The organism is Lelliottia nimipressuralis (assembly GCF_004115925.1).
GTDB classification, from domain to species: Bacteria; Pseudomonadota; Gammaproteobacteria; order Enterobacterales; family Enterobacteriaceae; genus Enterobacter; species Enterobacter nimipressuralis.
Window position 1 is genome coordinate 115,344 of record NZ_SDDX01000021.1, and the last position, 115,343, is coordinate 230,686.

At 54.8% G+C, this 115,343-nt stretch carries 97 protein-coding genes, 1 tRNA gene, 1 pseudogene and 1 riboswitch (2 of these 100 cut by a window edge); of the genes and pseudogenes, 44 read left to right on the forward strand and 55 right to left on the reverse strand.

Annotation, left to right across the window (positions count from 1 at the left end):
* On the reverse strand, positions 1–711 hold the 5' portion of the coding sequence (thiD, locus tag ETG88_RS17775; protein WP_129036000.1) for a bifunctional hydroxymethylpyrimidine kinase/phosphomethylpyrimidine kinase. The gene continues 90 nt to the left of window position 1, outside the view; the window shows 711 of its 801 coding nt (coding positions 1–711); its start codon is at positions 709–711; its stop codon lies beyond the left edge, outside the window.
* Positions 708–1,478 (reverse strand): hydroxyethylthiazole kinase, encoded by a 771-nt coding sequence (gene thiM, locus ETG88_RS17780; RefSeq protein WP_129036001.1) that lies wholly within the window; start codon positions 1,476–1,478, stop codon positions 708–710. The genes thiD and thiM overlap by 4 nt, the downstream gene beginning before the upstream one ends.
* A 36-nt stretch (positions 1,479–1,514) precedes the next feature.
* A riboswitch (TPP riboswitch) is annotated at positions 1,515–1,611 on the reverse strand.
* 470 nt (positions 1,612–2,081) lie between these two features.
* Between thiM and ETG88_RS17785 the strand changes: the two genes are divergently transcribed.
* The 6 genes from ETG88_RS17785 to ETG88_RS17810 all read left to right on the forward strand — a co-directional run bounded on the left by ETG88_RS17785 (position 2,082) and on the right by ETG88_RS17810 (position 7,879).
* Positions 2,082–3,026 carry a YadA-like family protein gene (locus tag ETG88_RS17785; RefSeq protein ID WP_129036002.1) on the forward strand — a complete coding sequence of 315 codons (945 nt, stop codon included), beginning with the start codon at positions 2,082–2,084 and terminating at the stop codon, positions 3,024–3,026.
* A gap of 201 nt (positions 3,027–3,227) precedes the next feature.
* Entirely contained in the window at positions 3,228–3,689 is a 462-nt protein-coding gene (locus tag ETG88_RS17790; protein ID WP_100779562.1) for a hypothetical protein, read from the forward strand.
* A gap of 263 nt (positions 3,690–3,952) precedes the next feature.
* Complete coding sequence (locus ETG88_RS17795) at positions 3,953–5,329, forward strand: diaminobutyrate--2-oxoglutarate transaminase (protein ID WP_123427324.1); 1,377 nt, start codon at positions 3,953–3,955, stop codon at positions 5,327–5,329.
* A gap of 16 nt (positions 5,330–5,345) precedes the next feature.
* Positions 5,346–6,812, forward strand: a complete 1,467-nt coding sequence (locus ETG88_RS17800; protein ID WP_129036003.1) for a pyridoxal phosphate-dependent decarboxylase family protein — start codon at positions 5,346–5,348, stop codon at positions 6,810–6,812.
* A gap of 304 nt (positions 6,813–7,116) precedes the next feature.
* A complete protein-coding gene (locus ETG88_RS17805) occupies positions 7,117–7,449 on the forward strand; it encodes an RcnB family protein (RefSeq protein WP_100779559.1) in 333 nt (110 codons plus the stop codon).
* Positions 7,394–7,879, forward strand: a complete 486-nt coding sequence (locus tag ETG88_RS17810; RefSeq protein ID WP_129036004.1) for a GNAT family N-acetyltransferase — start codon at positions 7,394–7,396, stop codon at positions 7,877–7,879. Before ETG88_RS17805 ends, ETG88_RS17810 begins: the two co-directional genes overlap by 56 nt.
* 90 nt (positions 7,880–7,969) lie before the next feature.
* Here ETG88_RS17810 and apbC read toward each other — a convergent pair whose 3' ends face one another.
* The gene (gene apbC, locus ETG88_RS17815) at positions 7,970–9,079 is read right to left on the reverse strand and encodes an iron-sulfur cluster carrier protein ApbC (RefSeq protein ID WP_100779557.1); all 1,110 of its coding nucleotides are present in this window, start codon (positions 9,077–9,079) and stop codon (positions 7,970–7,972) included.
* Positions 9,080–9,215: 136 nt separating this feature from the next.
* On the opposite strand from apbC, the gene metG reads away from it, so the two are divergent.
* Positions 9,216–11,249, forward strand: a complete 2,034-nt coding sequence (gene metG, locus ETG88_RS17820; protein WP_129036005.1) for a methionine--tRNA ligase — start codon at positions 9,216–9,218, stop codon at positions 11,247–11,249.
* A gap of 86 nt (positions 11,250–11,335) precedes the next feature.
* Here the strand turns inward: metG and ETG88_RS17825 are convergent, their stop codons facing one another.
* From ETG88_RS17825 to ETG88_RS17835, 3 genes are read right to left on the reverse strand one after another with little or no spacing between them, the layout of a single operon-like run.
* The gene (locus ETG88_RS17825; RefSeq protein WP_100779555.1) at positions 11,336–11,812 is read right to left on the reverse strand and encodes a YehS family protein; all 477 of its coding nucleotides are present in this window, start codon (positions 11,810–11,812) and stop codon (positions 11,336–11,338) included.
* Positions 11,813–11,858: 46 nt separating this feature from the next.
* Complete coding sequence (btsR, locus tag ETG88_RS17830) at positions 11,859–12,578, reverse strand: two-component system response regulator BtsR (protein WP_100779554.1); 720 nt, start codon at positions 12,576–12,578, stop codon at positions 11,859–11,861.
* Positions 12,572–14,260, reverse strand: a complete 1,689-nt coding sequence (locus ETG88_RS17835; protein WP_100779553.1) for a sensor histidine kinase — start codon at positions 14,258–14,260, stop codon at positions 12,572–12,574. The genes btsR and ETG88_RS17835 overlap by 7 nt, the downstream gene beginning before the upstream one ends.
* Before the next feature lie 219 nt (positions 14,261–14,479).
* Here ETG88_RS17835 and mlrA point away from each other — a divergent pair, with 219 nt between their 5' ends.
* Positions 14,480–15,211: an HTH-type transcriptional regulator MlrA gene (gene mlrA / locus ETG88_RS17840; protein WP_100779552.1), complete on the forward strand. Its 732-nt coding sequence runs from the start codon at positions 14,480–14,482 to the stop codon at positions 15,209–15,211.
* A 78-nt stretch (positions 15,212–15,289) separates the two neighbouring features.
* A complete protein-coding gene (locus ETG88_RS17845; RefSeq protein WP_100779551.1) occupies positions 15,290–15,403 on the forward strand; it encodes a protein YohO in 114 nt (37 codons plus the stop codon).
* Here ETG88_RS17845 and ETG88_RS17850 read toward each other — a convergent pair.
* The 8 genes from ETG88_RS17850 to bglX all read right to left on the reverse strand — a co-directional run bounded on the left by ETG88_RS17850 (position 15,378) and on the right by bglX (position 25,915).
* Positions 15,378–16,115 carry an ABC transporter permease gene (locus ETG88_RS17850; protein WP_129036006.1) on the reverse strand — a complete coding sequence of 246 codons (738 nt, stop codon included), beginning with the start codon at positions 16,113–16,115 and terminating at the stop codon, positions 15,378–15,380. The genes ETG88_RS17845 and ETG88_RS17850 overlap by 26 nt on opposite strands.
* Positions 16,099–17,049: an ABC transporter ATP-binding protein gene (locus ETG88_RS17855; protein WP_129036056.1), complete on the reverse strand. Its 951-nt coding sequence runs from the start codon at positions 17,047–17,049 to the stop codon at positions 16,099–16,101. The genes ETG88_RS17850 and ETG88_RS17855 overlap by 17 nt, the downstream gene beginning before the upstream one ends.
* Entirely contained in the window at positions 17,042–18,199 is a 1,158-nt protein-coding gene (locus ETG88_RS17860; protein WP_129036007.1) for an ABC transporter permease, read from the reverse strand. Before ETG88_RS17860 ends, ETG88_RS17855 begins: the two co-directional genes overlap by 8 nt.
* A 12-nt stretch (positions 18,200–18,211) precedes the next feature.
* Positions 18,212–19,129 (reverse strand): glycine betaine ABC transporter substrate-binding protein OsmF, encoded by a 918-nt coding sequence (gene osmF / locus ETG88_RS17865; protein WP_100779547.1) that lies wholly within the window; start codon positions 19,127–19,129, stop codon positions 18,212–18,214.
* Positions 19,130–19,199: 70 nt separating this feature from the next.
* Complete coding sequence (locus ETG88_RS17870) at positions 19,200–20,435, reverse strand: MFS transporter (protein ID WP_129036008.1); 1,236 nt, start codon at positions 20,433–20,435, stop codon at positions 19,200–19,202.
* A complete protein-coding gene (locus ETG88_RS17875) occupies positions 20,432–21,985 on the reverse strand; it encodes an MFS transporter (RefSeq protein ID WP_129036009.1) in 1,554 nt (517 codons plus the stop codon). The genes ETG88_RS17870 and ETG88_RS17875 overlap by 4 nt, the downstream gene beginning before the upstream one ends.
* The gene (locus tag ETG88_RS17880; RefSeq protein WP_129036010.1) at positions 21,982–23,313 is read right to left on the reverse strand and encodes a glycoside hydrolase family 28 protein; all 1,332 of its coding nucleotides are present in this window, start codon (positions 23,311–23,313) and stop codon (positions 21,982–21,984) included. The genes ETG88_RS17875 and ETG88_RS17880 overlap by 4 nt, the downstream gene beginning before the upstream one ends.
* A 304-nt stretch (positions 23,314–23,617) precedes the next feature.
* Positions 23,618–25,915: a beta-glucosidase BglX gene (bglX, locus tag ETG88_RS17885; RefSeq protein WP_129036011.1), complete on the reverse strand. Its 2,298-nt coding sequence runs from the start codon at positions 25,913–25,915 to the stop codon at positions 23,618–23,620.
* A 187-nt stretch (positions 25,916–26,102) separates the two neighbouring features.
* Here bglX and dld point away from each other — a divergent pair, with 187 nt between their 5' ends.
* Together dld and ETG88_RS17895 are read left to right on the forward strand one after the other, a co-directional pair.
* Complete coding sequence (gene dld / locus ETG88_RS17890) at positions 26,103–27,860, forward strand: D-lactate dehydrogenase (RefSeq protein ID WP_100779542.1); 1,758 nt, start codon at positions 26,103–26,105, stop codon at positions 27,858–27,860.
* Between the two features lie 104 nt (positions 27,861–27,964).
* Positions 27,965–28,519, forward strand: coding sequence for a GNAT family N-acetyltransferase (locus ETG88_RS17895; RefSeq protein WP_129036012.1), 555 nt, complete (start codon positions 27,965–27,967; stop codon positions 28,517–28,519).
* A gap of 76 nt (positions 28,520–28,595) precedes the next feature.
* Here the strand turns inward: ETG88_RS17895 and pbpG are convergent, their stop codons facing one another.
* A complete protein-coding gene (gene pbpG / locus ETG88_RS17900) occupies positions 28,596–29,516 on the reverse strand; it encodes a D-alanyl-D-alanine endopeptidase (protein WP_100779540.1) in 921 nt (306 codons plus the stop codon).
* Between the two features lie 166 nt (positions 29,517–29,682).
* Positions 29,683–30,270, reverse strand: a complete 588-nt coding sequence (locus ETG88_RS17905) for a Yip1 family protein (protein WP_100779539.1) — start codon at positions 30,268–30,270, stop codon at positions 29,683–29,685.
* A gap of 174 nt (positions 30,271–30,444) precedes the next feature.
* Here ETG88_RS17905 and ETG88_RS17910 point away from each other — a divergent pair, with 174 nt between their 5' ends.
* Entirely contained in the window at positions 30,445–31,011 is a 567-nt protein-coding gene (locus ETG88_RS17910) for a DedA family protein (RefSeq protein WP_123427303.1), read from the forward strand.
* 5 nt (positions 31,012–31,016) lie between these two features.
* Here the strand turns inward: ETG88_RS17910 and ETG88_RS17915 are convergent, their stop codons facing one another.
* Together ETG88_RS17915 and mdtQ are read right to left on the reverse strand one after the other, a co-directional pair.
* Positions 31,017–31,790 (reverse strand): SDR family oxidoreductase, encoded by a 774-nt coding sequence (locus tag ETG88_RS17915; protein WP_100779537.1) that lies wholly within the window; start codon positions 31,788–31,790, stop codon positions 31,017–31,019.
* A 47-nt stretch (positions 31,791–31,837) separates the two neighbouring features.
* Complete coding sequence (mdtQ, locus tag ETG88_RS17920; RefSeq protein WP_129036013.1) at positions 31,838–33,256, reverse strand: multidrug resistance outer membrane protein MdtQ; 1,419 nt, start codon at positions 33,254–33,256, stop codon at positions 31,838–31,840.
* Positions 33,257–33,483: 227 nt separating this feature from the next.
* On the opposite strand from mdtQ, the gene yohP reads away from it, so the two are divergent.
* Positions 33,484–33,567: a small membrane protein YohP gene (gene yohP / locus ETG88_RS22705; protein ID WP_015572324.1), complete on the forward strand. Its 84-nt coding sequence runs from the start codon at positions 33,484–33,486 to the stop codon at positions 33,565–33,567.
* Positions 33,568–33,612: 45 nt separating this feature from the next.
* On the opposite strand, the gene ETG88_RS17930 is transcribed toward yohP, so the two are convergent.
* The 5 genes from ETG88_RS17930 to ETG88_RS17950 all read right to left on the reverse strand — a co-directional run bounded on the left by ETG88_RS17930 (position 33,613) and on the right by ETG88_RS17950 (position 39,415).
* Entirely contained in the window at positions 33,613–35,007 is a 1,395-nt protein-coding gene (locus tag ETG88_RS17930) for a glycoside hydrolase family 1 protein (protein WP_129036014.1), read from the reverse strand.
* 12 nt (positions 35,008–35,019) lie between these two features.
* Positions 35,020–36,882, reverse strand: a complete 1,863-nt coding sequence (gene bglF, locus ETG88_RS17935) for a PTS beta-glucoside transporter subunit IIABC (RefSeq protein WP_129036015.1) — start codon at positions 36,880–36,882, stop codon at positions 35,020–35,022.
* Positions 36,883–37,019: 137 nt separating this feature from the next.
* Positions 37,020–37,853, reverse strand: coding sequence for a BglG family transcription antiterminator LicT (gene licT, locus ETG88_RS17940; RefSeq protein ID WP_100779533.1), 834 nt, complete (start codon positions 37,851–37,853; stop codon positions 37,020–37,022).
* Between the two features lie 290 nt (positions 37,854–38,143).
* Entirely contained in the window at positions 38,144–39,076 is a 933-nt protein-coding gene (dusC, locus tag ETG88_RS17945) for a tRNA dihydrouridine(16) synthase DusC (protein ID WP_129036016.1), read from the reverse strand.
* Between the two features lie 72 nt (positions 39,077–39,148).
* The gene (locus ETG88_RS17950) at positions 39,149–39,415 is read right to left on the reverse strand and encodes a hypothetical protein (RefSeq protein WP_100779531.1); all 267 of its coding nucleotides are present in this window, start codon (positions 39,413–39,415) and stop codon (positions 39,149–39,151) included.
* A gap of 217 nt (positions 39,416–39,632) precedes the next feature.
* Here ETG88_RS17950 and ETG88_RS17955 point away from each other — a divergent pair, with 217 nt between their 5' ends.
* The 4 genes from ETG88_RS17955 to sanA all read left to right on the forward strand — a co-directional run bounded on the left by ETG88_RS17955 (position 39,633) and on the right by sanA (position 42,585).
* Entirely contained in the window at positions 39,633–40,031 is a 399-nt protein-coding gene (locus ETG88_RS17955; protein WP_100779530.1) for a CidA/LrgA family protein, read from the forward strand.
* Positions 40,028–40,723: a CidB/LrgB family autolysis modulator gene (locus tag ETG88_RS17960; RefSeq protein ID WP_100779529.1), complete on the forward strand. Its 696-nt coding sequence runs from the start codon at positions 40,028–40,030 to the stop codon at positions 40,721–40,723. The genes ETG88_RS17955 and ETG88_RS17960 overlap by 4 nt, the downstream gene beginning before the upstream one ends.
* 128 nt (positions 40,724–40,851) lie before the next feature.
* Positions 40,852–41,736, forward strand: a complete 885-nt coding sequence (cdd, locus tag ETG88_RS17965; protein ID WP_129036017.1) for a cytidine deaminase — start codon at positions 40,852–40,854, stop codon at positions 41,734–41,736.
* 129 nt (positions 41,737–41,865) lie between these two features.
* Complete coding sequence (gene sanA / locus ETG88_RS17970) at positions 41,866–42,585, forward strand: outer membrane permeability protein SanA (RefSeq protein WP_100779527.1); 720 nt, start codon at positions 41,866–41,868, stop codon at positions 42,583–42,585.
* Between the two features lie 39 nt (positions 42,586–42,624).
* Here the strand turns inward: sanA and mglC are convergent, their stop codons facing one another.
* The 7 genes from mglC to ETG88_RS18010 form a co-directional block, all read right to left on the reverse strand.
* Complete coding sequence (mglC, locus tag ETG88_RS17975; protein WP_100779526.1) at positions 42,625–43,635, reverse strand: galactose/methyl galactoside ABC transporter permease MglC; 1,011 nt, start codon at positions 43,633–43,635, stop codon at positions 42,625–42,627.
* A 15-nt stretch (positions 43,636–43,650) separates the two neighbouring features.
* On the reverse strand, positions 43,651–45,171 hold the full coding sequence (gene mglA / locus ETG88_RS17980; protein WP_100779525.1) for a galactose/methyl galactoside ABC transporter ATP-binding protein MglA: 1,521 nt from the start codon (positions 45,169–45,171) through the stop codon (positions 43,651–43,653).
* 81 nt (positions 45,172–45,252) lie between these two features.
* The gene (gene mglB, locus ETG88_RS17985; protein WP_129036018.1) at positions 45,253–46,251 is read right to left on the reverse strand and encodes a galactose/glucose ABC transporter substrate-binding protein MglB; all 999 of its coding nucleotides are present in this window, start codon (positions 46,249–46,251) and stop codon (positions 45,253–45,255) included.
* Between the two features lie 295 nt (positions 46,252–46,546).
* Positions 46,547–47,569, reverse strand: a complete 1,023-nt coding sequence (galS, locus tag ETG88_RS17990; RefSeq protein WP_100779524.1) for an HTH-type transcriptional regulator GalS — start codon at positions 47,567–47,569, stop codon at positions 46,547–46,549.
* A 155-nt stretch (positions 47,570–47,724) separates the two neighbouring features.
* Positions 47,725–48,882: a DUF418 domain-containing protein YeiB gene (yeiB, locus tag ETG88_RS17995; protein WP_129036019.1), complete on the reverse strand. Its 1,158-nt coding sequence runs from the start codon at positions 48,880–48,882 to the stop codon at positions 47,725–47,727.
* 16 nt (positions 48,883–48,898) lie between these two features.
* Positions 48,899–49,567, reverse strand: coding sequence for a GTP cyclohydrolase I FolE (folE, locus tag ETG88_RS18000; protein WP_100779522.1), 669 nt, complete (start codon positions 49,565–49,567; stop codon positions 48,899–48,901).
* A 104-nt stretch (positions 49,568–49,671) separates the two neighbouring features.
* A complete protein-coding gene (locus ETG88_RS18010) occupies positions 49,672–50,820 on the reverse strand; it encodes a YbfB/YjiJ family MFS transporter (RefSeq protein ID WP_102104862.1) in 1,149 nt (382 codons plus the stop codon).
* Between the two features lie 138 nt (positions 50,821–50,958).
* Here ETG88_RS18010 and fghA point away from each other — a divergent pair, with 138 nt between their 5' ends.
* Positions 50,959–51,795 carry an S-formylglutathione hydrolase gene (gene fghA / locus ETG88_RS18015; protein WP_129036020.1) on the forward strand — a complete coding sequence of 279 codons (837 nt, stop codon included), beginning with the start codon at positions 50,959–50,961 and terminating at the stop codon, positions 51,793–51,795.
* 95 nt (positions 51,796–51,890) lie between these two features.
* On the opposite strand, the gene cirA is transcribed toward fghA, so the two are convergent.
* From cirA to yieE, 3 genes are all read right to left on the reverse strand, one after another.
* Positions 51,891–53,861, reverse strand: a complete 1,971-nt coding sequence (gene cirA / locus ETG88_RS18020) for a catecholate siderophore receptor CirA (protein WP_102104864.1) — start codon at positions 53,859–53,861, stop codon at positions 51,891–51,893.
* 293 nt (positions 53,862–54,154) lie between these two features.
* Positions 54,155–55,624: a lysine-specific permease gene (gene lysP / locus ETG88_RS18025; protein WP_100779517.1), complete on the reverse strand. Its 1,470-nt coding sequence runs from the start codon at positions 55,622–55,624 to the stop codon at positions 54,155–54,157.
* A gap of 130 nt (positions 55,625–55,754) precedes the next feature.
* The gene (gene yieE, locus ETG88_RS18030) at positions 55,755–56,621 is read right to left on the reverse strand and encodes a DNA-binding transcriptional regulator YeiE (RefSeq protein ID WP_100779516.1); all 867 of its coding nucleotides are present in this window, start codon (positions 56,619–56,621) and stop codon (positions 55,755–55,757) included.
* Between the two features lie 121 nt (positions 56,622–56,742).
* On the opposite strand from yieE, the gene ETG88_RS18035 reads away from it, so the two are divergent.
* Together ETG88_RS18035 and nfo are read left to right on the forward strand one after the other, a co-directional pair.
* Positions 56,743–57,789, forward strand: coding sequence for a YeiH family protein (locus ETG88_RS18035; RefSeq protein WP_102104866.1), 1,047 nt, complete (start codon positions 56,743–56,745; stop codon positions 57,787–57,789).
* Positions 57,790–58,147: 358 nt separating this feature from the next.
* On the forward strand, positions 58,148–59,005 hold the full coding sequence (nfo, locus tag ETG88_RS18040) for a deoxyribonuclease IV (RefSeq protein ID WP_129036021.1): 858 nt from the start codon (positions 58,148–58,150) through the stop codon (positions 59,003–59,005).
* 75 nt (positions 59,006–59,080) lie between these two features.
* On the opposite strand, the gene fruA is transcribed toward nfo, so the two are convergent.
* The 3 genes from fruA to fruB are packed head-to-tail and all read right to left on the reverse strand — an operon-like array spanning position 59,081 to position 62,857.
* Entirely contained in the window at positions 59,081–60,772 is a 1,692-nt protein-coding gene (fruA, locus tag ETG88_RS18045; RefSeq protein ID WP_100779513.1) for a PTS fructose transporter subunit IIBC, read from the reverse strand.
* Positions 60,773–60,788: 16 nt separating this feature from the next.
* Entirely contained in the window at positions 60,789–61,727 is a 939-nt protein-coding gene (gene fruK, locus ETG88_RS18050) for a 1-phosphofructokinase (protein ID WP_100779512.1), read from the reverse strand.
* A complete protein-coding gene (gene fruB, locus ETG88_RS18055; RefSeq protein ID WP_129036022.1) occupies positions 61,727–62,857 on the reverse strand; it encodes a fused PTS fructose transporter subunit IIA/HPr protein in 1,131 nt (376 codons plus the stop codon). Before fruB ends, fruK begins: the two co-directional genes overlap by 1 nt.
* 352 nt (positions 62,858–63,209) lie before the next feature.
* On the opposite strand from fruB, the gene setB reads away from it, so the two are divergent.
* Positions 63,210–64,391 carry a sugar efflux transporter SetB gene (gene setB, locus ETG88_RS18060; protein WP_129036023.1) on the forward strand — a complete coding sequence of 394 codons (1,182 nt, stop codon included), beginning with the start codon at positions 63,210–63,212 and terminating at the stop codon, positions 64,389–64,391.
* On the opposite strand, the gene ETG88_RS18065 is transcribed toward setB, so the two are convergent.
* Positions 64,388–64,642, reverse strand: a complete 255-nt coding sequence (locus ETG88_RS18065) for a YkgJ family cysteine cluster protein (RefSeq protein WP_100779509.1) — start codon at positions 64,640–64,642, stop codon at positions 64,388–64,390. The two genes, setB and ETG88_RS18065, sit on opposite strands and share 4 nt — an antisense overlap.
* A 165-nt stretch (positions 64,643–64,807) precedes the next feature.
* Here ETG88_RS18065 and yeiP point away from each other — a divergent pair, with 165 nt between their 5' ends.
* Positions 64,808–65,380 (forward strand): elongation factor P-like protein YeiP, encoded by a 573-nt coding sequence (yeiP, locus tag ETG88_RS18070; RefSeq protein WP_095282688.1) that lies wholly within the window; start codon positions 64,808–64,810, stop codon positions 65,378–65,380.
* A gap of 126 nt (positions 65,381–65,506) precedes the next feature.
* Here the strand turns inward: yeiP and uxuA are convergent, their stop codons facing one another.
* Positions 65,507–66,697, reverse strand: a complete 1,191-nt coding sequence (gene uxuA, locus ETG88_RS18075) for a mannonate dehydratase (protein ID WP_102104871.1) — start codon at positions 66,695–66,697, stop codon at positions 65,507–65,509.
* A 204-nt stretch (positions 66,698–66,901) separates the two neighbouring features.
* Between uxuA and ETG88_RS18080 the strand changes: the two genes are divergently transcribed.
* The 9 genes from ETG88_RS18080 to yejF all read left to right on the forward strand — a co-directional run bounded on the left by ETG88_RS18080 (position 66,902) and on the right by yejF (position 78,582).
* Complete coding sequence (locus ETG88_RS18080) at positions 66,902–68,368, forward strand: mannitol dehydrogenase family protein (protein WP_129036024.1); 1,467 nt, start codon at positions 66,902–66,904, stop codon at positions 68,366–68,368.
* A gap of 121 nt (positions 68,369–68,489) precedes the next feature.
* A complete protein-coding gene (locus ETG88_RS18085; protein WP_129036025.1) occupies positions 68,490–69,476 on the forward strand; it encodes a CobW family GTP-binding protein in 987 nt (328 codons plus the stop codon).
* Between the two features lie 33 nt (positions 69,477–69,509).
* On the forward strand, positions 69,510–70,223 hold the full coding sequence (locus tag ETG88_RS18090; protein ID WP_100780846.1) for a phosphatase PAP2 family protein: 714 nt from the start codon (positions 69,510–69,512) through the stop codon (positions 70,221–70,223).
* Positions 70,224–70,639: 416 nt separating this feature from the next.
* A complete protein-coding gene (gene mepS / locus ETG88_RS18095) occupies positions 70,640–71,209 on the forward strand; it encodes a bifunctional murein DD-endopeptidase/murein LD-carboxypeptidase (protein WP_100779505.1) in 570 nt (189 codons plus the stop codon).
* Positions 71,210–71,410: 201 nt separating this feature from the next.
* On the forward strand, positions 71,411–72,967 hold the full coding sequence (locus tag ETG88_RS18100) for a cyclic di-GMP phosphodiesterase (RefSeq protein WP_129036026.1): 1,557 nt from the start codon (positions 71,411–71,413) through the stop codon (positions 72,965–72,967).
* A gap of 89 nt (positions 72,968–73,056) precedes the next feature.
* Entirely contained in the window at positions 73,057–74,862 is a 1,806-nt protein-coding gene (locus ETG88_RS18105) for an extracellular solute-binding protein (RefSeq protein ID WP_129036027.1), read from the forward strand.
* Between the two features lie 9 nt (positions 74,863–74,871).
* Entirely contained in the window at positions 74,872–75,966 is a 1,095-nt protein-coding gene (locus ETG88_RS18110) for a microcin C ABC transporter permease YejB (RefSeq protein ID WP_100779503.1), read from the forward strand.
* Positions 75,966–76,991: an ABC transporter permease gene (locus tag ETG88_RS18115; RefSeq protein ID WP_123427260.1), complete on the forward strand. Its 1,026-nt coding sequence runs from the start codon at positions 75,966–75,968 to the stop codon at positions 76,989–76,991. The genes ETG88_RS18110 and ETG88_RS18115 overlap by 1 nt, the downstream gene beginning before the upstream one ends.
* A gap of 1 nt (position 76,992) precedes the next feature.
* Positions 76,993–78,582, forward strand: coding sequence for a microcin C ABC transporter ATP-binding protein YejF (gene yejF / locus ETG88_RS18120; RefSeq protein WP_129036028.1), 1,590 nt, complete (start codon positions 76,993–76,995; stop codon positions 78,580–78,582).
* Between the two features lie 3 nt (positions 78,583–78,585).
* Here yejF and ETG88_RS18125 read toward each other — a convergent pair whose 3' ends face one another.
* From ETG88_RS18125 to rsuA, 3 genes are all read right to left on the reverse strand, one after another.
* Positions 78,586–78,930 carry a YejG family protein gene (locus ETG88_RS18125; RefSeq protein ID WP_100779500.1) on the reverse strand — a complete coding sequence of 115 codons (345 nt, stop codon included), beginning with the start codon at positions 78,928–78,930 and terminating at the stop codon, positions 78,586–78,588.
* Positions 78,931–79,265: 335 nt separating this feature from the next.
* Positions 79,266–80,462, reverse strand: coding sequence for a Bcr/CflA family multidrug efflux MFS transporter (locus ETG88_RS18130; protein ID WP_100779499.1), 1,197 nt, complete (start codon positions 80,460–80,462; stop codon positions 79,266–79,268).
* A gap of 15 nt (positions 80,463–80,477) precedes the next feature.
* Positions 80,478–81,185: a 16S rRNA pseudouridine(516) synthase RsuA gene (rsuA, locus tag ETG88_RS18135; RefSeq protein WP_102104877.1), complete on the reverse strand. Its 708-nt coding sequence runs from the start codon at positions 81,183–81,185 to the stop codon at positions 80,478–80,480.
* Positions 81,186–81,335: 150 nt separating this feature from the next.
* Here rsuA and radD point away from each other — a divergent pair, with 150 nt between their 5' ends.
* Together radD and rplY are read left to right on the forward strand one after the other, a co-directional pair.
* A complete protein-coding gene (gene radD, locus ETG88_RS18140) occupies positions 81,336–83,096 on the forward strand; it encodes a DNA repair helicase RadD (RefSeq protein ID WP_129036029.1) in 1,761 nt (586 codons plus the stop codon).
* Between the two features lie 124 nt (positions 83,097–83,220).
* On the forward strand, positions 83,221–83,505 hold the full coding sequence (gene rplY / locus ETG88_RS18145; RefSeq protein ID WP_100779496.1) for a 50S ribosomal protein L25: 285 nt from the start codon (positions 83,221–83,223) through the stop codon (positions 83,503–83,505).
* 50 nt (positions 83,506–83,555) lie between these two features.
* Here the strand turns inward: rplY and yejK are convergent, their stop codons facing one another.
* Entirely contained in the window at positions 83,556–84,563 is a 1,008-nt protein-coding gene (gene yejK, locus ETG88_RS18150) for a nucleoid-associated protein YejK (RefSeq protein ID WP_129036030.1), read from the reverse strand.
* Between the two features lie 134 nt (positions 84,564–84,697).
* On the opposite strand from yejK, the gene ETG88_RS18155 reads away from it, so the two are divergent.
* Both ETG88_RS18155 and yejM read left to right on the forward strand, forming a co-directional pair.
* On the forward strand, positions 84,698–84,925 hold the full coding sequence (locus ETG88_RS18155; protein WP_100779494.1) for a YejL family protein: 228 nt from the start codon (positions 84,698–84,700) through the stop codon (positions 84,923–84,925).
* 19 nt (positions 84,926–84,944) lie between these two features.
* The gene (yejM, locus tag ETG88_RS18160; protein WP_100779493.1) at positions 84,945–86,705 is read left to right on the forward strand and encodes an LPS biosynthesis-modulating metalloenzyme YejM; all 1,761 of its coding nucleotides are present in this window, start codon (positions 84,945–84,947) and stop codon (positions 86,703–86,705) included.
* Positions 86,706–87,426: 721 nt separating this feature from the next.
* On the opposite strand, the pseudogene ETG88_RS18165 reads toward yejM, so the two are convergent.
* The 3 genes and pseudogenes from ETG88_RS18165 to ETG88_RS18175 form a co-directional block, all read right to left on the reverse strand.
* A pseudogene (locus ETG88_RS18165) lies at positions 87,427–88,203 on the reverse strand (transposase).
* A 332-nt stretch (positions 88,204–88,535) separates the two neighbouring features.
* Positions 88,536–89,540 (reverse strand): hypothetical protein, encoded by a 1,005-nt coding sequence (locus tag ETG88_RS18170; protein ID WP_129036031.1) that lies wholly within the window; start codon positions 89,538–89,540, stop codon positions 88,536–88,538.
* 76 nt (positions 89,541–89,616) lie between these two features.
* Positions 89,617–89,844, reverse strand: a complete 228-nt coding sequence (locus ETG88_RS18175; protein ID WP_129036032.1) for a hypothetical protein — start codon at positions 89,842–89,844, stop codon at positions 89,617–89,619.
* 857 nt (positions 89,845–90,701) lie between these two features.
* Between ETG88_RS18175 and ETG88_RS18180 the strand changes: the two genes are divergently transcribed.
* The 3 genes from ETG88_RS18180 (at position 90,702) to ETG88_RS18190 (ending at position 91,950) form a co-directional block, all read left to right on the forward strand.
* Positions 90,702–90,778: transfer RNA gene (locus ETG88_RS18180), tRNA-Pro, on the forward strand.
* 124 nt (positions 90,779–90,902) lie between these two features.
* On the forward strand, positions 90,903–91,142 hold the full coding sequence (locus ETG88_RS18185; RefSeq protein WP_100779492.1) for a DinI family protein: 240 nt from the start codon (positions 90,903–90,905) through the stop codon (positions 91,140–91,142).
* 163 nt (positions 91,143–91,305) lie between these two features.
* Positions 91,306–91,950: a helix-turn-helix domain-containing protein gene (locus ETG88_RS18190; RefSeq protein WP_129036033.1), complete on the forward strand. Its 645-nt coding sequence runs from the start codon at positions 91,306–91,308 to the stop codon at positions 91,948–91,950.
* 299 nt (positions 91,951–92,249) lie between these two features.
* On the opposite strand, the gene ETG88_RS18195 is transcribed toward ETG88_RS18190, so the two are convergent.
* On the reverse strand, positions 92,250–92,510 hold the full coding sequence (locus ETG88_RS18195; protein ID WP_100779489.1) for a DUF2534 family protein: 261 nt from the start codon (positions 92,508–92,510) through the stop codon (positions 92,250–92,252).
* A 204-nt stretch (positions 92,511–92,714) separates the two neighbouring features.
* Here ETG88_RS18195 and eco point away from each other — a divergent pair, with 204 nt between their 5' ends.
* Positions 92,715–93,224, forward strand: a complete 510-nt coding sequence (eco, locus tag ETG88_RS18200) for a serine protease inhibitor ecotin (protein ID WP_100779488.1) — start codon at positions 92,715–92,717, stop codon at positions 93,222–93,224.
* Positions 93,225–93,272: 48 nt separating this feature from the next.
* On the opposite strand, the gene mqo is transcribed toward eco, so the two are convergent.
* Entirely contained in the window at positions 93,273–94,928 is a 1,656-nt protein-coding gene (mqo, locus tag ETG88_RS18205; protein WP_129036034.1) for a malate dehydrogenase (quinone), read from the reverse strand.
* Between the two features lie 190 nt (positions 94,929–95,118).
* Between mqo and ETG88_RS18210 the strand changes: the two genes are divergently transcribed.
* Positions 95,119–96,420 carry a SulP family inorganic anion transporter gene (locus ETG88_RS18210; protein ID WP_129036057.1) on the forward strand — a complete coding sequence of 434 codons (1,302 nt, stop codon included), beginning with the start codon at positions 95,119–95,121 and terminating at the stop codon, positions 96,418–96,420.
* Here ETG88_RS18210 and mgtE read toward each other — a convergent pair.
* The 6 genes from mgtE to ETG88_RS18240 form a co-directional block, all read right to left on the reverse strand.
* Entirely contained in the window at positions 96,383–97,819 is a 1,437-nt protein-coding gene (mgtE, locus tag ETG88_RS18215) for a magnesium transporter (RefSeq protein WP_129036035.1), read from the reverse strand. The two genes, ETG88_RS18210 and mgtE, sit on opposite strands and share 38 nt — an antisense overlap.
* 158 nt (positions 97,820–97,977) lie before the next feature.
* A complete protein-coding gene (locus tag ETG88_RS18220) occupies positions 97,978–99,621 on the reverse strand; it encodes a multidrug ABC transporter permease/ATP-binding protein (protein ID WP_100779484.1) in 1,644 nt (547 codons plus the stop codon).
* A 76-nt stretch (positions 99,622–99,697) separates the two neighbouring features.
* Positions 99,698–100,348, reverse strand: coding sequence for a DNA oxidative demethylase AlkB (alkB, locus tag ETG88_RS18225; RefSeq protein ID WP_129036036.1), 651 nt, complete (start codon positions 100,346–100,348; stop codon positions 99,698–99,700).
* On the reverse strand, positions 100,348–101,412 hold the full coding sequence (ada, locus tag ETG88_RS18230) for a bifunctional DNA-binding transcriptional regulator/O6-methylguanine-DNA methyltransferase Ada (protein WP_129036058.1): 1,065 nt from the start codon (positions 101,410–101,412) through the stop codon (positions 100,348–100,350). Before ada ends, alkB begins: the two co-directional genes overlap by 1 nt.
* Before the next feature lie 72 nt (positions 101,413–101,484).
* A complete protein-coding gene (gene apbE, locus ETG88_RS18235; protein WP_129036037.1) occupies positions 101,485–102,540 on the reverse strand; it encodes an FAD:protein FMN transferase ApbE in 1,056 nt (351 codons plus the stop codon).
* A 116-nt stretch (positions 102,541–102,656) separates the two neighbouring features.
* A complete protein-coding gene (locus tag ETG88_RS18240; protein ID WP_100779480.1) occupies positions 102,657–103,775 on the reverse strand; it encodes a porin OmpC in 1,119 nt (372 codons plus the stop codon).
* A 753-nt stretch (positions 103,776–104,528) separates the two neighbouring features.
* Here ETG88_RS18240 and rcsD point away from each other — a divergent pair.
* Both rcsD and rcsB read left to right on the forward strand, forming a co-directional pair.
* Positions 104,529–107,201 carry a phosphotransferase RcsD gene (rcsD, locus tag ETG88_RS18250; RefSeq protein ID WP_129036039.1) on the forward strand — a complete coding sequence of 891 codons (2,673 nt, stop codon included), beginning with the start codon at positions 104,529–104,531 and terminating at the stop codon, positions 107,199–107,201.
* A 16-nt stretch (positions 107,202–107,217) separates the two neighbouring features.
* Positions 107,218–107,868: a response regulator transcription factor RcsB gene (gene rcsB, locus ETG88_RS18255; RefSeq protein WP_015959795.1), complete on the forward strand. Its 651-nt coding sequence runs from the start codon at positions 107,218–107,220 to the stop codon at positions 107,866–107,868.
* Positions 107,869–107,917: 49 nt separating this feature from the next.
* Here the strand turns inward: rcsB and rcsC are convergent, their stop codons facing one another.
* Entirely contained in the window at positions 107,918–110,764 is a 2,847-nt protein-coding gene (rcsC, locus tag ETG88_RS18260) for a two-component system sensor histidine kinase RcsC (protein ID WP_129036040.1), read from the reverse strand.
* Positions 110,765–110,895: 131 nt separating this feature from the next.
* Positions 110,896–113,532: a DNA topoisomerase (ATP-hydrolyzing) subunit A gene (gene gyrA / locus ETG88_RS18265; protein WP_102104891.1), complete on the reverse strand. Its 2,637-nt coding sequence runs from the start codon at positions 113,530–113,532 to the stop codon at positions 110,896–110,898.
* Between the two features lie 146 nt (positions 113,533–113,678).
* On the opposite strand from gyrA, the gene ubiG reads away from it, so the two are divergent.
* Positions 113,679–114,407 (forward strand): bifunctional 2-polyprenyl-6-hydroxyphenol methylase/3-demethylubiquinol 3-O-methyltransferase UbiG, encoded by a 729-nt coding sequence (gene ubiG, locus ETG88_RS18270; protein WP_100779475.1) that lies wholly within the window; start codon positions 113,679–113,681, stop codon positions 114,405–114,407.
* A gap of 357 nt (positions 114,408–114,764) precedes the next feature.
* Positions 114,765–115,343, forward strand: the beginning of a protein-coding gene (nrdA, locus tag ETG88_RS18275; protein ID WP_100779474.1) for a class 1a ribonucleoside-diphosphate reductase subunit alpha. The gene runs 1,707 nt beyond the window's last position; only the first 579 of its 2,286 coding nucleotides appear in the window; its start codon is at positions 114,765–114,767; the stop codon falls past the right edge of the window.

Sequence of the window (115,343 nt, forward strand, 5' to 3'; positions counted from 1 at the left end):
TTTGGCGTCCTGCACCGTATCGGCCCAGTTTTCATGGCGCGGACGTAGCGCCGCCAGTGCCGCCGACAGGGTGCAGCCGGTGCCGTGGGTGTTTTTGGTGATGACGCGCGGGGCGGTAAATCGCTGCGCACCGTCGCGGGTAAAGAGCCAGTCCGGGCTTTCGGCATCGTCCAGATGACCGCCCTTCATCAGCACCGCCTCACAGCCCAGCGCCAGTAATGCACGGCCCTGCTCTTTCATCTCCTGTTCGCTGCGGGCGTGCGGCGCATCGAGCAGCGCTGCCGCTTCCGGCAGATTCGGCGTGATGAGCGAAACCTGCGGCAACAGCTTTTTACGCAGGGTTTCAACGGCAGACGTTGAAAGCAGCGGATCGCCGCTTTTTGCCAGCATCACCGTATCGAGCACCACGTTTTGCACCTGATAACGCTTCAGCCGCTCGGCCACCGCTTCAACGATATCGGTTTCGGCCAGCATGCCGATTTTGGTGGTATCAATGCGTACATCGCTGAACACGGAATCGAGCTGAGCCGCGACAAAATCTGGCTCAATGCGATAGACCGACTGCACGCCACGGGTATTTTGCGCCACCAGCGCGGTGATGACCGAGCAGCCATAAGCCCCGAGAGCGGAGAACGTTTTGAGATCGGCCTGAATACCCGCGCCGCCGCTCGGATCGGTGCCTGCGATGGTTAGTGCGTTGATACGATTCATGCCTGCGCCTCCAGCGTCCAGAGGGCGTCGATAAAGGCGCTCGCAAAACTGCCCGGCCCGGCGCTGTGTGCGGCGGCTACGCTTCCCGCGCGCTTCATCCATCCACAGGCGGCAGCCACATTATCCAGCCGATCGCCCGGCAGCGAGCAGCTTGCCGCAACCACCGCCGACAAGGCACAGCCGGTGCCGACCACGCGGGTCATCATCGGATCGCCGCCAGCGATGTTTTTCGTTCGCTGCCCGTCGGTGACGTAATCCACCTCCCCCGTGACCGCAACAATGGCGTTGGTCTGGCGTGCCAGTGCCTGGGCTGCGGGCAATGCGCTGGCGGCGGTATCGGTGGTGTCTACCCCGCGACCGCCCGCGCTCATGCCGGCAAGGGCAAGGATTTCTGAGGCATTCCCACGGATGGCGGCGGGTTTCAGAGTGAGAATTTGCTGGCAAAAGCGGGTGCGAAACGACAGCGCACCGACCGCCACCGGATCGAGCGTCCAGGGCTTCCCTGCGGCAACCGCGCGTTCAATTGCCCGGCGCATGGCCTGCGAGCGCGGCGAGGTGAGCGTACCGACATTGATTAACAGCGCATCGGCTATCCCGGTAAACTGCTCCGCCTCTTCGGCTTCGATAACCATCGCCGGAGAGGCCCCGAGGGCCAGTAAAACGTTCGCGGTAAAGGTCTGCACCACATCGTTGGTCATGCAGTGAGTAAGCGGAGAACGAGTACGGAAGTGGTGTAAGACGTGTAAATCGAGCAGGTCAGGCTGCATGGTTTCGCTCCTGCCTTGCGTCAAGAAGCGATAGCCGTGAGGGGCATCTGACTTCCCTACGCTGGCATTATCCAGATCAGGTGGTACGGGTATTTCTCAGCCTTCACAAAGAAGGGCACCCCGAGTCAATTTACTGAGCAGTTCAGTAATTTTAGCAGGGTAGAGCAAGCCATCGCCTCAGGCAAGCCTTCGCGAGCCGATTTCTGACGTGCGTAAGGCCAAAAATATTAAAAAAATAGCCTCAACATTCATTTACTGTGTATACATTTAATCTCTTTGATTATTCAGATTTAATGTTTTTAACTCTCCGCTTCTCTTCGCACTACCACCTCGCAAACCAGGGTAACAATACAAATAAAAACAACGCTTTATGAAAAATTAATGTTTACTTTCAGCAACTTAGATATATGCATTGCACGTGATCTGCGTCAAAGTTCACACGCGTCAGTTAGACGATAGTTCAGCCCGGTTAATAAGATTGTGACCATCAAAAAAATACACCCTCTGGAGCAGACCTACTCGACTCGATTTTTCGCGTCGGTTTTTAGCTGCGTTATATCTAAGAATTATGCATTTATTGTTGAGATTGAGATCGTGAAATTAATGCTTACTCGTAAAACCCCTGTCGCTGTATTTGCGTTGACTCTCATCTGCGCCGGAAGCGTATTTGCTGCACCAATAGATTATTCTCAAGCGTGGGGACATACCGTTGAAACCGCTAACCAGGGGGCTATTGACCTTCTGAACGAGCATCAGGACCAGATCACCCAAAATAAAGTCGATAGCGAACAGGCTTTTCAGGGACTGAATACGCGTATCAGTGGCGTAGATGACGATCTGAATAGCACTAAAGATGCAGTACTGGTGGTCAACTATGATTTACAGCAGACGCGAACGGATTTAAACACGCAAATTGATAATACGAATGACGCGGTCACTCAGCAGAAAATCGACATCGATAATGCGTTGCAGCAGACCAATACGAACATCACTAACCAGATTACGGCGGTAACAAATACCACCACGCAGCAAACGACCAATATTGAAAAAGATCTTCAGCAGACTAAGCAGGATGTGAATCAGCAGATTACGACGGTAAAGAACACCAGCACGCAGCAGTCGGCCAGCCTGAATAAAGATCTTCAGCAGACTAAACAGGATGTGAATCAGCAGATTAACCATCTGCAGAATGCCGCTGCTCAGCAGTCGGCGAGCGTCGAGAAAGACCTGCAAGACGCGAAACAGTCGTTTGCTCAACAGCAGTCCGCCAGCAATAGTCAGTTCAAAAACCTGAAAGATGAAGTGGACGATAACAAGAAAGAATCCCGCAGCGGGGCGGCATCTGCCATCGCCATTGCGTCGATGCCTCAGGTACAGGTGGGCCAGCAGGTGATGTTTTCCGCAGGCGTCGGGACATTCAAAAATGAGCAGGCGCTGAGCGTGGGCGCATCATTCCATGCAGGCGACGCAACCGTGATTAAAGCGGGTGTCAGTGATTCCACCAACAACGATTTCGCGATGGGCGCGGGTATCGGAATTGGCTTCTGATAAATTTGCTCTCGTTGTTAAAGATTGATTTTGTACCTGTTGATGATAGCCATCATGATAAAAATAATACTATTTTCAGCTGTGCTTTATATTTTATTAATACTGACCGGATTTTGGCTCGGGACGATGTACAGAGATTATTTCTCCTGTCGCGATCTCATCTCATCTTTAAATTGTATCCAATGTGTTAGAGGTTATTAAATGAAGAAATTAATGATGGTCGCCATTGCTGTCTCTGCGCTTTCGGCCTGTTCCTCTCCGGCTGAGCGTATGGCGAAGTGTGAAGCGCAAGGCGTCAGCCGCGATACCTGTTATTTAGCGGAGCAAAACCGCACAACGACAATGAACGCCGTGGCCGAAAAACAGGCGCTTGAAAATGCCGCCAACGCCGTGCAGCACGGTCAGAGCGCCAAAGTGCATGACCCGCTGCGTGAAGCCTCGTTCACGGCAAACGGGATCAAAGCCAGCGTCAGCAACGGCTTTTTCACCGCCAAAATCAACGGTAAGCAGGCGACGATAAAGCGTTTTAATGCGAATAGTTATGAGATTAAAGGCGCGGGTTACGTACTCTCCATCACCCTTGATGAAGACGGTATTACCGATGCGTCATGGAATAAAACCCATGGCCGCGATCATGGCTTATTGCAGTTCACGCAGAAGTAATGTTAAGGCGGCTAACGTGCCGCCTTTTTTGTATTGCGCGGGGTGAGGGCTTTTCGCGTCGAAGCGGCAGATTTTTGTTATCAAAAACATCGGGTTATTGAACGCTCTTTAACCCCCCTCTTTTGTAACAAAACAGTAAACAAATTAACCATTGAGCCACGCGCCAAAAGGCTCTATATTGGCCGCGTTTTTTACTCGCCCTATCCTTTACTAACTATTTATTCAATCGAGGCGCATAAGGCTGCCCCGGTTGTGGGAGTGATATGATGACGGATAAAGTCCGTATTGACACCGCAGATGCCCGCAAAAGCAACGAAACCTATCTGGCCCGTCAGGCCGAGTTTGAATCGAACGTCAGGAGTTATCCTCGCAAACTGCCTTTAGCGATCGCTAAAGCAGATGGCGTGTGGATTACCGATGCAGATAATAAAGAATACCTTGACTGTCTTGCCGGCGCTGGCACCCTCGCGCTTGGCCATAACCATCCTGATGTGCTGAAAAGCATCCAAAATGTCATTACCAGCGGCTTGCCGTTACATACTCTCGATCTGACAACACCGTTGAAAGACGAGTTCTCTGAGTATCTGCTCTCCCTGCTGCCAGGCCAGGGCAAAGAATATTGCCTGCAGTTCACCGGCCCATCCGGTGCCGATGCGGTAGAAGCCGCACTGAAACTGGCGAAAAAAGTCACCGGTCGCAGCAGCATTATCAGCTTCTCCGGCGGCTATCACGGGATGACCCACGGCGCGCTCTCTGTGACAGGTAACCTGTCTCCGAAAGAAGCGGTCGATAACATGATGCCAGAAGTGCAGTTCATGCCTTACCCGCACCAGTACCGCTGCCCGCTGGGTATCGGCGGTGACGCGGGCGTGAAAGCGCTGACCTACTACTTTGATAACCTGATCAACGACGTCGAAAGCGGCGTGCGTAAACCTGCAGCCGTGATTCTGGAAGCGGTTCAGGGCGAAGGCGGCGTGAACCCGGCTCCGGCTGAGTGGCTGCAGCGCATTCGTAAAGTGACTCAGGAGCACGGCATTCTGCTGATCCTCGACGAAGTTCAGGCTGGCTTCTGCCGTACCGGCAAGCAGTTTGCCTTCGAACACGCGGGTATCGAGCCAGACATCATCGTGATGTCTAAAGCTGTCGGCGGTGGTCTGCCACTGGCTGTTCTTGGCATCAAAAAGCAGTTCGATGCCTGGGCACCAGGTCATCACACCGGCACCTTCCGTGGCAACCAGCTGGCGATGGCAACCGGCCTGACCACGCTGAAAATTCTGAAAGATCAGAATATCGCTGACAAAGTGGCCGCTCAGGGCGAATGGCTGAAAGGCCAGCTGGTTGAGCTGCAGCAACGTTATCCGGTGATCGGCCACGTGCGCGGCCTGGGCCTGATGATCGGCATCGAGATCGTGAAACCGAACGAAGCGGCAGATCACATGGGCTGTTTCCCAGGCGACGGTGACCTCTCTGCCCTGATCCAGAAGAAATGCTTCGAAGCAGGCCTGATTCTGGAGCGCGGTGGTCGTAACGGCGTGGTTCTGCGTCTGCTGCCATCCCTGCTGATTAGCGATCAGGAACTGAACGTCTTCCTGGATAAATTCGAGCAGGCGCTGCTTGCTGCGGGCGTTCGCCCGGTCTAACGGAGTTAGGAAAAAGATGTCTGAGTCAAACCCAATTCTGTCGTCGTCGGCGCAAAGCATCGAGGCCTATCAGCAGGCCATCGAGCAAAGCTCTCAGGCGGTGATGCAGTGGCTGCAGCAGTCTGAGATGTATCAGGGGAAAACCGTCGCCGAGCTGCGCGAGAATATCTCCCTGAACTTCGGTCAGAAAGGCCTCGGCAACGAAGCGGCGATTGCCCGCGCGGTCGAGTACTTCCTGAAAGACAGCCTGTCGGTTCACCACCCGCAGTGTGTGGCGCACCTGCACTGCCCAAGCCTGGTTGTGAGCCAGGCGGCAGAAGTGCTGATCAACGCCACCAACCAGAGCATGGACTCCTGGGATCAAAGCCCGTCAGCAACCATCATTGAGATGAAGCTGATCGACTGGCTGCGTACCCGCGTGGGTTATCAGGCCGGGGATGCGGGCGTGTTCACCAGCGGTGGCACCCAGAGCAATCTGATGGGCCTGATGCTGGCACGTGACGCGTTCTTCGCGCGTCAGGGCCACTCCATCCAGCAGGATGGGCTGATCGGTGATCTGCGTAAGATCCGCGTACTCTGTTCTGAAAACGCGCACTTCTCCGTGCAGAAGAACATGGCGCTGCTCGGTCTGGGCTACCAGTCGGTCATTCAGGTGAAAACCGACGAGTGCTCACGCATGGATCTGAACGATCTGGCGGCGAAAATTGCCCAGTGCAATGCCAACGGTGAGCAGATTCTGGCGATCGTCGCCACCGCCGGGACCACCGACGCAGGTGCGATCGATCCGCTGCGCGCTATCGCAGAGATGGCCGCAGAGCAGCAGATTTGGGTACATGTGGATGCGGCCTGGGGCGGCGCATTGCTGATGTCCGATAAGTATCGCGGCTACCTGGACGGTATCGAACTGGTGGATTCCATCACCCTGGACTTCCACAAGCAGTTCTTCCAGACCATCAGCTGCGGCGCATTCCTGCTGAAAGAAGCGCGCCATTACGAGCTGATGCGCTACCAGGCGGCCTACCTGAACTCTGAGTTTGACGAAGAAGCGGGCGTGCCGAATCTGGTCTCCAAATCACTGCAGACTACGCGCCGTTTTGACGCGCTGAAGCTGTGGATGAGCCTGGAAGCGCTGGGTCAGGAGCAATACGCGGCCATTATCGATCATGGTGTGACGCTGGCGCAGGACGTTGCCGCGTACGTGAAAGATCAGGCGGTGCTGGAACTGGTAATGCAGCCTCAGCTGGCGAGCGTGCTGTTCCGCTTCCGCCCTGAGCAGGCGCTGAACGATGCGGCTATCGCGTTGCTGAACCAGAAAATCGGTGACGCCCTGCTCGACTCCGGCCGTGCAAACGTCGGCGTGACCGAGCACAACGGCGTGACTTGCCTGAAACTGACGCTGCTGAACCCAACGGTGACGCTGGACGACGTAAAAGTCCTGCTGTCGCTGGTGGAACGTACCGCGTACGAGATTCTGGCGAAGTAAGTCCTTGCTCCCCGCACCCTCTGGTGCGGGGACAATTTTGTTATCCCGCTTTTTCCTTTGCCACTGCGGTTTTCCCGACCAGCTCAGCCATAAATTCGCAGACCTCTAATTCGTTATTTTCTCTGAATATTGAGATGCGATACGTCATTCAGCGACGTGGTTAAGAATTCGTGGGCAAAGCTGTTCAGATTTGTTACATTTTTTTTCAAACAAGTGGGACTGTGCCCCCTAAAATGGGCTGCTTGCCACGCTGTGACGCCACAGCGGGCTGAAGTATCAGCAAAACGGTTTAACTGGAGAAAAAATGGCTAAGAGTAAATTGCTGCTTCTGGGTGTGTTGATGTCACTGGCGGGTGCCGTATACGCCGCGCCGCAGCCTGCCGCTGCCCCTTCTGGTATCCAGGCATACGAAGAACAAGAGTTCATTGCCGATTTCACCAAATTCAAAATTGGCGACACCGCACCAGCTCAGTATCAAACGCCTGAATACACCATTAAACAGTACCAGCTGCGTAACCTCCCTGCGCCTGACGCGGGTACACACTGGACTTACATGGGTGAGAACTACGTTCTGATTGGTGATGCCGACGGTAAAATCCGTAAAGCCTACAACGGAGATATCTTCTATCACCGCTGATCCCCTCATCGTCCGGGCCTGGCAGGAAAGCGATCGCCCTTTCCTGCGCACCCTCTACTTACACGCCCGGCGTGAAGCCTGGCCGTGGCTGGACAGCAGCGACTGGCAGCTAGAAGATTTCGACGCGGCAACGCGTGACGAGCAAATCTGGGTGGCGATGCAAGACGGCCATCGCGTCGGGTTTGCGTCGGTCTGGAGCAACGATAATTTTCTGCACAATCTGTTTGTTGATCCGCAGTATCAGCACGCGGGCGCTGGCAGCCTGTTGCTCAAACGCGTGCAGGAAACATTCACCAGCACCGGTTCGCTGAAGTGTCTGGTCAGAAATGAACGCGCGGTGTCATTTTACCAGCGACACGGCTGGCGTATTGAGGCGACGGGGGATTCTCCGGACGGAGAGTATTACCTGATGCATTACGTTTTGCGGTAATTGCCCGCAGGCGCTGCGCTTGCGCAGGCCCACGGAACAGCCGGTTGCAGGCCGGGTAAGCGAATGCCCCCGGCCCATTACGGCTAATGCTTAGACTGCGCGGAACGCGATCTCGCTCGGAATCACTTCACCCTGCCAGTACAGCTGCGCGGCCACGCGCCCTGCCAGTTGACGGTACATTCCCGCAAATTCACTCTCCGGACGGCCCACCACGGTCGGCTTGCCACGGTCGAGATCTTCACGCAGCGTGATATGCAGCGGCATCTGCCCCAGCAGCTGAGTGTGATACTGCGCCGCCAGTTTCTCTGCGCCACCGGTGCCAAAAATCGGCTCGTGGTGACCGCAGTTGCTGCAAATATGCACGCTCATGTTCTCGACCACGCCGAGCACCGGCACCTCCACTTTCTCAAACATCACGATGCCTTTTTTGGCGTCGATCAGCGCGATATCCTGCGGCGTAGTGACCACAACCGCTCCCGTCACCGGGATATTTTGCGCCAGCGTCAGCTGGATATCGCCCGTGCCTGGCGGCATATCCAGCACCAGGTAATCGAGATCCGGCCACATGGTCTCCTGCAGCATCTGCAGCAGCGCCTTGCTGGCCATCGGGCCACGCCAGACCATTGCGTTATCATCCGTCACCAGATAGCCGATGGAGTTAGTCGCCAGGCCGTAGGCCATGATCGGCGCCATGTGGGTGCCGTCCGGGGAGGTTGGACGTTGGTTTTCCGCACCCAGCATATTGGGAATCGACGGACCGTAGATATCGGCATCCAGAATTCCGACTTTGGCCCCTTCTGCGGCCAGCGCCAGCGCAAGGTTCACGGCGGTGGAGGATTTCCCCACCCCACCCTTGCCGGAGCTGATGGCAATAATATTCTTCACGCCGTTAATGCCCGGCTGATTTTTCACGCGTTTGAGCGTGGCGATGGTGTGCGTCAGCTTCCAGTCAATCGCCTTCGCCCCGGTAATACGCAGCAGATCGGAACTGCACTGCTCTTTCAGGGTTTCGAAGGCGCTGGTCCAGACAAACGGCATCTGCAGTTCAACGTGCAGCGTGTCATCCAGCCATGCCACGTGGTGCAGCGCTTTTAGCGTGGTCAGATTGTGCTTCAGGGTTGGATGCTGAAAATTAGCCAGCGTCCCGGCAACCATTGCTCGTAAGGCTTCCGGTGATTTGGCCTGGGATTGAGAACTCATCCCGACTCCTTTGTTCTTGTGAATAAGACCTTAGTTGAACAAGTTTACCTGAAAGGCCGTGGTTTGTGCTTACTTAATAATGGCCCTTTTGTTACTATCAAAAACCCTTTTTACTGTTAAAGAAGTAATGCCCACTATGACTCAAGTCGCGAAAAAAATTCTGGTAACGTGCGCTCTGCCGTACGCAAACGGTTCAATCCACCTCGGCCACATGCTGGAGCATATCCAGGCTGATGTCTGGGTCCGTTACCAGCGAATGCGCGGCCACCAGGTAAACTTCATCTGCGCGGACGATGCTCACGGCACGCCAATTATGCTGAAAGCACAGCAGCTGGGGATCTCCCCGGAGCAGATGATTACCGAAATGAGTCAGGAGCATCAGACTGATTTTGCTGGCTTTGACATCAGCTACGACAACTATCATTCGACTCACAGCGACGAGAACCGCGAGCTGTCGGAGCTTATCTACACCCGCCTGAAAGAGAACGGTTTTATCAAAAACCGCACTATCTCTCAGCTGTACGATCCGGAAAAAGGCATGTTCCTGCCGGACCGTTTCGTGAAAGGCACCTGTCCGAAGTGTAAATCCCCGGATCAGTACGGCGATAACTGCGAAGTGTGCGGCGCGACCTACAGCCCGACCGAGCTTATCGAGCCGAAATCCGTGGTGTCCGGCGCGACGCCTGTCATGCGCGACTCCGAACACTTCTTCTTCGATCTGCCGTCCTTCAGCGAAATGCTGCAGGCGTGGACCCGCAGCGGCGCGCTGCAGGAGCAGGTGGCGAATAAAATGCAGGAGTGGTTCGAATCCGGTCTGCAGCAGTGGGATATCTCCCGCGATGCGCCGTACTTTGGTTTCGAAATCCCGAACGCGCCGGGCAAATATTTCTACGTCTGGCTGGATGCGCCAATCGGCTACATGGGTTCCTTCAAGAACCTGTGCGACAAACGCGGCGACACCCAGAGCTTCGAAGAGTACTGGAAAAAAGATTCCGCCGCCGAGCTGTACCACTTCATCGGCAAAGACATCGTCTATTTCCACAGCCTGTTCTGGCCTGCGATGCTGGAAGGCAGCGGTTTCCGTAAGCCAACCAACCTGTTTGTTCACGGCTACGTGACGGTGAACGGCGCGAAGATGTCCAAATCACGCGGCACCTTCATTAAAGCCAGCACCTGGCTGAATCACTTCGACGCAGACAGCCTGCGCTACTACTACACCGCGAAGCTCTCTTCCCGCATCGACGATATCGACCTGAATCTGGAAGATTTCGTGCAGCGCGTGAACGCAGACATCGTGAATAAAGTGGTCAACCTGGCGTCCCGTAACGCGGGCTTTATCGCCAAGCGTTTCGACGGCGTAATGGCAGCTGAACTGGCCGATCCAGAACTGTATAAAACCTTTACCGACGCGGCCGTCACTATCGGCGACGCGTGGGAAGCACGCGAGTTCGGTAAAGCAGTGCGCGAAATCATGGCTCTGGCCGATCTGGCAAACCGCTATGTGGACGAGCAGGCACCGTGGGTCGTCGCGAAGCAGGAAGGCCGCGATGCGGATCTGCAGGCGATCTGCTCCATGGGCATCAACCTGTTCCGCGTGCTGATGACCTACCTGAAGCCGGTTCTGCCGCAGCTGACGGAACGTGCAGAAGCCTTCCTGAACACCGAGCTGACCTGGGATGCTATCCAGCAGCCGCTGCTCAGCCATAAAGTGAACACCTTCAAAGCGCTGTATAACCGCATTGAGATGAAACAGGTTGAAGCGCTGGTTGAAGCGTCGAAAGAAGAGGTGAAAGCCGCCGCTGCGCCAGTCACTGGCCCGCTGGCAGACGATCCGATTCAGGAAACCATCACTTTTGATGACTTCGCCAAAGTTGATATGCGCGTTGCGCTGATTGAAAACGCGGAATTCGTCGAAGGCTCTGACAAACTGCTGCGCCTGACGCTGGATCTGGGCGGTGAGAAACGTAACGTCTTCTCCGGCATTCGCTCTGCGTATCCGGACCCGCAGGTGCTGATCGGTCGCCAGACGGTGATGGTCGCTAACCTTGCGCCGCGCAAAATGCGCTTCGGCATCTCGGAAGGGATGGTGATGGCCGCCGGTCCTGGCGGGAAGGATATCTTCCTGTTAAGCCCTGACGACGGGGCGAAACCGGGTCAGCAGGTGAAATAAACAAAAAAGCCGGAGCGTTCTCCGGCTTTTTTTATGCCTTGTTTACCGGCTCCCGGCCTTCAAAGCGTAGCGTAGCGCCAACAAACTTAGGCTGACGGCTTCGCGCTATGCACACGGTGAGTCAGCCCGCGCAGGAAGTAGCGCATAAACTGATCGCCGCACTCGCGGTAGTTCTTATGATCCGGCGCGCGCATCATGGCGGTGATTTCCGGCATCGACACGCGGAATTTTTGCTCGGTCATGATCGCCAGCACATCGTCAGATTTGAGGGAAAACGCGATACGCAGTTTTTTCAGTACGATGTTGTTATTCACGCGACGCTCAGGCGACAGCACCGGGGCAGACTCATCCTTGCCGCGTTTATCGTAAATCAGGCCATTCAAAAACGAAGAGAGAATGATATCCGGGCAGCGAACAAAGCCCTCTTCGTCCTCTTTGGTGATCCAGCTGGCGATATTCGCCGGCGTGGTCTCGACCTCGGCCAGCGCCAGAATACGAACCAAATCGTTATTGTTGGATTTCAGGATGTAGCGCACGCTACGAAGAATATCGTTACTTAACATAGAGCCTTCAGCTGTCGGTGATGCGATGGGGCGCAGTGTACCAGTTTTACAGCCCAATCGCCTCTTTCAGGCTCTTCAGATAGCGCCGACTCACCGGCACCGTCTGTCCGGCACGCAGCACCAGCTCCGCCTGACCGTTCTCTTCCAGACGAATTTCTTTCAGATGCGCCATATTCACCAGATACTGGCGATGACAGCGGATCAGCGGCGTACGGCTCTCCAGCGTGCGCAGCGTCAGCTCCGTAAAGCCCTCCTTGCCTTCAGCGCTGGTGACAAACACTCCGCTCATGCGGCTGCTGACAAACGCCACGTCGTCCATCTGCAACAGGTAGATGCGGCTATGGCCGGTACAGGGGATAAATTTCAGCGCCTGCTGGTTTTCCGGCAGAAGCGAAACGTCCTGCACGCTGCGCTCCTGGCGCAGGCGGTTGAGGGTTTTCTCCAGCCGCTTCTCTTCGATGGGTTTTAGCAGATAATCGAACGCATGCTCTTCAAACGCTTTCACCGCATATTCATCAAACGCCGTCAAAAAAACGATGTACGGACGATGCTCCGGGTCGAGCATTCCGACCATCTCCAGGCCGCTAATGCGCGGCATCTGGATATCGAGAAACAGCACGTCCGGGCGCAATTTATGTACCGCACCAATGGCTTCGATGGCGTTGGCGCATTCGCCCACCACCTCAATGTCGCTCTGTTCCTGCAACAGAACCCGCAGGTTTTCCCGCGCTAACGGCTCATCATCGACAATCAGCACTCTTAGCATGCGTTTTCCTCCAGGGGCAATCGTAAGGTAATACGGGTAAAACTGTCCGGCTCGCAGTCGACGGTGATACCGCAATCATCACCGAAATGCGCGCGCAGACGTTTGTCGACCAGGCTCATCCCCAGCCCGCCCGACTCGGCGCCAGGCTGATAAAGCCCGGCGTTATCTTCAATGTCCAGCACCAGATGGTGATTAAAACGGCTGGCAGAAATATGGATTTCGCCGGTGCCCAGCAGCTGCGAGGTGCCGTGTTTAATGGCGTTTTCCACAATCGGCTGCAGGGTGAACGCCGGAAGATGCTGATGGGCCAGTTCGTCCGGCACAAACAGTGACACCTGCAGTCTCGACTGGAATCGCGCCTTTTCGATTTGCAGATAGGCATTCACATGTTCAATCTCATCGGCGAGGGTCACAATCTCTGAAGGGCGCTTCAGGTTTTTGCGGAAAAAAGTCGACAGAAACTGCACCAGCTGCGTCGCCTGATCGCTGTCGTGGCGGATCACCGCCTTGAGCGTGTTCAGCGCATTAAACAGAAAATGCGGATTCACCTGGGCGTGCAGGAGTTTGATTTCCGACTGGGTCAGCAGCGCCTTTTGCCGCTCGTACTGCCCCGCCAGGATTTGCGCCGACAGCAGCTGGGCGATCCCCTCCCCCAGCGTGCGGTTGATGGAGCTGAACAACCGGTTTTTGGCTTCGTAGAGCTTAATCGTTCCCATCACCCGCTGATTCTCACCACGCAGCGGGATCACCAGCGTCGAACCGAGTTTGCACTGCGGGTGCAGCGAGCAGCGGTACGGCACTTCATTCCCATCGGCATACACCACTTCGCCCGTTTCTATGGCGCGCAGCGTATACGTCGAAGAGATCGGTTTGCCGGGCAGATGGTGATCGTCACCGGTGCCGGTAAACGCCAGCAGCCGTTCCCGATCGGTGATCGCCACCGCGCCGATATCCAGCTCCTGATAGAGCACCTGAGCCACTTTCATGCTGTTCTCTTCGTTAAAGCCCTGGCGCAGAATGCCTTCCGTCGAGGCGGCGACCTTAAGCGCCGTGGCCGAGAACGCCGAAGTGTATTTTTCAAACATCGCGCGTTTATCTAACAGGATGCGCATAAACAGCGCCGCGCCGACGGTATTGGTGACCATCATCGGCGCGGCGATGCTGCTCACCAGATGCAGGGCATCTTCAAAGGGGCGCGCAATTAGCAGGATAATCAGCATTTGCGCCAGCTCTGCCACCAGAGTTATTGCCCCGGCGGTGAGCGGGCTAAAGACTTTATCCGGGCGGCCACGCTTGATCATGTAGCTGTGAACCAGGCCGCCGAGCAGCCCTTCGACAATCGTCGAGATCATGCAGCTCAGGGCCGTCATGCCGCCCATGGAGTAACGATGCAATCCGCCCGTTAACCCGACTAAACCGCCGACCACCGGGCCACCCAGCAGCCCGCCCATCACCGCACCGATGGCGCGCGTGTTGGCGATCGAGTCTTCAATGTGCAGACCAAAATAGGTGCCGAGAATGCAGAAAATCGAGAAGGTGACGTAGCAGAGAAGCTTGTGCGGCAGGCGTACAGTCACCTGCATCAGCGGAATGAACAGCCGCGTTTTGCTCATCAGCCACGCGATGACCAGAAAAACGCACATCTGCTGAAGCAGCAGCAACACCAGATTAAATTCGTACATGACCGCAAACCGCACTTTCTAAAAACGCGTAACATACACTGATACACATTAACTTTCTTTGAAGCATTCCAAAAAAGCTGCAATTCGTGCCCGTCATCACATCGTTTAGCGCAAGATATTCCACCCTTCGCATTATTTGTTCAAAAAACGGTCGATTCTTCCTGGTTCGCGAATCAACGACTACAGTTACTCTGGGGATGCGCAAGCCAGGGGGCGAACATGGCGCTTTACACGATAGGTGAAGTGGCACTGCTTTGTGATATCAATCCTGTGACGCTGCGGGCATGGCAGCGGCGGTACGAGCTGCTTAAACCGCAGCGAACGGACGGAGGGCACCGCCTGTTTAACGAGGCGGATATCGATCGCATTCGCGAAATCAAAAGCTGGATCGACAACGGTGTGCAGGTCAGTAAGGTCAAATCGCTCTTATGCGAACACGATCCCGACAGCCTGGCCGAGTGGCGCGAACATCAGGAAACCCTGCTTCGGCTGTTGCAGGCCGGTAACTTTCAACGTCTGCGAACCTGGATCAAGGAGCAGGGTCGGGATTATCCCGCCCAGACGTTAATTGCTCATCTGTTTATACCGCTTCGCCGCCGTCTGCAGTCTCAGCAGCCGGCATTACAGACGCTGCTAAGCATGCTGGATGGCGCGTTAATCAATTACATTTCCGTGTGCCTGTCGACGGCACGCAAGAAGAGCGGAAAGGACGCGCTGGTGGTCGGCTGGAATATTCACGACACCACCCGCTTATGGCTCGAAGCCTGGATCGCCACGCAGCAAGGCTGGCGAGTAGACGTGCTGGCACATTCATTAGCGCAGTTTCGCCCGGAGCTTTTCGAAGGGCAAACCCTGCTGGTCTGGTGCGGAGAAATCCCCACTGCCGCCCAACAGCAGCTTCTGAGCGAATGGCGCGAACACGGCTACCCCGTCATTACCCTCGGTCCGTAAATGTCTTAACGGCATTTAATGGTTCATTAACAGGTGTGCTTCACCGTATAATTGGGCGGTTAACAAAAGGAGCACATTATGAAGGCAACCAAAGTGGCCGTAATTACCCTCTTCGCTTTAATGGCCATCAGCGGCATTGGCGGCGTTATGCTGGCTGGCTACTCATTTATCGTACGTGGCGGTGTCGGCTGAGATACTGCGCCAGCCGTTCAAATCCGCGATCAACCACGATCGCCGCCAGCGCAACCAGCAATGCACCCTGCACAATATAAGCCGTGTTAAACCCGCTCAGGCCGATAATGATCGGCGTGCCTAAGGTATTGGCCCCGACCGTTGAGGCAATGGTCGCCGTCCCGATATTAATGATTACCGACGTGCGCACCCCCGCCAGAATCACCGGCGCGGCAAGCGGCAGCTCAACTTTACGCAGACGCTGCCCCGCACTCATCCCCATGCCTTCCGCCACGCTGCTCACCGCCGCCGGAACCGCTGTCAGCCCGGCCAGCGTCGCCTGTAAAATCGGCAGGACGCCATACAGAATCAACGCAATAATTGCCGGTTGCTGACCAAAACCGATCACCGGCACCGCAATCGCCAGCACCGCCACCGGCGGGAACGTCTGCCCGATAGCGGCAATGGTCTCCACCAGCGGGCGAAACTCTCGGCCCGCCGGGCGCGTCACCGCAATCCCGGCTCCGACGCCGATCACAATCGCCACAGCGCTCGAAACCCCCACCAGCCAGAAATGGGCCAGCGTCAGGCTGATAAAACTCTCCTGCAGATAAACGGGGCGCGGAAGGCCTGGAAACAACGCGCCAAACAGCCCGCCGCTGTAGGGCATCAGCCACAGTAGCGCGACAAACAGCAGCACCAGCCACAGGAGCGGATCACGTAGCCATTTCACGTTCCACCTCCCCTGCCAGTAAATCGCGAAAATGCAGGGTGCCGCAGGGCGCGCCGTGCTCATCGACCACCGGTAACACCTCGCACTGCCGCGCGACAAACGCAGAGAGCGCATCGCGCAGGCTCATTTGCGCCTGAAGGGGTTCGCCGTTAACGGCAGGATCTTCGCGGCGCAGATACTCCCCGACCGTGCGCAGCGACAGCAGGCGTACGCCCAGTTCGCTGCGGCCAAAGAATTCGCGCACAAAATCCGTCGCCGGATGGGTTAACAGCTCCAGCGGAGTCCCCTGCTGCACCACTTGGCCGTTGTCCATCAAAACCAGGCGGTCGGCGAGGCGCAGGGCTTCGTCGATATCGTGAGTCACCAGAATAATCGTGCGCCCCAGAATGCGGTGGATACGGGTCATCTCCGTTTGCAGCGCGCTGCGGGTAACCGGGTCCAGCGCGCCAAAAGGTTCATCCATCAGTAGCACTTCAGGATTCGCGGCCAGCGCGCGCGCCACCCCGACGCGCTGCTGTTGCCCGCCGGAAAGCTGATGCGGATAGCGCTCGCGCAGGGCAGGTTCCAGCCCCAGCAGCGCCATCAGTTCGTCCACGCGATCCGCAATCTTCTGCCGCGACCATTTTTGCAGCTGCGGCACGGTGGCGATATTCTGCGCCACCGTCCAGTGCGGGAACAGGCCGATGGACTGAATGGCGTACCCCATCCGGCGGCGCAGTTCCAGCACCGGCAGGCTGCGGATCTCCTCGCCGGCAAAACGAATCAGCCCGCTATCATGCTCCACCAGCCGGTTGATCATCTTCAGGGTGGTCGATTTTCCCGAGCCAGAGGTGCCGATCAGCACCGAAAAAGCCCCTTCTTCAAAACGCAGATTCAGGTTGCTGACAGCCATCTGCCCGGCAAATTTTTTGTTCACATCGTGAAATTCAATCATCATTTTTCCCCTTCAGCAGGGCCAGCCACAGGGCAAAAAGCGCATCCACCACCACCGCCAGCGCGATGGTAGGAATCACACCGAGTAAGACCAAATCCAGCGCGCTGCTCAGCAGGCCCTGGAATACCAGTGCCCCAAACCCGCCAGCGCCGATCAGCGCTGCAATCACCGCCATGCCAACGGTTTGCACTGCCACCACCCGCAGGCTGCGCAGTAGCAGCGGCAGTGCCAGCGGCAGCTGGATTTTCCAGAATCGCTGGCGGGCGCTCATCCCCATCGCGCTGGCACTCTCCAGCACTTCAGGGGAAACCTGGCTTAGCCCCGCCAGCACGCCGCGCGCCAGAGGCAGCAGCGCGTACAGCACCAGCGCAATGAGCGCGGGCGTCAGTCCGGTTCCGGCAATACCGAGCGAGGCGAGCGCAGGAAAGCTTTTCACCAGCCCGGCAAGCGGCGCAATCAGTAAGCCGAACAGCGCCACGGAAGGGATCGTCTGAATCACGTTCAGCACGGTAAATACCGGCCCCTGACGCGTGGGGTGGCGGTAGCACCACAGGCCGATGGGTACGCCGATAAGCAGCGCAGGCACCAGCGTGCCAAACAGGATCGTCAGATGTTGCAACAGCGCATCGTTAAAAATCTCCTGGCGGTTAGTGTACTCTTTGAGCAGAGAAAGGGTATTCAGTTCGCCGCTGAACAGCAGCGCCAGCGGCAGAACCCAGATTTGCGCGTGGAGCAGCCAGCGCCAGAGCGGGTGTTGTGTCAGACGGCGGATCGCGTCGCTACAGGCGAGCAGGCACAGGGCCATCCACAGCCACAGCCCGCTGCCTGCCGAGGTGCGCGCCAGCGGTGTTTCGGCGGTGGCGAGATGCGTCGCCGCCTGCCCGGCACTCCAGGTCAGCAGCACAACTAACGCTTCGCATAGGAGCAGCGTGAAAATGAGCGGCAAGCGCCCACGGCAAAACGCCAGCGCGGCAGCCAGTATCAGGGACAGGGCCAGCAGGAGGGGCGAAAACGCCCACACCTGCCAGACGGACAGCCCCTCGCCGGACACCAGCCGATTAGGGGCAAAGTTCACAAACGGAAGCGTGCACGCCGCCAGCGCGACAAACGCGAGCAGCAGCAGTACGCGGTTATGACAGGTTATCGGCACAGCATTATCCTGTTACTTCACAAGCCCTTTTTGCTTCAGATAATCTGCCGCCACTTTTTTGGCATCCAGCCCTTCCACCGCAATGCTCGCATTGAGCTGTTGCAGGGTTTTCTCATCGAGAGTTTCAAACACCGGCTTCAGCCAGTCGCCGATCTGCGGATAGGCTTTCAGCACCGCTTCACGCACCACAGGCGTAGGAGCATAGATCGGCTGAACGCCTTTCGGATCGGTCAGGGTTTGCAGACCGAGCGCCGCCACCGGGCCGTCAGTACCGTAGGCCATCGCCGCATTTACGCCGGACGTTTTCTGAGCCGCAGCTTTGATCGTCACCGCTGTATCACCGCCCGCGAGCGACAGCAGCTGGCTCTGGTCGAGTTTAAAATCGTAGGCTTTTTCAAAGGCCGGAAGCGCGTCCGGACGTTCGATAAATTCCGCCGAGGCCGCCAGTTTGAAATCGCCCTTCTCTTTCAGATAGCGACTCAGATCGTCAAGAGAGGTCAGTTTGCCTTTCTCAGCGATATCCTTGCGCACGGCGATGGTCCAGGTGTTGTTGGCGGGCGCAGGCGTCAGCCAGATCAGCTTGTTCTGCTCGGCGTCGAGTTTTTTCACTTTCTCGTAGCCTGCACTGGCATTTTTCCACGCCGCATCGTTTTCATCTTTAAAGAAAAACGCGCCATTACCGGTGTATTCCGGGTAGATATCCAGCTCGCCGGAGGTGATGGCCCCGCGCACCACGGGCGTGGTACCCAGCTGGACTTTATTGACTGTTTTCACCCCGTGGCTTTCCAGCACCTGCAGGATGATATTGCCGAGCAACGCCCCTTCCGTATCGATCTTAGACCCCACCTTTACCGGCTCTGCCGCCTGTAAAGGCAGGCTCAGCGCCGCCAGTAACGCCGCTGAACCCCATATCCCCTTTGTGATTGTCATTCTGCTTTCCTCATTAATTTGCCGCCTTTATCAGGGGCTTGAGAGAAAAGCGTAGCCTAAAATTGAGGAATCATCCTTCTTCCGGCAACCTCAGCGGAACGGTCAGCAGGCTGGCGGCAAAATAGAGCAGCGCGATCACCCACAACGTCCCCTCCACACCAAACGGCGAAATGCAGAGCGTGACGATAAGCGGACCGGCAAAATTGCTCAGCCCCGACCCAAGATTCAGGCAGGAGATGGCAGCGCCTTTGTTCTCCGGCAGCAGGGACGGGATCAGCGCGCTCAGCGGGCCAAAGGCACCCAGCCCGATGGCGTACAGGGCCAGAGCCAGAAACAGCGCCGTTTGGCTGTCACCAAACAGTACCGGCGCGTAGCACACCGCCAGCATCGCCAAACCGCACAGGGTGCCGGAGAACCAGACCACGGTCTTGCGCCAGCCGATGGTATCGCCGAGCCAGCCGAAGAAGTAGCTGGCAAAGATATTGACCACGTTCACCAGCCCCCAGATAGTCAGCCACTCGGCGATGCTAAATCCGAAACGCGGCAGGTAGACCGGCATCAGGATCACCAGCGAAAACTTGCCGATATCGTTGATGGTTTTGACGATCACCGCCAGACGCATTTTCGGCTCGCGCACCAGCACCATCATCCCTTCGGCAAAGGCTGCGCCGAGATGCCCATTGCTTTGCACGTGCGGGCGATCGCGGTTGAGCACCAGCGCGCAGAATGTACCGAGTGCCACAAAGATAAACCCGCTCAGCAGCGTCGAGGTTTCGCCGATGAGGGGCAGCATCAGGCTTGAGTACCACGGCCCGACGATGGTCATGCCCACGCCAAACGCAATCCAGAACCAGGAGACGGCGCGCCCGAGAATAGCCGGCTCGCAGCGCTGGTTAATCCACACCAGAAACGAATAGGCGAACAGCGGATACGCCACGCCGCGCAGGGCGTAGCTCGCCACCATCAGAGGGTAATTCCCCTGCGGCAGCGCGTAAGCAATAAAGGGAATTGAGCCGATAAAGTAGAACAGCGTCGCGGCCCACATCAGGCGGCGCAGGCCAAGTACGCCCGCGCCTATTCCGGAAAACCACGATACCGCCGCGACACACAGCCCAAATACCGACGACAGCAGGCTGATGTGCATGGCATCAAAACCGCGATGCTGAAGCATCGACGCCAGCCAGCTTTGCTCGATGGTGGCGCCGGTGATAAACAGGAAAATCCCGACAAAGCCCCAGCACAGTTCACGGGGCAATCCCAGCCTGGCCCACAGGCCCTGCTGGATAAATACGCTCTGCTCCGTCATGCCATTTTGTCTCGCAGTGCGCGCACATTCATGCGTTTACGATTCAGATAGCCGACGCTGTTTTCCCCCCAGCAGTGGTCGTACGGCATACCGGTGAGGCTTTCGATCACCGCTTTGTTTTCCGCGCTGACGGTCGCCTTGCTGCCGCCCTGTTTCAGACGCGCCACTTCTTCGTTCAGAATCGCGTGGGTACGACTGTTGACCTTAAACTGGAACGCCGACCAGATCCCCCACAGCGTCAGTGCGACCGGCAGCACAATCATGATGATTAAAATCATGTTGATGGCCGATTGCGGCTGGGCGTTTTGCCCGGAGACAAACCCGGACATCTGCAGGGCCACGCCGACGAGGAAAATCGACAGCGCCTGCGACGCCTTACGCAGCAGGCTCATAAAGCCCGCGAAAATCCCCTCCCGGCGACGGCAGGTGAGGATCTCATCCACGTCGGCAACAAAGGTGTAGTTATTCCACGGAATAGCGTAGATACCGCCGCGCGCCAGCCCGGCGACCGCCGCACCGACGTACAGCAGGGTCATCCCGCCGGTGCCGCTAAAGTACGCTGACACAAACAGGGCAAACGCCACCATCGCCATCGTGGCCTGGGTCGCAAAGGCGCGCGACGGGGAGTAGCGCAGGGTCAGCCAGGTGGCAATCCCGACGCCAAAGAACTGCAGACCGTTTACGACGCCCAGCAGATTGGAGGCCATCACAGACGAGGTCATCAGGGCGAAGACCACAAAGTAGGTAAAGACCGAGTTAAAAATGTCCTGCGCCACCGAGCCGCCGAGATACATCCCCAGATGCGAGCGGAAGGTTTTGATTTTTAACGTTGAGACGAAATCGTAATAGATATGGTATGCGCGCGTGGCGAACGGCTCTTTTTCGTCGTCTTCGTCGTGGTGCTCATTCTGCTGGATCTCTTCCAGCGAGCGCTCCCAGGTGCCGAAATAGACAAAGAACAGCACAATCATAAAGGAGACGGTGAAAATCGCCCCGGTATAGAAGAAGGAGTCGGAAGAGTCCGGGCCGAAGTACGCCACCAGACGTCCCGGCAGGAACGCCGCCGCAAAGCCTGCGAGCTGGGCGATATACATACGGGCGCTGGTCAGTTTTGAGCGCTTTTTGAAATCCGACGTCATCTCGGCCGAGAGCGTGTCGTACGGAATAATGATCATGGTGTAGACGATTTCAAACAGGATGTAGAACAGCAGGTACATCCAGTAGTTGAACCCTTCCACCCACAGCAGGCTGTAGACCGACACCAGCGGAATACTGGCCAACAGGAAGAAACGGCGACGGCCAAAGCGGCGCCCCAGGCGCGTTTTATGGAAGTTATCAGAAACGTAGCCGATCACCGGACACATGATCACATCGACAATTCTCGCCACCGCAAACAGGGACCCGGCCTGGATCGGCGTCAGGCCGCAAAAGGTGGTTAAGAAAAACAGCAGCCAGGCGCTGACCAGGGTAAAGGCCCCCGAGCCAATCACATCCGCCAGCCCGTAGCACACGTAGTTCCGCAGCTTTATTTCCCGCACTTTTTTGATCATTTTGCACTCCGGATTTTTTCAGTATCCCAGCCCGCAGGCAGCGGCGACGGGCGCGTAATGGTGATGGCATGCAGATGCAACCCTTCGACGCCGCAGGCGTAAAGGGCCGGCAGCCCGTGCGGATATAACTCCACGCCATGAGCGCGCCCGGTTTGCGTATTCACACGATAGGCATTGTCCAGCCCCATTCCGGTCGGGCGCTCTGGGTTACACGGCGGGCGCACGTCGTAACAGCCCTGTTCATCGGAACGGGAGGCAAGCTGGCTGAACGCCAGGCCGTTGAAGGTGATATCGCGGATCGCACCGGGCGTTTCGCTGTGCAGATTTATCGCCCCCTCCCCCGTCCCGTTCAGGCCCGAGAAGGTGATCTGGCTGATCGTGCCCGGCGTGATGTCCGGCGCGCGATGGCGCACGGAGATAAATACCGGGTCGGCTTTGCCCCAGTGACACGGATGGCCGTGGCGGCAGTCGAAAAGAATGTTGCTAAAGCTCATCTTGCTGAAATGGCCGCCGTCGCGGGAGATCAGGCCGATGCCGCGGTTGGAGTCGAAAATCACGCAGTTGCTGACCGCCAGATGGGTGATGTCGGCGAAGGTTTCGGTCCCGACTTTGATTGCGCAGCTTTTGGAGCGAATGATGCAGTTACTGATCGTGACGTTGTCGATCGGCTGCTGGAGTTCGGGTGCTTTGACCGTGGTCTTCAGACAGATGCCATCGTCGGCGGCGCTGAAGTAGCTGTCGCTGATGAGCACATGCTGGCAGCTGTCGATGTCCAGCGCATCGGTGTTAGCCAGCGCCAGATCGTTATCAATGGTGATATTGCGGATGAAAACATGGTTGCAGCTCACCAGATGCGCGGTCCACATCGGCGAGTCGCACAGGGTGATATCCGTCAGGCGTACCTGTTCGCACCCTTCCAGCACCAGCAGGCGCGGGCGCTGGGGCTTCGGCTGACGATACCCCTGGTCATCCATCTCTGCGGCAAACCAGGCCGTGGCGTTGCCGTCGATGCAGCCCGCACCGCTGAGCATCAGGTTGCGCGCATCGCGGGCGTAAATGAGCGCCATGCGCGACAGCTCGGCTGTGCTTTGGGTTTCTGCGGCGCGGTAATCATCCACATTCTGGCTGGCGAGCAGGCGCGCGCCCGCTTCCAGATGCAGGGTGAAATTCGACGGCAGCACCAGCGTTCCGGTCAGGTAGATGCCTGGCGTGACCACCAGCGTGCCTCCTCCGTTCACGGCAAGCGTATCGATGAGTTCCTGCAGCGCGGTGGTGACGGGGGTCGACCCGCTTCGATCGAGGGAGATGTTTTCTAATGAGAGCTTCATGTGATTACCTGTCAGCTGTGATGTGACAGGCATTACACGGCTTTTCTGCGGCGTGTTTGTGGCGTGTTTACCGGGCTTTTTCGCGAAGAGTGAAGAGAGTCACGCCTGCCGGGTGTGGCGGGAGTGAGTTTTGATCGTCCTCACGATTTCATCTGCGGGATAAAAATGAAGTGTGAAAAAGGTCACATTTAACGGCGAGTAAGAGACGAGAAAAGAGGGAATCAAAGCAATCAGGCAGGAAAGGCGCGAAACCTTGCGGGATGCGTCACGAAACCCGCACAACGGCGGGTTTCGTCTCTTGTCGTTAAAGCAGGTCGAACTCGCCTTTATTCACTCGCGCAGAGTCCACGCCGATAAAGACATTAAACTTGCCCGCTTCCGCGTCATATTTCATCTGCTGGTTCCAGAACTTCAGCGCATCGACGTCAATCGGGAAGCTCACGGTTTTGGTCTCGCCCGGCTTCAGGTCAACCTTCTCGAAGCCGCGCAGCTGTTTCACCGGGCGGCTCATGGAGGCCGTCACATCCTGCACGTACATCTGGATGACCGTGGCACCGTCGCGTTTACCGGTGTTGGTCACCTCCACGCTGGCGGTGACTTTGCCGTCACGCTTCAGGGTGGGTGCAGACATTTTCACGTCAGAAACCTTGAAGGTGGTGTAGCTCAGCCCATAACCAAACGGATAAAGCGGGCCGTTAGCTTCATCGAAATAGCGCGAGGTGTACTTGTTCGGCTTATCGGCGTTATACGGGCGACCGGTATTCAGGTGGCTGTAGTAAACCGGAATTTGGCCGACAGAGCGCGGGAAGGACATCGGCAGTTTGCCGGACGGGTTGTAATCACCAAACAGTACATCGGCAATGGCGTTACCGCCCTCGGTCCCGGCGAACCAGGTTTCGAGCAGCGCATCAGCCTGCTGATCCTCTTTCACCAGCGCCAGCGGACGGCCGTTCATCAGCACCAGCACCAGCGGTTTACCCGTCGCTTTCAGGGCGCTGATCAGATCGCGCTGGCTCTGCGGGAGGGTGATATCGGTACGGCTCGACGCTTCATGGGCCATACCCTGCGCTTCACCGACGACCGCCACCACCACATCAGCCTGTTTCGCCGCGTTGACCGCTTCGTCGATCATCTCTTTCGCCGAACGCGGATCAACCTTCACCGCCTCTTCGTACTGGTTCAGGAAGGTGACGATATCGTTGTCGTTAGTGACGTTAGCACCTTTGGCGTAAATCACTTTGCCCTTTTCGCCCAGCGCATTTTTGATGCCCGTGAGCACGGTGACGGACTGATCGGCCACGCCCGCAGCGGACCAACTGCCCATCACGTCACGCTTGCTGTCGGCCAGAGGGCCAACCACGGCGAGGGTGCCGGATTTTTTCAGCGGCAGCGTTTCGAGACGGTTTTTCAGCAGCACGAGACTTTCACGCGCCACTTCACGGGCCTCTTTACGATGCAGACGGCTTTCGGCATTGGTATCCGCCGGGTCGGACTCTTTCGGCCCTAAGTGGCTGTACGGATCGTTAAACAGCCCCATGTCATATTTCACGTTCAGCACATGGCGGGTGGCGTCATCCAGCTCTGCCATGGTCACTTTGCCTGTTTTCACCAGGTCAGGCAGGTATTTGCTGTAATACTCGTCGCTCATGCTCATGTTGATACCGGCTTTGAGCGCCACGCGCACGGCGTCTTCCGGATCGGAGGCGGTGCCGTGTTTGATCAGCTCTTTAATCGCGCCGTGATCGGACACGGTAATGCCTTTGAAGCCCCACTGGTCGCGCAATACCTCTTTCAGCAGCCAGGAATCGGAGGTCGCCGGGGTGCCGTTGAGGGAGTTCAGGGCCACCATCACCGCGCCGCTGCCCGCGTCCAGCCCGGCTTTGTACGGCGGCATATAGTCGTTGAACAGGCGCTGCGAGCTCATGTCGACGGTGTTGTACTCTTTCCCGCCCTCTACCGCGCCGTAGGCGGCAAAGTGTTTGACGCTGGTCATCACCGAGTAGCGATCCGCCGGGCTTTTGCCCTGCATCGCTTCGACCATGGTTTTGCCGAGGGTGGCAGTTAAATAGGTGTCTTCACCAAAGCCTTCTGAGGCACGGCCCCAGCGCGGATCGCGCGAGACGTCGACCATCGGCGCCCAGGTCATGTTCAGACCGTCGTCGGCGGCTTCATAGGCCGAAATGCGCCCGACGGTTCTGACCGCATCCAGGTTAAAGGAAGAGGCTAAACCGAGGCTAATCGGGAAGACGGTACGCTGGCCGTGGACCACGTCGTAGGCGAAGAAAAGCGGAATTTTCAGGCGGCTGAGCTGCATCACCTGGTCCTGCATTTTGCGGATATCTTCGCGGGTGACGGTGTTAAAAATCGCCCCGACCTGGCTCTCCTTGATCATCTCGCGGATCGCCTCTTTCGGGTTATCCGGCCCGACGCTGATGAGACGCAGCTGGCCGATTTTTTCATCGACCGTCATTTTGGTGAGCAAGTCCGTGACGAAGGCGTCGCGGGCTTCCGGGGTTAATGGGTGGTTGCCAAACAGATCTTCAGCCAGCGCGGGTTGCAGCGCCAGGCTTACTGCGACAGCTACAGAACAAAGCCATTTCATGTGTTGTACTCTCTCATCATCAACCGCCGGAAAACTCGGCCAGACCGTGCGAAAAGCGCAGTGTGCCACAAACCCTTTCAACCTTGCAGGGTTATTCTCTGATTTTTCTCATGAATACTTGTTCGCTTAACAGTTAATCGCGCTATGCTTTACAGCGAGAAATTTGCCCCACCACAAGGAGTGGAAGATGACTTCTGTTCGCACACAAAATAACAACACTTTTATTAACGAACTGTCTCGCCTGGTCGGTCACTCACACCTGCTGACGGACCCGGAAAAAACCGCCCGCTATCGCAAGGGCTTCCGTTCCGGCCAGGGTGAAGCGCTGGCGGTAGTCTTCCCCGGCACGCTGCTGGAGCTGTGGCGTGTACTGAGCGCCTGCGTCAACGCCGACAAAATCATTCTGATGCAGGCGGCCAATACCGGCCTGACGGAAGGCTCGACGCCAAACGGCAATGATTACGACCGGGATATCGTCATTATCAGCACCCTGCGTCTCGATAAACTGCATCTGCTGGACAAAGGTGAGCAGGTGCTGGCCTATCCTGGCACGACCCTTTATTCGCTGGAAAAAGCGCTCAAGCCGCTGGGTCGCGAGCCGCACTCGGTGATTGGCTCCTCCTGCATTGGCGCGTCGGTGATCGGCGGGATCTGCAACAACTCCGGCGGGTCGCTGGTGCAGCGCGGCCCGGCGTACACGGAAATGTCCCTGTTTGCACGCATTGATGAGAACGGAAAATTACAGCTGGTGAATCATCTGGGGATCAACCTGGGTGTCACGCCGGAGCAGATCCTCAGCAAGCTCGACGATGAGCGCGTGAACGACGCTGACGTGCAGCACGATGGCCGTCACGCCCACGATCACGATTACGTCGAACGCGTGCGCGACATTGAAGCCGATACCCCGGCGCGCTACAACGCCGATCCGGATCGTCTGTTTGAATCTTCCGGCTGCGCGGGCAAACTCGCGGTGTTTGCCGTACGTCTGGACACCTTCCCGGCGCAGAAAAATCAGCAGGTCTTTTATATCGGCACCAACCAGCCGGAAGTGCTGACCGAGATCCGTCGTCATATTCTGGGCGAGTTCACAAATCTGCCGGTCGCGGGTGAGTACATGCATCGCGATATTTACGATATCGCCGAGCGCTACGGCAAAGACACCTTCCTGATGATCGACAAGCTCGGCACCGACAAAATGCCGTTCTTCTTTACGATGAAAGGCCGCGCCGACGCCATGCTCGGCAAAGTGTCCCTGTTCAAACCGCACTTCACCGATCGCTTTATGCAGAAGCTGGGCACGGCTTTCCCGGCGCACCTGCCGCCGCGCATGAAGAGCTGGCGCGATAAGTACGAACACCACCTGCTGCTCAAAATGTCGGGCGACGGGATTGCCGAGGCGCAAACCTGGCTGGCGGAATACTTTAAAACAGCCGAGGGCGATTTCTTTGCCTGTACGCCGGAAGAAGGCAACAAGGCGTTCTTGCACCGCTTCGCCGCGGCGGGCGCCGCGATTCGCTATCAGGCGGTTCACGCCGACGAAGTGGAAGATATTCTGGCGCTGGATATCGCTCTGCGTCGTAACGATACGGAGTGGTTTGAACACCTGCCGCCAGAAATCGACAGTAAGCTGGTGCATAAACTCTACTACGGCCACTTTATGTGCCACGTTTTCCACCAGGATTACATCGTCAAAAAAGGCGTTGATGCGCATGCCCTGAAGGAGCAGATGCTCGAACTGCTGCGCGCGCGCGGGGCACAATACCCGGCCGAACATAATGTCGGGCACCTGTATGAAGCGCCAGAAACGCTTAAACGTTTTTATCGCGAGAATGACCCAACAAACAGCATGAATCCCGGCATTGGTAAGACGACGAAGCATAAATACTGGAAAGAAGCGGTACAGACAGAGCGCGACGAGACGCAACCCTCTGATCAAACACTATAGCCACACTGAAATTATTGTTAAGCCAGTAATAATCGTACTAGAGTAATCTCACCCCGCCGGAGAACCGCTTCTCCGGCTTTTTTTTCCTGAGGAGCCCGCCCATCATGTCGGCCGTTGATATCCTGTCCGCTTCCGAAGTCGAGGTGCGCGACGCCCAACCTGACGACGTACATGCCATTGCCGCGATCTACGCCTGGCATGTGCTTAACGGGCGTGCATCGTTTGAAGAAGTTCCCCCCACCATCGAAGAGATGCGCCAGCGCATGAGCGCGATTGCCGCCGACGGTTTGCCGTGGCTGGTGGCACTCTATCGCGGCGTGGTGGTGGGATACTGCTATGCGGCGCTGTATCGCGCGCGCCCTGCCTATCGCTATACGCTTGAAGAGTCGATCTATGTGGATGCCAGCGCCACCGGACGTGGTTTTGGCAGCTCGCTGATGGATGCCCTGATTGAACGTTGTGAACAGGGTCCGTGGCGGCAGATGATTGCCGTGGTCGGCGACGGGCATAACAATGCCGGTTCAATCCGGCTGCATAAAAAGCATGGATTCGAGGTGGCCGGGCAGTTAAGAAGCGTGGGCTATAAGAAGGGAAACTGGCGGGATACGCTGATAATGCAACGCCCCCTGAACGACGGTGACTGGACGCTGCCGGAGTAATTCGCGAGGCAAAACGTTTTGCCGGGCGGCACTGCGCCTGCCCGGCCTGCAAACCGTGGATTCACCTGCCACGCGCTCAGTCGTTCTGTGCGGTTTCCATCTGCGCCGCTTTTTGCTTTTTATAGCTCAACGCCGCCGCCGGAACTGGCATCACTTTTCCGGTTTCAATCCAGGTACGCAAACGGCTGGCATCAGCGAAGTGAGTGTATTTGCCAAACGCATCCATCACCACCAGCGCCACCGGTTTGCCGTTAAACACGGTACGCATCACCAGACAGTGACCAGCCGCATTGGTAAAGCCGGTTTTCGTCAGCTGGATATTCCAGTTTTCGCGATACACCAGATGGTTAGTATTGCGGAACGGTAAGGTGTACGCCGGATTCGCAAAGGTCGCCATCTCTTCACGCGTGGTACTCAGCTGACCGATCAGCGGGTACTGTTTGCTGGCGATCAGCAGGTGGGTCAGGTCGCGTGCGGTGGAGACATTGTGAATCGACAGCCCGGTTGGCTCGACAAAACGGGTGTTGGTCATGCCCAGGGATTTGGCTTTGGCATTCATCGCCCGGATAAATGCGTTGTATCCGCCCGGATAGTGGTGCGCGAGGCTCGCGGCAGCACGGTTTTCCGAGGACATCAGCGCCAGCAGCAGCATATTTTTACGGCTGATTTCGCTGTTCAGACGCACGCGGGAGTATATCCCTTTCATCTCTGGCGTCTGGCTGATATCGACTTTCAGTTTCTCATCCAGCGGCAGTCGTGCATCGAGCACCACCATCGCGGTCATTAATTTGGTAATCGACGCGATCGGACGCACCAGATCCGGGTGACTGGAATAGATCACCTTGTTGGTATTCAGATCGACAATCATCGCGCTTCCGGAGGCGATTTCCGGCTGAGCGGCAGTGGTCACTGCGGTTGTTTTGGCAATCGCTGGCGCGGCAACGGGCACAGCCAGGATCAGCGCAAGGCTAAGTAAAGAAACTCGGAATTTCAGCATGGTGAGACTTCTGATAATTATTCATGCACGTGATGACGTACGCCTCCCGTTACAACGAGCGAAACAGGCTGGCAAAGGCATCATAGCTGCCCTGGTGAGTTGTCGCCAGTGGAGAATCGTGAACAGATGCTGCATTGCTGGCATTTACGCCAGCAATGCATTTACCTCAGAAGAGACGATAGCCGTAGCCCCACAGGATCACCGTGAGCGCCAGCAGCGCCTCCAGCACCAGCACGCCAATGGCGAGGGTTGAACTGGAGAAACTTAAGCCTTCTTCTTTGTTAATGTTGAGGAAGGTCGGAATCCCCACATACAGCAGATAGCCGGTGTAAAACAGCGCGATGGTACCCACCAGCGCACACAGCCAGACCAGCGGATAAAGCGCCACGATGCCGCTCATGAAAAGCGGTGTTGCCACGTATCCGGCAAAAACCATGCACAGGGTGAGCGAGGGACGCTGAGGATAGTTTCGCGCCATCCAATAGATCACCCGCCCCATCACCGCCACGCCTGCCAGCATTAAACCGTAGAAGACCACCGCCAGTGCCAGCCCCGTCATCCATGAGAGCGTCACGACGTTGCCATCGCCAAAATTCCAGCCGATTTGTGTTGTGCCAATAAACGCGCAGATCACCGGTACGGCAGCCATGAGCAGGACATGGTGCGTGTAGTGATGCGCGACCGTTTCGTTCTCGCTTCTGATGACATGCATCTCACGATCGGGATGGGAAAACAGCCCCCAGACATGGTTCATACAGCCCCCTCATTGTCGGCCCGCAAGGCGATACTGTAAGTATAATGCAGCTTTAGATTATTTTATGACCAGCGGCAAAATTGCCGCTTCGGGGAAATCGTCCTGGTTGCCACACCATTGATTCACAGGGTGTATGCTTAAGGAAGGTTTACACAGGGAGACACCGCTGAACTCATGGATATCAACAGTCTGATTGAACAGTACGGATATGCGGCGCTGGTGATAGGGAGCGTGGCGGAAGGGGAAACCATCACCCTGCTAGGCGGGGTGGCCGCACATCAGGGGCTGCTTCGTTTCCCGCTGGTGGTCGCCGCGGTAGCGCTGGGTGGGATGATTGGCGATCAGTTGCTCTATCTGCTGGGATTGCGCTTTGGCCCCACGCTGCTCAAACGTTTTGCCCGGCATCAGAAAAAAATCAACCGCGCGCAGCGGCTGATTCAGCGTCACCCTTATCTGTTTGTGATCGGTACCCGGTTTATGTACGGCTTTCGCATTATCGGCCCGCTGTTGATTGGCGCCAGCCGCCTGCCGCCGAAAATCTTTCTGCCGCTAAACATCATTGGTGCCATCGCCTGGGCGCTGATATTCACTTCGCTCGGCTATGTGGGCGGCGAAGTGATTGGCCCCTGGCTGCACAACCTCGACCAGCATCTGAAGCACTGGATCTGGCTGGTGCTGGTGGTGGCAGGCGTCATTATCTGGCGACTGTGGCGCAAGCATCGGGAAAATAATCGCGACTAGCGTCGTTACTCCGCCGGTTTAAACTGCGGATTCGCCAGCATAAAGCCGCCGTCGACAATAAACGATTGCCCCGTGGTATAGCTGGCGTCCGTGTCGCACAGCCATGCGACAAGGCTTGCGATCTCATGGGTTTGCCCAGGCCGCCCAAGGGGGATCTCGGGCATGGAGCCTTCTTCGACTTCGCTGTCATCCATGCCGTTCATCGGCGTGGCGATAGCGCCAGGGGCAACCGCATTGACCAGGATTTTGTGCTGCACCAGCTCAAGGGCCATCGATTTTGTCAGGCCACCCAGCGCGTGTTTCGCGGCGGTATAGGCGCTGGCCTCCGGTAGCGGGGTGTGCTCATGCACCGAGGTAATATTCACAATCCGCCCACCCTGCCCCTGCTTCACCATCTGCCGGGCGGCAAGTTGTGAGCAGAGAAACGCGCCATCCACATCCACGGTAAAAATCCCGCGCCAGTCGTCAAACGTCATATCAAGAAATGGGGCTTTGGCCATGGCGCCGGCGTTGTTGACCAGCGCATCCAGCCGACCAAAGCGGGCGATAAGCGTCTCAATGGCTTTCGCCCCCTCGGGCAGGTGGCTGAGATCCAGCTGTATCGCCTCGGCGCGACGCCCCAGGGCTTCTATTTCACGACAGGTCTGGAGTGCCCCCTCTTCATCCGAATGCCAGGTCACGCCAATATCAAACCCGCGCTCAGCCAGAAGTAGCGCCGTTGTTTTACCGATTCCGGAATCTGATGCCGTAACAATGGCCACACGCTGAACTGATGCCATACCTACCTCCGCCATGACGCAAAAAGGTAAGTATAGATAACGTCCTGTTAACCGTGGTGATACCCGCCGCCCAGGGCGGAGGTCAGTTGCAGGGTGGCGTCCACATATTGCCCCTGAAGCGTCAGGCTCGCGATGTGCTCCTGCAACGCCGGAATTTTCGCTTCGCTGACGCGTGAGCCGGCGATGATCCCCGCATGAAAACGGGCCTGCGCCTGGGCCACCACCCGTGCGGTATCGGCTTCAACCTGCTGCTGTTGCTGATTTTTGTTCATCAGCGTCTCCACTTCGCTGGCCGTGCGCGCCACCTGATTCACTGCATCGACCACCGCTTTGTTGTAGTTCGCGACGGACAGATTGCTCTGCGCCTGGGCGATGTCGAGATTCGCATTGAGTCGACCGCTGTCGAAGATCGGCAGCGTCAGTCCGGCAGTGACCCCCATCTGCTGGGCCGATGAGCGGAACAGATCGCTTAAGTGCAGGGCGTCCTGTTGCAGGAAAGCCATCAGATTAACATCCGGATAAAACGCGGCTTTCGCTGCATCCACGTCATTCATGGACGCTTCAATGTACCAGTGCGCCTCCTGAAGATCGGGACGACGGGCCAGCAGGTCGTAGCCTAGCGTCGGGGGCAGCGAAGCGTCGATTTTCGGCAGCGCGTGCGGTGTGAGCGTCACTGACGTGGTATTGGTCAGCGCCTGCAACCGCGCCTCAATGGCTTTCATTTTGCCACTGACTTCCGCCCTCTGCTCCTGCGTTTTGCTGGCGTTGATATCGGTGACGACACCTTCTACGGAGGAGGTAATGCCGTGCTGGTAGAGTTCACGATCGACGGCAATAATCGACTCTTGTTCCTGTTTGATGTCCGTCAGCACATGACCAATCTCGGCCTGCGTTTGCCACTCCCAGTACAGGCGCGCCACGCTGCTGGCGAGAAGCTGGCGGGTCTGTTCCATCTCCGCTTTCTGCGCATTGACCTTGCCGATCCGGGCCTCGACCTGTGAGCGGTTTTTACCCCATAGATCCAGATCCCATCCCGCCGTCAGACCGAAGGTGCCATTGGTATACCACGGCCCGGTGGTGCCCGCCGCAGGATCGGTCTCGGCGAACGGTCCCATCAGCCCTTCTGCCGACATTTTTTGCCGCTCGGCGTCCGCCGAAAAATCAATCTGCGGACCCCCCGCAGCCACAGCCATTTTGGCCTGAGCTTCCGCGAGGGCGATACGCTGGTGGGCAATCTGCATATCCGGCGCATCGGCCAGCGCTTTGGCAATCAGGGCGTTCAGCTCCGGGTCGTGGAACTCTTTCCACCACTCATTTTTCGGCCACTGGGTGTGGGCCAGCTGAGTGTTGATTTTCGCCACGGGAGCCTGCTGATGCAGAGACGCCGCCGTGTCGTGGCCCGGCGCACAGGCCACCAGCAATAAAGAGAGAGGTAAGCTAAAAGAGAAAATAATTGAACGTTTCATTACGCCATTCACGCAAAAAAGAAAGGGGCAAATTACGCCTGCTGCTTCTCTTTTTTTTAGTAACGCGTGGCAACCCTTACTTTGTCATACATTCACACACTCAGAAAAATATTCCCCTTACGAATTAGATAATTACACCCATTCACAGCACTTATTGATTAAGCCTTTGATGCGGCTGCTACACTTAAATAGACATAAGCCCAATAGCAAAGTTGAAGGAGAAGGGAATGAAAATATTACTGTGGGTTATTTTGATTATTTTCTTAATTGGTTTACTGGTGGTGACGGGCGTATTTAAAATGATTTTCTGATGATTTGCCCGACCGATTTTGCCGGTCGGGCAAAGCGTGGTGCCATTATGCTTTTAGCGAAGCGCCTTTGCTCGAAATGACCTCTTTGTACCAGTAGAAACTTTTCTTACGGCTGCGGGCCAGCGTGCCATTACCGCTGTCGTCGCGATCAACGTAAATAAAGCCGTAGCGTTTGGACAACTCAGCTTTCGACGCGCTCACCAGATCGATAGGTCCCCAACTGGTGTAACCCATCACCTCGACACCGTCTTCCATTGCCTCACGCACCTGCACCAGATGATCGTTGAGATAGGCAATACGGTAGTCATCCTGCACGACACCGTCGGCATCGGGTTTATCTTTCGCGCCCAGACCATTTTCGACAATAAACAGCGGCTTCTGATAGCGATCCCACAGCACATTCAGCAGAGTACGCAGGCCGACCGGGTCAATCTGCCAGCCCCACTCAGAGCTTGCGAGATGCGGGTTTGGCACCATGCTTAAAATGTTGCCGCGCGCCTGCTGGTTTAACTCTTCATCCGTGGTCACACAACCGGTCATGTAATAGCTGAAGGAGATAAAATCTACGGTCGATTTCAGCGCCTCGCGATCGGCATCGGTTACGTCAAGCTGGATACCGTTATCACGGAAGAAACGCAACATGTAGCCCGGATAAGCGCCACGGCACTGCACATCACCGAAGAACTGCCATGCACGGTTCTCCTGCAACGCTTCCAGCACATCGTCCGGCTTACAGGTGAGCGGATAGACCAGCCCTCCCAGCAGCATATTGCCAATTTTGCCTTCCGGGACAATCTCATGACAGGCGTTAACCGCCAATGCGCTGGCCACCAGCTGATGATGGATTGCCTGGTACACTTCCGCTTTACTGCTGGTTTCCGGCAGGCCGACGCCCGTCATTGGCGCATGCAGGGACATATTGATTTCGTTAAATGTCAGCCACAGCTTCACTTTCTCTTTGTAGCGGGTAAACACCGTGCGCGCATACCGCTCGAAGAAGCCAATCACCTGACGGCTGCCCCAGCCACCATACTGTTTCACCAGGCCCCACGGCATCTCATAGTGCGACAGCGTTACCAGTGGAGTGATATTGTGCGCGGCCAGCTCGTCAAAGAGTTTGTCGTAAAACGCCAGACCCGCTTCATTCGGCTGCTGCTCATCCCCGTTCGGGAAAATACGCGTCCAGGCGATAGAGACGCGCAGGCAGCTAAATCCCATTTCAGCAAACAGCTTAATATCGTCCGGGTAGCGATGATAAAAATCGATCGCCACATCCTTAATTCCGCTGTCGCCCGGTACGCGCTCTACCACCGGGCCAAATACCCCTTTCGGCTGGACGTCCGACGTTGACAGGCCTTTGCCATCTTCAAGGTAAGCGCCTTCTACCTGGTTGGCAGCAACCGCGCCGCCCCATAAAAATGTATCCGGGAAAGTTTTCATCACGTTCTCCTGTTATTGATGGCTGACGGTCAGCAGCGGCGAACCGGCGTTGACGGCGCTGGCCGCCACGGTGATCACCTCTGTATAACTGTCGCTGTTACTGATAATAATCGGGGTGGCCAGATCGTATCCGGCGTCAAGAATGGCCTGTCTGTCGAATTCAAGCAGCAGATCGCCAGGCTTCACTTTATCGCCCACGTTCACGTGAGCGGTGAAATGCTTGCCGTCGAGCTTGACGGTGTCGATACCGACGTGGATCAGCACTTCAATGCCGCTGTCGCTTAGCAGGCCTATCGCGTGTTTGGTCTGGAATAGCGAGGCAACCTCACCCGCAAACGGGGCGAAAACGTGGTTGTCGGACGGGATAATGGCCGCGCCGTGACCGAGAAGACCGCTCGCGAAGGTGGCATCTGGCACCTGACTCAGGGCCAGAACCGTTCCGCTCATTGGCGAAAGTACCTCGTCTTCGCCTGTGGTGACCGTGACCGGCGTCGTCTCAACTGCGCGCCCCGGCATCCCTGCAACCAGCGTCAGCACGCAACTCAACATCAGTGCAACTACGGTTCCGATAATGCCCCCCCACAGCGAAGCATCAATGCCGCCCGGCGGGATCATCTGCGCAATGGTAAAGATATTGGCGAACCCGAAGGAGTAAACGTAGGCCTGGCTCAGGCCCACGATGGCCCCGCCAATCGACCCGGCCACGCAGCCAAAGATGAACGGACGACGCAGCGGCAAGTTCACGCCATACACCGCAGGCTCGGTGATGCCAAAAATCCCCGCCGTTACCGATGAGCCAGCCAGCATTTTCAGACGCGCATCGCGCGTGCGCAGGAAGACCCCCAGCGCGGCACCCACCTGCCCCATCACCGCAGGCAGCAGCATCGGCAGCATTGAGTCATGCCCCAGTACCGCCAGGTTATTGATCATCAGCGGCACCAGCCCCCAGTGCAGGCCGAAGATCACGCACACCTGCCACAGCGCGCCCATCGCAGCGCCCGCTAGCCACGGGGCCAGGACATAAATCACCTGATATCCGTTAGCCAGCAGCTGGCTCAGCCAGGTGGCTACCGGCCCAATCACCAGGAAGGTCAGCGGGACGGTGACCGCTAAACAGATCAGCGGTGAAAAGAAGTTTTTCATCGACGACGGCAACAGTTTGCCGCTCTTTTTTTCCAGCCAGCAGCTGACCCACGCCGCGAGAATAATCGGAATAACCGATGCGCTGTAGTTGAACCAGGTGACCGGAATACCGAGAAACGCGTCCGCTACGGCCCCGGCTTGTTGGCTGGCCTCAAACGCCTGAATCATCATCGGATGGGTCAGCGCGCCACCGATGACCATGGTGATAAACGGATTGCCGCCAAATTTCTTCCCGGCCGTGTAGCCCAGCACCAGCGGAAAGAAGAAGAATAAGGCATCACTTGCCGCGAACCAGATTTTGTAGGTTCCGCTGTCGGGACTGAGCCACCCGCAAACCACGGCCAGCGCCAGCAATCCTTTCAAAATACCGGATGCCGCCAGGATGCCAATAAACGGCGTAAAAATGCCGGAGACCACGTCAATCAAGCGCCCGAGAAGATGACTCTTGTCTCCGTTCTCGTCTGCTGCCACTGGCGTATCGTCATACAAACCGGCTTCAGCCCGCACCGCTTTCCAGACATCATTCACATGGTTTCCAATCACCACCTGAAACTGCCCGCCGCTTTCGACGACCATGATCACGCCCGGATTTTTCTTCAGCCCTTCGGCATCCGCTTTTTGATTTTCTTTCAGTTTGAAGCGAAGCCGGGTGGCACAATGGACCAGACTGATGATGTTCTCTTTGCCCCCTACGTGGCCGAGAATATCCTTCGCCAAAGCTTGATATTCCATCTCGATTTCCTTTCTTCGATGCCCGCAGGCATCTGGTGACTGAGTTTAAAAATAAAAAAAACCCGAGAACGGCATCTCTTCAGATGCCGCGCTCAGGTTTTGCCTGCGTTATGCAGTAACAATCCAGATTTAAGGACTTAACGCCCCTCTTTTCTCACTCGCTCAATATGAATGGTGAGAAACATAATTTCTTCCGTCGTCAGCTCGCGCTGATAACTTTTCTGCAGATACTGCGCAATTTTCTCGGCGCAAATCCAGGCTTTCGCGTAGTTATCTTTTACCGCCGTATGCAACGTCACATCGTCATCTTCCACCACGGTGCGGGTCAGCATCCGTTGAGCAAAGAACTTCAGGTGGGTGACAAAGCGCTGATAGCTGAGCGACTCTTCGTCATATTCCAGCTGAAGCTGATACTTCACCAGCTGCAGGATCTCCTGCATAACGCGGGTGACGTGCATCACTTCGGGCATTTCGCTGTTCAGTTGCGCCGTGACCAGGTGAAGCGCGATAAACCCCGCCTCATCTTCGGCAAGCTCCACCCCCAGCCTGCTGGCGATAATCGCCCTTGCTTCCTGCCCCAGCTCAAACTCCTTCGGGTACAGACGTTTGATCTCCCACAACAGCACGTTTTTAATTGCCAGGCCTTTCTTTTGCCGCTCGATGGCAAAATGGCAGTGGTCGGTCAACGTGATGTAGAGACTGTCCTGCAATTTCCCCAGCCGCTGCGCCGCCAGCCCAATAATGCGGTCGCAGGTGGTCATTACCTCAAGCGGGATCTGACTAAGTAATTCCCCCAGTCGACGCGCCAGCTCATCGCTTTGCAGTGCGAAAACCTTTTCGACTTTCTCAGCGTCAAGATCGTCACCGATGCGTTTCTGGAAGGCCAGCCCGCGCCCCATAACGACCTGTTCGCGCATGTGCTCATCCAGAACAACCACCACATTATTATTGAGAATTTTGGCGATTTTCATAGAACCCCAGAAACAAAAAAACCTGACCTCCGGCGGATGCCAGAAAATCAGGTTTTGCCTGCCGCAGCAGTAACAATCCAGTTTTCGCACTCTATCAGTTTCAATCGCAGCCTCAATGTACTACGCGTAAAAACGTGATACAGATCGTTATTGAGGCGGTTTTCAGTTCCGCCACCCCGCTCTCCTGCGCCAGCGGAACATATCGCTAAACGTAGCGCACATCGCCTTTAGTGAAATTTTTATGCCCTATGAAAGCCTGCGAGGGCAGTAACGCGACGATCCCGACGCTATTATTTGGCCTGAATGACCCGCGCAATATCAGCTGATGTCTGCAGAGTCCGAATTTCCTGAAATAACCCCAGCGCTTCGTCATATTCTTTGCGTAAATAGCTCAGCCACTGTTTGATACGTGCCACGTGGTATAACCCGGTGTCGCCCTGCTTTTCCAGACGCGAATATTTTTGCAGCAGCGTGACCACATCCGGCCACCTCATACGCGGCTCGTTGTACTTCACCACCCGGCTCAGGTTAGGCACGTTCAGCGCCCCGCGTCCGATCATCACCGAATCGCAGCCCGTCTCTTTTATACACGCCTGCGCACTTTCGTAGTCCCAGATTTCGCCATTCGCGATCACCGGAATCGACAGACGTTTGCGGATCTCCCCAATCGCCTGCCAGTTGATGCGATCCGCTTTATAGCCGTCGTCTTTGGTGCGCCCGTGAACCACCAGCTCCGTCGCCCCGGCCTGCTGCACCGCATCGGCAATCTCAAACTGGCGGTCGTGACTGTCCCAGCCCAGACGCACTTTTACCGTCACCGGGAGATGGGCAGGCACCGCCTCACGCATCGCTTTCGCGCCGCGATAGATCAGCTCAGGATCTTTTAGCAACGTTGCGCCACCGCCGCTGCCGTTGACCATTTTCGACGGACAGCCGCAGTTGAGATCGACACCGTATGACCCTAGTTCAACCGCACGGGCCGCGTTCTCCGCCAGCCACTCCGGGTATTGCCCCAGCAGCTGGATGCGCACCAACGTACCGGAGGTGGTCCGGCTCTGACGATGCAGCTCCGGGCAGAGTCGATAAAACGACTTTACTGGCAACAGCATATCGACCACCCGCAAAAACTCGGTGACGCAGAGATCGTAATCATTTACCTCAGTCAGCAGCTCGCGCACTAAAGAGTCGAGCACGCCTTCCATCGGCGCCAGTAAAACACGCATTCTAAAACCCTGTGAAAAAAGACCCGCTATAGTAGCCGCTCTCTATAAAGGTGCAAAGGGCTTAACGCGCGTCTATTTCATCACGACGTAGGCCACCGCCGTCAGAACGACCACGATGAGCAGTGTGAACGTCGGGCCCAGCGCGAAGGCGTAGACGTTCAGCTCATCTTCTTTTTTGATATCGTTGTAACGCGCCAGCGCACTTTGGGCATCGGGCGCCGTGATCTCTTCAAACTCCTGCTCATAGCCCTGCGCTTCCAGGTGCGACGAGCCCTCCGCATTGCCCTTCTCCACGGCGAAAATCTGTGTCCCTTTCCGGAAAAAAATGAATTCTGACATTAGAATCTCCTGATCGCGGGAATGGCTTTTATCATATCACTGCTTCAAAAATAGTCACCGCAACTACACTGTTTTGTATGGCTTTTGCTGTGAATGCTGGGGAATTGCCTAACGTTCCAAAAAGGAATGTCTGGTATGCTCAAAAATCATGATGTGATCCGTAGCACGTTTCTATGTTTAATTGTATGATGAATGCGTTCCATCAAGGACTTTCACCATGATCAAAACTCTGAATACCCTCTGGCAGTACCTGCGTGCTTTTATTCTGATCTATGCCTGCCTGTATGCCGGGATTTTCATTTCGTCCCTGCTACCGATCACCATTCCCGGCAGCATTATCGGCATGCTGATTCTTTTTCTGCTGCTGGCGCTGCAAATTCTGCCCGCGAAGTGGGTCAACCCTGGCTGCTTCGTGCTGATCCGCTATATGGCGCTGCTGTTTGTGCCGATAGGCGTGGGCGTGATGCAATATTACGATCTGCTTAAAGCCCAGTACGGCCCGATTCTGGTCTCCTGCGCGGTGAGTACGCTGGTCGTGTTCCTGGTCGTGAGCTGGAGTTCGCATCTGGTACATGGCGAACGCAAAGTCGTTGGGCAGAAAGGAAGTAAAAAATGATGGCCAATATCTGGTGGTCGCTGCCACTGACACTGGTGGTGTTTTTCGCCGCACGTAAACTTGCTGCGCGTTTCAAGATGCCGCTTCTCAACCCGCTGCTGGTGGCGATGGTAGTGATTATTCCGTTCCTGCTGCTCACCGGCATTCCTTACGAACGCTATTTTGCGGGCAGCAAAATTTTAAACGATCTGCTCCAGCCTGCCGTCGTGGCGCTGGCGTTTCCGCTTTATGAGCAGCTGCATCAGATCCGCGCGCGCTGGAAATCGATCATTACCATCTGTCTGATTGGTAGCGTCGTCGCCATGGTAACGGGGACGTCAGTGGCGCTGCTGATGGGGGCGTCGCCGCAAATCGCCGCCTCTATTCTGCCGAAATCTGTGACCACGCCGATTGCGATGGCCGTGGGCGGCAGCATCGGTGGTATCCCGGCCATTAGCGCCATGTGCGTGATTTTTGTCGGGATCCTGGGTGCGGTGTTTGGCCATACGTTGCTCAATGTCATGCGTATCCGTACCAAAGCCGCCCGCGGGCTGGCGATGGGTACGGCCTCCCACGCCCTCGGCACTGCTCGCTGTGCGGAGCTGGACTATCAGGAAGGCGCGTTCAGTTCGCTGGCGCTGGTGATTTGCGGGATCATGACCTCGCTGATCGCTCCGTTCCTGTTCCCGATTATTCTGGCGGTAGTGGGCTAAAATTTGCGATGCGTCGCGCAAATTTCATTTTGTTTTCATAAGTTGCATACATAATGAGAAGTAGATCACATATAAAGCGCTATTGGCTCCGTACACTACCGATCCATTAACCTTTATGAGGCATTGCCATGCACCCACGTTTTCAAACTGCTTTTGCCCAGCTCGCAGAGAATTTGCAATCAGCCCTGGCTCCGGTTCTGGCGGATACGCACTTCCCCGCCCTGCTGACTGCGGAGCAGGTCACGACGCTTAAACAGGCTACGGGACTGGACGAAGACGCGCTGGCTTTCGCACTACTGCCGCTGGCTGCCGCCTGCGCCAGAGCCGATCTCTCCCACTTTAACGTTGGCGCGATTGCGCGCGGCGTGAGCGGGACCTGGTATTTCGGCGGGAACATGGAGTTCCTTGGTGCGACCATGCAACAGACCGTCCATGCAGAACAGAGCGCCATCAGCCATGCCTGGCTGCGTGGTGAGAAAGCGCTGCAGGCTATCACCGTGAACTACACCCCTTGCGGTCACTGCCGTCAGTTTATGAATGAGCTGAACAGCGGTCTGCAACTGCGCATCAACCTGCCAGGCCGTGAGCCGCATACGCTGGGCGATTACCTGCCGGATGCCTTTGGTCCGAAAGACCTGGATATCAAAACTCTGCTGATGGACGACCAGGATCATGGCTACGCGTTAGCGGGCGATGACCTGGCGCAAGCGGCCATTACCGCGGCAAACAAAAGTCATACGCCGTACAGTAAGTCGCCAAGCGGCGTGGCGCTTGAGCTGCGTGATGGCAAAATCTTCAGCGGCAGCTATGCCGAAAACGCGGCATTCAACCCGACGCTGCCACCGCTGCAAGGCGCCCTGAACCTGCTTAGCCTCAACGGGTACGACTACCCGGATATTCAGCGTGCGATTCTGGCAGAAAAGGCCGATGCACCGCTGATCCAGTGGGACGCCACCGCCGCCACCCTCAAGGCGCTCGGCTGTACCAGTATCGACCGTACGCTGCTGGCGTAATTGAACTGTGCGGGCAGAAATGCCCGCCCTGCTGATGAAATTCCCCCCAATCAAACCGCTGTTTCTTGCGATTACCAGGCGGGTAAAGTAGCCTGAGTGAAATTTCCCTCCACGGAACGAGCCATCTTCATGTTAAAGCGCGTGTTTTACAGCCTGTGTGTCCTGGTCGGCATTCTGCTGTTGACTGTGCTCGGCCTCGACCGCTGGATGAGCTGGAAAACCGCCCCCTATATTTTTGACGATCTGCAGGATTTGCCTTATCGCCAGGTGGGTGTGGTGCTGGGGACGGCCAAGTATTATCGTACCGGCGTGATTAATCAGTACTATCGCTACCGCATTCAGGGGGCGCTGAACGCCTATAACAGCGGTAAGGTCAATTACCTGCTGCTAAGCGGCGATAACGCCCAGCAAAGCTATAACGAGCCGATGACCATGCGCAAAGATTTGATTGCCGCAGGCGTCGATCCGGCGGATATCGTTCTCGACTATGCCGGATTCCGCACCCTGGACTCCATTGTGCGTACGCGTAAGGTCTTTGATACTAACGATTTTATTATCATCACCCAGCGCTTCCACTGCGAGCGCGCGCTGTTTATAGCCCTGCATATGGGGATTCAGGCGCAGTGCTACGCGGTCCCTTCTCCGAAAGATATGTGGAGCGTTCGTGTGCGTGAGTTTGGCGCACGCTTTGGCGCGCTGGCGGATCTCTATCTCTTCAAACGTGAACCGCGCTTTTTAGGCCCGCTGGTGCCAATTCCGGAGATGCATCAGGTGCCTGAGGATGCGCAGGATTATCCGGCGGTTACTCCGGACCAACTGCTGGAATTGCAGAAGAAAGAGAAGAAATAAAAAAACCCGCTCGTGAGCGGGTTTTTCGTTTTGGCAAGATTACTTCTTGCGCGCGTATTTCAGGGAATCCAACGCCACCGCAAAGATGATAATCGCCCCTTTGATGATGTACTGCCAGTACGGGTTCACACCGATATAGGTCAATCCGTAGTTGATAACGGTAAAGATGATTACACCCGTCACCACGCCCACCACCGTACCTACACCGCCGCTGAAGGAGACGCCGCCTACCACGCAGGCTGCGATAGCATCCAGTTCGTACATGAAGCCGAGGTTGTTCGTCGCTGAGCCGATACGACCCGCTTCCAGCAAACCGCCGAAGGCATAGAACACGCCGGACAGGGCATAAATCATCAGCAGGTTCAGGGCCACGTTAACGCCGGACACTTTTGCTGCTTCCGGGTTGCCGCCGATAGCGAAGATGTTTTTACCGAAGCGCGTTTTGTTCCACAGCACCCAGACAAAGGCCACGGCGATCAGCGCGTAGAAGGTGATGTAGGAGAGGCGGAAACTGCCCAGCGCCACAAAGCCCTGCGCGAAGGTCGAGAAGCCGCTGTCGAAACCGGAAATCGGGGATGCGCCCACGAAGTCGTAGTACAGGGAGTTGATACCGTAAACGATAATCATCGTACCCAGCGTGGTGATAAACGGCGTCACGTTCAGATAGGCGATGATAATACCGTTGATCAGACCGATGATGGCACCCACCACACAGACAATCAGCACCACCACAATAATTGGCATGGTAGCCATCTCCGGGAACACCTTGTTGGCGTTTTCCATCGACTGCAATAGCGTGGCGGCCACAACCGCCGCCAGACCTACCTGGCGCCCTGCTGACAGGTCCGTACCCTGAGTCACAATCAGCCCCGCCACGCCCAGCGCGATGATGATACGCACGGAGGACTGGGTCAAAATGTTACTCAAGTTAAGCAAACTTAAGAACGTAGGGTCCTGGAAAATAATAATGGCCAGTAATACTAAAAGAACGACGTAAATACCGCCCTCTTTCAGATAAGTGAGAAAACTTTTTTTATTTAACGCACTCATGAGGAGCCCCTGATCTTAAAGGTGCAAAGACGCAAGACGGAGAATTTCGTTTTGCGTTGTCGTTTTGGTGTCAACAATTCCGGCAACGAGACCATTGCTCATAACCAGAATACGATCTGTGATCCCTAACAATTCCGGCATTTCGGAAGAAATAATAATGATCCCTTTATTCTTTTTAGCCAGTTCAGCAATCAGCTGATAGATTTCAAATTTTGCACCCACGTCAATACCGCGCGTCGGCTCATCAAGCATTAAAATTTCTGGCTGCGTTAATAACCAGCGACCAATAATAACCTTCTGCTGGTTACCGCCGGAAAGTGAACCGATTTGTGTCTGGTGCCCTGGGGTTTTTACACGCATCGAGTCGATAACCCACTGGGTATCGCTTTTCATGCGGGAAGTATCCAGCAGGCCCATCTTATTTTTATAGTTACGAATATTGGAGATTAACGAGTTGAAGTTAATATCCAGATAAGCATAAATCCCCGTCGAACGACGCTCTTCGGTCACCAGGGCAAAGCCATGGTTAATCGCTTCGTTGGCGTTATGGTTATTAATGCGCTTACCGTGCAGCGTAATGGTGCCGTCCGATTTTTCACGGATACCAAATAAGGTTTCCACGATATCGGTACGTTTCGCACCGACCAGGCCTGCGATACCCAGAATTTCGCCCTTATGCAGGTCGAAGGAGACATCGCGGATAGAGGGCTGACGCAAAGAGGTGAGATTGCGAACTTCCAGAATCACTTCGCCCGGCTTGTTCTCTTTGTCCGGGAAGCGCTGGTTCAGGGAGCGGCCGACCATCATGGCGATGATCTTGTCCATATCCAGCCCTTCGAGAGGCTGAGTGGTGATCCACTGGCCGTCACGCAGAATGGTGATCTCATCGCACAGCTGGAAGATCTCTTCCATTTTATGCGAGATATAGACGATGCCACAGCCACGCTCTTTCAGCTTACGGATAATGGTGAAAAGGTGGTTCACCTCTTTTTCCGTCAGGGATGACGTTGGCTCATCCATAATCACGATTTTCGCGTTATAGGAGAATGCCTTGGCAATTTCAATCATCTGCATTTGTGAAACGGATAAGGTGCCTACGCGGGCGCGCGGGTCAATATCAATATCCAGCTCATCAAAAATCGCTTTGGTGTCGCGATACATTTTGTCCTGATCGACAAATACGCCTTTGGTTGGGTAACGACCCAGCCACATATTGTCCATAACAGAACGCTGAAGCACCAGGTTTAATTCCTGGTGAACCATCGAAATACCATTCTCCAGTGCTTCCTTGGCGGAATGGAAGTCGATCTCTTTCCCCTGAAAAAGAATGCTACCAGAATCTTTTTGATAGATCCCAAAAAGGCATTTTAATAATGTTGATTTACCCGCACCATTCTCCCCCATCAACGCATGAATAGAGTGAGGACGTACTTTTAAATTAACATTGTCGAGAGCCTTAACGCCGGGAAAAGACTTGTTAATATTACTCATTTCTAACAAGAATTCGCCTGACGACTGAGTATTTGTGCTGACCATAATTATACCTTGACGGCCTCGCATATCGCGTTATAAAAGGGCGCAACGAATTGCGCCCTGTGAGAACATGCAATCTCTAACTTATTTACCGATAAACTCAGCCAGGTTTGACTGGTCTACGCCCACGTAAGGAACGCGAACGATTTTGTTCTCGATTTTCCAGTTGGTGCCATCAGCCGCATCTTTGCCATCGGCCAGGTTTTTCGCCAGATCGAAGGTCGCCTTAGCCTGGTTATTCGCATCGTTCAGAACGGTACCGGCCATTGCGCCAGACTTAACCAGTGCCAGCGCTTCTGGCAGTGCATCCACGCCGAAGACAGGAATAGACGATTTGTTGTGCGCTTTCAGTGCTTCAACAGCACCCATTGCCATCGCATCGTTGTTGGCGATAACCACTTCGATTTTGTTAGCGTTCGGACCAGACAGCCATGCGTCCATCTTATCTTTCGCCTGAGCGGTATCCCACATCGCGGTATCTAACGCCAGCTGCTGGGTTTTCAGACCTTTGTCGTTCAGCTCTTTGATCACATACGTGGTACGTGCTTCAGCATCCGGGTGGCCCGGCTCGCCTTTCAGCAGAACGAACTGAATCTGACCGTCTTTGTTCAGGTCCCAGTTCGGGTTCGCTGCCCAGTGTTTCGCGATCAGATCGCCCTGAATAATACCGGACTCTTTAGAGTCAGTACCGACATAGAAGGCTTTGTCATAGCTGTCCAGCGCTTTGCGGGAAGGCTCTTTGTTGAAGAAGACGATAGGCACATTCTGGCCACGTGCTTTTTCAATAACGGTGCCTGCAGCTGCCGGGTCAACCAGGTTGATGGCCAGGGCTTTCACGCCTTTCGCCAGCAGAACGTCGATCTGGTCGTTCTGTTTGGACTGGTCGTTCTGGGAGTCATTCATCAGCAGCTGAACGTCTGGCGCTGCTTTAGCATCTTTCTCGATAGCTTTACGAACAACAGACATAAAGTTGTCGTCGTATTTATAGATTGTCACACCAATACGGGTATCCGCAGCGTGCGCAGCTGCACCAAAAAGCATGCTTGCCATAACAGCAGACAGAGTCAACACCTTCTTATTCATGGTATCTCCGGTTTTTTTTATGCAGGGTAGTTCTTGTGAATAACGGTCGGCGGGCAGATGTTAGAAAAACGTTACTGACAGCCGAAGTTCACTTATAAAATTTCTATCTTCCGTGTTCGGTAACGCTCCAGTAATGCGTTTTATTTGTCGTTTGGGGCACTTTGGCTATAGTGAAAGTGATTAATCACCGTTACATAGCGTTTCAGCTCCTAAAACGCTGACATCATAGTCAGCGGCTTGTTAAGATACTGTGAATTTACTCACAGATTGAAAACGGTTACATCACCTGACGTAATCAGTTAGTGATCGGAGCCACAATTTGTTTAACAGCCACAGAATGGCGGCGTACTAAAGTCGGCATGAAACAGTGTGTTGCGCTCAAATCCTGCTGCCCTGCGGCGCCCTGTAACGCCAGCTCCGTTGCCAGACGGGCCATGGACGCAATCGGATAGCGCACGGTAGTGAGCTGCGGGTCCGTGTAACGGGCAATCGGAATATCATCAAAACCAATCAATGACAGATGCTGTGGCACCGCAATGCCGTTGTCTTTCAGGGCAGTAAGCGCCCCGGCGGCCATGCTGTCGTTGTAGGCAAAGACGGCGGTCAATTGCAGATTACGTCCGAGCAGTTCGACCATCGCGGCCTCCCCTCCCGGCATATCCGGCGAACCGGTACCAATCCAGCTGTCTGACGGCACAATCCCGGCTTCTTTCAGGGCGTTTTGCCAGCCTTCCCGTCGCATATCGTCATCTTCAATATGGTGGCTGGAGGCGAGATAACCGATGCGCTGATGGCCATTATTAAGCAGCATGCGCGTCGCCATCATCGCCCCACTGACGTTGTCCAGCGTGACACAGCGGTGGGCGTACCCCGGCACCACGCGGTTGATGAGAACCATGCCTGGGATTTGATCCATAAACCCCGCCAGCTCCTCATCGCTCAAGGCTTTTGAGTGGACAATCAGGGCATTACATCGCTGGCGGATCAGCACCTCAATGGCGTGACGCTCTTTTTCAGCCTCGTGGTAGCTGTTACCGATCAGCACATATTTGTGATGCTGCTGGGCGACAACGTCCACGGCTTTCACCAGCGCACCAAAGAAGGCATCCGACACATCCATCACCACCACGCCAATGGTGTCGCTCACCTGAGTGGCGAGGGCCTGCGCATTGGCGTTGGGCCGATAGCCGAGCTGCGTCACCGCTTTCATCACGGTTTCACGCGTTTCAGGGCTGACCAGCGCGCTGTTATTCAGCACGCGGGAGACGGTAGCAACAGAAACACCCGCGATGCGGGCTACGTCACGAATGGTGATCATATTCACCATCCTTTAAAGGATTGCAGCAACTCACAGACACCCCCTGTGTTTAGCAAGGAGGCTATTCTGGCAGTGACAAGGAGGGGACTACGTGAAGAAGCTCACACAGATGAAAACGTTTACATCCGTTTTGTTAATGATTGTGATCCAGATCGTTATCTGGATGTATTAGTCAATGATACACCTGCAGCACGTGCGGTTAATTGACGCCACAACCATTCCAGCGGTCCCTGGCGGAAGAAACGCAGCCAGATGACGGAAAACACCAGATTTACTGCCCAGACCGGAATAACAAACGCCAGCAGATGAAGGCGGTCGAATTTCATAAACAGACCAAAATGATAGAACAGCGTGGTGCAGATCAGGGTTTGCAGAAGATAATTGCTCAGCGCCATCCGGCCAACGCAGGCCACGGCAGCCACCAGTCTGAAACGAGCTATCTGCGGCCAGAAGCCGTAAATCAACGCCGCGTAGCCGATGGTCTGGAACGGGGCGCTCAGCTCACGCGGGGCCTGTAACAGGAACGCGCACCAGCGGTAATCCCAGCCCAGCATCCACTGCGCGACAATTGCGGGCAGATTGATGATGACGCCAGTCAGCACCAGCGCACATCCGGTCCGGCGGTAATGAGAGAGACTAAATTCCCCTTTCAGCCAGCCGGTGCGCATTAGTGCCGCGCCCATCAGCATCATTCCCGCCAGCTGCCAGCCGTACTGCGCGCCGAGGGCGATCAGGTTATCGCCGAGCATATCCGTGCGACTGCTGATCGCCTCCACGCCGCCTTTCAGCTTCCAGAACTGTTCGTATTGCAGATTCGCCGCATCCGGAGTCCATGAGCGGTTGGTCGACCCGCCGGAGATCATTCCCAGCAGCAACAGTACGCCGATGCCAATCAGGTAGAGGATCGCCCCCGTATTGAACAGGTTTTTTACGTCGTGGGCATCGCGGATCATTCGCCAGCAAATCAGACCGACTAATCCATAGGCCAGCAGAATATCGCCATCCCAGAAAAACAGGCCATGGATAAAGCCGAGCAGTACCAGCAGCGTCAGCCGCGACTGGATCCAGCGTTTGCCACGTTTGAGGAGCAGCTGCAGCCCTGCGCCGAAGAGGAGCGCAAAGAGCGTGAGGAATTTAACCTGCGCGAAAAGATCGAGAATCGCCCATGTCCAGGCGTCGCTGCGGGTAATATCGCCATACCAGGCGGGATTGAGATACGCCGCTTTGGGCAGTCCAAAAGCGGCGATATTCAGTAGCAGGATACCGAGAAAGGCAACGCCACGTACAAAATCCAGCGTGACATTACGCTCCATTTATCCTGCCCTGTGGTTAGTTGTGGTGACGCACGGCGCGCAGGAACTCCTGGCGGGTGTTCTGGCTGGATTTAAACAGGCCACCCAGCGACGTGGTGGTGGTCGCGCTGGTTGCATCGCGAACGCCGCGCGCTTTGACGCAATAATGGACGGCATCAATAGATACAGCCACATTGTTGGTGCCAAGCAGCGTTTGCAGCGCCGTCAGAATCTGCTGCGTTAAGCGCTCTTGTACCTGCGGACGCTGGGCAAAGAACTGCACAATGCGGTTGATCTTGGACAGACCAATCACCGTATCTTTCGGGATATAGGCCACGGTCGCTTTGCCGTCGATAGTCACGAAATGGTGTTCGCAGGTGCTGGTCAGGGTGATATCGCGCACAGTCACCATTTCATCGACTTTCATTTTATTTTCGATGACGGTGATTTTTGGGAAATTGGCGTAATCGAGACCGGAAAAAATCTCATCGACATACATCTTGGCGATGCGATTCGGAGTTTCCATCAGGCTGTCGTCGCTCAGGTCGAGATTCAGCAACTGCATGATCTCGGTCATGTGCCCGGAAATAAGACGTTTGCGTGTTTCGTTGTCCAGTTCATTAACAGGCGGACGCAGCGGGGTTTCAAGACCACGCGCGACTAAAGCTTCGTGAACGAGAGCGGCTTCTTTACTGAGTGATGGCATTATTTTTCTCCTGCAGGTGTGGCTGCCTTTTGCCCTCTTTGAAGCAAAAGTGTGCGCTCATTGTGCGTGAGGTGGCGCACATAATCCAGTATTCACAGCGATAATTATTGCAATTGCTGCTGCCTTTCGGCCTGACGATCCCAGACCAGTGCTCCGCCGACAAACAACGCCAGCCCTGCAAGGCCCAGCGCCGGCTCAAGCTGATGGGTAAGCCAGGTCGAGAGTGCCGACGTGACCGGCCCAACCAATTGACCGAGCGCATACCCCGTAGTCAGTAAACCGGCCATATAACGGGTGTGGTTCGGGGCCAGTTCGCGGCCGCACAGCAGGGAGAGCTGCACGGCACAGAGAAACCCACCGCCCACCAGCAATGCGCCCGTTATCAGGCCACCGATCCCCGGCATCAGCCAGGCGGCAAACACGCCCAGCCCCTGCAACCACAGGACAATCGACAGACGGCGGTTCGACGTCGAGACGTGGCGCAGGGCGATACTCAGCGCGATCCCGATGACAGACGCCGCGCCAAAGACGGGCCAGACAAACTGCGCAAACAGGCTGCCAGGGAAACGCACGGCCGCCATTTGCGATAAAAAGGTGGCCGGGAGAATGTAGCCAAACCCTGCCAGGCTGTAGCTCCAGACCAGGCGACGCAAATCGGTGGTCAGCACCAGCGGCTCCGGCGCCGTTCCCGGCCGATGCAACTGCCCGCCGCGCGGGAGATAACGCGCCACCAGCACGATAAGAATCAGCGCCAGCACGCCATAAATCTGCCACGCCGCGCCTGCTGAAAGCGAGCGTGCCTGAATATAGACCGCCAGCAGGCCGCTTAAGGCAATGCCCGCCCCCGGCCCGGCAAAGACCGCCGCGCTAAGCCCCGGCTTACCAAAATGGGCCAGCCGTTCGTTGGTCCATGCGGCAATCAGCACCATCGACCAGCCGCTCATGCAGCCGATCGCGAAACGAATCAGGCCGTGAATGATGGCGTTATCCGCGACGGCTGACAGCAGCGTCAGCGCTACCGCGCCGAAGATCCCGAGATAGAGACGCCCTTCAACAAAGCGGTGCGCCCGCATGGCATCCCACGCGCCAACTAAATAGCCCAGATAGTTCATGGCGGCCACCAGCCCGGCGCTGGTTAGCGTCAGCTGTCCGGCCGAAATCATCAGCGGAACCTGAGGCGTAAAAGCAAAGCGCCCTATCCCCATCGCCACCACCAAAACCACAAATCCGCTGAGCGCGATACGCAGCGCCATGATCGCCCCAATTGTTAAAATTTAGTTAATTCATGATGCAACATATCGACTTAATGCGGAAGTGAAAGTTGCTCACAGGTGAATGAATAATCTGTATTATGGATTGAGTGAATATCGACACAAAATCAGGAGCCTTGCATGGAACTGCTCGAAGAGCACCGTTGTTTTGAAGGTCGGCAGCAGCGCTGGCGGCACGACTCCACCACGCTGAACTGCGCGATGACGTTCAGCATCTTTCTGCCACCGGTCACCGGGAACGTTAAGCCGCCGGTGCTGTACTGGCTCTCCGGCCTAACCTGTAATGATGAGAACTTCACCACCAAAGCGGGTGCACAGCGCGTTGCGGCTGAATTAGGCATTGCGCTGGTGATGCCCGACACCAGCCCGCGCGGCGATGATGTCGCTGACGACGCCGGATACGATCTGGGTAAAGGGGCGGGTTTCTATCTGAATGCGACCCAACAGCCCTGGGCGAGCCACTACCGGATGTACGATTACATTCGCGACGAGCTGCCTGCTCTGATCCAGGCGCAGTTTGCCGTGAGTGACCGCGCGGCCATCAGCGGGCATTCGATGGGCGGACACGGCGCGTTAATTATGGCGCTTAAAAATCCGGGTAAATTCACCAGCGTCTCCGCTTTTGCGCCGATTGTGAACCCGACTCAGGTGCCCTGGGGGCAGAAAGCGTTTTCGAATTATCTGGGCGAAGATGCCACCACGTGGCAGGAATGGGATAGCTGTGCGCTGATGCTGGCGAGCCTTCCGGAACAGGCGATCCCGACGCTTATCGATCAGGGTGATGCCGATCAGTTCCTCGCCGATCAACTGCAGCCCGCAGTGCTGGCGGAAGTGGCGCGGCAGAAAAGCTGGCCTTTGACCCTGCGCATCCAGCCGGGGCACGATCATAGCTATTACTTTATTGCCTCGTTTATCGAGGATCATCTCCGCTTCCATGCGGAGTATTTACTGAAATAACCCAGCCTGTTGCCCGGTGCGCTACGCAAACCGGGCCAATACAGAGCGCAATCGCTGGCCGGGAAAGGCATAACCTTCACCCGGCCAGCTCGCTATCAGAAGCGGTAATCCACTGCCATAAAGTAACGACGGCCATCTTCCGTATAGCTGTAATCGTCGCGGCTGAGATCTTTATCCAGCAGGTTTTGCACGCCTGCACGCAGTTTGACATTTTTCGTTGCCTGCCACGCTGCACCGGTATTCCAGACCACATACCCGCCTGGCGTTGCATCGCCGGCGGTGATGGCACGTTTTTCGCCGGAGTAGTTACCCTGCATATAGAAGGACCAGTCCTGCGTTGCCTGCCAGTCCACGGTTCCGTTCGCGGTATGGAAAGGCAGCTCGGACAGCGGTTTGTTGCCGCCGTTGCTGATATCACGTCCGTCGTTGTAGGTGTAATTCAGCGTCACTTTCCAGTCTTCGGCCAGCGGGAATTTCAGCTCGGTTTCCACGCCGCGAATACGTGCTTTGTTGACGTTGTAGTAGCGGAAAATCGGCTCACCGTCGGCATTCAGCCCAACGTAGTTTGGATAGCTCTGCGCCTGATTTACATTTGCGGTACGGAGGATGCTGATGCGGTCATCCACATCGTTCTGGAAGGTGGTAATACTGGCCTGAACGCCCTCTAACCAGCCCTCTTCCCCGGCATAGTAAAGACCCAGCTCAAAGCTTTCGCTGGTTTCAGGTTTCAGATCCGGGCTACCGACAATTTCACAGGCACCACGGCACGAACCGGTGGTCCAGTCCGGGCTTAACTGCAGTAAGGAGGGAGCTTTGAAGGCCGTCGCCCAGCCGCCTTTCACCGTCACGGTGTCTGTTGCGCTATAGACCAGGTACGCACGCGGGCTCCAGTGGTCGCCGTAGGTTTCGTGATCGTCCATACGCACGCCAGTGGTCAACGCCAGCGGCTCAAAAATACGCCATTCGTTTTCAATAAACAGCGCGTACTGGCTGGCAGAGGTGTTGCTGCTGGAGCCGCCGGTCAGGTTCACCGGATCTTTCAGTTTGTCGTGTCGCCATTCGCCGCCGAAGGTCAGCAGCTGGTTAATTTCACTAAGCGGCAGGACATATTTCCCGTCGATACTGTTGCTTTCGGAGGTAATCGGGCTGCTGTTACCAGGGTTTTTGTTATCGACTTTCTCGCCGTAGAATTTCAGCTCGCTGTTGCCGACATCCCAGCGCCCGTTGTGGCTCAGGGAGTAGTTCTGGCGCTCAAGGCGGTTCTGGTCGAGAGAGTCTGAGTCACGGTCCTGACGATCGAAACCGTAGCCTGCGGTGAAATCGTGGTTTTGATTCGGCGTCCAGGCGAATTCGACGTTAGCGTCGCGGCTGGTGAACCCTTCGATGCGCGGCGTTTCGCCCGTCGCAGAGGTTGAGGATTCCTGCTGGTCATCCTTTTCGCGTTTAGAGAGGCTACCGTAGGCTTTCAGCCCCAGCACGCCATCTACCAGCGGACCGCTGGTAAAGAACTGACCGTTGTAGGTATCACCGCGATCGCGATGTTCCTGAATCGTGGTGTCGGCGGTCAGGGTGCCGGTCCATTTCTGGCCGATTTTTTTGGTGATGATGTTTACCACCCCGCCCAGCGCATCGGACCCGTACAGCGATGACATCGGGCCGCGCACCACCTCGATACGCTCGATGGCATCAACCGGAACCCAGTTGAGATCGAAATCGTTATGGCGGAAGACGGCATTGCGGGAGTTGACGCGCTTACCGTCCACCAGAATCAGGGTGTAGCTGCTGTCCAGCCCACGGATACTGACCCCTTTACGGTTATCCCCTTCGTTGGTGAGTTGCACACCTGGCACGTCCTGTAACACATCTTTCAGGTTCTGAACGGGTTTACGCTGCAGATCTTCCTGAGTAATGACGCTGATACTGGCCGGTGCATCTTTGAGGTTTTGTTCAGTGGCAGACGCCGTGACAACCAGGGTATCGCCGGACTCAGCCGCAATAACCGGTAACGCCAGGGACAGTGCAGACGCACAGAGTCCTCCCCGTACGAAGGGATTTAACCTAAACATTCCATATCTCCATGAGGTAAACACAACAATATCAAATAATTATTGCTCACAGTGCATTGCATACCGCCGGCTTCTTTGGCCAGTCGGCTGTGTGTTTCTTTGCAGGTGTGGCAGTAACGTCATCGTCTTTTCAAAAACGCGACGCTGACTCCTTCATCCTTTTGATAACGGCGATAACGATAAAACAAACGATAATTATTATCAATTCAATTGTTAACAATTATGTCATTTATGCATACTGTGGGGATAAAAAAACCCGCTCGAGTGAGCGGGCTAAAAGAGAGGAAGTGCGATTATTGTTTGATTCGTCCAGGGAATTCCATTTCGCTGTAGCGGACGAATCGGGTTCCTTTCGTCAGTTTGTAACCAAACCAGATGATCAGGAACAGAGGGATACCAATGTACGTCGCCATGACGCCGCCCCAGTCGATGGTGTCTGACAGGAAGGCTTCGTAGTTCTGGCCGAGCGTGATGATCAGGCACAGAATGAAGGCGAAGATTGGCCCTAACGGGAAGAAACCAGAGCGGTACGGCAGATCGTTAATATCGTGCCCCTGCTTCACATAGCCGCGGCGGAAACGATAGTGGCTGATCGCAATCCCCAGCCAGGCGATAAAGCCGGTCATACCGGAGGTGTTCAGCAGCCACAGGTAAACCGTCTGGTTGCCGAACATCGACGTCAGGAAGCACAGCCCCGCCACCACCGTGGTTGCATACAGCGCGTTGCGCGGTACACCGCCGCGAGACAGTTTAGAGAAAATACGTGGCGCTTTACCGTCGCAGGCCAGGGTGTAGAGCATACGCGTTGAAGCGTACATCCCTGAGTTCCCCGCCGACAGCACCGCTGTCAGGATCACCGCGTTCATCACCGCTGCCGCAGAGAGCAGACCCGCATGCTGGAAGACCAGCGTGAACGGGCTGACGCTGATGTCTTTAACATCGTTACGCAGCAGGCTTGGATCGGTGTAAGGAATAATCAGGCTGATAATCAGGATCGCGAACACATAGAACAGCAGGATACGCCAGAACACCTGACGCACGGCGCGCGGAATGTTCTTCTCCGGATCTTCAGATTCACCCGCCGCGATACCAATCAGCTCGGTGCCCTGGAAGGAGAAGCCGACAATCATCGCCACACCGATCATTGCCGCAAAACCACCGGCGAACGGCGCTTCGCCAATCTGCCAGTTGCTCCAGCCCGCTGGCTGCGCCCCTTTGAAGATGCCGACAATCATCGCCACGCCGACGACGATAAAGATGATAACGGTCGCGACTTTAATCAGCGAGAACCAGTACTCCGCTTCGCCAAAACCGCGCACGGAGATGTAGTTCAGCAGGAAAATCACGGCCAGGAAGAGCGCGCTCCAGATCCAGCCTGGCGTGTCCGGGAACCACCAGTTCATGACCAGCTGTGCGGCCACGAGGTCAACGGCGATGGTCACCGCCCAGTTGTACCAGTAGTTCCAGCCCAGCGCGAAACCGAAGCCTTCTTCAACGTATTTTTGGCCGTAAGTGGAGAAAGAACCGGATACCGGCATGTAAGCTGCAAGTTCGCCCAGACTGGTCATCAGGAAGTACACCATCAGGCCAATCAGCATGTAAGAAAACAGCGCGCCACCCGGGCCTGCCGCTGAAATAGTTGCACCAGAGGCAACAAAAAGACCTGTACCGATAGAACCGCCAATGGCGATCATCGTCAGGTGACGCGCCTTGAGTTCGCGACGTAGCGCGGGCGCTTCTGTGGTTTTAGTTTCGGAAACCATATGAAAATGCTGTCCATTCAAAAAATGAGGCGAGATTGTAGCAGACGATCCGCGAACCTTCCGGCAGAAATGCTCTGTTATAAGAGAGCTTCATGACGGCTCCGGAATTATAAGTAAAGCAGAGCCTGGACTAGATTTCGCAATAGCGCAAAAACCGCTGCAACGAATTCGAAAGGTGTTTTTGGCGGTGATGAATACACCACAGGGTGCGCACCAGCTTCGGCAGCGGAACCGGAATTTCAATCAAGGAACCGCTCTCGAGCTGCTCGGCGATGACGCGACGGGAGAGACAGCTGATCCCAAGACCGTGCCGCACGGCGTGTTTAATCGCCTCGGAATTACCCAGCTCCATGCCCAGCTGAAACTGCGGCAAATGCGAGAGCAAAAGATAATCGACGATTTCGCGCGTGCCTGAACCGTGCTCGCGTAAAATCCACGGCGCCTGCGCCAGGCGTTCCAGCGTCACCTCGCCCTGTAATAAGGAAGAGGCGGGAGAGGCAAATACCACCAGCTCATCTTCCAGCCAGGGTTCCGCAATGATATCCACGTTATGGCACGGCCCTTCGATAAGCCCGATGTCCACGCGGAAATCAATAATCGCATTAATCACATCCTGGCTGTTGCCGACGCTCATCTCCAGCGGCAATGCCGGGAAATCGCGGCGATAGCGGGCAATCACTTCCGGGAGAATATAGTTACCGATGGTGCTGCTGGCATACACACGGATCGCCCCGTTGTCTTCCCGGAACAGCTGTTCAATTTCGACAGCCTGCTCCAGTAGCGCCAGCGCGCGCGGGTAAAGCAGACGCCCGTGTTCGTTCACCACCAGCCGCTTCCCTACCCTGTCGAAAAGCTGCACCCCGAGCTGCCCTTCCAGATCCGTCAGCGCGGCGCTGACCGCCGACTGAGACAAGGCCAGCCGCTGCGAAGCCTGGGTGGTCGACCCGCTTTTCAGCACTTCGGCGAAAACTTCCAGTTGACGTAATGTTATGTGCATCGTGGCCTTCCACCCGGTAAGCGCGCTGCTTACCACTTATAAAGATTAATTATAAATATATAATCAATTTTATTTTTAAGCCAGAGCGCCGTAACCTTTTAACCATTGAAAGGAGAAGGCTATGACTGAACTCACTGTGCATCATCATCGAACACTGTGGCATTACGTTCCGGGGCTTGCGCTAAGTGCATTGATCACCGGGGTGGCATTATGGGGTGGCAGTATTCCGGCCGTCGCCGGGGCAGGATTTAGCGCATTGACGCTCGCGATCCTGCTGGGGATGGTGGTCGGCAATACGGTCTACCCAAAAATCTGGTCCGCCTGCGACGGGGGTGTGCTGTTTGCCAAACAGCATTTGCTGCGTCTGGGTATCATTCTTTATGGTTTTCGCCTCACCTTTGCGCAGATTGCCGATGTCGGCGTGAGCGGCATTGCCATCGACGTGTTAACGCTCACCAGCACCTTTATGCTGGCCTGCTTTATCGGGCAAAAAGTCTTTGGCCTCGACAAACAAACCAGCTGGCTGATTGGCGCGGGGAGCAGTATTTGTGGGGCCGCGGCCGTGCTGGCAACAGAACCAGTGGTGAAAGCCGAGTCGAGTAAAGTGACCGTTGCGGTGGCGACGGTGGTGATCTTCGGTACGCTGGCGATATTCCTTTATCCGGCCATGTACCCGCTGCTGGCACACTGGTTCACGCCGGAGGCCTACGGTATCTATATTGGTTCGACCATGCATGAAGTGGCGCAGGTTGTGGCGGCCGGTCATGCCATCAATCCGGATGCCGAAAATGCGGCGGTGATTGCCAAAATGCTGCGCGTGATGATGCTGGCCCCGTTCCTTATTATTCTGGCGGCACGCGTAAAACAACTTTCGCCAGCAGGCAAAGGCGAGAAAAGCAAAATCACCATTCCCTGGTTCGCCGTTCTGTTTATTGTGGTGGCGGTGTTTAACTCGTTCCATCTGCTGCCAAAAGCGGTGGTCGATATGCTGATCACTCTGGATACCGTCATGCTGGCGATGGCGATGGCCGCTCTGGGCGTCACCACCCATGTCAGCGCGCTGAAAAAAGCCGGGGCAAAACCGCTACTGATGGCACTGGTACTGTTTGTCTGGCTGATTGTGGGCGGTGGTGCAATCAACCTGGCGGTACATTATGCGTTAGCTTAATGCATCCATTTGATGAATATAAATAAATTCTGAATTGCGACTATCTCGTAACCCACTCTCAGTTTTGCTCGAGTAACCATGTTGAACTGCCGTCTTCTTTGAAGGCGGCAGTTTTCATTTTTTACCGTCCCAATCGGGCAGGTAGGAGCGACTGTTTTATTATCTCCTTTCACCCTCTCGGCACTGACTACTCTAAGTGCCACTCGACAAGCATTATTTCCTCCGGCAGCCGCTATGCCAAAAGCAAAGAGATATGCAGGCAACGAGGGTCTGGCGGCTACTACGATCTTCTTGTTGGGGGGCGTAAAAAATCTGTTAACCCGCTATCATAAGCGTTTCGGGTTAACAGGAGTCCCTTATGAAATACGTTGGAGCGCACGTGAGCGCAGCAGGTGGTCTTGCGAATGCCGCCATTCGCGCCGCCGAAATCGAGGCGACCGCTTTCGCCCTGTTCACCAAAAATCAGCGCCAGTGGCGCGCTGCGCCGCTCACCACTGAAGTGATTGATGATTTCAAAGCCGCCTGCGAGAAGTATCACTTCGGGCCGGGCCAGATCCTTCCGCATGACAGTTACCTCATCAACCTGGGCCATCCGGTTCAGGAGGCGCTGGATAAATCGCGCGAGGCGTTTCTGGATGAACTTCAGCGCTGCGAACAGCTTGGCCTGACGCTGCTGAACTTCCATCCGGGTAGCCATCTGATGCAAATCGAGGAAGATGCGTGTCTGGCGCGGATCGCCGAATCCATCAATATTGCGCTGGCGCAGACCACCGGCGTCACCGCGGTAATCGAAAACACCGCAGGCCAGGGCAGCAATCTGGGATTCAAGTTTGAGCATCTGGCGGCGATTATCGACGGTGTGGAAGATAAATCCCGCGTCGGCGTCTGCATTGATACCTGCCACGCCTTTGCCGCCGGGTATGACCTGCGCACCCTTGAAGAGTGCGAGAAAACCTTCGCGGAGTTTGAACGTATTGTCGGCTTTAAGTATCTGCGCGGCATGCATTTGAACGATGCCAAAAGCGCATTCGGCAGCCGTGTCGACCGCCATCACAGTTTGGGTGAGGGCAATATCGGCCACGACGCGTTCCGCTTTATCATGCAGGATGCCCGCTTTGACGGTATCCCAATGGTGCTGGAAACGGTGAATCCGGATATCTGGGCGGAAGAGATCGCCTGGCTGAAAGCCCAGCAAACGGCTGAACAAGCCGCATAAAAAAAGCCGGGTCGCGTAAGCACCCGGCTTTTTACTTTGTCGGTCGGGGAAGCGAAGCGCCACCCGACAAGACGTTTACGCTACTTTCGCAACCACTTCTGCTTCCGGGCGTTTCAGCACTGCGTAAGACAGACCCGCCACCAGCGTACCGGCGATAATCGCGAACAGATAACCCAGAACCGGGGTAATCGCGCCAGGAATCAGCAGAACAAACAGACCGCCGTGCGGCGCCATCAGTTTCGCGCCAATCGCCATAGAGATCGCACCGGTTACCGCGCCGCCTGCGATACAGCAAGGCAGAACACGCATCGGATCACGCGCCGCGAACGGAATCGCACCTTCGGTGATGAAGCACAGTCCCAGTACCAGCGCCGCTTTACCGCCCTCTTGCTGCGCCTTATCGAACTTACGGCGTGCAATAATGGTCGCCAGACCCAGCGCCAGCGGTGGCACCATACCGGCAGCCATGATAGCGGCCATCGGGGCATACGTCTGAGTACTCAGCAGACCAACACCAAACGCGTAAGCCGCTTTGTTGACCGGACCACCCATATCAGTACACATCATGCCGCCAAGGATTGCGCCCAGCAGTACCGCGTTCGCCGTACCCATGGTTTGCAGCCAGTGGGTCAGACCTTCCAGGATACCCGCAACTGGCTTACCAATCAGGTAAATCATACCCAGGCCAACCACCAGGCTGGAGATCAGTGGAATGATCAGGATCGGTTTCAGTGCTTCCATACTTTGCGGCAGCTTCAGCTTCGAGCTGATGGCCTTCGCGACATAACCGGCCAGGAAACCGGCGATGATACCGCCGATAAAGCCCGAGCCAGTGCTCACAGCCAGCATACCGCCGATAAGACCCGGCGTCAGGCCTGGACGGTCAGCGATAGAGAACGCAATATAACCTGCCAGAACAGGCACCATCAGCGCGAACGCCGAGCCACCACCAATCTGCATCAATGCCGCCGCCAGCGTACCCGGCTCTTTGAAGGCTTCGATACCGAAAGCGAAGGAGAGTGCGATACACAGACCACCCGCAACCACCATCGGCAGCATGTAAGACACGCCGGTCAGCAGGTGACGATAAGCGCCCGCAGACTCTTTTTTGCCTTCGCTGGCGGTGGACTCTGATTTGCCCGTTGGCTGATAAGGTTTCGCTTCAGCCAGTGCTTTATCAAATTCCTGCGCCGTTTTCTTCAGCGCCAGGCCGGTAGAGGTGCGATACATCGGCTTACCGGCGAATTTCGCCAGGTCCACTTCGATATCTGCCGCTACCATGACCAGATCCGCTTCAGCCACCTCTTCCGGGGTGATCGCATTGCCTGCGCCCACGGAACCACGGGTTTCGACCTTCACCCACCAGCCGCGTTTTTTCGCTTCGGTTTCGATGGCTTCAGCCGCCATAAAGGTGTGCGCCACGCCCGTCGGGCAGGCAGTAATCGCCACGATGCGTTTCGGGCCGGTTGCCGTCGCCACTGCTGCGGTAGCAACAGGTGCGCTGTAAACCGTTGCGTGGCCTTTCGCTTCGCTCAGGAACAGTTCGGGATGTGCCACCGCGCGATTGATATCGCCCAGCCACACTTTTTTGCCGTTCAGCGCACTGTCAGCCGGGACTTTATCACCCAGAACAATCGCCAGTTCGGCGTCATTTGGGTTGTCGACGAGTTCAACATGCGCTTTGTGTGCCGCCGCGCCCAGCAAGGTCTTCGCCATATAGGCGCGAGCTTGTCCAAGTCCGGAATCAATGATCAGCAGCGTTTTCATTATGCCTCTCCTGCTGTTAGTTAAAAGGTTTTAAGTCAACGCGCGCCATCATCGCGGCCAACTGGGTACGTTCGGTAATTCCAACATTGCTCTGACTCACGGCCAGGGCGGCAACAGCGGTAGCAAGACGTAAGGTATGCTCACTGGATTCACGCATCAGCAGGCCGTAGATCAGACCGCCCACCATTGAATCCCCGGCACCTACGGTGCTGACCACTTCCACCGACGGTGGCTTGGCGATCCATTCGCCAGACGCGTTAACCCACAGCGCGCCTTCTGCACCCAGCGAAATCACCACGTGAGCGATACCCTGTTCACGCAGCGCATGGGCCGCTTCAATCACATCTTTCAATTCTGGCAGCTTACGGCCGGCCCAGATCTCCAGTTCGCGGCGATTTGGTTTCACCAGCCACGGAGAGGCTTTCAGACCCGCCACCAGCGCTTCACGGCTGCTGTCGAAAATAATGCACGGGCACTGGCTACGCAGACGCAGCATCCAGTCGGTGAAGGCTTCCGGGCTGACGCCTGACGGCAGACTGCCGCTGACGCAGACCATGTCGAACTGACCCAGCCAGCTCAGGGAGTCATTCACGAAACGCTCCCAGTCTGCGCCGGTGACTTCAAAACCGGAGAAGTTCAGGTCGGTAACTTCGCCGTCTTTTTCCGTCAGCTTGACGTTAATACGGGTACGGCCCTGAACGACCTGAAAACGGTTGGCGATGCCCAGCTCGCTGAACAGCTGCTGAAAACCGTCCTGGTTGTCTTTCCCAAGGAAACCGCCCACGGTCACGTCAATGCCTAAGTCTTTCAGCACTTTCGCAACGTTGATGCCTTTACCGGCCGCGTGCAGGCCGGTGGTGCGCACGAGGTTGACCTCACCGCGCTCAATTTCAGGGCAAAAACCGACGAGATCGTAAGCCGGGTTCAGCGTAATAGTGGCGACACGTCTGCTCATTATGCGCCCTCCCCCAGACCTGCCGCGATGGCTTCGCCAATCGCTTTCAGCGCCTGTTCAGCATCCGCACCCTGAGCGGTAAAGCGCAGGCGGTGGCCTTTTTTCACACCCAGCGCGACGACTTTCATCAGGCTGCGGCCATTGGCGGGTTTGCCGGACCCATCGAGGTTGGTCACGGTAATATCACTTTCGAATTGCTTGATGGTGTTGACCAGCAGAGTGCCAGGACGGGCGTGCAGGCCATGTTCGTTACGCACCACAAACTCAGCGCTCAGCAGGTCGTCGGTCAGTGCGTCATCACTGGTCAGCAGCGCCAGCAACGTGGCGGCATCCGCTTTCAGCAAATGTTCAGCTTTGTTGTTCAGCAGCAGATCGCTCAGGCGCTTCAGCACAGCAACCGGCTGTTCATCGGCCATCGCAACCGTCACCAGCAGCGCGGCATGTTCACCATCGGCTTCAAATGCGCTCGCGGCACGGCTTACAGCAATCGCGCTGCGCAGGTTACCTTCCGCACTGTCGTTCAGCCAGACGCCCTGACCCAGGTTCAGCGGCTTATCATTAATCACGCGGGCAACGAAGGCGGTGTCAACTGCACCCGCCTCTTTCAGACGACCGGCGTTCAGCGCCTGCAGAGTCACCAGATCGGTGGCCACCACGTCCAGCGTCAGCGTGTCGTTATCCAGCTTCAGCGCGTCGCTCTGTTTTTCACCCATCAGCAGCGCACGCAGCTCTTCTGCGGTGGTTGCAGATTGCAGCTGTTCAGCCACGGAGTCATCGCTCAGCACGTGCGTCAGCTGACGCAGCAGGCCCAGATGCTCATCACTGCTGGCGGCAATCCCGATGGCCACGTAAGCCACCTGCCCTTCGCCCCACAAAATCCCCTGCGGGAACTGATAAACCTGAACCCCGGTTTTCAGCACCTGGTCGCGGGTATCCGTTGTACCGTGTGGAATGGCAATGCCATTGCCGAGGAAGGTGGAGGTTTGCTGTTCGCGCGCCAGCATGCCGTCTACATAGCCGTCCGCCACGTTGCCTGCCTGCACGAGGGCAGCGGCAATCTTGCGAATGGCCTCTTCTTTATTACCGGCCTGTTCGCCCGGATGAATATCTTGCACTGATAACTGGAACATAGTTCTCCTCTCTCGCTGAATTGAATCGTTTCAGCCTTAATGAGAAAAAATGCGCTAACCTGCTCCGTCAGTTAAAACAAGATAGCGCTGAAACGTTTCAAGAAGTCTTACGCTTAATGTTCAGCCTTGCAAGAAAAGTCGTGTTTCCTGTTTCAGAATTTAGAAGTGCAGCACATTTCTTCCACATTTGCTGACGTGACAGTCACGTACATCCTTCAGCTTCAGCACACTTCAGCCACAATGATTTTGAAATGCCATTTTGATTTTTCGTGGGGAATTTGACCGCACCACCTGTTTATTTTCTGACAAGCGGCGTAAACTCCGCGACTCTTCACATTACCGATAGCGAACCATGCACAACTCCCCCGCTGCCGCCTCACCAAAACCCTTTGATTTGACGTCATCGGCGTTTTTGATTGTTGCCTTTCTCACCGGTATCGCCGGCGCGTTACAGACGCCAACGCTGAGCCTGTTCCTGACCAATGAAGTTCACGCCCGTCCGGCGATGGTTGGCTTCTTCTTTACCGGCAGTGCCATCATCGGCATTCTCGTCAGCCAGTTTCTGGCAGGCCGCTCCGACCGAAAAGGCGATCGCAAAAGCCTGATTGTTTTCTGCTGCCTGCTCGGCGTGTTTGCCTGCGTGCTGTTCGCCTGGAACCGCAACTATTTTATCCTGCTGTTTGTCGGCGTGTTCTTGAGTAGCTTTGGTTCCACCGCGAACCCGCAGATGTTTGCCCTTGCACGGGAACACGCGGATCACACGGGGCGCGAAGCGGTGATGTTCAGCTCGATACTGCGCGCCCAGGTGTCGCTGGCATGGGTGATCGGCCCGCCGCTGGCTTACGCGCTGGCGATGGGCTTTGGTTTTACGGTGATGTATCTGAGCGCCGCCGTGGCGTTTATCGTGTGTGGAATCATGGTCTGGTTTTTCCTGCCCACCATGCGCAAGGAGCCAAAACTGTCGACCGGCACGCTGGAAGCGCCGCGTCGCAACCGCCGCGATGCCCTTCTTCTGTTTATCGTCTGCACGCTGATGTGGGGCACCAACAGCCTCTATATCATCAATATGCCGCTATTTATTATTGATGAGCTGCATCTGCCGGAAAAACTGGCAGGCATCATGATGGGTACAGCGGCAGGCCTGGAAATCCCGACAATGCTGATCGCCGGTTATTACGCGAAGCGTTTTGGAAAGCGTTTTTTGATGCGGATTGCGGCCGTGGCTGGTTTGCTGTTTTACATCGGAATGCTGACAGTGCACACCCCGGCGTTGCTGCTGGCGTTGCAGCTGCTGAACGCCATCTATATTGGCATTCTTGCGGGGATCGGCATGCTCTATTTCCAGGACTTAATGCCTGGCCAGGCAGGGGCAGCGACAACACTTTATACTAATACCACCCGCGTGGGCTGGATCATTGCGGGCTCGCTGGCAGGGGTTGTGGCGGAAATCTGGAGCTATCACACGGTGTTCTGGATTGCGCTGGTGATGTGCATCATTACCACCGGCTGTCTGACGCGAATTAAAGATGTTTAGGGCGCGGTGAGCGCTTCCAGCTCAATCAAATAGATCATCGCCTGCTCGCGCGTGCTGCCGCACATCTCTTTTAACGGCTGAAGCGCTCCGCAGACTTTCGGGCGCAGCGGCGAGCCAAAGATATTGCACAAATTGGTGTCAGAAAGCTGAACGCAGCGGGTATTGGCAGGCTTGCCCTCTGGCATGCCTGGGATCGGGCTTGAGATGGACGGCGCGGTGCAGCACGCGCCACAGTCTGGACGACAATCCATAAACCCTCTCTGTCAGTGGCGGATGCCCGTATGGTCGGGCGTGGCGCGCACAGTAACACCTTTTGTGTATTGATAGCAAAAGCCACTAATTCCGCTTGCCTGAAAGGCTGCGCGCGAGTAATTTGGCGCGATATTTTTTACCTCCCAGTAGACAGGATTATTGCAATGCCAAGAGCGAACGAAATTAAGAAAGGTATGGTACTGAACTACAACAGCAAACTGCTGATTGTGAAAGATATCGATGTTCAGTCCCCAAGCGCCCGTGGCGCAGCCACACTGTACAAAATGCGCTTTGCCGATGTGCGTACCGGTCTGAAAGTCGAAGAGCGTTTCAAAGGCGACGATATCGTTGATACCGTGACTCTGACCCGCCGTTTCGTTGATTTCTCCTACATCGACGGCAACGAATACGTGTTCATGGATAAAGAAGACTACACGCCGTATATCTTCACCAAAGACCAGATTGAAGACGAACTGCAGTTTATTCCTGAAGGCGGTATGCCGGATATGCAGGTTCTGACCTGGGATGGCCAGTTGCTGGCACTCGAACTGCCGCAAACCGTGGATCTCGAAATCGTGGAAACGTCACCGGGCATTAAAGGGGCCTCTGCCAGCGCACGTAACAAACCTGCGACGCTGACTACAGGTCTGGTTGTGCAGGTTCCGGAATATCTGTCTGCTGGCGAGAAGATCCGCATCCATATCGAAGAAAAACGTTATATGGGTCGTGCTGACTAATGGTGTTTTGCCGGATGGCGGCTTCGTCTTATCCGGCTCACATAAAAAACGCATAAAAAAACCGGCGAATTCGCCGGTTTTTTTTGTAGGCCCGTTCAGCGTAGCGCCGCCGGGCATTAATGCCAGTTACAACAGTTCAGGGTACTTCGTCATCTTCAGCGCCAGCTCCACGCCGCGCACTTCCGCCATGCCTTTCAGGCGACCAATCGCCGAATAACCTGGGTTGGTTTTCTTACGCAGATCGTCCAGCATCTGATGTCCGTGGTCTGGACGGAACGGAATCGGACGCAAATCACCTGCTTTCTTACGACGCTGCTCTTCACCCAGAATCGCATCAACCACCGCCACCATATTCACGTCACCGCCGAGATGCGCCGCTTCGTGGAAGGTTTTCGGGTTATCTTCGCGACAGGTCGCGCGCAAGTGAGTGAAGTGAATGCGGTCGCCGAAGGTTTCAATCATGCGTACCAGATCGTTATCCGCGCGTACGCCGTAAGAACCGGTGCACATGGTGAAACCATTGTTAATGCTGTCGACGGTCTCTTTCAGCCATTGCATATCTTCAATGGTCGAGACGATACGCGGCAGGCCGAGGATTGGGCGCGGTGGATCGTCCGGATGAACTGCCAGGCGTAAACCGCAGGCTTCCGCCACCGGCACAATCGCGCGCAGGAAGTAGGCCATGTTTTCGCGCAGCTGATTTTTGTCGATGTCGCCGTATTCCGCCAGACGTGCGCGGAACTGATCCAGCGTGTAACCCTCTTCCGCACCCGGCAGGCCGGCAATGATATTGCGGGTCAGCTTCTCGATATCCGCTTCCGTCGCCTCATTAAACCATTTCAGCGCCTGCTGCTGCTCTTCGGCGGAATAGTCCGCGTCGGCGCCCGGACGCTTGAGGATGTGCAGCTCAAAAGCGGCAAAAGCAATCTGGTCGAAACGCAGAGCTTTAGAGCCGTCTGGCATCTGGTACTCAAGGTCGGTACGCGTCCAGTCCAGAATCGGCATAAAGTTGTAGCACACGGTATCAATACCACAGGCCGCCAGATTGCGGATGCTTTGCTGATAGTTGGCAATCCAAGTGTCAAACTCGCCGGAATGGGTTTTGATGTCTTCGTGCACCGGGATACTTTCAACGACTGACCAGGTCAGCCCTTTTTCCGCCAGCAAAGCCTGGCGTTTTTTAATCTCTTCCAGCGGCCAGACCTGACCGTTCGGAATATGGTGCAGTGCCGTGACAACACCCGTTGCGCCAGCCTGACGCACATCATCAAGAGAAACCGGATCATTCGGCCCGTACCAACGCCAGGTTTGTTCCATTGCCTCACCCTCTAAAGTTGTTATACCAATATGATTGTTGCAATGACGACTACCATACATGTTTGTTTCAGACGGTCAATACAGGCGGCAGCATTGATTGATCGAACTCACAGAATCTGGATATTTACGGCTTACCAATTCAATTTGCTGTCATATAACTTTACACTGCCATTGTTAATTAATGGTTAATCAGGTGTGTATTTCATGAAGACAATTGCCTCCACCGCGCTCCCTTCTCATGTGCAACTGCCGCAGTTCGATCGTCAGCAGCTGCGCTCCCGCATCGTTCATTTCGGTTTTGGTGCCTTCCATCGCGCGCATCAGGCGTTGTTAACAAACCGCGTGCTTAACGCCAAAGGGGGCGACTGGGGGATCTGTGAGATTAGCCTGTTCAGCGGCGATACGCTGATGAGCCAGCTGCGCGCCCAGGATCATCTGTTTACGGTGCTAGAGAAAGGGGCTGAAGGTAATCAGCCGATTATCGTCGGGGCGGTGCATGAGTGCCTCAATGCCAAACTCGATTCGCTGGCAGCCATTATTGAAAAGTTCTGCGAGCCGCAGGTGGCGATTGTGTCGCTCACCATCACCGAAAAAGGCTATTGCATCGATCCGGCGACGGGCCGACTGGATACGCAAAATGCGCGCATCGTTCACGATCTGGAAAATCCGTCTGAGCCGCACTCGGCGCCGGGGATTCTGGTTGAAGCCTTATACCGTCGCCACGCGCGCGGGCTGGCACCCTTTACCGTGCTCTCTTGCGACAATATTCCGGACAACGGTCATGTCGTGAAAAACGCGGTGCTGGGGATGGCGGAGAAACGCTCGCCTGAGCTTGCCGCCTGGATTGCTGAGCACGTCAGCTTCCCCGGTACCATGGTTGACCGCATTGTTCCTGCCGCCACCGACGCATCGCTCGCCGAAATCACCCAGGAACTGGGCGTGGAAGATCCTTGTTCCATCAGCTGCGAGCCGTTTATCCAGTGGGTGGTGGAAGATAACTTCGTTGCCGGTCGTCCGGAGTGGGAACTGGCGGGCGTGCAGATGGTGCAGGACGTTTTACCCTGGGAACAGATGAAGCTGCGTATGCTTAACGGCAGCCACTCGTTCCTGGCGTATCTCGGTTATCTTGCCGGTTATGCTCACATTAATGAGTGCATGGAGGACGACGCGTTCCGCGAAGCCGCGCGCCGCCTGATGCTGGATGAACAGGCACCCACTCTGCGGATTACTGACGTTGACCTCACGGGATATGCCGACAGCCTGATCGACCGCTTTGCCAACCCTGCTCTGCAGCATCGCACCTGGCAGATCGCGATGGATGGCAGCCAGAAATTGCCTCAGCGTATGCTTGAGGGCGTACGCGTTCATTTAGCACGTGAGAGCGCCTGGCCGCTGCTGGCGCTGGGTATCGCGGGCTGGATGCGCTACGTCAGCGGTGTGGATGACAACGGCAACGCCATTGATATTCGCGATCCTCTCAGCGATAAAATTCGTGCACTCGTAGAAACCAGTAGCGAAGAGGAGCGCGTCAGCGCCCTGCTGACGCTGGGTGAAATTTTTGGCACCGATCTGCCCCAGCATCCGCAGTTCGTCGAGGCCATTCGTCAGGCGTTTCAACATATTGCTCAGCACGGAGCGCGCCAGGCTGTGATTGACGCCGTGATGATTTAACCGATCATGCGCTTAAAGCGGACGGGGGACACTCCGTTCGCTCCTGCCCTTCCCAATACTCTCTTTTTTCGCCAGGATAATAATCATTGTTCGTGCATGATGATTATCTCCTGGAGTTCACGTGACCAAAACTAACCTGGTAACCGGCTTTCTCGGCAGCGGTAAAACCACCTCAATCCTTCATCTGCTGGCTAACAAAGATCCGGCGGAGAAATGGGCCATACTGGTTAACGAATTCGGCGAGATTGGGATTGACGGCGCACTGCTGGCTGACTCGGGCGCGCTGGTCAAAGAGATCCCCGGCGGATGCATGTGCTGCGTCAACGGCTTGCCGATGCAGGTCGGTCTCAACACCCTGCTGCGTCAGGGCAAAACGGACCGCTTAATCATTGAGCCGACCGGTTTAGGCCATCCCAAACAAATTCTCGATCTGCTTACCGCTCCGGTGTATGAGCCATGGATCGATCTGCGTGCGACGCTGTGTATCCTCGACCCACGCCAGCTACTGGACGAGAAAGTAGTACGCAATGAAAACTTCCGCGACCAGCTGGCTGCCGCCGATATCATTGTGGCGAATAAAGAGGATCGCGCATCCCAGGAGAGCCGTGACGCCTTTGACTTCTGGTGGCAGAATTTTGGTCACGATCGCCAGTTCGTGCTGGCCACCCAGGGGAAAATTGATAATGCCCTGCTAGACTTGCCGCGTCGGAATTTGACCGAACTGCCTGCCAGTGCCGCGCACTCACACGCGCATGTGGCGCAAAAAGGGCTGGCAGCCCTGAGCCTGCCGGAACATCAGCGCTGGCGTCGCAGCCTCAACAGCGGGCAAGGTTATCAGGCCTGTGGCTGGATTTTTGATGCCGATACCTGCTTTGACACCATTGGCATTCTGGAATGGGCACGCCTCGCGCCGGTGGATCGCGTGAAAGGCGTGATGCGCACACCGGACGGGCTGGTGCGCATTAACCGTCAGGGCGCCGATTTTTTCATTGAAACGCAAAATGTCGCCCCGCCCGACAGCCGAATAGAGTTAATTAGTGCGGTTAATACGGACTGGAACGCACTTCAGGCCAGCTTGTTGAAGCTTCGTTTAAGTTCGAGCCACTAACGTTGCCGGGACTTAACTGCTATGCATATGACGATGATTAAAAAAATCCCCCTGATATTACTGCTTAACGCCGCCGGTCTGGCGCTCTTCTTATCCTGGTATTTACCAGTGAACCATGGTTTCTGGTTCCCGGTGGATTCCGGTATTTTCCACTTCTTCAATGAACAGCTGGTGAAGAGCAAGGTGATCCTGTGGCTGGTGGCAATCACCAACAATCGCGCCTTCGATGGCTGTTCTCTGCTGGCGATGGGCTGCTTAATGCTCTCATTCTGGCTGAAAGAAGATGCGACAGGACGCCGCCGAATCATCCTGATTGGCCTGGTGATGCTGCTCACCGCCGTGGTGATTAACCAGCTGGCGCAAGGGCTGATGCCGGTCAAGCGTTCCAGCCCTTCACTCTTCTTCCCAAATATTCATCGGGTGAGTGAATTACTGAATATCTCGACCAAAGACGCATCGAAAGACAGTTTCCCTGGCGATCACGGAATGATGCTGCTTATTTTTGCCTCTTTCATGCTGCGCTATTTTGGCAAAAAAGCCTTTGCGGTTGCCCTGATTATTGTTGTGGTTTTTGCCTTCCCGCGCGTAATGATCGGCGCTCACTGGCTAACGGATATTGTCGTCGGTTCACTTTCTGCTGTGCTGATTGGTGTACCGTGGGTCTTAATGACACCACTCAGCGACCGTCTGATTGCGCTATTTGATCGCTATCTTCCGGGCAAAATGCAACAAACAGAAAACAAATAACCAACCTAAATTAACATCATCCATCAGGGATCATTTTCGATCCCTGATGTTTTTCCCGCCACCGCCGCCCTATTTTGTCATCTTCTCGTAATATCATTCATCAGCTAAATGAATGCGTTGCGTGAGTTTTAACCTAAACTGCCGCTATTTTAAGCAATCCCGGTTAATCACTTTCTCTATCACAATTTCTTATAAAAAATCGGATATTTTTGCTCGCATTGACTAAGGCGATCGGGTAATCTCGAACTCGTTTTGCCTCACAGAGATAATTATTCTCAGGGTGAATAAGTTTGTGCGTTAGAGCACAGATTTGACCATAAAGAATTGTCTCATTGTGCGCAGGTATTTAGTCTCGTCACGTTTGGCATTTTTATAACGATATTTATCGTTAAGGACTTCAAGGGAAAATAATCAAAATGGTCAAATCTCAACCGATTTTGAGATATATCTTGCGGGGAATCCCGGCAATAGCAGTTGCGGTACTGCTGTCTGCATGTAGTTCGACAAACACCGCGAAGAATATGCATCCTGAGACGCGTGTTGTGGGCATGGAAGATGCCTCGTCACTGCAAGCCTCTCAGGATGAATTTGAGAACATGGTACGTAATCTGGACGTGAAGTCCCGCATTATGGACCAGTATGCTGACTGGAAAGGCGTGCGCTATCGTCTTGGCGGCAGCACCAAAAAAGGTATCGATTGTTCCGGTTTTGTACAGCGTACATTCCGCGAGCAGTTTGGCTTAGATCTGCCTCGTTCGACTTACGAACAGCAGGAAATGGGTAAATCCATCTCGCGTACAAAATTGCGTACCGGTGATTTGGTTCTGTTCCGTGCAGGTTCTACGGGCCGACACGTGGGTATCTACATCGGCAACGACCAGTTTGTTCATGCCTCCACCAGCAGCGGTGTCACGATTTCCAGCATGAATGAACCCTACTGGAAGAAGCGCTACAACGAAGCGCGCCGGGTACTGAGTCGCAGTTAATCTGTTGTGTTGTTGGTTATCCCTTGGCTGGCAACACAATAAAAAATAAGCACTGCTTCGGCAGTGTTTTTTTTTGCCCGTTTAACCCCGTGCGCTCTGTCTTCACAGATGACTGGTTGCAAAAAACCAGGCTATAGTCTTGTAAATACGTAAGATTAGTCGTCCTGCCGGAATCACGACGATCCAGGAACAATGACGTTTATGCTCACTCGTTTCTTTTCCACCAGCCGCAAAGTTCTGACAGGCAGCATCCTCGCGGGCATTATCGTTGCCCTACTCTGCGGAATGTTGCAGTTTTTTCTGAGCTATCATAAGCGGGAAGCGAAATTCGATACCCTGATCGTTGACCTTCGGGTCTACATGGAGAGCTATTTCTCTGAGCTGAAAACCTCGATTGATACCCTCCAACCCTTCACGCTGAGCAGTTGCCAGGATGTGAGTGCGGAGCTAACGTCCCGCGCCGCCTTTAGCGTTAACGTGCGCGCATTTTTACTGGTTCGCGATAACACCGCATTTTGTTCTTCCGCCACCGGGCCAATGCGCGTCACGATGAAGGAGCTGATACCCGATCTGGATACCTCCAAATCCGTTGATATGGCGCTGCTGCCCGGCACGCCAATGCTGCCAGACAAACCCGCTATCGCCATCTGGTATCAGAACCCGCTGGTCAAAGGCGACGGGGTATTTACGTCAATCAACATCAATTTAACGCCTTATCTGCTCTATACCTCACGTCAGGATGAGTTTGCCGGCATTGCGGTGATGATTGGCAATAAAGCGTTATCCACCTTCTCGAACCATCTGCTGAACGTCCAGGATATGCATGAAATCGCTATCCGCACCGCTATGCTGAAAACGGTTCCGCTCACCATCAAGGTGTATGCGCAAAAGTGGACCCCTTATGAAATTCTGTTCGCCCTGCTCTTCGGCCTGATATGCGGTATTGCGGCGGGAACGCTCTCTTTTTATATTCTCACCATCCGTTTGCATCCCGGGAAAGAGATCCTTTCAGCCATCAAGCACGGTCAGTTCTATGTGGTGTATCAGCCGGTTGTTGATACAAAAGAGCTGAAGATGCAGGGCTGCGAAGTGCTGATGCGCTGGAAACATCCGACGATGGGTGAAATCCCGCCGGATGCCTTTATCAATTTCGCTGAAGCGCAAAGGCTGATTGTCCCGCTGACGCTGCATCTTTTCGATCTGATCATCCGCGACGCGGCGCTGCTGCAAACCGTGTTGCCCCCGGGCGCCAAGCTGGGCATTAACATCGCGCCGGGCCATCTGCATTCGGACAGTTTTAAAGATGACATGCGCAACTTCGCGGCGTCGCTGCCGCCAGACCACTTCCAGGTGGTTCTGGAAATTACCGAACGCGACATGATTAATCAGCTCGAAGCGGCCCCGTTATTCGAATGGTTGCATCACGAAGGCTTTGAAATCGCGATAGATGATTTTGGTACCGGCCACAGTGCGCTGATTTATCTGGAGCGGTTCACGATGGATTACCTGAAAATCGATCGCGGTTTTGTGAACGCCATTGGTACGGAAACGGTCACGTCTCCGGTGCTGGATGCCGTGCTGACGCTCGCCCGACGGCTGAACATGGTCACCGTTGCTGAAGGTGTCGAAACGCCGGAGCAGGCCGCCTGGCTACGCCAGCATGGGGTAAACTACCTCCAGGGCTACTGGATCAGCCGCCCAATGCCGCTGGCACAATTCCTGAAATGGCAGCCCGATTTCGTCAATGACAGTGAATAATTTCACAATGACCGTTTCGTCACTTATGATTCAGCTACACCAGACGCCTCACTATGGGTGAGCCAGAATAAAAGAGGGATACGCTGCCAATGACTATGCGCTTTGTTTTGCTGTTAATGGCGTTATTCAGCGTGACCTGCCAGGCGCAGAGTATTAAAGAGAGCTACGCGTTCGCCGTGCTCGGCGAGCCAAAGTACGAAGCGAACTTTACCCACTTCGATTACGTCAATCCTGCGGCTCCCAAAGGCGGAACCCTCACCCTCTCCGCCCTCGGGACGTTTGATAACTTTAACCGTTTCGCCCTGCGCGGTGTCGCCGCCGAACGTACCGATGCCCTGTATGACACGCTGTTTGTCACTTCAGATGATGAGCCAGGCAGTTACTACCCGCTGATCGCTGATTCCGCGCGCTACGCGGATGATTTTTCCTGGGCGGAAGTCACCCTCAACCCACGCGCCCGTTTTCACGACGGTTCCCCGGTAAAAGCCAGCGATGTGGCCTTTACCTTCCATAAGTTTATGACCGAAGGGGTGCCGCAGTTCCGCCTGGTATTCAAGGGCGCGACCGTCAAAGCCATCGCCCCGCTGACCGTGCGCATCGAGCTGGCAGAGCCGGGTAAAGAGAGCATGCTGAGTCTTTTCTCACTCCCGGTAATGCCTGAATCGTTCTGGAAAAATCATAAGCTGAGCGACCCGATCGCCACGCCTCCGCTGGCGGGTGGCCCTTACCGCATCACCCACTGGAAAATGGGGCAATATCTGGTCTATTCCCGCGTCAAAGACTACTGGGCGGCTAATTTGCCGGTCAACCGGGGGCGCTGGAATTTCGATACGATTCGCTACGACTACTATCTGGACGACAATGTCGCCTTCGAAGCCTTCAAGGCCGGGGCGTTTGACCTGCGTGCAGAAGTGAGTCCGAAAAACTGGGCGACGCGCTATATAGGCAAGAATTTTTCTAACCATTTCATCGTTAAAGACGAGCAAAAAAATGAATCCGCGCAAGATACACGCTGGCTGGCATTTAATATTCAGCGTCCGGTCTTTGCCGACAGGCGCGTGCGTCAGGCAATCACGCTGGCGTTTGACTTTGAGTGGATGAACAAGGCGCTGTTTTACGGGGCTTACAGCCGCACCAACAGCTATTTCCAGAATACGGAATACGCAGCCCGCCAGTATCCCGATGCCGCCGAGCTGACCCTGCTTGCGCCGCTGAAAGCTGAAGTGCCGCCGGAAGTTTTCACCAGTATCTTTGAGCCACCAACCTCAAAAGGGGATGGCTACGACCGTGACAACTTGCTTAAAGCCAGCAAACTGCTCGACGACGCGGGCTGGGTGCTTAAAAACCAGAAACGGGTGAATACGCAGACCGGTAAACCCCTCAGCTTTGAGCTGCTGCTCTCCTCCGCCGGTAATAATCAGTGGGTACTGCCGTTCCAGCACAATCTGGAGCGTTTGGGCGTCACCGTGGAGATTCGTCAGGTTGATAACGCGCAAATCACCAACCGAATGCGCAACCGCGATTACGACATGATGCCGCGCGTCTGGCAGGCACAGCCGTGGCCAAACACCAATCTTCGTATCTCGTGGGCGTCGGAATACATCAACTCAACCTACAACGCGCCGGGCGTTAAAAGCCCGGTCATCGACAACCTGATAAACCAAATCATTGCCGCGCAGGGTGATAAGACGAAGCTGGTCCCTCTGGGCCGTGCGCTCGATCGCGTCCTGACCTGGAACTACTACATGCTGCCGATGTGGTTTATGGGGGAAGATCGACTGGCCTACTGGGATAAATTCTCTCAGCCATCCATTCGCCCGATCTATTCCCTGGGGCTAGATAACTGGTGGTATGACGTCAATAAAGCCGCCAAACTGCCCGCTGAACGGCGTTAAGGAATACAGATGGGTGCTTACCTGATTCGCCGTTTACTGCTGATAATCCCCACCCTGTGGGCGATTATCACCATTAACTTTTTCATTGTGCAGATTGCGCCGGGCGGCCCGGTCGATCAGGCCATTGCCGCCATTGAGTTTGGCAACAGCAGCGGCTTACCGGGCGGCGGAGGCGAAGGCCTGCGCGCCAGCCACGCACAAACCGGCACCGGAAATATCAGTGAAAGCCATTATCGCGGGGGACGCGGCTTAGATCCTGAGGTGATCGCTGAGATCACCCACCGCTACGGTTTCGACAAACCCATTCACGAGCGCTATTTCAAAATGCTCTGGGACTATATCCGCTTCGATTTCGGCGACAGCCTGTTCCGCAGCGCCTCGGTGATCCAGCTCATTAAAGACAGCCTGCCGGTGTCGATCACCCTCGGATTGTGGGGGACGCTGATTATCTACCTGGTGTCGATTCCGCTTGGGATCCGCAAAGCGGTGCACAACGGCAGCCGTTTCGATATCTGGAGCAGCACCTTCATCATTATCGGGTACGCGATCCCGGCATTTCTGTTCGCCGTGCTGTTGATTGTCTTTTTCGCCGGCGGCAGCTATTTCGACCTCTTCCCCCTGCGTGGACTTGTGTCAGCTGATTTCAGCTCGCTGCCCTGGTATCAGAAAATAACCGATTATCTCTGGCATATCACCCTGCCGGTGCTGGCGACGGTGATTGGCGGATTTGCCGCCCTGACGATGCTGACCAAAAACGCCTTTCTGGATGAGATCCGCAAACAGTACGTGGTCACCGCGCGGGCTAAAGGGGTGAGCGAAAAACAGATCATGTGGAAACATGTGTTCCGCAACGCCATGCTGCTGGTTATCGCCGGCTTCCCGGCCACTTTTATCAGCATGTTTTTCACCGGCTCGCTGCTGATTGAGGTGATGTTCTCCCTCAATGGCCTCGGCCTGCTCGGCTATGAAGCCACCGTGTCGCGCGACTATCCCGTGATGTTTGGCACACTCTACATTTTCACCCTGATTGGCCTGCTGCTGAATATTGTCAGCGATATCAGCTATACGCTGGTCGATCCTCGCATTGATTTTGAGGGCCGCTGATGCCGCATTTAAGCCCCGTCAACCAGGCCCGCTGGGCACGTTTTCGCCACAATCGTCGCGGCTACTGGTCGCTGTGGATCTTCGCCGTCCTGTTTATCCTGAGCCTCTGTTCAGAGCTGATTGCCAACGACAAACCGCTGCTGGTGCATTTCAACGATCGCTGGTACACGCCGGTACTCACCAACTACAGCGAAAGTGATTTTGGCGGGCCCTTTGCCACACCGGCTGACTATCAGGACCCGTGGCTGCGCGATCAGCTCGACAACCACGGCTGGGTGCTGTGGGCGCCCATTCGCTTTGGCGCGAACAGTATCAACTTCTCCACCTCAACCCCCTTCCCTTCTGCGCCCTCCGCGCAAAACTGGCTGGGGACGGATGCCAACGGCGGCGATGTGCTGGCACGCATCCTCTACGGCACGCGGATATCTATTCTCTTCGGCCTGATGCTAACGCTGTTTTCCAGCGTAATGGGAGTTGTCGCGGGCGCGGTACAGGGTTATTACGGCGGTAAAATCGATCTATGGGGCCAGCGTTTCATCGAGGTCTGGTCGGGCATGCCGACGCTGTTTTTAATTATCTTGCTCTCGAGCGTGTTACAGCCCAACTTCTGGTGGCTGCTCGGTATCACTGTGCTGTTTGGCTGGATGGCGCTGGTGGGCGTGGTGCGCGCCGAGTTTTTGCGCACCCGTAACTTTGATTACATTCGTGCGGCGCAGGCGCTGGGGGTGAGCGATCGCAGCATCATTTTCCGCCACATGCTGCCCAACGCGGTGGTCGCGACCCTGACCTTCCTGCCCTTTATTCTGTGCAGTTCGATAACCACCCTCACCTCTCTTGATTTTCTCGGTTTCGGCTTGCCGCTTGGCTCACCGTCACTGGGCGAGCTGTTGCTGCAGGGGAAAAACAATCTCCAGGCGCCTTGGCTTGGCATTACGGCGTTTCTGTCGGTGGCCATACTGCTCTCGTTACTGATTTTTATTGGCGAAGCGGTCCGCGATGCCTTTGATCCCAATAAGGCGGTATAAGATGACGCAGCCTCTGCTTAGCATCGAAAATCTCTCCATCGCATTCACTCAGCAAGGTGAAACGCGCGAAGTGGTGAGCGATTTATCCCTGCAAATCCAGGCGGGAGAGACGCTGGCGCTGGTGGGCGAATCCGGCTCTGGCAAAAGCGTCTCGGCGCTGTCTGTTCTGCGCCTGCTCCCCTCCCCGCCGGTGGTCTATCCGCAGGGCGATATTCTGTTTCACGGCCAGTCACTGCTTCACGCCGATGAACACACTCTTCGTGGCGTGCGCGGAAACAAAATCGCGATGATTTTCCAGGAGCCGATGGTCTCCCTCAACCCGCTTCATACTCTGGAAAAACAGCTCTACGAGGTGCTATCCCTGCACCGGGGAATGCGCAAAGAGTCCGCACGCGGCGAGATTCTGGACTGCCTTGAGCGTACCGGGATCCGCAACGCCGCCAGACGCCTGACCGATTTTCCCCATCAGCTCTCGGGCGGTGAGCGCCAGCGCGTGATGATTGCGATGGCGCTGCTGACGCGCCCGGAGCTACTGATTGCCGATGAGCCGACGACCGCGCTGGATGTCACCGTGCAGGCGCAAATCCTGCAGCTTTTGCGCGAACTGCGCGAAGAGCTGAATATGAGCCTGCTGTTTATCACTCATAACCTCAGCATCGTGAAGAAACTCGCGGATAACGTGGCGGTGATGCAAAACGGTCGCTGTGTGGAGCAGAACACGGCGACCGCCCTGTTCCACGCGCCGCAGCACCCTTACACCCAGCGTTTGCTCGACAGCGAGCCGTCGGGCGATCCCGTCCCGCTGACCGCTGGCAGCAAACCGCTGCTGAACGTCGAAAACCTGGCCGTCGCGTTCCCGGTGCGTAAAGGCATTTTCCGCCGCGTGGTGGCGGAGAATACGGTGCTGAAGAACGTCAGCTTTTCTCTGCGCCCAGGCGAAACGCTGGGGCTGGTGGGGGAATCGGGTTCGGGGAAAAGCACTACCGGTCTGGCGCTGCTACGCCTGATTAATTCTCAGGGGACGATTCTGTTCGATGGCAAACCGCTGCACAGCTGGAACCGTCGTCAGATGTTGCCCGTTCGCCCACGGATGCAGGTGGTGTTTCAGGACCCGAACTCGTCTCTCAATCCGCGGCTGAACGTACTGCAAATCATCGAGGAGGGGTTGCGCGTTCATCAGCCTGCGCTGAGCGCCCGCCAGCGGGAAGAGGAAGTGATTCGGGTGATGCAGGAGGTGGGGCTGGATCCGGAAACGCGCTATCGCTACCCGGCGGCTTTTTCCGGTGGTCAACGCCAGCGCATCGCCATCTCAAGAGCCCTGATCCTGAAACCGGAGCTGATTATTCTGGATGAGCCGACATCGTCCCTGGACCGCACCGTGCAGGCGCAGATTCTGGCGCTATTGAAGGGACTCCAGGAAAAGCATCGCCTGGCCTATATTTTTATCAGCCACGATCTGCGGGTGGTGCGGGCGTTATGCCATCAGGTGATAGTGCTGCGACAGGGAGAGGTGGTCGAGCAAGGGGATTGTCAGCGCGTGTTTGCCGCGCCGACGCATGACTACACGCGTCAGCTGTTAGCGCTGCGCTGACGCTCAGAAAGGATGCTGGCCGGAGAACGGCTCGGCGATCGCGACGCCAAAGTTTTTCAGGCGGCAGGTCGCCGCAAATTCATCCTGGCTGTTCACAAACAGGCAGGGTTCGCCTTCACACTCCAGCACGGAGCTGACGACTTCGATATCGGTCAGTGCCTGGCTCAAACGCTCCATCACCGGCCATGCGTTTTCATCGTCCGGGCTGAGCAATTTCAGCGCGACCAGACAGTTATCGCCCTCTTTTCCACTTTGCGGAATCGGTTCAACTTTCGAACCTGCAAAACCCGCCGACCAGCGATAGCTCTGGGGCAAGCGATGGACTATGGAGAGTTGTAATGTATTCACGTTCTTTCCCCGGAAGCCAAAAAAGCCTTCACAATTTATTTACATTTATAGTAACACATCGTTGCTAACCTGCCGTTATTTTCCTGAAAAACCGTTCACAGCCGTATGTTACGGGCTTTAGCGTCTCATTTTTCAGGGCATTATTTAGTAAGTTACAGGCTCGCTTTGGCGGTATATGTACCCGTTTCTGCGATCTAACTCAACCTTTTTAACTACAACGATGTGACTTTTTACATAAATAGATTTTACATAAAAGAAACAAACAAGGGGTAAACAAACGCAGGTTTGGTTGACGCGTATCAAAAAAAGGGGCCGCATTGGCCCCTTTTCTGTTATCAGCTTGCCGTTTTTCGCGGCCGACTGGCGTAGAGATAGAAGAGAATAGAGCAGGTCGCGCAAAACGCGATTGACCAAATCATCGGCCAGGCGGTGTTAAACGTCGCCATGGAGAGCAGTGCCCCGACAATCGCACCAATTCCGAAGCGGAAGGTTCCCGCCAGCGATGAGGCCGTCCCCGCCATATGCGGAAACTCATCGAGGATAACGGCCATCGCATTGGATGACACCATTGACACGCAGCCAACAAACGCCGCCACGCCGACCACCAGCGCCCAGAAACCGACGCCAAAGAAGGCGCTGAGCACCATCCAGACAGCCATGACAAACTGGATCCACAGCCCGGCGCGGAACATATTCAGCGCCCCTGCCCGGCGAACAAAGCGGCTGTTAATGATGGTCATCACAAACAGGAACACGATGTTCAGGGCGAAGTAGTAGCCAAAATGCTGCGGCGAAACGTGGTTGATCTCGATGTAAACAAACGGCCCGGCGCTCAGGAATGAGAACATCCCCGCAAAGCTGAAACCGCTCGCCAGCATATAGCTCAGCACACGTTTATGCCGAAACAGTGAGGCGAAGTTGCCGATGGTGGTGCGAATATGAAACTTCTGCCGACGTTCCACCGGCAAGGTTTCGTCAATAAAGAAGAAGATCATCGCCGATGCCAGCAGCGCCGCGATCGCCAGGATCCAGAAGATGGCGTGCCAGCTAAACCACACCAGCACCGCGCCACCGATCATCGGCGCCAGCAGTGGCGCGATGGTAGTGACCAGCATGACGAAGGACATCATGCGCGAGAACTCTTCTTTCGGATAGATATCGCGCATCAGGGCGTTAATCACCACGCTCGCCGCCGCAGCCGCCAGGCCGTGGAAGAATCGCATGATAATCAGATGATCGATGGTCTGCGCCAGCGCACAGGCCACCGCCGCCCCAGCAAACACCAGCGTTCCCCCAAGGATCACCGGCTTGCGGCCAATGCTGTCAGCCATCGGGCCGTACAATAACTGCCCGACGGCGAAACCGAGGATATAGGTACTGAGCGTCATTTGCGCGCTGCCTGCCGGAACGCCAAACTGCGCGGAAATCACCGGCAGTGCGGGCAGGTACATGTCGATCGACAGCGGCATCAGCATGGCCAGCAGGCCAAGAATAAATACGATGCTAATTGACGAGTGTGGCCTGGTGGTCACAGTGTGCTCCTGAAATTAGCGGGAAGGCATGCCAACGCTGGCAATCTCTTCTTCCGTCAACGGGCGGTATTCACCGGGTTCAAGCTCGGGATCGAGGGCGATTTCACCAATGCGTTCGCGGTGCAGCCCAACCACACGGTTGCCGACGGCGGCGAACATACGCTTCACCTGATGGTAACGGCCTTCGCTGATGGTCAGACGCACTTCGGTCGGGGTGATCACGTCCAGCTGCGCGGGTTTGGTCAGATCTTTTTCATTATGCAGCTGCACGCCTTTGGTAAACTGCTCGGCGGTATCGTCAGACACCGGTGATTCGAGCGTAACCAGATAGGTCTTTTCGCAGTGATGACGCGGAGACGTAATGCGGTGCGACCACTGGCCGTCGTCGGTCATCAGCACCAGACCGGTGGTATCAATATCCAGACGCCCCGCCGCATGCAGCTTGTGCGCGACAGGTTCATCCAGGAAATAGAGCACCGTCGGGTGATCCGGGTCATCCGTCGAGCACACGTACCCTTCCGGCTTGTTGAGCATGAAATAGCGCGGGCCATTCTGCTGGGTCAGCGTGTTGCCGTCGTACTCCACCTCATGTTCTGGCTGGAGTTTGAAAGCGCTCTCTTTCACAATATCGCCATCCACGGTAACGCGGCTGGCGCGAATTTCACGCCCGGCAATAGCGCGGCTTACGCCGAGTTGCTGAGCGATAAACTTATCAAGTCGCATGAAATCTTATAGCCTTTATGGTGCTGGAAGTCGGACAACATGTCCGAAAAAGAAGCAGTCAAGAACGGTCCAGTATAGCGGTCTGGTTGCGCCACTCAAGGGAAAAAGTTTCGTGGCATACTATGTGCGTGATAACAAAATCGAGAGCTCATGACTTTTACACTTCGCCCCTATCAGCAGGAAGCCGTTGACGCCACCCTCGCCTGGTTTCGCAAGCACACTGAACCTGCCGCCATCGTCCTGCCCACCGGAGCGGGCAAAAGCCTGGTAATTGCCGAACTGGCACGGCTGGCACGTGGCCGGGTGCTGGTGCTGGCCCACGTCAAAGAGCTGGTAGCGCAAAACCATGCCAAATACTGTGCTCTGGGTCTTGAGGCCGATATCTTCGCCGCCGGGCTGAAACGCAAAGAGAGCCACGGCAAAGTGGTGTTTGGTAGCGTGCAGTCGGTCGCACGAAACCTGGCGCATTTTCGCAGTGAATTCTCGCTATTGATTGTCGACGAGTGTCATCGGATCAGCGATGACGATGAGAGCCAGTATCAGCAAATCCTTAATCATCTGAAAACAGTAAACCCGCAGGTTCGCCTGCTGGGGCTGACCGCTACGCCCTTCCGCCTCGGCAAAGGCTGGATCTATCAGTTCCATTATCACGGCATGGTGCGTGGCGACGAAAAAGCCCTGTTTCGCGATTGCATCTATGAGCTGCCCCTGCGCTACATGATTAAGCACGGTTATCTGACACCACCCGAGCGGCTGGACATGCCGGTCGTGCAGTATGATTTCAGCCGCTTGCAGGCCCAGAGTAACGGGCTGTTTAGCGAAGCGGATATGAACCTGGAGCTGAAAAAACAGCAGCGCATCACCCCGCATATCATCAGCCAGATCGAAGAGTTCGCCCAGACGCGCAAAGGGGTGATGATTTTCGCGGCCACCGTCGAGCACGCCAGAGAGATAACCGGCCTGCTTCCGTCCGACGACGCGGCGCTGATCACCGGTGAAACGCCAGGACCCGAGCGTGACACGCTGATCGACGCCTTTAAAGCACAGCAGTTCCGCTATCTGGTGAATGTCTCGGTGCTGACCACCGGGTTTGACGCCCCGCACGTGGATCTGATTGCGATTTTGCGCCCGACCGAATCCGTCAGCCTGTATCAGCAAATTGTCGGCCGTGGGCTGCGGCTTTCTCCCGGCAAGACCGACTGTCTGATTCTCGATTACGCCGGGAACCCGCACGATCTCTATTCACCGGAAGTGGGTACGCCAAAAGGCAAAAGCGGGAACGTCCCGGTGCAGGTGTTCTGTCCGGGCTGCGGTTTCGCCAATACCTTCTGGGGGAAAACCACTGCCGACGGAACCCTGATCGAGCATTTTGGCCGCCGCTGTCAGGGCTGGTTTGAGGATGATGCCGGCCATCGCGAGCAGTGCGATTACCGTTTTCGCTTTAAAAACTGCCCGCAGTGTAACGCCGAAAATGATATTGCCGCGCGGCGCTGTCGCGAATGTGACACGGTGCTGGTCGATCCCGATGACATGCTGAAAGCCGCGCTGAAGCTGAAAGACGCGCTGGTGCTACGCTGCTCGGGCATGGCGCTACAACCCGGCGCCGACGAGAAAGGCGAATGGCTGAAAATCACTTATTACGATGAGGACGGCGCAGACGTCAGCGAGCGTTTTCGTCTGCATACGCCCGCCCAGCGCACGGCTTTTGAACAGCTGTTTATTCGCCCGCATACCCGCACGCCAGGCGTGCCATTGCGCTGGATAACGGTCGCCGACATCGTCCATCAGCAGGTATTGTTGCGCCACCCGGATTTTGTCGTCGCGCGTAAAAAAGGCCAATTCTGGCAGGTGCGCGAGAAGCTCTTCGATTACGAAGGGCGTTTCCGTCGAGCCAATGAATTGCGCGGTTAAGGGCACTTTTTATTGATGTGACGGGCGTTTGAGTATAAAATGCCGCCCGCTTCACATCCGTGAGGCAGAACACTCACCTGCTGCTGGGTCGCCTGTAGCAGGACTTATTTACAGAGAGAAATCAATGTTTACTATCAATGCAGAAGTACGTTCTGTGCAGGGTAAGGGTGCGAGCCGCCGCCTGCGCGCAGCTAACAAATTCCCGGCTATCATCTATGGTGGCGATGCTGCTCCAGTAGCAATCGAGATGGACCAGGACAAAGTCTGGAACCAGCAGACTAAAGAAGGTTTCTACACCGAAGTTCTGACTATCGTTATCGATGGCAAAGAAGAAAAAGTGAAAGTTCAGGCTGTTCAGCGTCACCCGTTCAAGCCAAAACTGTCTCACGTCGACTTCGTTCGCGCTTAATCGCCAACAAGTTGAGAAAAACCCCGCATTGCGGGGTTTTTTTATGGCTGCTATTTACCGCCAGACGTACGGCGTTGCAGCTGGTCGCGCAGGTTCGGCGGTGTACCTTTGATGGTTAAGGTGTCCGTCGCCGGGTCCCAGAAAATGCGCTCGCCCAGCAGCATGGCATCGAAGTTCACCGTTAACCCGCCGCCGCTACCGGCAAATTTGGTGAGCTGACGCAGGGTGCTGCGATCCGCCGGGAAGCTCTCTTCCAGCTCGTAGCCTTTATCCGCCGTAAACTCGTGGAAGCTGACCTCGCTGACGCCAGAAAGCTCTTTCGACAGCGACTCCAGTTCAATCTCTTCGCCCGCCTGCAGCTGTTCGTTGCAGTAGCTGTAAACCTGCTGACGGACGTTCTGACGCTCGGATTTATCGAGGTGCGCTTCTGCGGTGAAATCATCCACGGCCTGCAGCAGCCCTTTGTTCTGCGCTTTCGCGTTCAGACCTTCGCTGGCACCGAGGAAGTCCATGAAGAAATCGGCGACTTTGCGGCCCACGCGCCCTTTCAGGAACGTCAGGTATCGCGTTGATTCCGGGTTGGTTTCCCATTCGGTCAGATCGATTCGCGCCACGATATCGGCGTGGTTGATATCCAGATAATGTGTGGAGCTGATATCCATCTGCTCGTTGACGCGCATGCTGCTCAGATTGCTGAGCACCGTGACCAGCAGGTACTCCACGGCGAGATAGCGGTACTGACAAAACAGTACGATACCGCCGTCAGCGAACGGATATTTTGCCAGCTCGTCACGCAGACGCCCGGTTGCCGCGCGGCTAAACGCCAGAAAATCCTCTTCGCCCTGGCGTTGCAGACGCAGGCTTTCGGCCAGCTCACTCTCGTCGTTGAACATGCCATAGGCTTTATTTTTAGCGCTGTAGACGCGGTGTAGCTCCGCCATCATTTCCGTAACGGTAGGCGTTGGTTCCAGTAACGAATCGCGAAGCACCAGCTCCAGGGTTTGCTCATCACGCTTGATAAGCTGGTGCAAGGCAATCTGGTTGATATCCAGACTCATGATAAACTCTCCTTTAAGACCGGGCGGTATTCAACCACCACCCACGCATGTGTGCAATAGAAGATAAAAAAGGGGAAAAAAAGCTGTTGCTACGGTAATATGTTGCCCTCTCATCAACAAACTGATTTCGATTTATGCCACAACATTCCCGCTATAGTGATGAACACGTTGAACAACTGCTCAGTGAGCTGGTCAACGTACTTGAAAAACATAAAACGCCGACCGATCTCTCCCTGATGGTTCTGGGAAATATGGTCACCAACCTTATCAATACCAGCGTTGCTCCGGCCCAACGTCAGGCGATCGCAAAATCATTCGCCCACGCGTTGCAGTCATCCGTCAGCGACGACCAGGCGCATTAAGGGAAACGAACGACAGTCTATGGTGACGAATCGTCAGCGCTACCGTGAAAAAGTCTCCCAGATGGTTAGCTGGGGGCACTGGTTTGCCTTGTTCAACATTCTGTTGGCCATGGTACTCGGCAGCCGTTATCTGTTAGTGGCCGACTGGCCAACGACCTTAACCGGGCGCATTTACTCCTGGATAAGCGTTGTCGGGCACTTTAGCTTTTTGGTCTTCGCCACTTATCTGCTGATTCTGTTCCCTCTGACGTTTATCGTGATGTCGCAGAGGCTGATGCGGTTTTTATCCGCAATTCTCGCCACTGTCGGCATGACCCTGCTGCTAATCGACAGCGAAGTTTTCACCCGTTTTCACCTCCATCTCAATCCCATCGTCTGGGAACTGGTGATCAATCCCGACCAGAACGAAACCGCGCGTGACTGGCAGCTGATGTTTATCAGCGTGCCGATTATCCTGCTGATTGAGATGCTGTTCGCCACCTGGAGCTGGCAAAAACTGCGAAGCCTCACCCGCCGTCGCCACTATGCCCAGCCCGTTGCGGCCCTGTTTTTCGTCGCGTTTATCAGCTCCCATATTATGTACATCTGGGCGGATGCGAACTTCTATCGCCCGATTACTATGCAGCGCGCCAACCTGCCGCTCTCCTATCCGATGACGGCACGCCGCTTCCTGGAGAAACACGGCCTGCTGGATGCGCAGGAATATCAGCGCCGTCTGGTGGAACAAGGTAATCCTGAAGCCGTGTCGGTCCAGTATCCGCTGAGCGAGTTACGTTATCGCGATATGGGTCAGGGCCAGAACGTTCTGCTTATTACCGTCGACGGTCTGAACTACTCCCGTTACGAGAAGCAGATGCCTGCGCTTGCACAGTTTGCCGAGCAGAACATCAACTTCACCCAGCATATGAGCTCGGGAAATAACACCGACGCCGGTATTTTTGGTCTGTTCTACGGTATCTCCGCCGGCTATATGGACGGCGTGCTTTCCGCCCGAACGCCTGCGGCGCTGATTACCTCCCTGAACCAACAGGGTTACCAGCTGGGACTGTTCTCCTCTGACGGTTTCAGTAGTCCGCTCTATCGCCAGGCGCTGCTGTCTGATTTCTCACTGCCGCCTGCGCAAAATCAGACTGACGAACAGACTGCCGGTCAGTGGGTAAACTGGCTCAATCGTTACGCGCAAGAAGATAATCGCTGGTTCTCATGGGTGGCCTTCAACGGCACTAACCTTGATGACAGCAATCAAAAAGGCTTTGTCCGCCGCTACAGCCGCGCGGCCGGCAATGTCGACGATCAGATTGCGCGCGTGATTAGCGCCCTGCGCGAATCCGGCAAGCTGGACAATACCGTGGTGATTATCACTGCGGGCCACGGCGTGCCGCTGGGCGATGAAGCGACGGACATGAACTGGTCGCGCCCTAACCTGCACGTTCCGCTGGTCGTACACTGGCCGGGTACACCGGCGCAGCGCATCAATATGCTGACAGATCACAAAGATGTGATGACCACGCTGATGCAACGTCTGCTGCACGTCAGCACACCGGCGAATGAGTATTCTCAGGGTCAGGATCTGTTCAGCGCTACGCGTCGCCATAACTGGGTGACGGCAGCGAGCAATAACACCCTGGCAGTCACTACGCCAGCACTGACGCTGGTGCTCAACAGCAACGGCAATTACCAGACGTATAACCTGCAGGGTGAGAAGATTCACGACCAAAAACCGCAGCTGAGCCTGTTGCTACAGGTGCTCACTGACGAGAAACGGTTTATCGCTAACTGATTAATTTTAAATCAGTTAGCGTGGTACACTCTTGCATTCAGAATGCAAACAGGTAGTATCTTTTTCATACGTCGGCACGTAGCGTATCGTTATGGGGTCCCTGCCCCCATAACAGCCTGATTGATCAAGGGAATTTCTTCTCGTAACTGTGAATTCACACCCTGCTTTTGCAGTTCTCAAAATGCCACCTAAGCAAAACTTTTCCGCCTGATTTGTTGCAATAAGAGGCAAGGGCGCGCGCCCTTTCAAACTCTCAGAACGTAGGGAATTACTAGTTTTCGACGGTTGAACCCTGTTCTTATTGTTTGTTTTCCGTGCTACTTGTCTAGCCCTTTACCGCGCTTCTGGTGTGCTGGTTAACTCCCTTAACCTTTCCCTTGTCGTTCCTTCATAGTGGCATAGCCACGGGAAGTAGAGACAAGCATGTTGAATCTGCTTTCCATCAGGTTAGAAAGTATCTGGTGTGCAATGTTGTGCTGCGTGTTCGTGAACCTAACCAGATTATGCCTAAGATCGTTACTTCCCCACAAAACAAGGAGAATATGATGATTTTCAAAACCTATTTTTGTATCAGTTAACACAGTAGGCAATCCGTTTTCCTTCTGTGCTTTGTTAACTAGTGCCAGATACAGACGGCATAACTTCTTTATCTTCTCTCTGTTTCATATTTCACTCCATCGACTGAATCGCCACGGATAATCTAGACACTTCCGAGCCGTTGTTAATATTGGTTTTCGTATTCTGTCGATGGCATCTGATTGCTCGAACTATGCCGACGTCTACGGTTATAAAACATTTCGATGTTATCAAAAATATCGCTGCGGGCTTCTTCCCGCGTTCCTTAAATCTTTTTCTTTTTCCGCTCGCGTTTCAGTAGCTGGAAAAAGCTTTTCTCGACCGTGGACTTCGGTATCCGACTTGAGCCTTTATTCCCACACGTTGCAACAACCGGCAGACTTTGTTTATACCGCATTGTTGCCCGGTATCCCGCAGATCGAGATAGATCTTGCGATAGCCACAAACACAGCCCGATTCCAGCCAGAACTGCCGGATATGCCCCGCCAGCTTCAGGCAGTATGATTCCGTCGTGAATGCGGCTGCTGAAGCCTGACATAAAATCCACGATGATGAACATCCAGAACCCAGCAGGGCAGACGAACAGGCCAGTAATGACTGTTGTCACGGATAACGGCGTAAATCAATCGAACAGCTTTGCGAAGTACACTGTGGCTTTTTTTTATATATCCCGTTCGTCAGTAACCCGCTTCAGTTCCTTATGGAGTCGGCGGATCTCAGCCTGAGCATCTGACTGTTCTTTGTTGCTGGAAGAGTCCGATCCATACGCCTTTATCCAGGCGTAAAGACTGTGGGTGGTGATATCGAGACGTGTTGCCACGCTGGAAACAGAATGATTACGATCAACAACTTGTTTGACAGCTACAATGTTAAACCCCTCGGGATAACGCTTACCGCTTAGGGGCACATCTCTTTTAGCCATTTTAAATGACTCTGAGGTGTCTGTTAAGCCCGTGGCGATTCAGTTTTGCTCTAGGTACGGTAGGAAACAAATGGAGGATACAAAAAAGGGGCAATCAAGCCCCTTATGTTAAACGTTGAACCAAATAAACTTAATAAATGTGATTACTGAAATGATAACCCACAAGACAATGATAGTGCCTAATACATTGATACAATAGTCATAAGTATTAGTTTTACTCTTAACAGCAGAATCAATTATGCTCTGATCTTGTGAGATACATATACAGATTATTAAAATAATCCAACCTGTAATGATCCAATGCTCAATAGCAAAAACAATAATCCCAGCCATTAGTAATGGAAACCACCGCCGCTACGGCCACCGCCAATGTGTTCACCACCACCTAAGCCGTGTGCGCTGTTAGTATTGGCTGCATTGTTACCGCCGTTACCTGTTCCATGTTCAGAACTTTTATTCGACTTGTCATGACCATTTGAAGAATGAACAGGACTGTTAATAATTGCGTCAACGTGTGGAATAGATACCTGTATTTGTGGAGCTACTTTTGCCAGTTCACCCGCTGTAGTAGATACAGTCTTACCATTCACTGTAGCGCTTACCTTTGTAGAAGGAGACAAAGTAGAAGCAGCTACATTGATAGAGCCCGTTGCTGGTCTGGTACTAGTTCCACTGTAATTAACCTGCTGTGTAGGCTGGCTATACTGTGCTGTTAGATTTAGATTACCCTTCATACCATAGTTAGCAATTGATTCTGCTGCTGCTTTAGCGTCGATCTGCATCTGTGTACGTTGCTGATTAGCTACAGTGAGTGCTGCACCTTTAGCTGCTAGCTCTGCTTGTTTCTGTGCATTAACTTCTGATACACCACCTGCTACGATCTGTGCTCTTGTACGCTGAACATTAGCCTTTGTTAAACCAGCTCCAGTCACAACAGCATCTGCTGCAATTTGTGCGGCTTGCTGGTCATTAACCTGTGCTTTCATTGCTGAACCACTTACAGCAGCATCAGCAGCCATTGAATCAGCTTCTGCTTTTGTTTGTGCTGCATGAGCGTTAGTAGCTTCTGCTCTAGCTTTCTCTGCTGCATCAACCGTAGATTGACTGAAAGAACCATCAGCATTAAAGCGGCCTGAACCATCCCTACTAGTCACATCATTATAAGCAGCATTGGTAGTTTTGCTGTTAGCATCAGCAGTAGCACTATTAGAGATTGCTTGATTAACTGCATCATGAGCGGCGCTAGCTGCTTGAGTAGCATCATTAAAACTATCAGCAAACACTGAACCAGAAACAGCCATAGATACCAGTAAAGCCAAGATTTTTACAGATTTCATTTTATTACCTATTTAATTAATATTATATTACACCAGAAGGAAAACTCTAATCTTAAACACCCAACCTATAATTAATTCAATCTTTGGCACTGCTAATAATCATATCAATATGTTGTTTAGCTAATCTTGCCCGTACTTCTTGTGACCTATTATCTCTAACAATCTGCACAAAATGGAATAGCCATAAGTTTTCAGTATTAACTATTAATTCATTCCCTTTGTTTAACGCCACTGCCTCTAAAGTGGAAATAGCAGCAGTTTTAATAATCTCTATCCATACATCATCACAGTAAGCAGTAACCATTCTGGTTAGCGTTATCTGTGCTTTTATATCACCTTCTCAAGCCTTTGATAGAAGCATTTGCAAACACTGCTTCATGCTCTCTCACGTAATTATTAAGATTCATATAGATAATGATTAGGTGATATCATGATTAGATATCTCATATCCCAGAGCAAGAATCTTTAATTAAATTTAACATTTTTCTTTCAAACTATTAATTTATTTATTCTTTAAATTATTGATTAAATAGTTATATAGAATGTTTCTACGCGCAGAAAATTAACAGATTATATCTGTGTCACATAGTGAAACAATTTCATATTTGCACTGTTAAAAGAATGATGGGAATCAAAGAAGATTTCTAAGTCACTGTAAATGATCATAATTTTATAGGGTGCGGAGACATATTGCATGTCTACTCTATAAGAATAAAAAAATCATATTTAAATGTCTACATTAATTTAGGGACGAAATGTACTTAGTGAACGATTTTCAGTCAGGAAGAATGAATCATCCCTTGTAATCTTGTCCAATGGCTGATTCAGGATTTTAGAGAGGGTGTTAATTCTGAAATATGTAGCCTCATAACCTCCCCTTTTCTTTCCGTTCCTGATCATTACACACTTCATGTACTCCTCTTTGATTGTTATCAAGTTGTAACTACTACCCTTGATTTCCCGCTCTTGTTCACACGCCCACTTTTCAGCTTGCTCTTTCGTAGGAAAGACTTACTACGCGGTGAAGTCCCTGCAATGCATACCTGTGCATTCCATTTACCACTTGCTAAGATCCTGATAGTTGCCATTTTTTTTCACACCCGTTAAGATATTACCAGCCCAACGAAAAAACGATTAGAAATCTGTATTAATCAATAGTTTCGGCACGTAGCGCAGCCTGGTAGCGCATCGTCATGGGGTGGCGAGGGTCGAGAGTTCAAATCTCTCCGTGCCGACCAAAATAGTAAAAAAAAACCAACCTTTTACGGTTGGTTTTTTTATGCCTGAACATCCGGACTACTTGACTCTTAAGGGCGTAACCGCGAAGATGCTGTATATAAAAACAGTTATCATGAGGCAGTTATGTTTGTTGAACTCGTTTATGACAAGCGCAACGTTGCAGGTTTACCGGGCGCCAGTGACATCATCCTGAATGAATTAACAAAACGCGTGCACCGGATCTTCCCGGAGGCAGTGGTGAAAGTGAAACCTATGCAGGCGAACGGTTTGAACAGCGATGCCAGCAAAAGCGATCGCGAGAAACTCAACCGCATGCTGGAAGAGATGTTTGAAGAAGCGGATATGTGGATGGTTTCTGAGTAACCCCCCTGCACTTCTTTCTTACGACTATGACCCCTGGCGATTCATTCCAGGGTTCATTAAACAATGCTCACCATTCGTATAGTTGTTTTATGTCGCAGTGTGAGCATGTGATTGCGCGTTTCACAGCTTCTGCGATAATTACTTAAAAACGCCGGGCACCATCATGAATCCCAAAGCTGCCATGCCAATCCACACACTGACGCGTTTTAAACCGCACGCGCAGATTGACCGATTGATCCATCGCTTTCTTCCTCACGCACAGCTTAAACAATTTTCCGCACACCGTATCCTGCATCTTGATAGCCAGGGTGAGCGTCTGTGCTTAATCCTCCTCGAAGGGCTGGTGGATATTTCTCGTATCGATAACGGAACGCTAAAAGGAACGCTGAAAGCGCCCTTTGTGGCCGGAATATCGCATCCAGAATATATGGGGAATGCGTTTCGATTGATGAGTGTCACCGCGGTGAATGTCGCGATTTTGCCTTACAAAACCGCCATGACGATCATTAAAGAGCAGAAAATGTGGGAAGATTACAGTAACTATCTTCTCTATATTATGGGCCTGCACTCTGCCTTAAGTCATTACAGTATAGGGCTACGCTCACGGGAGATTATCCGTGACTGTCTGGTTGACTTAATGAACGAAAGTGAGCAATACCGGCTGAAAACAAACTCGTGCAAATATATTATGGAAAAGACAGGGCTATCCCGCAGTGGCGTAATGAGTATTCTGGCTGAAATGAAAAGTGAAAATATCATCGGCATTCAGCGAGGTGTATTAACGTTTATTAACGACACCACGCGTTAGCCCTTATTTATTTTTTCTGTCATTAAAAAGGCCATCAATCGATGGCCTTTTAATTTACATTGATTCCCGTTACATATGGAAGCCACCGCCCGCACCCACATGCCCGCCAAAGGCGTGGTCATGCGCATTGTCCGCACCGGTTCCGGTACCATGTTCGGATTGGGAAGAAGCGGTATTACGGTTACTGTGGCCGTGCCAAACGTTTAATGCCGTAATTCGACGGAGCAGTTTCGTGCTGTGCCATTCTCGCTTTCAAAAAAACCAACCCGAAGGTTGGCTTATTTATCATGGGCGATTATTCAATGCTTATCAGGGCCACCGAGGAAAAAGATCCCCAGCGGAATCGCCAGTAAAATGGTGAAGACCATGCTGTAAACAAAAATCATCGCCGACTGCAGAACGTACATACTGGTCGTCCACTGTGAGAGCGGAATATTGTACTGCTCAATCACACCGACGATTGTTGCCCGTCCGACGCCTGCGGCGGCAATCAGAAACACCACAAACAGCGCCAGTAAAAACTTCCTGCCTTCGGGGGTTTTAAGCTTTGCGCGGACCATGTCTCTCTTTCCTTTACAGATGAATAACATTATTTAACGCTAACCCTAACACGATCTCCCCTTTCATTCCATATCAGCATTTATCTCTGCCATACAACCACAAAAGCAGTGTGATCAACCGAGTGAAATCAAAATATAGGTAAATCCCACCAGGCAGCCGTCTGCACTATGCTAATCTTGCATCGATTGTTTGACATAAAAGGAATGACTGTGAAAAACACACCTAAATTTGCCATCGCCCTTCTGGCTGCTGCCTGCATGAGCACCAGCGCCTTCGCAAGCGAAACGCCGAAAGCGCAGCCTCTGGAAAAGATTGCGCCGTACCCGCAGGCGGAAAAAGGCATGAAGCGTCAGGTTATCCAGCTCCCGGCTCAGGAAGATGAGTCTGCGTTTAAAGTAGAGCTGCTGATTGGACAGAACCTGGAAGTGGACTGCAATCGTCATCGCCTTGGCGGCAAACTGGAAAGCAAAACCCTGGAAGGCTGGGGCTACGACTATTACGTCTTCGATAATGTGACGTCGCCGGTTTCCACGATGATGGCCTGCCCGGACGGGAAAAAAACGCAGCAGTTCGTGACGGCGTATCTCGGCGATAACAGCCTGCTGCGCTACAACAGCAAATTACCGATTGTGGTTTACACGCCCGAGAATATCGACGTGAAATACCGCGTCTGGAAAGCCGACGAGAAAGTCGAAAACGCAGTCGTGCGTTAAAAAAAAAAGCCGGGTAGTGATACCCGGCTTTTTTGTCCTTCATAGTATTTACAGCGCGATATCCGCGACCGGTTTAGATTCCGGCTGTGGTTTTGCTTGCGGTTGCGCCTGCGGTGCCACATCTGCTGCCTGCGGTTTTTCGTATTTGAGCTGCAGAACACCGCTGGTGTATTCCAGCTCTTGTTCCGTCGCTGCCACGTTACCGTTCAGTTTGGTGCCATAAGACGGAATAATGTTTTTCAGCTTCGCCTGCCATTCCGGGCTGGCGACTTTATCTTTAAACACTTTTTCCATCAGATGCAGCATGATCGGTGCCGCAGTGGATGCTCCAGGCGATGCGCCCAGCAGCGCGGCAATGGTCCCGTCTTTGTCGCTCACCACTTCCGTCCCCAGACGCAGAACGCCGCCCTCTTTCGGATCGCGCTTGATGATCTGCACGCGCTGACCCGCCTGCCATAAACGCCAGTCGGCTTTCTTCGCCTGCGGGTAGTACTCTTGCAGAGCAGCAAAACGGTCGTCATCGGAGAGCATCACCTGGCTAATCAGGTATTTCACCAGATCAAAGTTATCCAGGCCCACATCCACCATCGGCATAAAGTTCGAGGTCGTAGTGGAACTCAGCAGATCCCACAGGGAGCCGTTTTTCAGGAATTTCGTGGAGAAGGTCGCAAACGGCCCAAACAGCACCACGCGTTTGCCGTCCAGAATACGGGTATCGATATGCGGAACAGACATCGGTGGAGCGCCAACGGAGGCCTGACCATACACTTTCGCCAGATGACGGTTCACTACTTCCGGGTTATCAGAGACCAGGAACTGGCCGCCAACCGGGAAGCCCGCGTAGTCGTCGGCTTCCGGAATACCGGACTCCTGCAACAGTTTCAGCGCAGCGCCACCGGCCCCGATAAAGACGAACTTCGCCTTGATCACGTGCTCGGCTTCATTGTTTTTCAGATCGGCAACGGTCACGCTCCAGCTGTTATCCGCGTTACGCTTAAAGCCGCGCACTTCGGTGCTGACCTGCAGTTTGAAGTTGTCTTTCTTCTGCAATCCGCCCACCAACTGACGGGTGATTTCACCGTAGTTTACGTCGGTCCCGATTTCAGTACGGGTCGCGGCCACTTTCTGGTTCGGGTCACGCCCTTCCATCACCAGCGGCGCCCACTCTTTAATCTGCGCATGATCTTCAGAATATTTCATGCCACGGAACAGGCTGCTCTGCTGCAACGCGGCGTAGCGCGCGCGCAGGAAGTTAACGTTGTCATCGCCCCACACAAAGCTCATGTGCGGAACGGTATTGATAAAGGAGTGCGGGTCGTGCATCACACCGCTGTTTACCTGATGCGACCAGAACTGGCGGGAGATCTGGAAGGCTTCGTTGATCTCAACCGCCTTCTCGATACTAATGGAACCGTCCTTTTTCTGCGGCGTATAGTTCAGTTCCATGAGTGCCGAGTGGCCCGTACCGGCGTTGTTCCAGCCGTTCGAACTCTCCTGCGCCACGCCGTCGAGGCGCTCAACCATGGTCATCGACCAGTCTGGCTGTAATTCCTGTAAATAGGTGCCCAGCGTGGCGCTCATAATGCCGCCGCCAATTAAAAGGACGTCCGTTTCCTGCTCTTTAGGCGTATCCGCTTTCGCCGCCATTGAGATGGCGCTCAGCCCTACGGCCATAGAAAAGAGCATGGCAGTCATTTTTTTCATCATTTATGCCTTACTTGTAGTCGTGCTTTTTACGTGGAAATTGCAGGTGAAATAAGCTGCGGGGGAACGTTAACAATTTTTAAACATTGTTTAAAGGTTAAGAAATTATTGTAATTGTGAAATTAAATGTTTGAATAATTGTGTGGGTATCAGGATTGCTGGCTGGCACCGCGCGGCTTTTCTGGCTACTATGCTGCACTTTGTGATCGCGCGCACGGAAGCCTGCCCTAACCTGCGAATAGCTATGTCATTACCACACACTTCTGCCCTGACGCCTGACGATGGTCGCGTCTCGAGCGTACTGCGCTCACCTAAAATGTTGATGCGCGAAACCTTAGCCGGCGTGATTACCGCCCTGGCGCTTATCCCCGAAGTGATCTCATTTTCCGTGGTCGCCGGAGTGGACCCGAAGGTGAGTCTCATCGCCTCGGTGGTGCTCTGTCTGGCGATGTCCTTTTTAGGCGGCCGTCCGGCGATGGTTACCGCTGCTGCCGGTTCCGTCGCCCTGGTGATCGGCCCAATGGTGCATCTGCACGGGGTTCAGTATATTTTGCCTGCCGTGATCCTCGCCGGTCTCATTCAGATCCTGTTTGGCGTGCTCGGCATGGCGCGTCTGATGCGCTTTATTCCCCAGTCGGTGATGACCGGGTTTGTGAATGCCCTCGGCATTTTGATTTTCTTTGCCCAGGTGCCCCATTTCTGGACCAAAAGCCCGCTCATCGTCGGCATGTTTGTGCTGACGCTGCTGATAGTCCTGTGGGCGCCTCGGGTTATCAAAAGCGTTCCCTCCCCGCTTATCGCCATTGTCGTTTTAACCCTCTTTACCGTGACCAGCGGGCAGATTCTGCCGACCGTCGGCGATGAAGGCTCCATGAGCGGCGGGCTGCCGGGTCTGACGCAGCTGCTGGTGCCGCTGAACCTGCACACCCTGAGCATTATCTGGCCCTGTGCGCTCAGCATCGCCTTTGTCGGTCTGATGGAATCGTTGCTGACGGCAAAACTGGTGGACGAACTCACCTTGACGCCGTCGAGTAAACGCCGGGAGAGCATCGGGCTGGGGGTTGCGAATATGATGTCCGGCTTTTACGGCGGTATCGCTGGTTGCGCAATGATTGGGCAAACCATCGTTAACGTGGAGATGGGGAGAGGACGCAGCCGCATATCGACGCTGGCGGCGGGTGTGGTTCTGCTGATTCTGGTCACCGGCTTGAGCGAAGTCATGGCGCAGATTCCGATGGCGGTGCTGGCCGGGATTATGGCGATTGTGGCGTTCAAGACCTTCAACTGGCACAGCATTCAGCCGGGAACCGTGAAAGACGCGCCGATTGCTGAAACCCTGGTCATGGTGGTGACCGTTGCGGCCACCGTCTCAACCGGCAATCTGGCGATTGGTGTACTGGGCGGGATCATCGTGATGGTGATAATCCCGGCCCGGCTGAAGCGCAAGCACGCGGCTACAGCAGGAAAATCGTCGCCAGACCAAGGAAAATAAAGAAGCCGCCGGTATCGGTAATGGCGGTGATCATCACGCTCGACCCCACCGCGGGGTCGCGCCCGAAGCGGGTCATCGTCAGCGGAATGATCACCCCCATCATCGATGCCACCAGCAGGTTGAGCACCATCGCCAGCATCATCACGCCACCCAGCGCCATATCGTCGTACAGCCACCAGGTAATGCCGCCCATAATCCCGCCCCACACCAGGCCGTTAATCAGCGCCACGCCCATTTCCCTGAAGATCAGGAACGTAAAGTTGCCGGGCTGGATTTTCTCCAGCGCCAGGGCGCGTACGATCATGGTGATGGTTTGATTCCCGGTATTACCGCCAATACCTGCCACGATTGGCATCAGAGAGGCTAGCGCCACCAGCTGCGAAATCGTGTGTTCAAAGCCGTCGATCACCCGGGAGGCAATAAAAGCGGTGCAGAGGTTAATCGCCAGCCACGCCCAGCGCGTTTTGACCGCTTTGCCGACGGAGGCATGGACGTCATCTTCGGCGCTCAGACCGCCTAACGCGCGCAAATCGTTGTCGGTCTCTTCATACACCACGTCAACGATCTCATCGATCGTCACGCGGCCCATCAGTTTGCCAACGGAATCCACAACTGCGGCGCTGATCAGGTTGTCACGTTCGAAGGTACGCGCCGCCTTTTCAGCGTCATCTTCCGGGGAGAAGACCATTGGCTCGTTATTCATGACCTCACTCACCCGACGCTGTGCATCGTTGAGCAGGATGGATTGCAGCGACAGCTCGCCAAGCAGGGTTTTGTCGCGCGCCGTGACAAACAGCTTATCGGTGTTTTCCGGCATTTTCCCTTTGCGGCGCAAATAGCGCTGCACGGTGGCCAGCGTGACGTCCGGGCGCACCATGATCACTTCGAACTCCATGATCGCGCCGACGCTGTCCTGGGCGAAGTCCATTACCTGCCGTACGCGAGCACGCTCTTCCGCCGGCAGCGACGCCAGCAGGCGGCCCGTCAGGTTACGCGGCAGGTGTTGAACCAGGTAGATCTGCTCGTCAATATCCAGCGTCTGCACGGCATCGAGCAGTTCGCGGTCGCTCATATCATCGATGAGATCGTCCCAGACGTTCTCCGAGGCCTCCAGGAGTACCTGACCACGCTCATGAGCCTGCACCAGTCGCCACAGGGCGTGACGCTCTTCTGAAGGGAGAGACTCGAGGGTATCCGCCAGGTCCGGCGGTGGCAGATGGGCAACCAGCGCCCCTACCTCAGCAATATCGTCGGACAAGGTACCGACGTCATATTGCTCAGCCAGGGTTAATTTTCCGAGTAACGCCGACGTGACCGCTTTATCAGTGGTCAGAAGCCAGATAAGTCGGGCACGCTCCTGATCGCGCAGCCTTGCGCTGTTTTTGTTTATCAACGACATCAATCATAAATCCATGAAATAAGGTGATATCAAGCATAGCGTGGGGGAATGTAAATGATAATAAACAAATGGGCGGAATGGATAAAAAAGGAGCGGATAGCAGGTTTTGTCGTAAAACAAGCCGGGTAAGGCGTGGCCGCCCCCCGGCATGTTTACCTTTACGCAGTACGCGCCACGGCATCTCGCGAGGCGGCATCGCGCTCCTCGCCGGTCAGCTCGCTGAGCTGTCCGTCACGCATCTCCAGCAAGCGGTCGGCGTGAATGAAGTAGTGATCGTCGTGGCTGATGGCGAAAATCGTTTTGCCCATCGCCTGCATCAGCGGCAGCAGCACCTGATAAAACTCGCGGCGGAAGTGAGGGTCCTGATCGGCTGCCCATTCATCCAGCAGAATGATGTCGCGCTCTTCCGCTAACGCCAGCAGCAGCGCCACGCGTTTTTTCTGCCCTTTCGACAGTTTGAGATTAAGGATTTTTCCGTCCTGAAGCTCCAGTTTGTGCGACATTTTCAGCTGCTCGAGCCACTTCGCGACCAGCTCAGGATTTGCCTGTTTACCTTCCGGCCCTAACAGCTGATCGAACAGCCAGACATCCGTAAAGACTGCGGAGAAGAGCTTGCGATAATCTTCCGGTTTCTCAACGGACAGCGCTTTTCCGTCCAGCAGGATCTCACCGGACTGCGGCTGATACAGCCCGGTCAGCAGCATCGCCAGCGTGGATTTTCCGCTCCCGTTGCCGCCAATCAGGAACAGTAGTTCGCCGCGATGGATGGTCAGATTGACCGGGCCGACGGCGAAGTTGTTATCCTGGTAATGGAAAGTAACGTTACGCAGCTCCAGCGTTTTCCAGTCCGGGAAGGCGTCCGGGCGAGGAAATTCAGGGCGGAACGGCGCCAGCGCAAACTGATTCAGTTTTCTGAAGGCCACCTGCGCACTGAGCAGCGTCGGCAGCGCACCTACGGCGGAGAGCAGCGGCGTACGCAGGAACAGCAGCGTCAGGGAATAGGTCGCCGCCACGTTAGTGTCGGCCCAGCCGAGGCTGTTTGCCATCCAGAACACCAGACCGATCGCGCCCAGCATCATGATATTCGACCAGTTCACGGCGCTCAGGTGGAAGGTATCGGCGCGAATGATGTGATGGCGATATTCGCGCGCATCGGGAATATAGAGGTTGTTAAAGATGTGCTCGGCACGCTCGCGGTTGAGGGTCAGCTCTTTGCGCCCTTCCAGCACCGTCTGGTAGTCGTTATAAAGCTTATCTTCTGTTTCACGCAGCACCGCCATGTGCTTATACACGCGTGCCACCAGCAGGTAACCGCCCCAGATAGTGACCACAATCCAAATCGCGGTCACGGCCAGCATTTTGGTCGACAGCCACGCCAGATAGGCTGCTGAGCCAAAGGTCAGAATGATACCCTGCACCAGCTCCGGCAAGCGCACGAAAGCAATCGTAATGGCCCTCACATCGCTGGTCAGCCCCGCCAACAGTGACGCACTGCCCAGCTGTTCGATGCGTTCAACCTGCGTATCGAGAATACGTTTGATAAATTCGCCGCGCAGGCGATAGACGAAATGGTGCCCCAGGGCCGTCAGCGCCAGCTGCGAGGCCAGCGTGACCGCCATCAGCAGCAGCAACAGGCCGAGAAACTCCGGCAATACCGACAGTTTCGTATCGACCATTTCAATCAGACGGACGTTAATAAAGGCGATAAGCCCAATGCCCAGCGCGGCGCTGGCAAGGCTGAGCGCCATAACCGCGACAAACGGCCAGCGGTACTGACGCCAGACAAGGAGAAGTAGTTGCATGCAAAGCAATCCGGACAAGAAAAAACAGCCAGCAGTGTAAACTGCCCGACGGTTACATCAAGAATAATTCTTATTTTTATTCGCTATCCGATGCCTGGCGGAAGGTCAGATTGTAGCGGTACTCCCCTGCCAGCGGATGAATGCCAGGTTTAAGGGGTTGAATCCCGTGATAAAAAAGCCGTGATTCCCCGCCCCACACCACCACGTCACCTTGCTCAAGCATCAGCCGCTTAAGCGGATCGCTGCGCTTCAGGCCGCCAAACTGGAAGACCGCAGGGAGACCCAGCGAAACAGACACAATCGGCGCACGCAGATCCGGCTCGTCTTTGTCCTGATGTAGCGACAGCTTTGCTCCCGGCGCGTAGCGGTTGACCAGGCAGGCGTCGGGCTGAAAGTACGGATATCCCGCCGCGACTGCCGCGTCATGACAGATCGTGCTGAACGCTGCGGGGATTAACGGCCAGGGCTGGCCCGTCACAGGATCGATGGATGAATAGAGATACCCGCGATCGTTTGTCGTCCAGCCAAGCGATCCGCAGTTCGTCATCGCCACGGACATGGTGTATCCGCCCGGCGTGACCATATGGCGGAACGGCGATAGCGCAGCGACCTCAGCAATTGCCTGAAACAGCGTATCGGCGCGCGCTAAAGCGAAGCGGCGCAAAATGGTGGCACCGGGCGCCAGCGGCTCTTGCCAGGGATCGCTATCCGCAAACAGATCCAGCATTACTCCTCCTGATTTTTCGCTTCACGCTGCAGCAACTGCGCTTTGCGCGCCGTTCCCCAGCGATAGCCGGACAAAGCGCCGTCGTTTCGCACGACGCGGTGACAAGGAATAACGATCGCCAGCTTGTTGGCCGCGCAAGCGCTTGCCACCGCCCGCACCGCGTTGGGTTTGCCGATGGCACTCGCGACCTGCTGGTAGCTCGCGGTTTCACCGCAAGGGATCGCGCGCAGTGCCTGCCAGACCTGCTGCTGAAACGCGGTACCGCGAATATCCAGCGGCAGCGCCAGAGCCGTGCCGCTGTTATCCAGACTCGTAATCACCTGATGCAGCCTGCCCGCAAAGGTCCCCTCGGGCGTTTCCTGCTGTGCGTGAGGGAAAAGCGTATGAATCTCTTCTGCCAGGGCATCGTCATTATCGCCGAGTAAAATCGCACAGATCCCGCGCTCACTCTCCGCCACCAGGCAACGGCCCAGCTCGCAGTCGCTAATGGCGTAGCGCACGGTCACATCACTCCCGCCATTGCGATACTGTTTTGCGGTCATGCCCAACACGTCGTCTGCTTTTCGGTAGTAGCTGCTGCTGTCGGGGAAACCCGCGGCCAGTACGGAATCGGTAATGGTATCGCCCTGCGTCAGTGCGGCCCGTAAACGTCGCGCGCGCGCCGCCTGCTGCCAGGATTTCGGCGTCATCCCGGTGTGGGATTTAAACAGCCTGTGAAAATGGAACGGACTCATCGCCACCGCTTCTGCCAACGCAGTCAGGGTCAGCGCGGAGTCCTCTTCCAGCAGGCGGCAGGCTTTTTCGATTTTGGCCATTTTTGCGGCCTGAGGATCGGCTTTGTCCGGCGCGCAGCGTTTGCAGGGGCGAAATCCGGCCTGTTCAGCATGGAGGGCATCGGGGAAGAAGCGGACATTCTCGCGCAGCGCGTGGCGCGCCCGGCAGGAAGGGCGGCAAAAGATGCCGGTTGTCTGGACGGCAAAGACAAACTGGTTATCGGCACTGGAATCGCGGGCCAGCACTGCCAGCCAGCGTTCCTCATCGGTATTCAGGATCAGGTTTTTCATCATCGGCTCCTCTTACAAGCATACTCACACAATGCCGGAGTGCCACTGAACAAAAACCCGCAACCTTGCTTTTTAATTTTGTTCGCTAATTAAGAAGCTCTGGAACTGCGGCGACATCCAGGTTTTAAACGTCTCGCCCTCGCGTGTGATCATATACACCGCCAGCCCTTCCTGGCGCACCACCTCTTTCGCCTTCTCTGGCCCCAACACCATCAGCCCCGTATCCCAAGTATCAGCTTCCAGGGCCGTGGGAGCGATGACGGTAACGGAGACCAGGTTATGTTCGATCGGGCGACCGGTCTGCGGATCGATGACGTGAGAGAGGCGTTTCCCGTCAAGCTCGTAATAATTCCGATAGCTTCCTGAGGTACTGATGCCGTGACCGTTAATATCCACCACCGCCTGGACTGCGTTCTGGGTGTCGGTCGGTTTTTGGATCGCCACGCGCCACGGCTTTTCGCTGGCATTCAGGCCACGGCTGACCAGCGCGCCACCGACGGAGACCAGATAGCGTGAGATCCCTTCCTGGGTCATCAGCGCGGCCAGGTGATCCGCCGCGTAGCCCTCCCCGACCGTTGAAAGATCCACGAACAGATCGGGAATGTCTTTTTGCAGATACTGCTGACCGTATTGATTGATTACCGTCAGATGCTGCAAACCGGTGCGGGCGCGGGCATCGTCGATTTGCGCCTGATCGGGGATTTTCTCCGGCTGTTTGGTTGGGCCAAAGCCCCATAAATTCACCAGCGGCCCGACGGTAATATCCATCGCCCCGTTGGTTTTATAGCCAATATGCAGCGCCTCGGTGACGATGTCGGCCATCGCCTCGCTTACGGGCCACAGGGAGGTGCTATTGGACAGATTGAAGCGCATCAGCGCAGAGTCATTTTTATAGGTCGAGAGCAGCTGATCGTCAGCGTCGAGCTGAGACTGAATTTTACCGCGCAGTTCGTCCGCGCGTCTGGCGTCAACATTCATGATGCTGACGCGCCAGAAGGTTCCCATGGTTTTCCCTTCCAGCACCGTAGCTGCAGGCGCAGCGGGTTTCACCGAAGGGGTGGAAGAGTCGCATGCCGCCAGTAAGAAAAAGCTCGCCAGAATGCCAGCGCGCCAAAAAGTCATGTCCATTCGTTATCATCCTCATGCCTGGGCGGCAAGAGTATATCAAACCCGGTCGCAGGTAAGGCCCTAAAAAGAGAATAGAAAAAGGGGCCATAAGGCCCCTTTGTGTTACTGAGCGTGTCTTAGAACTGGTAAACCAGACCCAGAGCGACGATATCATCAGTACCGATACCAGCCTGACGGGTGAAGTTGTTTTCATCCAGCAGGTTGATTTTGTAATCCACGTAGGTGGACATGTTTTTGTTGAAGTAGTAAGTCGCGCCAACATCAACATATTTCAGCAGATCCTGATCGCCGAAGTTGGTGGTGTTGTTGCTTACGTCCTTACCTTTAGACTGCAGGTAAGCCACGGATGGACGCAGACCGAAGTCGAACTGGTACTGAGCAACCACTTCGAAGTTCTGTGCTTTGTTAGCAAAACCGTAGATGTCGCTGCTGCTCTGGGAGTCGCCGAAACGGGTTGCGTTGTAAGTCTGGGAGTACTGTGCTGCCAGGTAAATGTTGTTGGCATCATATTTCAGACCACCGCTGTACACTTCTGCGTGATCGCCTTCACCGTACACGCCTGCTGCATTCTGGTCAGCAGTACGTTTAGAGGAAGACATCGCACCACCCACGCTGAAGCCTTCGCCCAGGTTGTAGGTCAGGGACGCGCCGTAGCCGTCGCCGTTCTGTTTCAGGGTGCTACGACCGGTGTCGTTTTCGCCGTCAACGCTGCCGTTTTTACCCTGATACTGCAGAGCAAAGTTCAGGCCATCAACCAGACCGAAGAAGTCCTGGTTACGGTAGGTTGCAACGCCGTTAGCACGAGACTGCAGGAAGTTGTCAGCACCGTAGGTGTCGCCGCCGAATTCTGGCAGTACGTCAGTCCAGGAGGTGACATCGTAGATAACGCCGTAGTTACGACCGTAGTCGAAAGAACCTGCGTCAGCGAATTTCAGACCCGCGAAGGCCACACGAGTCCAGGACTGGTTGTCGCTCTCGTCGGTGTTACCCTGAATCTGGTATTCCCATTGGCCGTAACCGGTCAGCTGATCGTTAACCTGAGTTTCGCCTTTGAAGCCGATACGCATGTAGGTCTGATCGCCATCAGCGCCTTTGTCATCGGAGAAATAGTGCAGACCGTCGACTTTACCGAACAGATCTAATTTGTTGCCGTCTTTGTTATAAATTTCAGCCGCATTTGCTGCGCCTGCTACCAGCAGAGCTGGTACCAGGAGGGACAGGACTTTAACTTTCATTTTATTAACCCTCTGTTATATGCCTTTATATGCCTTATTATTACCACTGCTTACTGATTAACCCTCTTAACCAGTCGGCAACTTCATTCTCCGCAAAATTACAGAATAATCCAATAAGAATATGATACGAAAACTTTGAAGATGTTTCATTCATCTACAAACATGTTTCAATTTGTAAATAAAGGGGAACTTTTTGATAGCACTAAGAGCTAAAAAATAAAGCACATTAAATCAAAAATTTAAAATAGCTTATATATATCAGGTAGATGGCCAAAGTAATCATTACCGCACTGATTGTCAAAACAAAAACCGTCGAGATCACTAAAATAACTCCCGCTATCATCATTAACTTTATTTATTACCGTCATTCAGTTTTGAATGTCTGTTTATCCCTAATTCAGCCGAGTGCACTGCATTCGGTTTTTTTTTACGCTTCTTTACGTAAACTGAATTTATCTGTGCTACCGCACTGAAATTATGACAACTATTAATTAATTCGATTATGTCCCTAAATTTCCTTTCCCGTCGCTTTAACAAATTTTAATTTCTTGTTAATTAGTGCTATTTTTCACATCCATTGCCAATTATTTGTACAATCCGATCGCGTTTGTACACTTTTAAATCTGCCTCGCCCTGCGCTATTTAAAGTCGAAAAAGTCCCGTCTGCTCTGGCTACGATGCTGGAAATTCAGGTATTACCCTTTATACTGCCCACTTCCCCTTACGTGCGGCCATATCGGGTTAAACATATCAATGAGTCAGTCTGAAACCACAGCAACAGGTAAGTTCTCCCTCCTTCCGGGGAGCATCACCCGCTTCTTCCTTCTCTTAATCATTGTGCTGCTGGTGACGATGGGAGTGATGGTGCAGAGCGCGGTCAATACCTGGCTGAAGGACAGGAGCTACCAGATTGTTGATATCACCCACGCGGTGCATAAGCGTATTGATACCTGGCGTTACGCCACCTGGCAGATTTATGACAACATTGCCGCCGCACCGGGAACCTCGTCGGGTGAGAATCTGCAGGAGACGCGTCTTAAACAGGACGTGTATTACCTCGAAAAAACGCGCCGTAAAACCGAGGCCCTGATTTTTGGTTCGCACGATAGCGCCACGCTTGAGATGACCCAGCGGATGTCGACCTATCTCGACACGCTGTGGGGCGCAGAAACGGTGCCGTGGTCGATGTATTATCTCAACGGTCAGGATAACAGCATGATCCTGATCTCCACGCTGCCGCTGAAAGATCTCTCATCCGGGTTTAAAGAGTCCACCATCGGCTCGATCGTCGATTCCCGTCGCGCCGAAATGCTCCAGCAGGCCAACGCCCTGGATGAGCGCGAAAGTTTCTCCTCTCTGCGCCGCCTGGCGTGGCAGAACGGGCATTACTTTACCCTGCGCACCACCTTTAACCAGCCGGGCCATCTGGCGACCGTCGTGGCCTTTGATTTGCCGATTAACGATCTGATCCCGCCTGACATGCCGCTGGACAGTTTCCGTCTTGAGCCAGACAGCTCCGCACAAAACCTGCGCGCATCAGCCGATAAGAAAGAGGGCCCGGAGAGCGCCACCATTACATTCAATGGCTCGAAGATTGAGATCGCCTCTGCGCTGAACTCCACCGGTATGCGCCTGGTGTGGCAGGTGCCGTTTGGTACCTTACTGCTGGATACTCTGCAAAATATTCTCCTGCCGCTGCTGCTGAATATCGGCCTGCTGGCGCTGGCGCTGTTTGGCTACAGCACCTTCCGCTTCCAGCCTGGCCGTCAAAGCGAAAGCGTGTCGTCATCCGGCTCAGGCAACGAACTGCGCGTCCTGCGGGCGCTGAATGAGGAGATTGTCTCCATCCTCCCGCTCGGGCTGCTGGTGCATGACCAGGAAGCCAATCGCACCATTATGAGCAACAAGATTGCCGATCATCTTCTGCCGCACCTGAATTTGCAGAACATCACGGCGATGGCCGATCAGCACCAGGGCGTCATTCAGGCCACCATTAATAATGAACTGTATGAAATTCGTCAGTTCCGCAGCCAGGTTGCTTCCCGCACCCAAATCTTTATCATCCGCGATCAGGACCGTGAAGTGCTGGTGAACAAGAAACTCAAGCAGGCCCAGCGGCTGTATGAGAAGAACCAGCAGGGGCGCGCGGTCTTTATGCAAAACATCAGCGATGCGTTTAAGCGTCCGCTGAAAGCGCTGGCGAGCCAGGCCGCGAATATCAGTACGCCAGAAAGTCATCAGCTTGCCACTCAGGCGGATACGCTCGTGCGGATGGTGGATGAAATTCAGCTGGCTAACATGCTGGAAAACGACTCCTGGAGAGGGAACCCTACCCTGTTCTCGATTCAGGATCTGATCAACGAAGTGGTGCCTGAAGTCCTGCCGGTGATTAAGCGTAAAGGGCTGCAGCTGCTGATTAACAACCATCTGCCCGCTAACGATAAACGCCACGGCGACCGCGATGCCCTGCGCCGCATCGTGCTGATGCTGATTCAGTACTCCGTCACCACCACTCAAATCGGCAAGATCACGCTGGAAGTCAGCGCAGACGAATCCGCTCAAGACCGCCTGACGATCCGTATCCTTGATACGGGCGAAGGCGTGACGCTGAGCGAAGTCGATAACCTGCACTTCCCGTTCCTTAACGATACTCAGCGCGACAACTACGGCAAAGCCAATCCCCTCACCTTCTGGCTGTGCGATCAGCTGGCGCGTAAACTGGGCGGGCACCTGAATATCAAAGCCCGCGAGTCCCTTGGTACGCGCTATTCCCTGCACGTCAAAATGGCCGCGACACCAGAGGAAGAGGACGAAGAGCGTCTGCTGGATGATGTGGTGATCATGGTGGATGTGACCTCGAACGAGATCCGCAACATTGTGGTTCGTCAGCTGGAAAACTGGGGCGCGTCCTGCATCACCCCGGACGACAGGCTCACAAGTCAAGAATATGATCTGTTTTTAACTGATAATCCGTCTAATCTTACTGCCTCGGGCTTGCTTTTAAGCGATGATGAGTCTGGCGTGCGCAAAATCGGCCCCGGCCAGATGCGCGTCAACTTTAATATGAGCAATGCGATGCAGGAAGCTGTACTACAACTAATAGAGGAACAGCTGGCACAAGAAGAGATCCTGGAGTCCCCGTTGGGTGGCGATGAAAATGCCGAACTCCATGCCAGCGGATACTATTCCCTCTTTGTAGATACAGTACCAGATGATGTTAAGCGGTTGTATACTGAGTCCGCTGCGAAGGATTTCGCGGCGCTGGCGCAGACAGCACACCGGCTTAAAGGGGTGTTTGCCATGCTTAATCTGGTTCCGGGCAAGCAGTTATGTGAAACGCTGGAACATCTTATTCGCGAGAAGGATGCTTCTGGCACAGAAAAATACATCAGCGACATTGACGCCTACGTCAAAAGCTTGCTGTAGCAAGGTAGCCTTATACATGAACAATATGAACGTAATTATTGCCGATGACCACCCGATTGTACTGTTCGGTATTCGCAAATCACTTGAACAGATCGAGTGGGTGAATGTTGTCGGTGAATTTGAAGACTCTACAGCACTTATCAATAACCTCCCGAAACTTGATGCCCATGTCCTCATCACCGATCTCTCCATGCCGGGAGATAAATACGGTGATGGGATCACGCTTATCAAATACATCAAGCGCCACTTCCCGAGCATTTCGATCATTGTTCTGACCATGAACAACAACCCGGCGATCTTAAGCGCCGTGCTAGAACTCGATATTGAAGGGATCGTACTGAAACAAGGCGCGCCAACCGATCTGCCGAAAGCGCTTGCCGCCCTGCAGAAAGGCAAGAAATTTACCCCGGAAAGCGTCTCCCGTCTGCTGGAGAAAATCAGCGCCGGTGGTTACGGTGACAAGCGTTTGTCCCCGAAAGAGAGCGAAGTGTTGCGCCTGTTCGCGGAAGGTTTCCTGGTCACCGAGATTGCCAAGAAGCTGAACCGCAGCATTAAAACCATCAGTAGCCAGAAGAAATCGGCGATGATGAAGCTGGGTGTTGAAAATGACATCGCCCTGCTGAACTATCTCTCTTCTGTGACGCTGAGCGCGGTCGACAAAGACTGATTGCTCTTCGCTTAAAAAACCCGGCAGCGCTCGCGCTTGCCGGGTTTTTTTACGCCCTGTTTTTGCGCACGCGATCCGCGTAGACCGTCAGGGTCTGCTTGATCACATCCAGCGTGACCGGTTTCGACAGACAACTGTCCATTCCCGACTCAAGGCAGCGCTGCTTCTCTTCTGCCAGCGCATTCGCCGTCACGCCAATGACCGGCAGAGTCAGCCCCTGCTCGCGGATACGCTGCGTTAGGCGATAGCCATCCATGTTCGGCATGTTGACGTCGCTGAGCACAATATCAATATGATTTTTGCTGAGCACGTTAAGCGCATCGACGCCGTCGTTGGCCGTCAGACATTGATATCCCAGCGATCCGAGCTGATCGGCCAACAGACGGCGGTTAATCGGATGATCGTCGACCACCAGTATCATCATATCGTCATTCATTGCGACGGAAGAGTCGGGCGACGGCAGCGCTCTCACGCCGTCGCGCTCATCCACTTCAACGCGATAGATATGCGCCAGCAGATGCATCAGCTCATGCGGCGTGGCGACGCTGTGCGTCCACTCTCCCGGCACACGCTCCTGCGGAATACCAATATGACGACGACAGAAGATAATCGCGGCTCTGCCTTTCCAGGACGGGTCCAGCTCCACGTCCGTAATCAGCGTGTCGTCGGCATCGGCGGGTTGCCCCTCGTAGCGCATCACATGAAGGCCACGGTTGGTCAGCATCGACTCGAGGAAGGTATACAGCGAGGCGTTATGCACCGCCAGCCAGATTGTTTTACCGCTCAGCCCATCCGCCGGGGCTTTCACCGGATACTTCGCCGAATAGAGCGGAATACGAATCGTAAACTGGCTGCCCATACCCGGCTCGGTATCCACCGAGATATCGCCGTCCATCATGCTGATCAGTTGCTCACAGATCGCAAGCCCCAGACCTGTGCCCTGGAAGTTACGCTGTACGCCGGTTCCCACCTGGAAGAACGGGTCAAACAGTTTAACTACCTCTTTGGCCGGGATCCCGGTCCCCGTGTCGCGAACGCGGATACTCAAATAATCCCCGGCGCGGGAAACATGCAGGACGATACAGCCGATGTCGGTAAACTTAATCGCATTGCTCAGCAGGTTGGAAATCACCTGCTGCAGGCGCATCGGGTCGCCCTGCAAAGTCAGCGGCACATCCGGCTCGATAAAGCAGTAAAGTCCCAGCTGTTTGCGCACCACCAGCGGCATATAGTTGGCGCTGATGTGGTTCATCACCTCACGCGGCGAAAACTCGCTCGGCTCGATTTTCAGCTGCTCAGACTCAATTTTGGAGAAGTCGAGAATGTCGCTGATAATTTTCAGCAGCAGGCTCGACGAGTTGTTCATCGCCGTCACCAGACGATCGACGCCCTTCGGCAGCTCTTTGGTTTGCAGCAGATCGAGGTTACCGATAATGCCGTACAGCGGCGTGCGCAGCTCATGGCTGACGGTGGCGAGGAACATGGATTTCGACTGGCTGGCCTGTTCTGCCGCCTGCGCCATTTCCTGCAAAGACTCTTCCATTTTCACGCGCGAGGAGACATCCACCAGCACGCAAATCGCCACGTTTTCGTTGCGATAGCGCGAGTGAACAAAACTGATCTGCAGGTTCGTGTGGTTGCTGGTGAGCACATCGACAAAATTGACCTGCTGCCCGCAGATGATTTGCGTCAGCCGCTGCCGGTCTTCGTGCGTCAGCATGTTCAGATAGTTATGCGCCAGCTCATTACTGAGGATATTCGTTCCGTCCTGGGTGCGCAGAATACAGATGCCGACGGGCGCCGAAGCGACGATTTTGCGGTTAAACTGCTCGTGCTCTTCCAGCCGCTGGGCGTCGCTCTCTGCCGGAATGAAAATCTTGCGCTCATACATCCGCGCCAGCGTAAACAGCGCAATGCCTACCAGCACATTCAGCAGGATTGCGTTGAGGATCAGCATCCGGATGCGTTCCAGCACCATATCGACCGGTACGGAGTAGACAATACTCAGTGAAGACGGCGGCAGGCTTTTCTTCAGCACCAGGTCGCGGAACCCCGAGGTATAACCAAACCAGGAGCGCTCCTGCATCCAGCGCGGATCGACTTTTAAACGATCCTCAGGACCGGTGAGTGAAATCAGCTTATGACCATTTTCATCGAGAATGGTCACGCCCATCGGCAGGCTGCCCGGCGTGAAGAAGTTCTCCATGCGAATCGTCTGCTCGGTGCCCAGCAGCGCCTGCAGGCGGTTCGCCAGATAGACCGGCGTCAGACCATAGAAATAGCCCACGCCTGGACGCGGACCCTGGCTAATCCAGAAAATATTGTTGCCGCGCTCATCCTGAGGCGCGTTATGGTATTTGAGAATACGTTCGTGCAGCTTTTTCAGCGCATCTTCGCGCTCGACGGGCATATCCCGCAGGCCAAAATCGGCCATACAGAGGTTTTCGCTGCCGATGAGGAACACGCGGTTAAGATCGTAGGCTGCAGAGAAATTATCGCGCCAGTAGCGCATAAACCAGGCCAGTGATTCGAGAGAACCTCGCCAGGAGTTGCCCATCGCTGAGCAGTCGGAATCCGGGAACAACGGCTCGAAATCCGGGACTTCCGATTTATCGTCGCGCCCGCGGGACGCCATAATCCCGTTTTCCGCCGTCAGACGGTTCTCCGCAATGTACTTCAGCTCTTTCATCACGTCGGACGTGCGCTGGATATAGCGCTGGGCCTGATCGGAGCTTAGGTTGAACTCCTGACGGATCTCGGACTCCTTTTGGTGCAGCGTGTTGACGATGTAAAACACCGAAAACAGCGCGACCAGTAACCAGAGCAATAACGCCAGCGCCCGGAATAAATAGCGAGAGACTTTAAGCGTGGTACGAAAGGAGACGAGGTATTTCAAGGGGGCGAAGCTCCGCCATCAGGGTCAAAAAGAATGTGGTTAAGGTAGCGGTAAACGCCGCTTGCCGCAATGTTCGCTTGTCTGCAAAAAAGAAAGGGCCGGAATCCGGCCCTTTTTTCTGTCAGGAGACATTACTCTTCGGCATCATCAGCCGCATCGTCGTCGGTGTCCGCTTCCGGCGCGATTTCGTCATCGCCTTCTGCCACACTTCCGTCGATGGAATCGAGCTCTTCGTCATCCACCGGCTCTGCAACACGCTGCAGGCCGACCACGTTTTCGTCTTCCGCAGTACGGATGAGGATCACGCCCTGGGTGTTACGACCCACCACGCTAATCTCAGACACACGGGTACGAACCAGGGTGCCTGCGTCGGTGATCATCATGATCTGATCGCAGTCATCAACCTGTACCGCGCCGACAACGGAGCCATTACGTTCGGTGACTTTAATAGAGATAACGCCCTGCGTACCGCGAGACTTGGTTGGGTATTCACCTTCCGCCGTACGTTTGCCGTAACCATTCTGCGTCACGGTCAGGATTGCCCCTTCGCCACGTGGAATAATCAGGGAAACAACGCTGTCTTCGCCTGCCAGTCGGATACCACGAACACCGGTCGCGGTACGACCCATCGCGCGCACGGCGCTCTCTTTGAAGCGCACCACTTTACCGGCGGCAGAGAAGAGCATGACATCGTCAGTACCGGAGGTCAGATCCACGCCGATCAGTTCGTCGCCTTCGTTCAGGTTGACGGCAATGATGCCGGCAGAACGCGGACGGCTGAACTCTTTCAGCGCGGTTTTCTTCACGGTCCCGCTGGCGGTCGCCATAAAGACGTTTACGCCTTCTGCGTACTCGCGGACCGGCAGAATCGCAGTGATGCGTTCGTTCGGCTCCAGCGGCAGCAGGTTGACGATTGGACGACCACGCGCCCCACGGCTCGCTTCCGGCAGCTGATAAACCTTCATCCAGTACAGACGGCCACGGCTGGAGAAGCAGAGGATCGTATCGTGGGTGTTGGCCACCAGCAGGCGGTCAATAAAGTCTTCTTCTTTAATACGTGCAGCTGATTTGCCTTTACCACCACGACGTTGTGCTTCGTAGTCGGTCAGCGGCTGATACTTGACGTAGCCCTGGTGAGACAGGGTCACAACCACATCTTCCTGGTTGATCAGATCTTCGATATTGATATCCGCGCTGTTGGCGGTGATCTCAGTGCGACGCTCATCACCAAACTGATCGCGGACCAGTTCCAGCTCTTCACGAATCACTTCCATCAGACGATCTGCGCTACCGAGGATGTGCAGCAGTTCAGCAATCTGCTCCAGCAGCTCTTTGTACTCGTCGAGCAGTTTTTCATGCTCAAGGCCAGTCAGTTTCTGCAGACGCAGATCCAGAATCGCCTGTGCCTGCTGTTCGGTCAGATAGTACTGGCCGTCACGCACGCCGAACTCCGGCTCCAGCCACTCAGGACGCGCAGCATCATCGCCAGCGCGTTCCAGCATGGCCGCGACGTTACCCAGCTCCCACGGACGGGCAACCAGGCCCGCTTTCGCTTCGGCAGGCGTTGGCGCACGACGGATCAGTTCGATGATCGGGTCGATGTTCGCCAGCGCAACGGCCAGCGCTTCGAGGATGTGGGCACGATCACGTGCTTTACGCAGTTCGAAAATAGTACGGCGAGTCACCACTTCACGGCGGTGACGCACGAACGCGCTCAGAATCTCTTTCAGGTTCATGATCTTCGGCTGACCATGGTGCAGTGCCACCATGTTGATACCGAAGGAAACCTGGAGCTGCGTCTGGGAGTAAAGGTTGTTAAGAACAACTTCACCCACCGCGTCGCGTTTGATTTCAATCACGATGCGCATACCGTCTTTATCAGACTCGTCACGCAGCGCGCTGATACCTTCAACGCGTTTATCTTTTACCAGTTCCGCAATTTTCTCGATCAGGCGCGCTTTGTTCACCTGATACGGAATTTCGTGGACGATAATGGTTTCGCGACCCGTCTTCGCGTCAGCTTCCACTTCCGCGCGGGCACGAATATAAATTTTGCCACGACCGGTACGGTACGCTTCTTCGATACCGCGACGACCATTGATAATGGCGGCAGTCGGGAAGTCCGGGCCAGGGATGTGTTCCATCAGCCCTTCAATGCTGATCTCTTCATCGTCAATAAAGGCCAGGCAGCCGTTGATCACTTCCGTGATGTTGTGCGGCGGAATGTTGGTGGCCATACCGACGGCGATACCGGAAGAACCGTTCACCAGCAGGTTCGGGATCTTGGTCGGCATCACGTCTGGGATGCGCTCGGTGCCGTCGTAGTTATCGACGAAATCTACCGTCTCTTTTTCCAGGTCGGCCATCAGCTCATGGGCGATTTTCGACATACGGATTTCCGTATAACGCATCGCCGCCGCGGAGTCGCCATCGACAGAACCAAAGTTACCCTGGCCATCTACCAGCATGTAACGCAAGGAGAATGGCTGCGCCATACGCACGATAGTGTCATAAACGGCGGTATCACCATGAGGGTGGTATTTACCGATTACGTCACCAACGACACGGGCAGATTTTTTGTAGGCTTTATTCCAGTCATTGCCCAATACGTTCATGGCGTAAAGTACGCGACGGTGTACCGGCTTCAGGCCATCTCGGACGTCTGGCAGCGCACGGCCAACAATGACCGACATCGCATAGTCCAGATAGGAGCTCTTAAGCTCTTCCTCGATGTTAACCGGTGTAATTTCTCTCGCAAGGTCGCTCATCTAACCGCTATCCCTCTACTGTGTCCCGGATTCAAAGGTCGCAAATTATAACACAACCGCTATGAGACAGGTAAACCTGTATGCTTTATTCGCGGGGAGAGCCTGATATACTCGATCCTCTTGCGAAATAAGGAGTAAAAGCGCCCATGAATGCCGAAAAATCCCCGGTAGCTCACAACGTCGACCACGAAGAGATCGCCAAATTTGAAGCGGTGGCATCCCGCTGGTGGGATCTCGAAGGTGAGTTCAAACCTCTGCACCGTATTAACCCGCTGCGTCTGGGCTATATTGCGGAGCGTTCCGGCGGTCTGTTCGGTAAAAACGTGCTCGATGTCGGTTGTGGCGGCGGCATTCTGGCAGAGAGCATGGCGCGCGAAGGGGCTACGGTCACCGGGCTGGATATGGGCTTTGAGCCGTTACAGGTCGCGCGCCTGCATGCGTTAGAAACCGGTATTCAGGTGGATTACGTTCAAGAGACGGTCGAAGAGCACGCGGCGAAGCACGCTCATCAGTATGACGTGGTCACCTGTATGGAAATGTTAGAGCACGTTCCTGACCCGCAGTCGGTGGTCAAGGCCTGCGCTGCGCTTGTCAAACCCGGTGGACAGGTCTTCTTCTCGACCATCAACCGTAACGGCAAGGCGTGGCTGATGGCGGTCGTAGGGGCAGAATATGTCCTGCGCATGGTGCCTAAAGGCACCCATGACGTGAAGAAATTTATCAAACCGGCTGAATTATTAGGCTGGGTCGACGGCACCTGGCTTAAAGAGCAGCACATCACCGGTCTGCACTACAATCCGCTAACGGACAAATTCAAACTCGCGCCGGGTGTGGATGTTAACTATATGTTGCATACAACCGCAAAAAACGACTAACGTCATCAACTATTCTTATAAAGATTGCGCGGCGTCATGTTGCGCAATTTTGACCTCTCGTTGAAGAAATCAGCACTCGATCAAATTTTGAATTTTTTTTCTTAATTATTGACATGTCGTCCAGGCCTTACAGCACGAGGACTTAGGCTTTTTTACCCTTTCACAACCTCAATTTAACCTCAAAATCAACCCTTGTACTGAAATGATTCGATACTAGAATACTCACCATATAGCGTTCTTTTAATCGCAAAACCCCTACATGTAGTATTTATCCACAGAGTTAGTCACAAGACCATTCTGTGGATAAGCGGGGGATATTTCTATTTCACGGTAATTCACGGACAGGTAAAAACCCACATGAATCAGAGTCTGCTGGTGACAAAGCGCGACGGTACCACTGAGCGTATCAATCTCGACAAAATCCATCGAGTTCTCGACTGGGCAGCAGAAGGACTGAATAACGTATCTATCTCCCAGGTTGAGCTGCGTTCTCACATTCAGTTTTACGACGGCATCAAAACCTCTGACATCCACGAGACCATCATCAAGGCGGCGGCCGATCTCATCTCCCGCGAAGCGCCTGATTATCAGTATCTCGCAGCACGTCTTGCCATTTTCCATCTGCGTAAAAAAGCCTACGGCCAGTTTGAGCCGCCAGCGCTGTATGATCACGTGGTCAAAATGGTTGAGCTGGGCAAATACGACACGCATCTGCTGGAAGACTATACGGAAGAAGAGTTCGAGCAGATGAACGGGTTTATCGATCACTGGCGTGACATGAACTTCTCCTACGCCGCGGTTAAACAGCTCGAAGGCAAATACCTGGTTCAGAACCGCGTAACGGGTGAAATCTACGAAAGCGCGCAGTTCCTGTACATTCTGGTCGCCGCATGCCTGTTCTCCGGCTATCCGCGTGAAACCCGCCTGAGCTATGTG

What these genes read in the sequence shown, in the direction of transcription:
- lysP (WP_100779517.1), bottom strand. Translation starts at nt 55,624, where the DNA reads ATGGTTTCCGAAACTAAAACCACAGAAGCGCCCGCGCTACGTCGCGAA.
- btsR (WP_100779554.1), bottom strand. Translation starts at nt 12,578, where the DNA reads ATGCTAAGAGTGCTGATTGTCGATGATGAGCCGTTAGCGCGGGAAAAC.
- mglA (WP_100779525.1), bottom strand. Translation starts at nt 45,171, where the DNA reads ATGGTCAGCACAAATACTCAGTCGTCAGGCGAATTCTTGTTAGAAATG.
- ETG88_RS17825 (WP_100779555.1), bottom strand. Translation starts at nt 11,812, where the DNA reads ATGTTAAGTAACGATATTCTTCGTAGCGTGCGCTACATCCTGAAATCC.
- yieE (WP_100779516.1), bottom strand. Translation starts at nt 56,621, where the DNA reads ATGCACATAACATTACGTCAACTGGAAGTTTTCGCCGAAGTGCTGAAA.
- dusC (WP_129036016.1), bottom strand. Translation starts at nt 39,076, where the DNA reads ATGCGTGTTTTACTGGCGCCGATGGAAGGCGTGCTCGACTCTTTAGTG.
- ubiG (WP_100779475.1), top strand. Translation starts at nt 113,679, where the DNA reads ATGAATGCCGAAAAATCCCCGGTAGCTCACAACGTCGACCACGAAGAG.
- rsuA (WP_102104877.1), bottom strand. Translation starts at nt 81,185, where the DNA reads ATGCGACTTGATAAGTTTATCGCTCAGCAACTCGGCGTAAGCCGCGCT.
- ETG88_RS18195 (WP_100779489.1), bottom strand. Translation starts at nt 92,510, where the DNA reads ATGGTCCGCGCAAAGCTTAAAACCCCCGAAGGCAGGAAGTTTTTACTG.
- ETG88_RS18080 (WP_129036024.1), top strand. Translation starts at nt 66,902, where the DNA reads ATGAAGACAATTGCCTCCACCGCGCTCCCTTCTCATGTGCAACTGCCG.
- apbC (WP_100779557.1), bottom strand. Translation starts at nt 9,079, where the DNA reads ATGAGTTCTCAATCCCAGGCCAAATCACCGGAAGCCTTACGAGCAATG.
- mglC (WP_100779526.1), bottom strand. Translation starts at nt 43,635, where the DNA reads ATGAGTGCGTTAAATAAAAAAAGTTTTCTCACTTATCTGAAAGAGGGC.
- ETG88_RS18185 (WP_100779492.1), top strand. Translation starts at nt 90,903, where the DNA reads ATGTTTGTTGAACTCGTTTATGACAAGCGCAACGTTGCAGGTTTACCG.
- ETG88_RS17880 (WP_129036010.1), bottom strand. Translation starts at nt 23,313, where the DNA reads ATGAAGCTCTCATTAGAAAACATCTCCCTCGATCGAAGCGGGTCGACC.
- ETG88_RS18210 (WP_129036057.1), top strand. Translation starts at nt 95,119, where the DNA reads ATGCTGCACTTTGTGATCGCGCGCACGGAAGCCTGCCCTAACCTGCGA.
- ETG88_RS17905 (WP_100779539.1), bottom strand. Translation starts at nt 30,270, where the DNA reads ATGAACCATGTCTGGGGGCTGTTTTCCCATCCCGATCGTGAGATGCAT.
- cdd (WP_129036017.1), top strand. Translation starts at nt 40,852, where the DNA reads ATGCACCCACGTTTTCAAACTGCTTTTGCCCAGCTCGCAGAGAATTTG.
- ETG88_RS17805 (WP_100779559.1), top strand. Translation starts at nt 7,117, where the DNA reads ATGGCTAAGAGTAAATTGCTGCTTCTGGGTGTGTTGATGTCACTGGCG.
- fghA (WP_129036020.1), top strand. Translation starts at nt 50,959, where the DNA reads ATGGAACTGCTCGAAGAGCACCGTTGTTTTGAAGGTCGGCAGCAGCGC.
- yejM (WP_100779493.1), top strand. Translation starts at nt 84,945, where the DNA reads ATGGTGACGAATCGTCAGCGCTACCGTGAAAAAGTCTCCCAGATGGTT.
- ETG88_RS17910 (WP_123427303.1), top strand. Translation starts at nt 30,445, where the DNA reads ATGGATATCAACAGTCTGATTGAACAGTACGGATATGCGGCGCTGGTG.
- apbE (WP_129036037.1), bottom strand. Translation starts at nt 102,540, where the DNA reads ATGGACATGACTTTTTGGCGCGCTGGCATTCTGGCGAGCTTTTTCTTA.
- yeiB (WP_129036019.1), bottom strand. Translation starts at nt 48,882, where the DNA reads ATGGAGCGTAATGTCACGCTGGATTTTGTACGTGGCGTTGCCTTTCTC.
- ETG88_RS17785 (WP_129036002.1), top strand. Translation starts at nt 2,082, where the DNA reads ATGCTTACTCGTAAAACCCCTGTCGCTGTATTTGCGTTGACTCTCATC.
- ETG88_RS17875 (WP_129036009.1), bottom strand. Translation starts at nt 21,985, where the DNA reads ATGATCAAAAAAGTGCGGGAAATAAAGCTGCGGAACTACGTGTGCTAC.
- mdtQ (WP_129036013.1), bottom strand. Translation starts at nt 33,256, where the DNA reads ATGAAACGTTCAATTATTTTCTCTTTTAGCTTACCTCTCTCTTTATTG.
- mglB (WP_129036018.1), bottom strand. Translation starts at nt 46,251, where the DNA reads ATGAATAAGAAGGTGTTGACTCTGTCTGCTGTTATGGCAAGCATGCTT.
- cirA (WP_102104864.1), bottom strand. Translation starts at nt 53,861, where the DNA reads ATGTTTAGGTTAAATCCCTTCGTACGGGGAGGACTCTGTGCGTCTGCA.
- ETG88_RS18190 (WP_129036033.1), top strand. Translation starts at nt 91,306, where the DNA reads ATGAATCCCAAAGCTGCCATGCCAATCCACACACTGACGCGTTTTAAA.
- eco (WP_100779488.1), top strand. Translation starts at nt 92,715, where the DNA reads ATGACTGTGAAAAACACACCTAAATTTGCCATCGCCCTTCTGGCTGCT.
- gyrA (WP_102104891.1), bottom strand. Translation starts at nt 113,532, where the DNA reads ATGAGCGACCTTGCGAGAGAAATTACACCGGTTAACATCGAGGAAGAG.
- dld (WP_100779542.1), top strand. Translation starts at nt 26,103, where the DNA reads ATGACTTCTGTTCGCACACAAAATAACAACACTTTTATTAACGAACTG.
- ETG88_RS17795 (WP_123427324.1), top strand. Translation starts at nt 3,953, where the DNA reads ATGATGACGGATAAAGTCCGTATTGACACCGCAGATGCCCGCAAAAGC.
- ETG88_RS18110 (WP_100779503.1), top strand. Translation starts at nt 74,872, where the DNA reads ATGGGTGCTTACCTGATTCGCCGTTTACTGCTGATAATCCCCACCCTG.
- thiM (WP_129036001.1), bottom strand. Translation starts at nt 1,478, where the DNA reads ATGCAGCCTGACCTGCTCGATTTACACGTCTTACACCACTTCCGTACT.
- fruK (WP_100779512.1), bottom strand. Translation starts at nt 61,727, where the DNA reads ATGAGCAGACGTGTCGCCACTATTACGCTGAACCCGGCTTACGATCTC.
- mlrA (WP_100779552.1), top strand. Translation starts at nt 14,480, where the DNA reads ATGGCGCTTTACACGATAGGTGAAGTGGCACTGCTTTGTGATATCAAT.
- ETG88_RS18170 (WP_129036031.1), bottom strand. Translation starts at nt 89,540, where the DNA reads ATGAAATCTGTAAAAATCTTGGCTTTACTGGTATCTATGGCTGTTTCT.
- ETG88_RS18065 (WP_100779509.1), bottom strand. Translation starts at nt 64,642, where the DNA reads ATGGATTGTCGTCCAGACTGTGGCGCGTGCTGCACCGCGCCGTCCATC.
- yohP (WP_015572324.1), top strand. Translation starts at nt 33,484, where the DNA reads ATGAAAATATTACTGTGGGTTATTTTGATTATTTTCTTAATTGGTTTA.
- folE (WP_100779522.1), bottom strand. Translation starts at nt 49,567, where the DNA reads ATGCCATCACTCAGTAAAGAAGCCGCTCTCGTTCACGAAGCTTTAGTC.
- osmF (WP_100779547.1), bottom strand. Translation starts at nt 19,129, where the DNA reads ATGACAATCACAAAGGGGATATGGGGTTCAGCGGCGTTACTGGCGGCG.
- ETG88_RS17960 (WP_100779529.1), top strand. Translation starts at nt 40,028, where the DNA reads ATGATGGCCAATATCTGGTGGTCGCTGCCACTGACACTGGTGGTGTTT.
- ETG88_RS17895 (WP_129036012.1), top strand. Translation starts at nt 27,965, where the DNA reads ATGTCGGCCGTTGATATCCTGTCCGCTTCCGAAGTCGAGGTGCGCGAC.
- rplY (WP_100779496.1), top strand. Translation starts at nt 83,221, where the DNA reads ATGTTTACTATCAATGCAGAAGTACGTTCTGTGCAGGGTAAGGGTGCG.
- ETG88_RS17800 (WP_129036003.1), top strand. Translation starts at nt 5,346, where the DNA reads ATGTCTGAGTCAAACCCAATTCTGTCGTCGTCGGCGCAAAGCATCGAG.
- licT (WP_100779533.1), bottom strand. Translation starts at nt 37,853, where the DNA reads ATGAAAATCGCCAAAATTCTCAATAATAATGTGGTGGTTGTTCTGGAT.
- setB (WP_129036023.1), top strand. Translation starts at nt 63,210, where the DNA reads ATGCACAACTCCCCCGCTGCCGCCTCACCAAAACCCTTTGATTTGACG.
- yejF (WP_129036028.1), top strand. Translation starts at nt 76,993, where the DNA reads ATGACGCAGCCTCTGCTTAGCATCGAAAATCTCTCCATCGCATTCACT.
- rcsD (WP_129036039.1), top strand. Translation starts at nt 104,529, where the DNA reads ATGAGTCAGTCTGAAACCACAGCAACAGGTAAGTTCTCCCTCCTTCCG.
- ETG88_RS18105 (WP_129036027.1), top strand. Translation starts at nt 73,057, where the DNA reads ATGACTATGCGCTTTGTTTTGCTGTTAATGGCGTTATTCAGCGTGACC.
- pbpG (WP_100779540.1), bottom strand. Translation starts at nt 29,516, where the DNA reads ATGCTGAAATTCCGAGTTTCTTTACTTAGCCTTGCGCTGATCCTGGCT.
- ETG88_RS17810 (WP_129036004.1), top strand. Translation starts at nt 7,394, where the DNA reads ATGCCGACGGTAAAATCCGTAAAGCCTACAACGGAGATATCTTCTATC.
- sanA (WP_100779527.1), top strand. Translation starts at nt 41,866, where the DNA reads ATGTTAAAGCGCGTGTTTTACAGCCTGTGTGTCCTGGTCGGCATTCTG.
- ETG88_RS18090 (WP_100780846.1), top strand. Translation starts at nt 69,510, where the DNA reads ATGATTAAAAAAATCCCCCTGATATTACTGCTTAACGCCGCCGGTCTG.
- ETG88_RS18010 (WP_102104862.1), bottom strand. Translation starts at nt 50,820, where the DNA reads ATGGCGCTGCGTATCGCGCTCAGCGGATTTGTGGTTTTGGTGGTGGCG.
- ETG88_RS17835 (WP_100779553.1), bottom strand. Translation starts at nt 14,260, where the DNA reads ATGTACGAATTTAATCTGGTGTTGCTGCTGCTTCAGCAGATGTGCGTT.
- ETG88_RS18175 (WP_129036032.1), bottom strand. Translation starts at nt 89,844, where the DNA reads ATGGTTACTGCTTACTGTGATGATGTATGGATAGAGATTATTAAAACT.
- rcsB (WP_015959795.1), top strand. Translation starts at nt 107,218, where the DNA reads ATGAACAATATGAACGTAATTATTGCCGATGACCACCCGATTGTACTG.
- fruA (WP_100779513.1), bottom strand. Translation starts at nt 60,772, where the DNA reads ATGAAAACGCTGCTGATCATTGATTCCGGACTTGGACAAGCTCGCGCC.
- ETG88_RS18115 (WP_123427260.1), top strand. Translation starts at nt 75,966, where the DNA reads ATGCCGCATTTAAGCCCCGTCAACCAGGCCCGCTGGGCACGTTTTCGC.
- metG (WP_129036005.1), top strand. Translation starts at nt 9,216, where the DNA reads ATGACTCAAGTCGCGAAAAAAATTCTGGTAACGTGCGCTCTGCCGTAC.
- uxuA (WP_102104871.1), bottom strand. Translation starts at nt 66,697, where the DNA reads ATGGAACAAACCTGGCGTTGGTACGGGCCGAATGATCCGGTTTCTCTT.
- nfo (WP_129036021.1), top strand. Translation starts at nt 58,148, where the DNA reads ATGAAATACGTTGGAGCGCACGTGAGCGCAGCAGGTGGTCTTGCGAAT.
- ETG88_RS17930 (WP_129036014.1), bottom strand. Translation starts at nt 35,007, where the DNA reads ATGAAAACTTTCCCGGATACATTTTTATGGGGCGGCGCGGTTGCTGCC.
- ETG88_RS17915 (WP_100779537.1), bottom strand. Translation starts at nt 31,790, where the DNA reads ATGGCATCAGTTCAGCGTGTGGCCATTGTTACGGCATCAGATTCCGGA.
- mqo (WP_129036034.1), bottom strand. Translation starts at nt 94,928, where the DNA reads ATGAAAAAAATGACTGCCATGCTCTTTTCTATGGCCGTAGGGCTGAGC.
- ETG88_RS17870 (WP_129036008.1), bottom strand. Translation starts at nt 20,435, where the DNA reads ATGACGGAGCAGAGCGTATTTATCCAGCAGGGCCTGTGGGCCAGGCTG.
- alkB (WP_129036036.1), bottom strand. Translation starts at nt 100,348, where the DNA reads ATGCTGGATCTGTTTGCGGATAGCGATCCCTGGCAAGAGCCGCTGGCG.
- fruB (WP_129036022.1), bottom strand. Translation starts at nt 62,857, where the DNA reads ATGTTCCAGTTATCAGTGCAAGATATTCATCCGGGCGAACAGGCCGGT.
- ETG88_RS17955 (WP_100779530.1), top strand. Translation starts at nt 39,633, where the DNA reads ATGATCAAAACTCTGAATACCCTCTGGCAGTACCTGCGTGCTTTTATT.
- galS (WP_100779524.1), bottom strand. Translation starts at nt 47,569, where the DNA reads ATGATCACCATTCGTGACGTAGCCCGCATCGCGGGTGTTTCTGTTGCT.
- ETG88_RS17950 (WP_100779531.1), bottom strand. Translation starts at nt 39,415, where the DNA reads ATGTCAGAATTCATTTTTTTCCGGAAAGGGACACAGATTTTCGCCGTG.
- yejK (WP_129036030.1), bottom strand. Translation starts at nt 84,563, where the DNA reads ATGAGTCTGGATATCAACCAGATTGCCTTGCACCAGCTTATCAAGCGT.
- ETG88_RS18240 (WP_100779480.1), bottom strand. Translation starts at nt 103,775, where the DNA reads ATGAAAGTTAAAGTCCTGTCCCTCCTGGTACCAGCTCTGCTGGTAGCA.
- ada (WP_129036058.1), bottom strand. Translation starts at nt 101,412, where the DNA reads ATGAAAAACCTGATCCTGAATACCGATGAGGAACGCTGGCTGGCAGTG.
- ETG88_RS18155 (WP_100779494.1), top strand. Translation starts at nt 84,698, where the DNA reads ATGCCACAACATTCCCGCTATAGTGATGAACACGTTGAACAACTGCTC.
- ETG88_RS18220 (WP_100779484.1), bottom strand. Translation starts at nt 99,621, where the DNA reads ATGCAACTACTTCTCCTTGTCTGGCGTCAGTACCGCTGGCCGTTTGTC.
- ETG88_RS17855 (WP_129036056.1), bottom strand. Translation starts at nt 17,049, where the DNA reads ATGATTGAATTTCACGATGTGAACAAAAAATTTGCCGGGCAGATGGCT.
- yeiP (WP_095282688.1), top strand. Translation starts at nt 64,808, where the DNA reads ATGCCAAGAGCGAACGAAATTAAGAAAGGTATGGTACTGAACTACAAC.
- radD (WP_129036029.1), top strand. Translation starts at nt 81,336, where the DNA reads ATGACTTTTACACTTCGCCCCTATCAGCAGGAAGCCGTTGACGCCACC.
- mepS (WP_100779505.1), top strand. Translation starts at nt 70,640, where the DNA reads ATGGTCAAATCTCAACCGATTTTGAGATATATCTTGCGGGGAATCCCG.
- ETG88_RS17845 (WP_100779551.1), top strand. Translation starts at nt 15,290, where the DNA reads ATGAAGGCAACCAAAGTGGCCGTAATTACCCTCTTCGCTTTAATGGCC.
- ETG88_RS17790 (WP_100779562.1), top strand. Translation starts at nt 3,228, where the DNA reads ATGAAGAAATTAATGATGGTCGCCATTGCTGTCTCTGCGCTTTCGGCC.
- ETG88_RS18035 (WP_102104866.1), top strand. Translation starts at nt 56,743, where the DNA reads ATGACTGAACTCACTGTGCATCATCATCGAACACTGTGGCATTACGTT.
- bglX (WP_129036011.1), bottom strand. Translation starts at nt 25,915, where the DNA reads ATGAAATGGCTTTGTTCTGTAGCTGTCGCAGTAAGCCTGGCGCTGCAA.
- ETG88_RS18100 (WP_129036026.1), top strand. Translation starts at nt 71,411, where the DNA reads ATGCTCACTCGTTTCTTTTCCACCAGCCGCAAAGTTCTGACAGGCAGC.
- mgtE (WP_129036035.1), bottom strand. Translation starts at nt 97,819, where the DNA reads ATGTCGTTGATAAACAAAAACAGCGCAAGGCTGCGCGATCAGGAGCGT.
- bglF (WP_129036015.1), bottom strand. Translation starts at nt 36,882, where the DNA reads ATGGAATATCAAGCTTTGGCGAAGGATATTCTCGGCCACGTAGGGGGC.